This is a genomic window from Nitrospira moscoviensis, from assembly GCF_001273775.1.
GTDB classification, from domain to species: Bacteria; Nitrospirota; Nitrospiria; order Nitrospirales; family Nitrospiraceae; genus Nitrospira_D; species Nitrospira_D moscoviensis.
In genome coordinates, this window is sequence record NZ_CP011801.1 from 3,136,113 (window position 1) to 3,251,455 (window position 115,343).

Annotated in this window: 108 protein-coding genes and 1 pseudogene (1 of these 109 only partly in view); 17 read left to right on the forward strand and 92 right to left on the reverse strand. The window is 59.3% G+C overall.

All coding sequences use genetic code 11. The features are described from left to right. Positions 1 to 11: 11 nt before the first annotated feature. Together NITMOv2_RS15260 and NITMOv2_RS15265 are read right to left on the reverse strand one after the other, a co-directional pair. Positions 12 to 275 (reverse strand): hypothetical protein, encoded by a 264-nt coding sequence (locus tag NITMOv2_RS15260; RefSeq protein ID WP_053380685.1) that lies wholly within the window; start codon positions 273 to 275, stop codon positions 12 to 14. Next, positions 272 to 817 carry a hypothetical protein gene (locus NITMOv2_RS15265; RefSeq protein WP_053380686.1) on the reverse strand — a complete coding sequence of 182 codons (546 nt, stop codon included), beginning with the start codon at positions 815 to 817 and terminating at the stop codon, positions 272 to 274. Before NITMOv2_RS15265 ends, NITMOv2_RS15260 begins: the two co-directional genes overlap by 4 nt. A 247-nt stretch (positions 818 to 1,064) precedes the next feature. On the opposite strand from NITMOv2_RS15265, the gene NITMOv2_RS24020 reads away from it, so the two are divergent. After that, a complete protein-coding gene (locus tag NITMOv2_RS24020; RefSeq protein WP_187299233.1) occupies positions 1,065 to 1,229 on the forward strand; it encodes a hypothetical protein in 165 nt (54 codons plus the stop codon). Between the two features lie 249 nt (positions 1,230 to 1,478). Here the strand turns inward: NITMOv2_RS24020 and NITMOv2_RS15270 are convergent, their stop codons facing one another. Next, a complete protein-coding gene (locus tag NITMOv2_RS15270) occupies positions 1,479 to 1,658 on the reverse strand; it encodes a hypothetical protein (protein ID WP_053380687.1) in 180 nt (59 codons plus the stop codon). After that, positions 1,655 to 2,152 (reverse strand): hypothetical protein, encoded by a 498-nt coding sequence (locus NITMOv2_RS15275; RefSeq protein ID WP_053380688.1) that lies wholly within the window; start codon positions 2,150 to 2,152, stop codon positions 1,655 to 1,657. The genes NITMOv2_RS15270 and NITMOv2_RS15275 overlap by 4 nt, the downstream gene beginning before the upstream one ends. Before the next feature lie 209 nt (positions 2,153 to 2,361). Here NITMOv2_RS15275 and NITMOv2_RS15280 point away from each other — a divergent pair, with 209 nt between their 5' ends. Both NITMOv2_RS15280 and NITMOv2_RS25125 read left to right on the forward strand, forming a co-directional pair. After that, positions 2,362 to 2,586 (forward strand): type II toxin-antitoxin system HicB family antitoxin, encoded by a 225-nt coding sequence (locus NITMOv2_RS15280; RefSeq protein WP_053380689.1) that lies wholly within the window; start codon positions 2,362 to 2,364, stop codon positions 2,584 to 2,586. A gap of 33 nt (positions 2,587 to 2,619) precedes the next feature. Further along, a pseudogene (locus NITMOv2_RS25125) lies at positions 2,620 to 2,800 on the forward strand (type II toxin-antitoxin system HicA family toxin). A 52-nt stretch (positions 2,801 to 2,852) separates the two neighbouring features. On the opposite strand, the gene NITMOv2_RS15290 reads toward NITMOv2_RS25125, so the two are convergent. From NITMOv2_RS15290 to zorA, 10 genes are all read right to left on the reverse strand, one after another. Continuing rightward, positions 2,853 to 3,053 (reverse strand): hypothetical protein, encoded by a 201-nt coding sequence (locus NITMOv2_RS15290; RefSeq protein WP_053380690.1) that lies wholly within the window; start codon positions 3,051 to 3,053, stop codon positions 2,853 to 2,855. A 24-nt stretch (positions 3,054 to 3,077) separates the two neighbouring features. Then, positions 3,078 to 3,320 carry a DUF2283 domain-containing protein gene (locus tag NITMOv2_RS15295; RefSeq protein ID WP_053380691.1) on the reverse strand — a complete coding sequence of 81 codons (243 nt, stop codon included), beginning with the start codon at positions 3,318 to 3,320 and terminating at the stop codon, positions 3,078 to 3,080. 281 nt (positions 3,321 to 3,601) lie between these two features. After that, entirely contained in the window at positions 3,602 to 3,949 is a 348-nt protein-coding gene (locus tag NITMOv2_RS15300; protein ID WP_053380692.1) for a nucleotide pyrophosphohydrolase, read from the reverse strand. A gap of 3 nt (positions 3,950 to 3,952) precedes the next feature. After that, on the reverse strand, positions 3,953 to 4,882 hold the full coding sequence (locus NITMOv2_RS15305; RefSeq protein ID WP_053380693.1) for an HNH endonuclease: 930 nt from the start codon (positions 4,880 to 4,882) through the stop codon (positions 3,953 to 3,955). A gap of 31 nt (positions 4,883 to 4,913) precedes the next feature. Further along, positions 4,914 to 7,109 (reverse strand): GmrSD restriction endonuclease domain-containing protein, encoded by a 2,196-nt coding sequence (locus NITMOv2_RS15310; protein ID WP_053380694.1) that lies wholly within the window; start codon positions 7,107 to 7,109, stop codon positions 4,914 to 4,916. Positions 7,110 to 7,785: 676 nt separating this feature from the next. Beyond that, on the reverse strand, positions 7,786 to 8,736 hold the full coding sequence (locus NITMOv2_RS15320; RefSeq protein WP_053380696.1) for a hypothetical protein: 951 nt from the start codon (positions 8,734 to 8,736) through the stop codon (positions 7,786 to 7,788). Positions 8,737 to 8,906: 170 nt separating this feature from the next. Further along, positions 8,907 to 12,641: an SNF2-related protein gene (locus NITMOv2_RS15325; RefSeq protein ID WP_053380697.1), complete on the reverse strand. Its 3,735-nt coding sequence runs from the start codon at positions 12,639 to 12,641 to the stop codon at positions 8,907 to 8,909. Then, positions 12,641 to 14,287 (reverse strand): EH signature domain-containing protein, encoded by a 1,647-nt coding sequence (locus NITMOv2_RS15330; RefSeq protein ID WP_083448076.1) that lies wholly within the window; start codon positions 14,285 to 14,287, stop codon positions 12,641 to 12,643. Before NITMOv2_RS15330 ends, NITMOv2_RS15325 begins: the two co-directional genes overlap by 1 nt. Then, positions 14,287 to 15,009: an OmpA/MotB family protein gene (locus NITMOv2_RS15335; RefSeq protein WP_053380699.1), complete on the reverse strand. Its 723-nt coding sequence runs from the start codon at positions 15,007 to 15,009 to the stop codon at positions 14,287 to 14,289. The genes NITMOv2_RS15330 and NITMOv2_RS15335 overlap by 1 nt, the downstream gene beginning before the upstream one ends. Positions 15,010 to 15,012: 3 nt before the next feature. Further along, positions 15,013 to 16,983: an anti-phage ZorAB system protein ZorA gene (gene zorA / locus NITMOv2_RS15340; RefSeq protein ID WP_053380700.1), complete on the reverse strand. Its 1,971-nt coding sequence runs from the start codon at positions 16,981 to 16,983 to the stop codon at positions 15,013 to 15,015. Between the two features lie 40 nt (positions 16,984 to 17,023). On the opposite strand from zorA, the gene NITMOv2_RS23580 reads away from it, so the two are divergent. From NITMOv2_RS23580 to NITMOv2_RS15355, 3 genes are all read left to right on the forward strand, one after another. Continuing rightward, on the forward strand, positions 17,024 to 17,350 hold the full coding sequence (locus NITMOv2_RS23580; protein WP_145976370.1) for a hypothetical protein: 327 nt from the start codon (positions 17,024 to 17,026) through the stop codon (positions 17,348 to 17,350). 282 nt (positions 17,351 to 17,632) lie between these two features. Further along, on the forward strand, positions 17,633 to 17,839 hold the full coding sequence (locus tag NITMOv2_RS15350) for a 2-oxoisovalerate dehydrogenase (RefSeq protein WP_053380702.1): 207 nt from the start codon (positions 17,633 to 17,635) through the stop codon (positions 17,837 to 17,839). After that, positions 17,836 to 18,078 (forward strand): type II toxin-antitoxin system HicA family toxin, encoded by a 243-nt coding sequence (locus NITMOv2_RS15355; RefSeq protein ID WP_053380703.1) that lies wholly within the window; start codon positions 17,836 to 17,838, stop codon positions 18,076 to 18,078. The genes NITMOv2_RS15350 and NITMOv2_RS15355 overlap by 4 nt, the downstream gene beginning before the upstream one ends. 15 nt (positions 18,079 to 18,093) lie before the next feature. Here the strand turns inward: NITMOv2_RS15355 and NITMOv2_RS15360 are convergent, their stop codons facing one another. Both NITMOv2_RS15360 and NITMOv2_RS15365 read right to left on the reverse strand, forming a co-directional pair. Beyond that, complete coding sequence (locus tag NITMOv2_RS15360; protein WP_053380704.1) at positions 18,094 to 18,525, reverse strand: hypothetical protein; 432 nt, start codon at positions 18,523 to 18,525, stop codon at positions 18,094 to 18,096. 373 nt (positions 18,526 to 18,898) lie between these two features. Then, positions 18,899 to 19,465: a hypothetical protein gene (locus NITMOv2_RS15365; RefSeq protein WP_053380705.1), complete on the reverse strand. Its 567-nt coding sequence runs from the start codon at positions 19,463 to 19,465 to the stop codon at positions 18,899 to 18,901. A gap of 45 nt (positions 19,466 to 19,510) precedes the next feature. Here NITMOv2_RS15365 and NITMOv2_RS15370 point away from each other — a divergent pair, with 45 nt between their 5' ends. Continuing rightward, positions 19,511 to 19,882 (forward strand): type II toxin-antitoxin system VapC family toxin, encoded by a 372-nt coding sequence (locus tag NITMOv2_RS15370; protein WP_083448077.1) that lies wholly within the window; start codon positions 19,511 to 19,513, stop codon positions 19,880 to 19,882. 337 nt (positions 19,883 to 20,219) lie between these two features. On the opposite strand, the gene NITMOv2_RS15375 is transcribed toward NITMOv2_RS15370, so the two are convergent. From NITMOv2_RS15375 to NITMOv2_RS15450, 16 genes are all read right to left on the reverse strand, one after another. Next, positions 20,220 to 20,912, reverse strand: a complete 693-nt coding sequence (locus tag NITMOv2_RS15375; protein WP_053380707.1) for a hypothetical protein — start codon at positions 20,910 to 20,912, stop codon at positions 20,220 to 20,222. Positions 20,913 to 20,951: 39 nt separating this feature from the next. Beyond that, entirely contained in the window at positions 20,952 to 22,733 is a 1,782-nt protein-coding gene (locus NITMOv2_RS15380; protein WP_053380708.1) for a hypothetical protein, read from the reverse strand. Next, entirely contained in the window at positions 22,734 to 23,984 is a 1,251-nt protein-coding gene (locus NITMOv2_RS15385; protein WP_145976516.1) for a glutamate-5-semialdehyde dehydrogenase, read from the reverse strand. Positions 23,985 to 24,131: 147 nt separating this feature from the next. Then, complete coding sequence (locus NITMOv2_RS15390; RefSeq protein ID WP_053380709.1) at positions 24,132 to 25,151, reverse strand: UDP-glucuronic acid decarboxylase family protein; 1,020 nt, start codon at positions 25,149 to 25,151, stop codon at positions 24,132 to 24,134. A 96-nt stretch (positions 25,152 to 25,247) separates the two neighbouring features. Beyond that, entirely contained in the window at positions 25,248 to 25,862 is a 615-nt protein-coding gene (locus NITMOv2_RS15395) for a prepilin-type N-terminal cleavage/methylation domain-containing protein (protein ID WP_053380710.1), read from the reverse strand. Positions 25,863 to 25,871: 9 nt separating this feature from the next. Continuing rightward, positions 25,872 to 26,459 (reverse strand): hypothetical protein, encoded by a 588-nt coding sequence (locus NITMOv2_RS15400; protein ID WP_053380711.1) that lies wholly within the window; start codon positions 26,457 to 26,459, stop codon positions 25,872 to 25,874. Position 26,460: 1 nt separating this feature from the next. Further along, the gene (gene pilO, locus NITMOv2_RS15405; RefSeq protein WP_053380712.1) at positions 26,461 to 27,033 is read right to left on the reverse strand and encodes a type 4a pilus biogenesis protein PilO; all 573 of its coding nucleotides are present in this window, start codon (positions 27,031 to 27,033) and stop codon (positions 26,461 to 26,463) included. Between the two features lie 7 nt (positions 27,034 to 27,040). Then, positions 27,041 to 27,661, reverse strand: coding sequence for a PilN domain-containing protein (locus tag NITMOv2_RS15410; protein WP_187299234.1), 621 nt, complete (start codon positions 27,659 to 27,661; stop codon positions 27,041 to 27,043). Between the two features lie 10 nt (positions 27,662 to 27,671). Further along, positions 27,672 to 28,667 (reverse strand): type IV pilus biogenesis protein PilM, encoded by a 996-nt coding sequence (locus NITMOv2_RS24025; RefSeq protein WP_053380714.1) that lies wholly within the window; start codon positions 28,665 to 28,667, stop codon positions 27,672 to 27,674. A gap of 4 nt (positions 28,668 to 28,671) precedes the next feature. Continuing rightward, positions 28,672 to 30,396: a GspE/PulE family protein gene (locus tag NITMOv2_RS15420; RefSeq protein WP_053380715.1), complete on the reverse strand. Its 1,725-nt coding sequence runs from the start codon at positions 30,394 to 30,396 to the stop codon at positions 28,672 to 28,674. Positions 30,397 to 30,449: 53 nt separating this feature from the next. Further along, positions 30,450 to 31,664 carry a type II secretion system F family protein gene (locus tag NITMOv2_RS15425; protein ID WP_083448080.1) on the reverse strand — a complete coding sequence of 405 codons (1,215 nt, stop codon included), beginning with the start codon at positions 31,662 to 31,664 and terminating at the stop codon, positions 30,450 to 30,452. 12 nt (positions 31,665 to 31,676) lie between these two features. Then, a complete protein-coding gene (locus NITMOv2_RS24295; RefSeq protein ID WP_053380717.1) occupies positions 31,677 to 32,366 on the reverse strand; it encodes a LysM peptidoglycan-binding domain-containing protein in 690 nt (229 codons plus the stop codon). Between the two features lie 104 nt (positions 32,367 to 32,470). Next, complete coding sequence (locus tag NITMOv2_RS24790; RefSeq protein ID WP_187299235.1) at positions 32,471 to 32,842, reverse strand: prepilin-type N-terminal cleavage/methylation domain-containing protein; 372 nt, start codon at positions 32,840 to 32,842, stop codon at positions 32,471 to 32,473. 5 nt (positions 32,843 to 32,847) lie between these two features. Further along, positions 32,848 to 33,354 (reverse strand): type II secretion system protein, encoded by a 507-nt coding sequence (locus NITMOv2_RS15440; RefSeq protein WP_053380718.1) that lies wholly within the window; start codon positions 33,352 to 33,354, stop codon positions 32,848 to 32,850. Next, a complete protein-coding gene (locus NITMOv2_RS15445; protein WP_145976371.1) occupies positions 33,351 to 35,657 on the reverse strand; it encodes a secretin N-terminal domain-containing protein in 2,307 nt (768 codons plus the stop codon). The genes NITMOv2_RS15440 and NITMOv2_RS15445 overlap by 4 nt, the downstream gene beginning before the upstream one ends. Before the next feature lie 227 nt (positions 35,658 to 35,884). Beyond that, positions 35,885 to 37,180: a nucleotide sugar dehydrogenase gene (locus NITMOv2_RS15450; RefSeq protein ID WP_053380720.1), complete on the reverse strand. Its 1,296-nt coding sequence runs from the start codon at positions 37,178 to 37,180 to the stop codon at positions 35,885 to 35,887. Positions 37,181 to 37,707: 527 nt separating this feature from the next. Between NITMOv2_RS15450 and NITMOv2_RS24525 the strand changes: the two genes are divergently transcribed. Then, positions 37,708 to 39,465: a BACON domain-containing protein gene (locus NITMOv2_RS24525; RefSeq protein ID WP_238590364.1), complete on the forward strand. Its 1,758-nt coding sequence runs from the start codon at positions 37,708 to 37,710 to the stop codon at positions 39,463 to 39,465. 67 nt (positions 39,466 to 39,532) lie between these two features. Next, positions 39,533 to 41,872 (forward strand): fibronectin type III domain-containing protein, encoded by a 2,340-nt coding sequence (locus tag NITMOv2_RS15465; RefSeq protein ID WP_202967244.1) that lies wholly within the window; start codon positions 39,533 to 39,535, stop codon positions 41,870 to 41,872. A 397-nt stretch (positions 41,873 to 42,269) separates the two neighbouring features. Here the strand turns inward: NITMOv2_RS15465 and NITMOv2_RS15470 are convergent, their stop codons facing one another. From NITMOv2_RS15470 to NITMOv2_RS15680, 43 genes are all read right to left on the reverse strand, one after another. Next, positions 42,270 to 43,922, reverse strand: a complete 1,653-nt coding sequence (locus NITMOv2_RS15470; RefSeq protein WP_053380724.1) for an ArnT family glycosyltransferase — start codon at positions 43,920 to 43,922, stop codon at positions 42,270 to 42,272. A 16-nt stretch (positions 43,923 to 43,938) separates the two neighbouring features. Next, complete coding sequence (locus tag NITMOv2_RS15475) at positions 43,939 to 44,649, reverse strand: class I SAM-dependent methyltransferase (protein WP_053380725.1); 711 nt, start codon at positions 44,647 to 44,649, stop codon at positions 43,939 to 43,941. 33 nt (positions 44,650 to 44,682) lie between these two features. Continuing rightward, positions 44,683 to 45,123, reverse strand: coding sequence for a GtrA family protein (locus tag NITMOv2_RS15480; protein WP_053380726.1), 441 nt, complete (start codon positions 45,121 to 45,123; stop codon positions 44,683 to 44,685). A 10-nt stretch (positions 45,124 to 45,133) separates the two neighbouring features. After that, a complete protein-coding gene (locus tag NITMOv2_RS15485; RefSeq protein ID WP_053380727.1) occupies positions 45,134 to 46,093 on the reverse strand; it encodes a glycosyltransferase family 2 protein in 960 nt (319 codons plus the stop codon). After that, positions 46,090 to 47,337: a TIGR04063 family PEP-CTERM/XrtA system glycosyltransferase gene (locus tag NITMOv2_RS15490; RefSeq protein ID WP_053382114.1), complete on the reverse strand. Its 1,248-nt coding sequence runs from the start codon at positions 47,335 to 47,337 to the stop codon at positions 46,090 to 46,092. Before NITMOv2_RS15490 ends, NITMOv2_RS15485 begins: the two co-directional genes overlap by 4 nt. A 44-nt stretch (positions 47,338 to 47,381) precedes the next feature. After that, the gene (locus tag NITMOv2_RS15495; RefSeq protein ID WP_053380728.1) at positions 47,382 to 48,161 is read right to left on the reverse strand and encodes a class I SAM-dependent methyltransferase; all 780 of its coding nucleotides are present in this window, start codon (positions 48,159 to 48,161) and stop codon (positions 47,382 to 47,384) included. Between the two features lie 78 nt (positions 48,162 to 48,239). After that, a complete protein-coding gene (locus NITMOv2_RS15500) occupies positions 48,240 to 49,607 on the reverse strand; it encodes a putative O-glycosylation ligase, exosortase A system-associated (protein WP_053380729.1) in 1,368 nt (455 codons plus the stop codon). A gap of 21 nt (positions 49,608 to 49,628) precedes the next feature. Then, positions 49,629 to 50,714, reverse strand: coding sequence for a GNAT family N-acetyltransferase (locus NITMOv2_RS15505; RefSeq protein WP_053380730.1), 1,086 nt, complete (start codon positions 50,712 to 50,714; stop codon positions 49,629 to 49,631). A gap of 176 nt (positions 50,715 to 50,890) precedes the next feature. After that, the gene (locus NITMOv2_RS15510) at positions 50,891 to 52,165 is read right to left on the reverse strand and encodes a glycosyltransferase family protein (RefSeq protein ID WP_202967245.1); all 1,275 of its coding nucleotides are present in this window, start codon (positions 52,163 to 52,165) and stop codon (positions 50,891 to 50,893) included. Between the two features lie 76 nt (positions 52,166 to 52,241). Further along, positions 52,242 to 53,381, reverse strand: a complete 1,140-nt coding sequence (locus NITMOv2_RS15515; protein ID WP_053380731.1) for a GNAT family N-acetyltransferase — start codon at positions 53,379 to 53,381, stop codon at positions 52,242 to 52,244. 10 nt (positions 53,382 to 53,391) lie between these two features. Further along, positions 53,392 to 54,675, reverse strand: coding sequence for a type III PLP-dependent enzyme (locus NITMOv2_RS15520; protein ID WP_053380732.1), 1,284 nt, complete (start codon positions 54,673 to 54,675; stop codon positions 53,392 to 53,394). After that, a complete protein-coding gene (locus NITMOv2_RS15525) occupies positions 54,672 to 56,249 on the reverse strand; it encodes an acyl-CoA ligase (AMP-forming), exosortase A system-associated (RefSeq protein ID WP_053380733.1) in 1,578 nt (525 codons plus the stop codon). Before NITMOv2_RS15525 ends, NITMOv2_RS15520 begins: the two co-directional genes overlap by 4 nt. A 5-nt stretch (positions 56,250 to 56,254) precedes the next feature. Further along, positions 56,255 to 56,521, reverse strand: coding sequence for an acyl carrier protein (locus NITMOv2_RS15530; RefSeq protein ID WP_053380734.1), 267 nt, complete (start codon positions 56,519 to 56,521; stop codon positions 56,255 to 56,257). Between the two features lie 16 nt (positions 56,522 to 56,537). Then, positions 56,538 to 57,578, reverse strand: a complete 1,041-nt coding sequence (locus NITMOv2_RS15535) for a hypothetical protein (RefSeq protein WP_053380735.1) — start codon at positions 57,576 to 57,578, stop codon at positions 56,538 to 56,540. A 30-nt stretch (positions 57,579 to 57,608) separates the two neighbouring features. Further along, positions 57,609 to 58,742, reverse strand: coding sequence for a polysaccharide deacetylase family protein (locus NITMOv2_RS15540; protein WP_145976373.1), 1,134 nt, complete (start codon positions 58,740 to 58,742; stop codon positions 57,609 to 57,611). After that, positions 58,703 to 60,589 carry an asparagine synthase (glutamine-hydrolyzing) gene (gene asnB, locus NITMOv2_RS15545; protein ID WP_053380737.1) on the reverse strand — a complete coding sequence of 629 codons (1,887 nt, stop codon included), beginning with the start codon at positions 60,587 to 60,589 and terminating at the stop codon, positions 58,703 to 58,705. Before asnB (NITMOv2_RS15545) ends, NITMOv2_RS15540 begins: the two co-directional genes overlap by 40 nt. 48 nt (positions 60,590 to 60,637) lie before the next feature. Then, positions 60,638 to 61,456, reverse strand: coding sequence for a class I SAM-dependent methyltransferase (locus NITMOv2_RS15550; protein WP_053380738.1), 819 nt, complete (start codon positions 61,454 to 61,456; stop codon positions 60,638 to 60,640). A 49-nt stretch (positions 61,457 to 61,505) separates the two neighbouring features. Then, positions 61,506 to 62,147, reverse strand: a complete 642-nt coding sequence (locus tag NITMOv2_RS15555; RefSeq protein WP_053380739.1) for a tetratricopeptide repeat protein — start codon at positions 62,145 to 62,147, stop codon at positions 61,506 to 61,508. A gap of 39 nt (positions 62,148 to 62,186) precedes the next feature. Further along, the gene (locus tag NITMOv2_RS15560) at positions 62,187 to 63,371 is read right to left on the reverse strand and encodes a glycosyltransferase family 4 protein (RefSeq protein WP_053380740.1); all 1,185 of its coding nucleotides are present in this window, start codon (positions 63,369 to 63,371) and stop codon (positions 62,187 to 62,189) included. Between the two features lie 4 nt (positions 63,372 to 63,375). After that, on the reverse strand, positions 63,376 to 65,262 hold the full coding sequence (asnB, locus tag NITMOv2_RS15565; protein ID WP_053380741.1) for an asparagine synthase (glutamine-hydrolyzing): 1,887 nt from the start codon (positions 65,260 to 65,262) through the stop codon (positions 63,376 to 63,378). After that, on the reverse strand, positions 65,237 to 66,469 hold the full coding sequence (locus NITMOv2_RS15570; protein WP_202967246.1) for a TIGR03088 family PEP-CTERM/XrtA system glycosyltransferase: 1,233 nt from the start codon (positions 66,467 to 66,469) through the stop codon (positions 65,237 to 65,239). The genes asnB (NITMOv2_RS15565) and NITMOv2_RS15570 overlap by 26 nt, the downstream gene beginning before the upstream one ends. Before the next feature lie 44 nt (positions 66,470 to 66,513). Further along, on the reverse strand, positions 66,514 to 67,671 hold the full coding sequence (locus NITMOv2_RS15575) for a glycosyltransferase family 2 protein (RefSeq protein WP_202967247.1): 1,158 nt from the start codon (positions 67,669 to 67,671) through the stop codon (positions 66,514 to 66,516). Next, complete coding sequence (asnB, locus tag NITMOv2_RS15580; protein WP_053380742.1) at positions 67,668 to 69,563, reverse strand: asparagine synthase (glutamine-hydrolyzing); 1,896 nt, start codon at positions 69,561 to 69,563, stop codon at positions 67,668 to 67,670. The genes NITMOv2_RS15575 and asnB (NITMOv2_RS15580) overlap by 4 nt, the downstream gene beginning before the upstream one ends. A gap of 34 nt (positions 69,564 to 69,597) precedes the next feature. Further along, positions 69,598 to 70,653, reverse strand: coding sequence for a FemAB family XrtA/PEP-CTERM system-associated protein (locus NITMOv2_RS15585; protein ID WP_053380743.1), 1,056 nt, complete (start codon positions 70,651 to 70,653; stop codon positions 69,598 to 69,600). Between the two features lie 33 nt (positions 70,654 to 70,686). Next, positions 70,687 to 71,805: a non-hydrolyzing UDP-N-acetylglucosamine 2-epimerase gene (wecB, locus tag NITMOv2_RS15590; RefSeq protein WP_053380744.1), complete on the reverse strand. Its 1,119-nt coding sequence runs from the start codon at positions 71,803 to 71,805 to the stop codon at positions 70,687 to 70,689. A gap of 55 nt (positions 71,806 to 71,860) precedes the next feature. Then, a complete protein-coding gene (gene asnB / locus NITMOv2_RS15595) occupies positions 71,861 to 73,756 on the reverse strand; it encodes an asparagine synthase (glutamine-hydrolyzing) (protein WP_053380745.1) in 1,896 nt (631 codons plus the stop codon). Between the two features lie 33 nt (positions 73,757 to 73,789). Then, positions 73,790 to 75,277, reverse strand: coding sequence for a lipopolysaccharide biosynthesis protein (locus NITMOv2_RS15600; RefSeq protein ID WP_053380746.1), 1,488 nt, complete (start codon positions 75,275 to 75,277; stop codon positions 73,790 to 73,792). Between the two features lie 11 nt (positions 75,278 to 75,288). After that, on the reverse strand, positions 75,289 to 76,242 hold the full coding sequence (locus NITMOv2_RS15605) for a glycosyltransferase family 2 protein (protein WP_053380747.1): 954 nt from the start codon (positions 76,240 to 76,242) through the stop codon (positions 75,289 to 75,291). A 31-nt stretch (positions 76,243 to 76,273) separates the two neighbouring features. Next, complete coding sequence (locus NITMOv2_RS15610; protein ID WP_053380748.1) at positions 76,274 to 76,927, reverse strand: PIG-L deacetylase family protein; 654 nt, start codon at positions 76,925 to 76,927, stop codon at positions 76,274 to 76,276. 2 nt (positions 76,928 to 76,929) lie between these two features. Continuing rightward, a complete protein-coding gene (locus NITMOv2_RS15615; protein ID WP_053380749.1) occupies positions 76,930 to 77,733 on the reverse strand; it encodes a sugar phosphate nucleotidyltransferase in 804 nt (267 codons plus the stop codon). 23 nt (positions 77,734 to 77,756) lie between these two features. Then, a complete protein-coding gene (locus NITMOv2_RS15620) occupies positions 77,757 to 79,106 on the reverse strand; it encodes a polysaccharide pyruvyl transferase family protein (protein ID WP_053380750.1) in 1,350 nt (449 codons plus the stop codon). Between the two features lie 50 nt (positions 79,107 to 79,156). After that, the gene (locus NITMOv2_RS15625; protein ID WP_053380751.1) at positions 79,157 to 80,395 is read right to left on the reverse strand and encodes a class I SAM-dependent methyltransferase; all 1,239 of its coding nucleotides are present in this window, start codon (positions 80,393 to 80,395) and stop codon (positions 79,157 to 79,159) included. Positions 80,396 to 80,415: 20 nt separating this feature from the next. Then, the gene (locus NITMOv2_RS15630) at positions 80,416 to 81,696 is read right to left on the reverse strand and encodes an NAD(P)H-dependent oxidoreductase (RefSeq protein ID WP_053380752.1); all 1,281 of its coding nucleotides are present in this window, start codon (positions 81,694 to 81,696) and stop codon (positions 80,416 to 80,418) included. A gap of 9 nt (positions 81,697 to 81,705) precedes the next feature. Beyond that, positions 81,706 to 82,260: a dTDP-4-dehydrorhamnose 3,5-epimerase gene (gene rfbC / locus NITMOv2_RS15635; RefSeq protein ID WP_053380753.1), complete on the reverse strand. Its 555-nt coding sequence runs from the start codon at positions 82,258 to 82,260 to the stop codon at positions 81,706 to 81,708. A 47-nt stretch (positions 82,261 to 82,307) separates the two neighbouring features. Next, complete coding sequence (locus NITMOv2_RS15640) at positions 82,308 to 83,336, reverse strand: NAD-dependent epimerase/dehydratase family protein (protein WP_053380754.1); 1,029 nt, start codon at positions 83,334 to 83,336, stop codon at positions 82,308 to 82,310. Positions 83,337 to 83,597: 261 nt separating this feature from the next. Beyond that, entirely contained in the window at positions 83,598 to 84,239 is a 642-nt protein-coding gene (gene nusG / locus NITMOv2_RS15645) for a transcription termination/antitermination protein NusG (RefSeq protein ID WP_083448090.1), read from the reverse strand. After that, a complete protein-coding gene (locus tag NITMOv2_RS15650) occupies positions 84,236 to 85,132 on the reverse strand; it encodes an XrtA system polysaccharide deacetylase (RefSeq protein WP_053380756.1) in 897 nt (298 codons plus the stop codon). Before NITMOv2_RS15650 ends, nusG begins: the two co-directional genes overlap by 4 nt. Positions 85,133 to 85,134: 2 nt before the next feature. Continuing rightward, the gene (locus tag NITMOv2_RS15655) at positions 85,135 to 86,205 is read right to left on the reverse strand and encodes a TIGR03013 family XrtA/PEP-CTERM system glycosyltransferase (protein ID WP_083448091.1); all 1,071 of its coding nucleotides are present in this window, start codon (positions 86,203 to 86,205) and stop codon (positions 85,135 to 85,137) included. A 34-nt stretch (positions 86,206 to 86,239) separates the two neighbouring features. After that, the gene (locus tag NITMOv2_RS15660) at positions 86,240 to 88,648 is read right to left on the reverse strand and encodes an XrtA system polysaccharide chain length determinant (RefSeq protein WP_083448092.1); all 2,409 of its coding nucleotides are present in this window, start codon (positions 88,646 to 88,648) and stop codon (positions 86,240 to 86,242) included. A 3-nt stretch (positions 88,649 to 88,651) separates the two neighbouring features. Further along, the gene (locus NITMOv2_RS15665) at positions 88,652 to 90,208 is read right to left on the reverse strand and encodes a porin family protein (protein WP_145976375.1); all 1,557 of its coding nucleotides are present in this window, start codon (positions 90,206 to 90,208) and stop codon (positions 88,652 to 88,654) included. Then, a complete protein-coding gene (locus NITMOv2_RS15670) occupies positions 90,186 to 90,833 on the reverse strand; it encodes a polysaccharide biosynthesis/export family protein (protein WP_083448093.1) in 648 nt (215 codons plus the stop codon). Before NITMOv2_RS15670 ends, NITMOv2_RS15665 begins: the two co-directional genes overlap by 23 nt. Next, a complete protein-coding gene (locus NITMOv2_RS15675; protein WP_053380761.1) occupies positions 90,830 to 91,501 on the reverse strand; it encodes a polysaccharide biosynthesis/export family protein in 672 nt (223 codons plus the stop codon). Before NITMOv2_RS15675 ends, NITMOv2_RS15670 begins: the two co-directional genes overlap by 4 nt. Before the next feature lie 111 nt (positions 91,502 to 91,612). Further along, positions 91,613 to 91,948 carry a PilZ domain-containing protein gene (locus tag NITMOv2_RS15680; RefSeq protein ID WP_053380762.1) on the reverse strand — a complete coding sequence of 112 codons (336 nt, stop codon included), beginning with the start codon at positions 91,946 to 91,948 and terminating at the stop codon, positions 91,613 to 91,615. Between the two features lie 433 nt (positions 91,949 to 92,381). Between NITMOv2_RS15680 and NITMOv2_RS15685 the strand changes: the two genes are divergently transcribed. Both NITMOv2_RS15685 and NITMOv2_RS15690 read left to right on the forward strand, forming a co-directional pair. After that, positions 92,382 to 92,888 (forward strand): response regulator transcription factor, encoded by a 507-nt coding sequence (locus NITMOv2_RS15685; protein ID WP_187299240.1) that lies wholly within the window; start codon positions 92,382 to 92,384, stop codon positions 92,886 to 92,888. A gap of 174 nt (positions 92,889 to 93,062) precedes the next feature. Next, positions 93,063 to 93,560: a hypothetical protein gene (locus tag NITMOv2_RS15690; RefSeq protein WP_053380764.1), complete on the forward strand. Its 498-nt coding sequence runs from the start codon at positions 93,063 to 93,065 to the stop codon at positions 93,558 to 93,560. 17 nt (positions 93,561 to 93,577) lie between these two features. Here NITMOv2_RS15690 and glgA read toward each other — a convergent pair whose 3' ends face one another. The 17 genes from glgA to NITMOv2_RS15775 form a co-directional block, all read right to left on the reverse strand. Then, positions 93,578 to 95,059 (reverse strand): glycogen synthase GlgA, encoded by a 1,482-nt coding sequence (gene glgA / locus NITMOv2_RS15695; RefSeq protein ID WP_202967248.1) that lies wholly within the window; start codon positions 95,057 to 95,059, stop codon positions 93,578 to 93,580. Between the two features lie 21 nt (positions 95,060 to 95,080). Beyond that, complete coding sequence (locus NITMOv2_RS15700) at positions 95,081 to 95,551, reverse strand: hypothetical protein (protein ID WP_053380766.1); 471 nt, start codon at positions 95,549 to 95,551, stop codon at positions 95,081 to 95,083. Next, positions 95,548 to 95,904 carry a gamma-butyrobetaine hydroxylase family protein gene (locus NITMOv2_RS15705; RefSeq protein ID WP_053380767.1) on the reverse strand — a complete coding sequence of 119 codons (357 nt, stop codon included), beginning with the start codon at positions 95,902 to 95,904 and terminating at the stop codon, positions 95,548 to 95,550. The genes NITMOv2_RS15700 and NITMOv2_RS15705 overlap by 4 nt, the downstream gene beginning before the upstream one ends. 34 nt (positions 95,905 to 95,938) lie before the next feature. Next, positions 95,939 to 96,697, reverse strand: coding sequence for a DNA repair protein RecO (recO, locus tag NITMOv2_RS15710; protein WP_053380768.1), 759 nt, complete (start codon positions 96,695 to 96,697; stop codon positions 95,939 to 95,941). A gap of 55 nt (positions 96,698 to 96,752) precedes the next feature. Next, positions 96,753 to 98,213 (reverse strand): magnesium transporter, encoded by a 1,461-nt coding sequence (gene mgtE / locus NITMOv2_RS15715; protein ID WP_238590365.1) that lies wholly within the window; start codon positions 98,211 to 98,213, stop codon positions 96,753 to 96,755. A 10-nt stretch (positions 98,214 to 98,223) separates the two neighbouring features. Further along, complete coding sequence (era, locus tag NITMOv2_RS15720; RefSeq protein WP_053380769.1) at positions 98,224 to 99,108, reverse strand: GTPase Era; 885 nt, start codon at positions 99,106 to 99,108, stop codon at positions 98,224 to 98,226. Beyond that, complete coding sequence (locus NITMOv2_RS15725; protein WP_053380770.1) at positions 99,105 to 99,464, reverse strand: FtsB family cell division protein; 360 nt, start codon at positions 99,462 to 99,464, stop codon at positions 99,105 to 99,107. Before NITMOv2_RS15725 ends, era begins: the two co-directional genes overlap by 4 nt. Before the next feature lie 6 nt (positions 99,465 to 99,470). Further along, complete coding sequence (gene eno / locus NITMOv2_RS15730; protein ID WP_053380771.1) at positions 99,471 to 100,757, reverse strand: phosphopyruvate hydratase; 1,287 nt, start codon at positions 100,755 to 100,757, stop codon at positions 99,471 to 99,473. Between the two features lie 25 nt (positions 100,758 to 100,782). Continuing rightward, positions 100,783 to 102,213 (reverse strand): Asp-tRNA(Asn)/Glu-tRNA(Gln) amidotransferase subunit GatB, encoded by a 1,431-nt coding sequence (gatB, locus tag NITMOv2_RS15735; RefSeq protein WP_053380772.1) that lies wholly within the window; start codon positions 102,211 to 102,213, stop codon positions 100,783 to 100,785. A gap of 2 nt (positions 102,214 to 102,215) precedes the next feature. Beyond that, on the reverse strand, positions 102,216 to 102,533 hold the full coding sequence (locus NITMOv2_RS24035) for a YtxH domain-containing protein (protein ID WP_053380773.1): 318 nt from the start codon (positions 102,531 to 102,533) through the stop codon (positions 102,216 to 102,218). Next, on the reverse strand, positions 102,523 to 102,930 hold the full coding sequence (locus NITMOv2_RS15745; RefSeq protein WP_053380774.1) for a DUF948 domain-containing protein: 408 nt from the start codon (positions 102,928 to 102,930) through the stop codon (positions 102,523 to 102,525). Before NITMOv2_RS15745 ends, NITMOv2_RS24035 begins: the two co-directional genes overlap by 11 nt. Positions 102,931 to 102,976: 46 nt before the next feature. Next, the gene (gene gatA, locus NITMOv2_RS15750) at positions 102,977 to 104,443 is read right to left on the reverse strand and encodes an Asp-tRNA(Asn)/Glu-tRNA(Gln) amidotransferase subunit GatA (protein WP_053380775.1); all 1,467 of its coding nucleotides are present in this window, start codon (positions 104,441 to 104,443) and stop codon (positions 102,977 to 102,979) included. Next, the gene (gene panD / locus NITMOv2_RS15755; RefSeq protein ID WP_053380776.1) at positions 104,443 to 104,799 is read right to left on the reverse strand and encodes an aspartate 1-decarboxylase; all 357 of its coding nucleotides are present in this window, start codon (positions 104,797 to 104,799) and stop codon (positions 104,443 to 104,445) included. The genes gatA and panD overlap by 1 nt, the downstream gene beginning before the upstream one ends. Before the next feature lie 102 nt (positions 104,800 to 104,901). Beyond that, a complete protein-coding gene (gene gatC, locus NITMOv2_RS15760) occupies positions 104,902 to 105,189 on the reverse strand; it encodes an Asp-tRNA(Asn)/Glu-tRNA(Gln) amidotransferase subunit GatC (RefSeq protein ID WP_053380777.1) in 288 nt (95 codons plus the stop codon). Positions 105,190 to 105,339: 150 nt separating this feature from the next. Continuing rightward, positions 105,340 to 107,169 (reverse strand): glutamine--fructose-6-phosphate transaminase (isomerizing), encoded by a 1,830-nt coding sequence (gene glmS, locus NITMOv2_RS15765; protein ID WP_053380778.1) that lies wholly within the window; start codon positions 107,167 to 107,169, stop codon positions 105,340 to 105,342. Positions 107,170 to 107,217: 48 nt separating this feature from the next. Beyond that, the gene (gene glmU / locus NITMOv2_RS15770) at positions 107,218 to 108,783 is read right to left on the reverse strand and encodes a bifunctional UDP-N-acetylglucosamine diphosphorylase/glucosamine-1-phosphate N-acetyltransferase GlmU (RefSeq protein WP_083448095.1); all 1,566 of its coding nucleotides are present in this window, start codon (positions 108,781 to 108,783) and stop codon (positions 107,218 to 107,220) included. A 65-nt stretch (positions 108,784 to 108,848) separates the two neighbouring features. After that, positions 108,849 to 109,577 carry a DUF502 domain-containing protein gene (locus NITMOv2_RS15775; RefSeq protein ID WP_145976377.1) on the reverse strand — a complete coding sequence of 243 codons (729 nt, stop codon included), beginning with the start codon at positions 109,575 to 109,577 and terminating at the stop codon, positions 108,849 to 108,851. 135 nt (positions 109,578 to 109,712) lie between these two features. Between NITMOv2_RS15775 and NITMOv2_RS15780 the strand changes: the two genes are divergently transcribed. From NITMOv2_RS15780 to NITMOv2_RS15805, 6 genes are all read left to right on the forward strand, one after another. Next, positions 109,713 to 110,300 carry an AAA family ATPase gene (locus NITMOv2_RS15780; RefSeq protein ID WP_053380780.1) on the forward strand — a complete coding sequence of 196 codons (588 nt, stop codon included), beginning with the start codon at positions 109,713 to 109,715 and terminating at the stop codon, positions 110,298 to 110,300. Between the two features lie 62 nt (positions 110,301 to 110,362). Further along, positions 110,363 to 111,391 carry a DNA polymerase III subunit delta' gene (holB, locus tag NITMOv2_RS15785; RefSeq protein ID WP_053380781.1) on the forward strand — a complete coding sequence of 343 codons (1,029 nt, stop codon included), beginning with the start codon at positions 110,363 to 110,365 and terminating at the stop codon, positions 111,389 to 111,391. Between the two features lie 35 nt (positions 111,392 to 111,426). After that, a complete protein-coding gene (gene metG / locus NITMOv2_RS15790) occupies positions 111,427 to 113,415 on the forward strand; it encodes a methionine--tRNA ligase (protein ID WP_053380782.1) in 1,989 nt (662 codons plus the stop codon). Further along, positions 113,412 to 114,272, forward strand: coding sequence for a hypothetical protein (locus NITMOv2_RS15795; RefSeq protein ID WP_053380783.1), 861 nt, complete (start codon positions 113,412 to 113,414; stop codon positions 114,270 to 114,272). The genes metG and NITMOv2_RS15795 overlap by 4 nt, the downstream gene beginning before the upstream one ends. 2 nt (positions 114,273 to 114,274) lie before the next feature. Continuing rightward, complete coding sequence (locus NITMOv2_RS15800) at positions 114,275 to 114,940, forward strand: class I SAM-dependent methyltransferase (protein ID WP_187299241.1); 666 nt, start codon at positions 114,275 to 114,277, stop codon at positions 114,938 to 114,940. Positions 114,941 to 115,006: 66 nt separating this feature from the next. Continuing rightward, a protein-coding gene (locus tag NITMOv2_RS15805) for a cation diffusion facilitator family transporter (RefSeq protein WP_053380785.1) crosses the window boundary here: on the forward strand, positions 115,007 to 115,343 show its 5' end (the start). It continues 605 nt past the right edge of the window; the window shows 337 of its 942 coding nt (coding positions 1-337); the start codon lies at positions 115,007 to 115,009; its stop codon lies off the right edge, out of view.

A 115,343-nucleotide genomic window follows, 5' to 3' on the forward strand; every position in this document is an offset into this window, starting at 1 on the left:
TGTCGGCTACCTCACGACCGATGCGCGGCCGATTCGATGGCCGCGAGAATTTTCGCCCGGGTCTCCCCGTCGAACTCGTGCCCGTAAAAGCGAAGAAACACGCCTTTACGGATCGTCTTCACCGTGGCGTTCGGATCTTGCTCCCGCAGAGAGGCCTCCACCATCGCGCGAGCGGTGTCGCGCATGGTGCATCCCATGATGAGCCGCTCTTCCCCGGTCCGCTGCAGCAACATGGCGCGATACCGCTCTTCTACTTCCGGCGGAGTATCGTTCATGGCGAGACCTCTCGGTAGAGAGCGCCGAGTCCTAATCGCTCGGCCCAATGATTCAGATACGCCGTATCGAGTCCTTGCACGGACCTCAGCAGGTTGCGAACGTCGCCCAATTGGGTCTGAGAGCGACTCTCTTTTGCCCAGTCCAGTTTCGACAGAATAAGATCTTCGGGGGCCACCAGGAAGACTCGCCGGCCCGAGATGGCGACCGGCCGGCGGCGCCCGAACTCCTCGCGGCGATATTCGCTGTCTTTTCTGACGACACAGTCTACTTTGACCACCAAGGCACTATGAATCATGTTGAACATGGATCGATTCCGCACGGCCTGCTGCACCATGTCCCGGTCGATGTAGTACTCGTCTTGAAAGAGTCGCACGACGCGGTGAATGTCCTCCTCGGATAGCTCGAGGACCAGATCGATATCACGCGTCATCCGTGGCGTGGTGTAGAAATTCGCCGCCATGGAACCGGTCACCATATAAGGGATGCCGGCCGCTTCTAAGCGTGCCGCAACCGACAGCAAGATGTCGAGTTCATCACTCACACAACGGCTCGCAACATTCCCGGCCCAACATGGCTGCGCGGAGCTTACCTCTTTCGCAGCCGGAAATCACGGTCTCGGGAAGAGCAGCCTTTCCTTGGTGTCGTGGTATCGCGCGGACACATGCCACCTTACTCCGACGCGGGCGAAGGCCGCCGGTGCTCGGCGGTAGGCCCCGACTGGTCCGCGGGGATCTCGCACCTGGTAAGATGATGGTCTGGATCGAGCCCTGTCCGGGATCGAGGGCCCCATGTCCGCACTGCCTCTCATTCTTCTGCTCTGCCTCACGGTCTTCGTCTGGGCTGTCGCGATCGTGGCTTCCATCGGAGACGACGAGGAGACGCCGGACGAGGAGACTCCGCCGGAGACGAAGCAGGAAGAGAACGAGGCCGCCGGCGGCCGCAAAGCCGCCTGACCGGCATCACCGGCCAATCGCAGAAGAACCCCGCTCGAGTCCCCTAGCGTCCGTCCTTTCGACCTGCCGATCCGCTCCGGTACTACGCCGACAACGGCGCCGCCGCCTGAAGAGCCGCCAGGCCCTCGCGATCGGCCAAGACGAACAAGACCCCCGCCGCCCGCAGCGCGCGAGCAAGCCGGCACGGCCGATTGCTTCATCCCTGACCCTTTGTTGTGGCGAGGTGGGAATTAGAGGGGTTGTCCGCCATCAAGGCGCAGGCTGCGGAACGCTCCACACGCGCACCCTTTTCCCGCGTGCACGCAGGATCGGCGCGGCCATCCGCTGCAGCTGGACGACCACGCTCACCTTTTCATGAAACGCTAACGCCGCGAGCCTGACCCGGCGGGCATCTCTCGCGCGGAATAACTTCTCGATCTCCGGTTTCATTGGGTCCATTCCTTCCATGTCCTTTCCAGCCCATGCCGCCGCATGATCTCCGCAAAGTACGCCTGATCGACGGTCGCCTGGTCCTGTAGCATTCGGACTCGCTCTCGATCTTTCGCACGGCCGGTCTGGAGGCAAATGGCCATCAAATGCTCCACTCGCAGGACACGGGTCGTCGCGGTCTGGTACTGCGTCTCGATCGCTTCACGCAAACCTTCCTCCAACAGCGCATTATAGGCGGGAAGAAACGGTACCGGGACGCCTTCGATGACGACGCACTCGCCTTCTTCCGCATACCCCTTCTCACGCAACGCTTCATAAAGCGGGCCTAGCGTGAGCAGCCCTCCCTGCGTTTCGGGCAACAGTACGATGACGTCTAAGTCAAACGTGAGGACTGGTTCCGCATAGAAGGTCGCTCCCATCGCGTCCCCTATGGCATAGCGGCCGATAGTCCCTTCCCGTTCAAGCTCGTTCAGAATGTGAAGCGTCCGTTCCATACAGCGCGAACGCCAGCTTACCCCTTCTCCTTTCAGAAATCACGCGCTTCGGCTGGGTCGAACCGGGTTGGTGCTCAGCAGACGGCTCAGTGCCATCCAGGTGAAGAGTTCTTCCTCCGCGAGCCACAGTATCTGGGCTTCCGGAGAGGGATCGTCTATAATGCGTCCCCGTCATCAGTCGGCACTCTTCTGAAGCGAGGTTGAGAGCCATGGCAACGAAAAGCTATACGGCGATTGTGGAGAGGGAGGGTTCAGGGTATGTCGCGCTTTGTCCGGAATTGGACGTGGCGAGCCAGGGAGACACAGTCGAATCCGCCACAGCGAATCTGAAAGAAGCCGTCGAACTCTTTCTTGAATGCGCCGATCCCGCCGAAGTCGAACGCCGACTCCACACGGAAGTGTTTGTGACCCGCTTTGAAGCGGCCAATGGGTAGCTTCGCCTCCTCTCCGGACGAGACGTCTGCCGCATTCCTCGAACAGCATGGTTTTCAGATGGTCCGTCAACGCGGCAGCCACATCGTCATGCAACGGCGATCAGAGTCGGGCACAATCACTGTCCCTGTCCCCGACCACTCGGAACTCAGGCTAGGAACGCTGCAGTCGATCATTCGGCAAAGTGGTGTCGCGCGAACCGCGTTCGAAAACTAAAGGCATCTGCTTCTTGGTCCACGGTGAGCTTCATGAAAGCCTCGCACTCACATCATGCAGTGGTCCGAGCGGGCGTATCCTGCACCAGGTAATCCAAAATCTCTCCCTGCATCCGCTCAATTTCGAGGCGATAGCCTGAACTCAAGGCGTGCCACTCCTCTGGCCTCGCCGTCTTGCGCAGAGATTCCAACAGGCCTTCTAACTTGGCCGCACGCGCCCGCATGACCGCCAACTCGTGATCATTCTGAATCATGGCATGAGCGCGCCCAGTTCGTCGCTATGCCGTCTTTTTGAGCCGTTTGCTCGCGTGCAGTACCGTAAAACCTATGATCTCTTCACCCTCATAGCGGACAATCACGTCATCATCGGTCATCTCGCTGTCTGTCGCATGACTGGGTTTCTTATAGTTCACGTACAACGTGTCGGCCTCGGCGTCGTACGTCAGCCACACAGCATGCTGAGGTGCCCGGTTCACCGCCGGAATCAACTTCAAATATTCCTGAATGTCCGCTATGGCCATAGTTGTCTCCTCTTCTCAAGAGACCGGATGCGACGGGTTACGCGTCCACCGTTCATCCGTGAGCCGAATGGCAATCCCGCCCTTGGAGACAATGCGGTCGATCACACCACCCTCAAGAGAACTCCAACCCCTGCTGTCCGGTTGGCGCCGGTGCCTTCGGCAAGTTCTCAATCTTCAGGACTGTAATCGTCATGCCCCACTCGCAGAGGGTAAGCACCCTTACTGAGGCGGACCTATCTTGGCACAGGCGGCGACATCGCGTCGAGAAGCAGCCATTGTCGCTAGAGGGGCCTCTCTGCCCGTCCCTTTGACTTCTCGACTGGATAGCGGTCTTCGTTGAGGCGAATCTTTTCTCTCATGGCATCAAGCAGATTTATTCCTAGTCGATCACAGAATAGTAATAAGCTAATCCCGACATCAGCCGCCTCGGCCTGAATGCGCCTACGGTTCTCCAGCTGCTTCGCATAGGTGTCGGCATCTTCGGTTCTTACCCATCTCAGCTCAGCAAGTAGCTCACCCGCTTCTGAAGCGAGCGCCATTGCAAGATTCTTCGGATCATGAAATTGCACCCAGTCGCGATCATGAACGAACTGACGCAGTTCCCTTAGCACTTCCTCAACCTCAGCCATGACCTACCTCAGAAAGATTGTGTCGGAATGCCATTCCAAATACTCCTTGCCTGGACGGTTGCTATGGTCGGCCGGCAAATGGATCACTTTGCCGTCCATCTTGAAGTAGTTTTCTCCATTATTGAAGTCACGTCTCAGTCGATGACTGACCCGAAACTGGTAGTCCGGAGTCACAGTGACGTATCCGCGGTCAAAGAGTGTGTGAACATCAGATCGCAGCAGGAGACCGTTGTCCATGCGGTGCATTCCACCGCTGCTCACCGGTTTGATGTGGGCAGCATCCAAGACCGGCAAGGCCTTTTCCTCGGTCACAGCACAGCGGCGTTGATACGCGTCGGTGATCAGTACACGGAAGGTCCCTTGGCCGAGCCGTTGCTTCACAAGCACAGGATTCCCGTAGACAGTGCTGGGAGGCGATTCCGCGGCGTAGACATTCTCACGCCCTTTGACGAGCAGTATCGCCCTGATCCGCTGCCACAGTTCTTGCCCGACTCCGGTCGCCAGGTCATACGTCTTCCCTTGAACCGTATTAAGGTGAAAATTTGGTGGCGCAGGAATCCAGTCCTCTCGCTCCAGGTAGAAAGGTGACTGAAGAATGATGCAGCCAATGGAGTAGTCTTCTTGGGATGATGTCGGCATGCGGCGATAGTGTTCGATCCGCCGGCGCATCTCGATTAAAGAGCCAACACCGTTTTTCTCGCCGAAGCTATCCCATGCAAGGCTGACTGGAAGGATCGATGCGTGGGTGAAGAAGCCGCCACCTACGATAAAGTTATATGGAGAGTGCAGTTTGAAAAGGAACGGCTCACCGACACGTAACGCTCCAAACAGTCGGTTTCCGCCCGGCTGCCAGAAGTTTATCTCGTCCAAATAGCGGCGCTGGCGTAAGAAGTTGAACCAATCGTTGTCGGTGACTCCGACGTAGGACTTCACCCTTTATGCCTCAAGCTCTTTCCCCGCTATTTCATTCCTCTTCATCATCATCGTCATCTGGCTCATCGTCTTCGGTCTCTACTGCCAGGTTATTTATATAGTCACGCCTCACCATCCGAAGGGACCGTCGCGACGCCTGGTCAACCAGGAAGAACCACCAACCATTCGTCTGATGGCCTACAATCTTGCTCGCTGCAGGGGATGGACTCTCGTAGACCACACCGTCGACTTCTACCTGACCATCGGAAAGGAGCGTGGCGACTTTATCACTATGCTTTTTCTTTCGGGGGAAAAGCGGCATTCCTGGGGAAAGGACTCCCGCATTGATCAGATCGGCAAGCTTGATCTTCTTTTTCCGACGCTTGACGTGCTCGCGGCTGAAGCCTGACCGATGTCCAGGTGGTACAGGCCATATCTCGATGATGACCTGAATAACTTCCTGCGTCCGCTCTCGAATGGCCTCATCGTTCCATTCACTTCGCCTGCCGGCAATGCTCAATACCTTTCGGTTTAAGAATAGGACGTCGTGTTCCTTTATCCCATGGCCCTTACCATCGGAGCCGGCCCACGGCCCATTCGAAACCTTTGAATTTAACCGGCCGGTGAGCAGCGTAAGGTTACCTAGCGTATGCACCAATGCATCTCGCTCGCTATCTTCATGAGCGCCGTTTTCAAGCGGCCAATGGGATTGCCACTTTCTGGGCATAATATGCTCAATAACGAATTGCCCTCGGGCGACCCGCTCACCGCCTAAACCCTGTTCCCCTTCTTTCCATCCACGAAGATGGTCCTCAATAGCCTCTAATACCATCCGCAGTCGGCCACGCCGCAGTCGCTTGTATGCCAATAGCACACCCAGCTCTTCGCGAAGCTCATTGTCGTCTGGCCAATAGCGGCTTCCACTCGACTGCTTTGCCAAATATTGTTCGATCACCTCGCCTGCTTTGAGGCGATTCTCACCCTTCAACTGTAGAATCACCTCTGCAATGACTTGGTTGTAGTTCTTGGTGGTGGCGCGGACCAGCATTCGTCGCACCATCCAGCTTTCGACAACGTTGAGCACCTTGAACAACTGCGACTCAGGAACTTTGGGAAGCTGCGGGTCGAGCAAACACAGTATGAGCGGCTTAACGACTTCGCTTTCTTGCACGCTGGTCCGGTATCCGAAAAGCCCTACCCGATCAATTGGTCCATTGTAAGTTTCGGACTTAGCAATGAACTGCTTGTACACCTGGGATGCCGCATGGATGTGGCCGAGCACGTCAGACATCGGTGCGCCCGCATCGTGATCGGCATATCGCTTGAAGCGATCAAATACTTCGCGCGCTACTACCTCCTCACCTGTCCGCGCCGTGAGCCAATGATTAAAGAAGACGGAGGAGCGAGGATACCGAAGCCGTCCAACGTTGACTTCTGACTCCCAGAAGCCAGTTTCAAACTCTTTCCATTGAGTTTGATACGCCTCTTCTACGTTAGTGCCCTTTTCGAGAAGCCGCTGAAAGACAAGATTCTTGATAAGATCTGCCGCCGTGAGCTGCGCGCCACGGGCGTTCAGTGTCTCGAAGATCTCCTGGGCGTTCTCATCGACAGCAAGGTCAATGACTACGAGTTGCAGCAGTTCTCGTACCGTGGTTTCTATTGCTGCTGCCCTGCCTTCAACTCCGTCATCTCCTGCCTCGGAAAGCCATTCGCGGGCCTTCTCGCTGAAGAACCGATGAGCTTGCACCATGCGTTCGCCTTTTAATGTCATAGCGTCATAGTTGATCGGAGGCTTTGCACCCATCACTTCATTGAATGCCGGCCTATCCCGGTTTGTCGGCCAGACCTTGAAGCGGTCCTCGGGCCTCGAACAGAACGGTGCGGCATTCTCGACTAGCGGTTCGATCCGTAGAGCAGGAGCCTGAGCCTTGGCCAAGTGAAGTTCCGCATGCAGGGCATCTAATAGAAGCTGGAGGGTCGTGAGTCGCTGCTGACCATCTATGATCGTTCGCTCCTGCATTCGTCCAGCCGGCTTCTGCACCTGCTGAAGCACTACCGCGCCGAGGAAATGAGGATGCTGCTTGTCCAAAGGGCTACGAAGCACCCGCTCCGCCACACGGACTACATCGTCCCATAATGGCTCCCACTGGTTCTCCTCGTTCCAGACATACGGCCGCTGGAACAAAGGGACGACGAGCCGCTGAGGATGCAAAAAGATCTTCTGTGGTGTTAGGACTTGAGTTTCCATACTCACTCCCACTCGTCTACTGTCGGATGTGCATCGGATCCCACGCGAGGATATGGTATTGCAGGCCAGTTCAAGTGTTGCCCGTATTTGTCCATGAGCGCATAAAAAGCAGGCACAAGCTCCCGTATGACTGTTAGCCCATCCATCAAAGAAGAGAGGCCCTTAGATCCTGGGCCATATGTCACACACCCATGAAAGACCTGGTTGCGAAGGACATTCAATCTCTTGAGAATGAGATCGAGCTGCAAGTCGTAGCATCCCTTTGCATATTCCTGGTCTGCTAAGCGACGCTGTAGACTGAAATCGCGCTGCAGCTCTTTGGATGTCCTCTCTTTCCTCCAGTAAGTGTCTCTTAGAAAGTAATTCAAAATCAGCTTACCGCATTGGTCTTGGCACTTACCCAGGACACCCCTGAGACAGTCTTGTCCCGCGCGCCTTTCGTAATCCCTCAGCGTTCTAATACGCTTGAGAAATTCCTCTCTATCCTTCGCATTCTCCTCCCTTGAGCCCTCATAGCGCCTGTGGCCATACAATGCGTTAAAGGCGATGTAGAAGAATGTGAACTGAGCATGTTTCTGTTCTACGGGCAGTGCGTTGGCAGCATTGATCCAGGATCTTGCCCGGTGCAATCGATCACACAGAGCCTGAGACCTCACCTTGTCCAAAGCCCGATGCATCAGCTCTCCGTTGGCAGGCAAGCGGGCCGAGCTGTGAATGCTGAAGGCACAGATATGTTCGCTGCTTTCATATTAATGAATTGGACAAGCGCTTCGTTGTTGATGACATGACGTCTGAGCAAGGTCGTGACCGTTATCGCAATGCCGAGTTCAACCAATACCGGCAGACCGAGGGCGGCGAAGATGCATGCGCTGATTCCGGCTAACCCTGCGCCGACTGCAGCGTGTTTGGGGTCAATCTCCTGTTTCTTTACAAAGTAGGAGTAGGCAACACAGAGCACCAGCGCCACGCCCATCAAAGGATTAGCTGACGCGACGGAAACAGCCCCCATTGACCCAATCATCTCAGCCAGTTTTTGTTTATCTTGCCGTGAAAAACAAAAGAGGACGGAGGCCGCACCGAGACTGGCCCCCACCACCTCGAGAGCGTCGTAGCTCATTAGGTCATAGAACCAGTCTTTGGTGGCGCCAGGTATGTGACGGACCACCCATTCAGCGCAATCGTTAAAGTTCTGCTGCTCCCATGTGGTAAACGGCAGCCCTTTTACGGTTGTGAGATCCTTCCATAGCCCGGAGGCATATCCGATGACCTCCTGTTGAAAGGTGTCGTCCGGCTTGGCACTCTTCGCAGCTTCCCAGGCGCCGGCTAGGTCGTGACCGCCATCGAACATTCGATGGTTTCCACCACCAATCCGATCCTGGAGATACATTTTGTCCATAGCCTTGTCATACGCAGTGGCCGTAGCCTTCGTCACGCTCTCGGACCACTCCAGCAATTTGTCTACGGAGAGGAATGAAAGGCATGCAGGGAACGAATCGCTTAGCTTCTGTCTTGCAGGAAGGTCACTAGGTGGGTCTTTGGTATTAGAAGGCGCTGCGTCTATCTTTTCTTTCTTAGCAAATGTCCGCAGATTGAAACCTTTCAGCGCATCGGCGATCTTCTTGCTCATAGTGCCCCCCTTGAGCAGGTGTGATGCAACGCAATGCGAAATAGCCCATAGCTGCGCGACCTCACAGGAACCGCTCTTTTTAGAATGTCGGCAAAGCGCCGCTTCTTTGGTGGTTCCGTGATTATCTGAGGTGTAATCCCGTTATAGAGCATATCCGAATTGACCGAGCATTAGACCATTACATACTCCGGTGACACGAGAAAGGTTTCGACCTCGGTCATCGTAATCCGGTGCTTATCAAGCAAATTCGCCAGCTCGCTCCTACCGATCAGCTCAACACCAAGTATCCGGGCTTGGGAAACTGCGTTAGAATTGAACTCTCTATTAGTCAGAGCGACTTTTTTAAACCGCACGCCAGGGAACTGAAATGAATAGAGCCTTTCCCCGGCTACAATTTCCTTAACCGCGTCCCATCCCAGAACACCTGTTTCCGATGAACAATGTTTTACCTGTACAAGCTCCCCTTCGTTATTCGTCTTAGCGACGACATCGACGCCTCCATCTCCAGTTGCCGAAGTCAACTTAACCGATCGGAAGCCCCGTTTCTTACACAGTGCCGCAATCATCGCCTCAAAATGGAGAGGTTCAAGACAGTCCGCATCTTCAATGTACAGTTGCTTATCAAAGGCATCCTTTCCGACCCCCACCACATCTTCGAACTCGTTTGGAAGAACATTACCAGTGCCGTTGAGCATGTCACCGGAAAGATCTCGCTTCCTTTCCAAAAGTCGATCCAATAGAACATCAAACGTCATGAACTCATCTGCGCAAACGACGGGATAGTACACGTACACTGGTCTAGCCTGGCCAATGCGGTAGGCACGATCTGTCGCTTGGTCCTCCCTGGCAGGATTCCACGTTCGTGTAAAGTGAATGACATGATTCGCCGCCTGGATATTCAGGCCAAAGCCCACTGCCACTGGCGACAGAATAATGACTCCAAATCCCGATCTGGCCTGGAATTCTTTTATGCGCTTTTGCCTGCTGTCGTGACACCCCTCCGCTGCAGAGGTATCTCCATTAATAATGTCAGGTCGGATGCTGAACGTTTGAGAAATGTAGTGCGCCAACATTAACTGCATGTCTCGGAATTCACAGAAGATAATGGCCTTCTCTTCTAGCCCTTTAATCTCCTTCAGCGCATCAAGCAGCCAGTCCAACTTCGGATTTTTTTGGCGGGCCGTCTCCACCGCCTCATTATCAAACGTTCGTCCATGCTCCCGTGGATCACTGCAGACTTTTCGGAGGTAATGTAGTAACCCCAACTGATTCTTAAAAACGCCGTTATGCCCATCGATATGCCGCAAACGATACCGTTCTATAGCATCTCCGTACAGCTGTCGTTGGTATGGAGATAAAACCAATTTGCGAGGCGCCTCCACAATGATCTTTTCCGGAAGATCTTTCGCAATATCGCGTTTTAGCCGCCTTAACACCTGTGGCGCGATAATGGCTCGCAGTTGTTCTAGCTTTGCAGCATGCTCATCGGTCTCGCACTCGATCGGGCGGCGGTACACTTTCCCGAAGTCGTTCAAGGCCCCGAGAAGGCCAGGTTGAATAAAATCGAACAGGCACCATATATCGGTAAGAGAGTTTTCAACAGGGGTACCCGTGCAGACGATTTTGAACGCCGCATTCTGCTTTTTAGCTGCGCGGGTGACCATCGCTGCCGGATTCTTAATCTTTTGCGCCTCATCGCAAATCATCATGGACCACCGGACTGCAGCCAGCGAAAACTCTAAATCCCTAAGCGTTTCGTACGTCGTAAGCACTACCTTAGCTGCGCCTAGCCAGTCATCCCTGAGAAAGCGGGTGAATCCTCTATCAAGGAGATCTTTTTCAATCTCATTGCTCTTCGCCCTGAAGCGACCGATTGAGTCGCCATATAAGGTAAGGAGTGGAAATGTTCCTGGTTGAAAGAACTTTTCTGACTCTTCTCTCCAGTTCTCTAGCAAAGAAACAGGGGCCACGATCAAAACGGGCCCTGATTGAGGACTGTTCTCTAAGGCCGCAGCGATGATTGTCAATAACTGCAAGGTCTTCCCGAGCCCCATATCGTCCGCCAACACCGCACCTCGACAGTACTGTGGAGCTTTAGACAGCAAGTGTTGAAGCCAAGCCACGCCAATCTTTTGGTGATCCTTTAGACTCGCGTCTCCCTTGAGAGTGGTCGGCAAGACAGGGCTGCGGTTATCGAACTTAAGCTCCGAAGATCGCTCTTCTAGGTAATCGGTAGAACCGATATTAGTTTGTATGAGCAGTTCTTCCCGTTCGTTCTTCTTTGCAGTGTTTGACGTGGACCTGGATTCACTTCTCTCATATCGCGAGGCGAGCTCATTGACGAGCCTCTCCGCGACCTCAACGGTGATACCCTCCCCCAGCCCTGGTATCGTTATATATTTTTCGCCCTTAGTGCGTGCTTGTTGCAGAGATTCCTTCAGCGTCCGGAACACCTTCTTGTCTACAACTAGCTCAAGTTCCTTACCTTCAGCTAGACCAACGTGCACAACTTGCGAAGCATCTTTGCCTTCTGCTCTGCTATCCGGAAACCATGGATCTTGATCTGTTCTTGGTATGTAGGGCGAGACAATACCGGGCTGGATCCCGATTCCTCTTACTCGCTCTGAGTACCTCTTTAGATCGAGCACATCCGCGGCACGGATAGCAATCTTAGGGCGGGTCCACCTCGCATAGACAGCCTTGAGAATGTCGAGTTGCTCGTGCGTATCACCAACCAATCCGAGGCTATACCCTCGCCACTCACATAGCTCAAAGCCCGTCAGCAATTTTGATTCAACCGTCACAACGAATTTACGTAACTCATCTGGGTCACTGAACAACTCTAATTGCGACGATGTGGCATGTGAATCTGCGGTACTGATTGCTAACCCAGCCTCCAATACCTCGTTGTTTCGCATTTGCCAATGTGCCCTAAATTGCTGAAAAACGATCCCCGCTTCGGAACGAGCCTCATCAAATTGGCCCTCGTCGATGACATGATCTGCGTCCTCTCCTAAGGTCGCAAATGGGTTGCTCAGGAATTTTTCAGCAAATGCTCCCGCCACTCGACGTCCCGGCATCTTCTTTATAGCTCGAAGAACAGATCGTACCGGCGCACTAAGAATTACTTCGATTAGCTTGTCATCGGAGACAATTTCGTATCTCTCTGGAACGTCCTGTTTGTCATCAAACTTCGAAAGCCAATTCGCTGGCGCGCCGGCAAACCATGGTTCAACCTCAACAACGCCGGTGCCGACGACATTGACCTTAGCCAGGCGGATGTGCAATTTCTCAGGAGTCACGACAACGGTGTCATGAAGAAACGGATCCATCCTGGCCCCTGCTAGCATGGCCAAGTGACGTATCCTGCCCCAATGCTTCCTATTCGAGTGGGGAGTACGCGCCCTGTCAGCATAGAAGTCTTGGACAGCCCGCAGCACGGCAAAGACTTCCTGCCTCAAAAGTGTTCGATGTGGACCTTCTCTAGCAACGGGGCCTGATAACTCTACAGACCCTAGGACTGCGCCGTTAAGGAACCAGCCTTCAATTGCAACTGCAAACTCTTCATCGTCCAGAGTATTTTCACTGCGAAGAGCCGGCTTAAGATCTCCGAATGGAGGCAACTCTAATGCGCAAATAGCTTGGGCGTGCTCCTTGTCGGCGAGCAGTTGATACATTACATCCCACGACACACCGTAGCCTTCTCTGTCTCTTGTTGCCCGGCCATCCATGATAAGCTGATTCAAATAGTAAGCCGCTAAGGGGTTTTTTATCTCTATCGCTTCCTCATCTCGTGGGTTAGAGGCGAAGAGATAGTAAGCAGCCTCACGACCATAAGATACCCACAAGCGTGTTGCGCTTTCTCTGTCTCTCGCCGCAGCATGCAAACGTTCAAAAAGGCTCATCACTCTTTAATCCAAGTTGTGGACTGACGATCAAATCTAAATCCCCATTGACCCAGCGTCCCGCTAATCTTTGGATTATCCCCGCTCGCATATACGACCAGCTTGCCGCCGAAAGCACGGCGATCACTGAACCGAAGACCTCGCTCAGCGCAGAACGCCCTGAACACATGTTCGAAGTTATTTGGCGCAAAAACACCACCTACACCGTTCGGTGAATCCTTGGTATTTTCGCTATTGGGGCGAGCCGCTGCTATATCGCTATTGTGTTGCCTATCCGGTCTTCCACGGAGCAGAGGCGTATGTTCACTGATCGCACGACGGAATTTGTCCTCCCATGATTCATTTCCGTCACGGTGATCCATGCTACCTAAGTTGCGGCGGTGCTTGAGATCATCTCTCAGATGGACAGAGCCATCGAGGCGAAATGGAGGATTCTTCGCCTCAAAAAGGTAGGCCGCATTACCAGTCCTACCGAACTCTACTATTAACAAGTCTCCTATTTTCATAACGAACGCATTGTTGTCAGAGGTGGCTCCTTCCAGGTTGAGCGCTTGATCGCCCATCAGTAACCGCAACTTCTTAAAATCTGGATTGAGACTCCTTCTCGCGTTTGATCCGAGGGCGAACCACACATTTTCGATAACGGTGACGTACTCAGCCCAGTATTTGACTCTTCGTTTATCAGTGGAACCATCGTGACTGAGTAGCTCGAAAAATTGTTCGATGAGCTTAAGCTTGATCCAGTTCGATACCATGCATCGAGCTTCCTGAGACACTCCTTCCCATCTGGGTGCATTAGAGGCAAGGAGAGGGTTTCCAAGCAATTCCGTTGCAATTGCACGGAGTGCAGGATGTTCGGGATGTAACTGCATCACGGCGTAGCGATCAAGGATCCGTTTCAGCCCCTGAAGTGCTATCCCAGGATTGTCCTTTAAGATAGTGAGCAGAACATCGAGATAGCGTCGGAACTGGTAGTCATCGTAGCCACAGCTCGCACAGATAGCCGCCATAAAAACATCAGTTTGAACCCATGAGTTTTTGGGCACACCAATTAGCGAGAAGGCGGCGCGTATAGGAGCAAGATTGCCGTTTAGAACTTCCTTCGCGTATGGTTCGCATGGATCGTCCTCGAACAAATTTTGGTGCTCAAAGATGGCCTTTGCCCAGTCAGGCATTGGCTCATGACCGATTGAAGATATTCCCGTCCTGAGAAAGTTCCGGATCTCATGCCAAGAACGATGCACCTCCTCCTGTGATACCGCTGGTCGACATTCGAAGTACGCAGTCATCAGCGCCTGAAAACAACGCCTATACTTTCGCCTTTCCGAACGCAAACCCTCCACTATCCCTAGCAGTCTGCCTATCCGTTCACGATTACGGAATAGAAGGATATGATCGGGCAATATTTCGGTTGAGACGCCATAGCACACGAGCTTTATATCTCGAAAAGATTCAGCTCGGCCGGTGCTATGGAAGCGTCTGATAGCGGCCGCTACAAGATCCTTTGCCGGGGCAACACCATTCCCAAACCGGCGCTCTACCTCGACAGCGAGCTGCGCCATTGCCTTTGTTGAACCATAACTCCCCTGCCCTACCTGGAGGTTCACTCGGTTTAACTCAGCTCGAAGTATGTCAATCGCGTCCATCAACTTCCCATCGAGCAAGTCCCAAAATTCCCGCGTGGAATATCGACCTTTAGGAGGGGCGTCTCTCCTATCCCGAAAAACTCCAACCGGAACTCTATGCGCCGGCTCTCTTCGAGTGATGCTTTGGCCGAATTAAACGAATATCCACCGACAAGAAACAACTCTCTTATCTGTTCCTGGTCTTCAGGACTTAGTTCCCCTTCACCGGCACTTGAAGAATTCAAGAGAACACACAAGACGCGCTGGCTGCGCTGCAGGGAAAGATTTAAATTAAAAAGGTACGTCCCGCGTTGGTCAGTGAATCCTTCCACCACAATACGTTTTAACCATTGCCGACCGAGCTGGCTCCTAGCAATTTCCAAGACCTTTGGCACGAACTGTCTGAGAAGTATGGCCTGGTTCGACTTCAGCTGGTGGCTTCTCGTATCGAACAACGCTCGTTCGCCGAAATCGATCACATTGCGATTTCGGTCTACAGACACTCCCGGGAATTGGTGCGCCGCCTTCTCCACCTCATCAAGAAGCGCATCAAGAGCCGCTTCTCGCTCAGCTCGAGCCCTCTCAGTCTCGGTCACCGTTTTCGTCACAGCGAGCAATGCGACGCTCATTGCGACGAGAAAGAGCACCATAAGGGCGGTCATCAAGTCTGAAAATGAAATCCAAAATGGCTTTTCCGGTTCATCTTTGCCATTTCGCTTCAGAACAAGCCGAGTCCCGGTCATGACTTAGTTCCCAGGCAACCTATCGAACACGCCCTCAAGATCCTCAATAGCTCCTGCCAATGCACCTGTTGCCCGTTGCACATGGGCATGAAAGTCTCCATTGACCTTATCCAGAGTCGAAGTGATCTGGGAGCCAAAGGCCGCGTGAGCTTCAACCAAGACCTTTGTCACCTCTTCTAAATACTTCTCAGCCTCCCCCTCCGCCTCTCGCAAGACCGCAGCAGATCGTTCGATACGAGAAACAATGTCTGCCGTCAAAGAGGCCTCTCGCTTCGCAGATTCTACAGACTCACTAAGCGCCGTGATCATGCTCGCCAAGGAGTCGCGCGTTGCTTTATAGTCGTTGATTGCCGCATTCAGAACCGTCGCTGAACCAGTCAGCGCGCCTGAAGCGTCGGCCATCTGTTTGAGTAAGGCCTGTGCACGGTCAAGTATATTAGTTGTCGCGTTACCGGCCTGCGCAAATTTTTCCGACGCGCCATATAGACGATCTGCGCTAAGGCTCATTCGATTTATAGAGTCTGTCGTTATTCGCTCCATAGCGGCCACAGCGTTGTGCATTGTTTGCGCTGATACGGCAGATTGCTCCAAGATCGTCCGAACCTCCGCCGAAATTGCTGACACGGCTGTTGTCGTGCCTTGTTCGAGCATTCGGTGCCTCTCTGCATCTTGTTGGGATGCACTGTTCACCATCTCCCTTAGATTCCCTACTGTCGAAGCCAACTCCTGGCTCATCGCCGAAACAGCCTCGCGCAATTTATGATTTGTTTCCGTCTGTGATAGGTCAACGTGGGTAGTTATTTGGCTAATCAACGACTGAACTTGAGCATCCATAGCCGCCTGCCGACCTTCAATTGCAGCAATCGCACTATTTAGCTTGTCTGTCATTGACGTCGTTGTTTGAGCGCCAGTGGTCGCAATGTCAGCAACTAGCTGTTCTAACTTACCTACGGCCGATGCCATCGCGTCGATTGTTTGCTGCTGCATCTGATTAATTCCGGTGATCTGTTGGCCAAACAGGTCCCGTAGTTGCGCTGTAAGGGCTGCCATGGTGTCGGTCAGTAATCTGTTAACGGCTTCGCCTTGACTACCAGTGACGTGCTTGACCGCTTGGCTAATATTCGTCAGGGGCTCTTTAAGGCTATCATTAACGCCAGAAACAATGCGGTCAGCTATCTGGTTGGAGTTAAGCGAATTGGCAGTGATCTGTTTTTCCGTTAGGTCTTCGAGAATTTGTTTCAGATCTCCCACAAGAGATTGTTTAAGCTGCTTCGCCTCCTTTGCTGACGCCTCTGAAGCCTGTACAAGCCGAGAAAGATATTCTTCACCAGCACCTGCTTGAAACATTCCATCTAACAATTGGCAAATCGTTTCTACACGTTTGTGCAACGCTGTGATAAGCCATTTTTCTACAAAGGTGACCAGCATGGCGAGGCAAATGGCAGCTGCCGAGACCAGGAACGCTTCATGTACGCCTTGTAGTAAGGCATTAAGGCTTTGCTTCGCGATAGCTGGATTGTCGGAAACTTCGAATGCCTTTAAACCATGAATGAGCCCGAAAAAGGTGCCGATTATGCCCAGGCCAGTCAGAATTCCGGGAAGATGCTTAAAGAACTCAGTTCGGATGACCGTATCTACTAGTGTTTCAGTACTGAAGAAAGCCTGTGCAGGGATAGTGGATCTCTCAGCTACGACTTCGAATTGACCTGAGCATGGATTTAGCTCTTTTTGTGCGTGCAGGGTTTCCTTAAACTCGCTCCACAGATGCTTCAGAACTTTGTCGTCATGGAATAATGAATCCAATCCGGCAGCATGCTTGTTCTCCAGCGCGTGTAGACCTGCAATGAGTCGCCTGAGACGCAAGGCTTGCCGCAGACCGGGAAGAAGAAACAGAGTCAAAAACAGACACACTGACAGGACTAGCAACCCGCCAACAGCATAAACATGCTGGGGATGACCCAATAGGACTTTCACGAAGCACCTGCGTCGGCTGGTCGGAGGATAACTAGTGGAGATGCATACCTATTTTGATGTGCTAATACAACCATTCGAAAGGTGGGTCTGGCTTAGAAACCAGCAGTCAAAAATAGCGCGTATTTCTACTTGCCATCATCGGCAAACGGCTCTACCGCTGATGCCATTCAGCAGGGTCTGCGGTTGTATTTCCGTTGAACTCCTGCTGATCCGTCTGCTTCCGCATGTGCTCGAGATCCAGCTGCTGCTGGCGCTCACGGAAGTAGTCGTATTGCTGCTGTTGCGGCGACCGTTGTCTGGTTTGTCTGGTTTGTCTGGTCTATCTGGTCTGTCTGGTTTGTTTGGTCTCTCTGGTCTATCTGGTTGATGGGCCACCATAGCGGAGACGGGGCCGATTCCGTGTCCAACGGCAGCATGGTTAACAGCGCGACGACGATGATCGGCATGGCGACACCTCGGCATTCAATGTTCAATGGGCAATGTTCATTTGTCACGCACCCGGGATCTTGAGGTTGGCCTCAGGCGACCTATCTCTTCTCAATCTCGCTCATCCTTTGGAATAAGAGAGCATCCAGGGCTAGACATTCAGGAATGTGCGGGCTACGCTATGAGCCGTGGGCCTCTTTCTCATCGTGGTTGAGGAATGGCAATGAGTGAACTGATCTTTATGGTCGAGGACGCGCCTGAAGGCGGCTTTATCGCTCGAGCCCTTGGCGCCTCCATTTTCACTGAAGCTGACACCCAGGCGGAGCTTCATGGAAAAATCCGGGATGCTGTGCGCTGCCACTTTGACGAAGGACAGGCGCCCAAAGTCGTTCGTCTCCACCACGTCCGCGAAGAAGTCATCGCGGTATGAGGCTTCCCCGCGACCTCTCGGGAAGCGACCTGGCTCAGGCGCTGCAAAAACTTGGCTATTCCATTACCCGCCAGACCGGCAGCCATCTTCGCCTCACTACTCAGGAGCATGGTCAGCATCACCTCACGATCCCACAACACAACCCGCTTCGTATCGGCACGCTCTCGGCCATCCTTGGTGATGTAGCGGCGCACTTTAAGACCAGCCGCGAGGAAGTGGTTCAACGGCTTTTCGAGTAACAAGTCTTTCAAAACCTACCTCCCCTCGATCCTCAAGCCTTTGCCATATGGGTTGTTCGGCGAGTCGAACCTATATGGATTGCCCGGGCCGAACGGGTTGTTGATCGACTCGCCCGAGAACGGGCTGCCGTAGCGGCTGAAGGGGTTGGCCGTCGAGTCGGGATCGAACGGATTGGCGCTGAGTTTCCCACGATAGTGGCCCTGCTGGTCGTAGAGCCGGGGTGCGTCGGTGGCGAAGGGATTCGTGGCCGATGTATTACTGAACGGGCTGCCGTAAGGGCTGAAGGGATTGTTGATGCCGTTCGGCGCGAAGGGACTGCCCGCGCCAAACGGGTTGGCGGTGGACTCGTACAGAAATGGATTCGCGCTCAAATTGCCCAGATCCTCGGCGCTAGTCTGGCCTGGGGTCGGCAGCAGCGCTATCAATAGAATCAGTGCCAGCTTCATGGCCCCCTCCTTCCTTAACTGCCCTCGTCACTCCCTCGCTCACTTTATTTGGTTTATCTGGTTCAACGCCGGACACTAAAGAACGAAACAAACCAAACAAACCGTGCACGTGTTTTACTCCAGCCCCGTGACAGGATAGGTCACTCTTGAAAGAGTGTCTATCTGGTCTATTTGGTCTGTCTGGTCTGTCTGGTGGAAAGTGCTGAAAGCACTGAGTTAGAAGGACTTAGGCTGGCGGATGGCACGGGAAAGGCTGGACAAGTGGTCTCGAGCTGAGGCGCTGGCTGTGACATCGGAGGTCACTCCCCCTCTCCCAGCGTCTCCCCACCAAGGGGCGAGGTAATGCGGCAAGGCGATCTGTAATCTCTTCACCTCAGGCGGCAGCGTAGATTCTAACGTCGACTTGGACTCCAGCGCGAACCGCCTCTTCGGCCGTTTTCAACAGATGGGCCGTCACGGTCTCGTCGACATATTCTTCGTCGCAGTTCTTGCGCAGATCATCGGGTTTCCTCCTTTTGAATCCCTGCTCCCACTCAACAAGATTTGGCTGATACACGGTCACAATGATTGTTTCGCGGGCCTGCTCCAGATGCCCGAAGGGCACGGCGAAGTTGTCTCGCGTTGACATGTCTTGTACATGGCTGTACATTCCAAACATAATGAATCTGAGGTCGTCATGAAACTCTCGATCAGTGAAGCACGCAAGCGGTTGCCGGCTTTGGTCCGCCGGGTTCGGCGAGATGCGGGCGCCCGCGTGGAGATCATGGTTCACAACGAGGTCGTCGCGGAACTCCGCGCCGTGCAGCCAGAACCTGAGCCGGGAGCGGCTGCAAAAACGCTGCTCCGCCTGATGAAACAACTGCCGAAGCCGCGCGGCAGGAAGGTCTCCGTCTCTTCTCACGTCAAAACCCATCTCTATGGCCCCCGTGGCGTGATCCATTGATGGCGCTCCCTCCGCTGATCTTCTGCGACACCTCATTCTTCTATGCCTGTCTTGATCCGAAAGATACCAACCACGCACGAGCGCGAGCTCTTGTGGCGGAATCGGCCTCTATCGGCACCACGTTGCACGACGTGGGATATCGTCAGCGAAACGGTAACGCTTCTCCGGTACCGGCGCAATTATCAGGCCGCCCTCGCCTTTCTCACCGAGGTGAAGCCGGGACTTCACCTCGTCACCTATGGCGACCGCGCACGAGAGGAAGCGGAACAGATCTTTCGGTCGTACGCTCGTGATCATCGCCTCTCCTTCTGTGATGCGCTCTCATTCGTCGTAGTCACCACGCTGCTCGATCATGCGCCCTGCTTCACCTTCGATGAAGACTTCCGTGGCCTCGGTCTGACGGTCTTATCCTGACCCTCCCCCATCGTCTGTTCACGCTAGCAGGTGTGCTTTCCAGCGGCCCGAAGGGCACCTGGTTTGCCGGGTTCAGCGGATTGCCGGAACGTTTTCTGGTCTATCTGGTCTGTCTGGTCTATCTGGTCTCTGTGGTCTATCTGGTCTGTCTGGTTTGTTTGGTCTATGTCATGTGCGAGACTCGCGGGACTGGCGGGAGAGGCGCGCAGTTTTTGATTTTATCCCCCCTCACCTTTGCCTCTCCCCCCTTGTGGGGAGAGGGAGGAGAGGGGGCGTCCCAACGACCTCGGTACAGGAAAAGCAACCAGGCGTGTCGCCTTTAAGCAGGATCGGCGTACTATGGCCGCTTCAGCTCTTCTAAGGCGAACTGTTTCGGCAGCAGGACAGGCAGGACGAGTCCGATCGGGTCGCCGCGCTTGATGGTGGTGGGTTTGTCGAGTTGCAGCAGAAAGTTGGCGGTGAAGGCGTCGTAGTCGTGGAGCCATTCGTAGACGTTCGGCGTCCGTTTATATTCTTGCGTCTTGATGCCTTCCCAGACGTGGAACGTGCGCTCGGGATAGTGGTAGAACCGGTTCGGAATGTCCTTCATCATCAACCCGACGTGCTTGGGATAGTAGAACCGGATGCCGCAGCAGAGTTTCGGAAACCCGCTGTTCAGAATCAGATCGACGTAGGTGCCCGAAAAGGACTTATATCCCAAGAGCCGCTCTTCCGGCAGGATGGGCGGCGCCTGCCATTTGATCCCGTCCGCGGTGCGGCGGATCTTGCAGTCGGCCGGCGAGCGGATGAGCCAGCCGTACTGGCCGACCGTGCGCACCGGGCCGCAATCGTCCGGCATGACTTTATAGCCGCTCACGGCCAGACTGCGCTGTTCGTCCAGACTCATCCCCGAGAGCAGTGGCCGGTGCGGATGAAAGTCGAGCTTCAACCGCTCTGGCGCGAGCGCGGTGGAGTATTCCCGTTCCCAGTAGATGACGATTTTGTCGGCGGCTTCGTCCGTGTGGAGCGGCTCTTGGGGCAGCTCGTTCATCGTGTCACCGTACCGAAATCCTCCCTCTCGCGCAACCCGTCACAGCCGTGCATGAAACAGCGTCAACCCTGTCTTGAGCCGGGCCTGCGGCAGAATGGTCCGGTGCATGCGAAAGGTCGGCAGCTGCTCCACCGGCTCCTCCCAGCAGACCTCGAGGCGCTGTTTCGCGAGCAGGTCCCGCAAGCCGGATGGTCCGACGAGGAAGGCGTGCCCGCCCGCCCGGACGATCCGCCGCAGCAGAGTCGTGATCGCCGTCAGAACCGAGAGAGAACCGAAGCCATCATACGGCACCCACTGATACACCAGATCGTAGGGCGCCTGCCCCGTGGAGACGTCCTGAGCCGCATCGGCCGGCACGAACAGGGTCCGCTCCAGCCAGTCCCACCGTCGCACCTCGGCGCACTGCGTCCAGAGTTGCTGCGCCTGGCGCTGGGCATAGGCGGCGTACCTGAACCGCGCCACGTAGTCGCGCGGCCGGTCGAACAGCACACAGGTCGAGATCACGGCGTCGCCGTGGTCGATGAGCACGCGCTCGGCCCGCGACATGATGGCGCCGACCTCCCGATCCTGCTCCCCCAAATCCTGCAGATAGTCCGCGACAAACGGCTGAGCGGCCAGCTCCCCGATCTCCCGATCGTCTTCCGGATAGAACAGCACGGCTCCGTAGGCCTCGTCCGGAGAGACGAGCGGCAGGCCTTGCGCGAAGACTGTTCGCCAATCCATCGGGCTGATCGGCGCCGTGCGCGCCTCGGCCGGCGTTGAAACGGAGGGAACCGGCATTGAAAGCGCCGTCTCGACCGTTCGATCCCGCACGATCAATCGCCCCCCGCTGATATGGAGGCTCCGATCCAAGGGCATCACGCGGCGGCCGGTGGGATTGAAATAGGACAGACCGGCGCGATCCTGCGCCAGCGTCGCCTTCTGCGCCGCGCTACCCTGAACGGTCAGGCACAAGCCCTGGTCCGGATCGAAATAGCGGACCGGCGGATCGGCGGCGGGCAGCCACGTCACCTGGTGCGCACGTGTCGGGTCCATGAACAGCGTGAGGGGGTTTCCTCCACCCGGCGCCTGGGGCGTGAAAAAACTGCTGAACAATCGAAACGCCGCCTCCGATGGATAGGTGGGGATGCCGCGATACCGCAGCGGGCGGGGGGCCGGCTGGGTGTGGTTCTGATCGTCGTAGAGCCCACGAATGAGCTCGAACGCCGCGGAGCCGGTCCCCGGCAGCAGTGACTTGAACAGCTCCACCACCGGGAGAAAATCGATGTGATCCCAGTGCATGGCGCCCATGCAGGACAGGAAGCGGGCGCGATCGAAGCCGCCGTCTTCCAGCGCGTAGAACGCGTCCTTCCGGTGCCGGATCGTGGCCAGCCCCTTGGCATCGATGCTCAGGTCTTCGTCCCGGTAGAACCAGCGCACCTCGTCGATCGGCACCCGCAAGGCTTGCGCCGCCATGGCGCGCAGATCGTCCGGCGTAATCCGTTGCCAGCCCGGCTTGGTCGCCAGATTCAGCGTCGTCTGATTGACGAGACCGCCGGGCTTCAGTCCGACCCACTGTCCCCAATCGAGATGCAGGCGAGCGCGGATCAGCGCGGCGCGGCCATGGCGATCGGTCTCCCACTCGCACTCATGCAACGGATGGCCGGCGGGGTCGGTGGCGAGGAAGCGGCGCCCATCCGGCCGGTAGAAGACGAGATGGCCGGTCGGCTGCCGCTCGACCCGCCCGCCGGATGAGTCGAACCTGTCCGCTAAATCTTGGTTGGAGGGAAACGCGAGGTGGCCGGGCGCGCGTAAGGCAAACGCGATGGGATCGGAGGACATTTACTCCCGGACTTGACCGCTCCCCAGCACGATGAACTTGAAGCAGGTCAGCTCTTCGAGCCCCATCGGCCCGCGGGCATGGATGCGGGAGGTGCTGATGCCGATTTCCGCGCCGAGGCCGAATTGATAGCCGTCGTTGAGCCTGGTGGAAGCGTTGACCAGCACGGCGCCGGCGTCCACTTCCTTCAGAAACCGCATGGATCGCGCATAGTCGGACGTGATGATGGCTTCCGTATGGCGGGAACCGTACTGCGCGATGTGCTCCAGCGCTTCATCGATGTTCTTGACGACCTTCACGGCGAGGATGAGATCCAAAAATTCTTTCCCGTAGTCCTGCTCCGTGGCCGGCTTGGCTTCCGGCACGAGCTGGCAGGTTTTCGGACAGCCGCGGATTTCGACGTGGGCCGCCGAAAGACTCGCGGCCAGTTTGGGCAGAAGCGTGCGCGCGATGGACTGGTGAATCAACAGGGTTTCCATCGCATTGCACGTCGACGGCCGCTGCGCCTTGGCATTGACGCAAATCGATTCCGCCATGGCGGGATCGGCCGAGGCATCCACATAGATATGGCACACGCCGGCGTCGTGCTTGACCACCGGAATCGTCGCATGCTCGGCAATGGTTTTCATCAGCGATTCGCCGCCGCGCGGAATGATCAAATCGATGTACCGGTCTTGCTTGAGCAGCACCGGCACCACCTCGCGATCGGCCCGGTCGACGAACGTAATGGCGCCCGCCGGCACGCCGGCCTTTTCCGCCGCTTCGGCCAGAATCCCGGCGATGGCCGTATTGGAATGAATGGCCTCGCTGCCGCCCCGCAGCACGCAGACGTTCCCGGATTTGAGGCACAACGCCGCCGAATCCGCCGTGACATTCGGCCGGGATTCGTAAATGATTCCGATCACGCCGATCGGCACCCGCACGCGGCCCACCTGCATGCCATTCGGTCTGGTCCACATCGCCGGCATGCCGCCCAAGGGATCGGGCAGCTTGACGATTTCCCGGATGCCGGCCGCCATCTCGGCGATGCGCTGCTCGGTGAGGCGCAGCCGGTCCGCCATCGCCTTCTTGGCAGGCTCATCTCCGAACGCGTCGAGGTCTTTCTCATTGGCCGAAAGCAGTTCTTCAGTCTTGGCTTCCAGAGCATCGGCCATAGCCGACAAGGCCTTGTCCTTGACCGCCGTCGAGAGCCCGGCCAATTTGCCCGACGCCGCCTTCGCCTTCGTCACCAAATCGGCCACATATTCAGGAATCGGCTTGGGCTCAGGCTCGGGCTCGATCTGGCTGTCTTCAACCTTCTGAAGCTCTGTGTCCACGGTAGTCCTTCTTTGAATTGGTGCCAGAGCATACCCCGCCCCTCGGAAAGGGGTCAAGGCGAGATCCTGGAGGGAATCGACGTCTTAAATGCTCGCCGGGCGGGCTAATACGGCCCGAAAATACTCGATCGTTTTCTGCAGGGCATCTTCCAATCCGACCTGGGGCTCCCAACCGAGAAGCGTCCTGGCTCTGGTGATGTCGGGCCGGCGGACTTTGGGATCGTCGGCGGGCAGCGGGTGGTAGCTGACCTCGCTGGACGACTTGGTCAACTTGAGCACCAGCTTGGCGATGTCCAAGACCGTCAGCTCGCGGGGATTGCCGATGTTGACCGGATCGTGCATGCTGTCTTGGTCGCCGTTCTGTTTGGTGAGAAAGGACTTGCGGTCCGTGCGCTGCTCGACGGTCTTATCGGAAGAAATCATCAGCAGCGCGAGAATGCCGCGAACCAGATCGTCGACATAACAGAAACTCCTGGTCTGCGACCCGTCGCCGAACACGCTGAGCGGCTTGCCTTGCAAGGCCTGCACGATGAAATTCGACACCACCCGCCCGTCGTTGGGCCGCATCCGCGGGCCGAAGGTATTGAAGATCCGGACGATACGCGTGTCGACCCCGTGATACCGGTGATAGGCCATCGTCATGGCTTCGGCGAAGCGCTTCGCCTCGTCGTAGACCCCGCGCGGGCTGATCGGGCTCACGTTGCCCCAATAAGACTCGGGCTGCGGATTGACCAGAGGATCGCCATAGACTTCCGACGTGCTCGCGAGTAAAAAGCGCGCGCCTTTGGCCTTGGCGAGTCCCAATACTTTATGGGTACCCAGCCCCCCGACCTTTAACGTGGCGATCGGCATGTCGAGATAATCTTGCGGGCTGGCCGGCGACGCGAAATGCATGACGGCATCCAGCGGGCCTTCGACATGGACATAATCGCACACGTTATATTTAATGAAGGCAAACCGCTCATGGCCCATCAGATGGGCGATGTTTTCCACTTTGCCGGTGCTGAGATTGTCCATGCAGATCACGGTGTGCCCTTGATTCACCAGGGACTCAGCCAGATGGCTCCCAAGGAATCCCGCTCCCCCCGTGATCAAAATGCGCATCTCGCCAGCTCCCCTTTTTATGAGTAATGAACGGCTGGGAGTGTATCACGTCCGTACCGCTCAAAGAAGCAGGCAGCAGGCTGTCCGGAGAAGGGGTCAATTCGAGGGCGCGGGGGGCGGAGGTGGAGGCGCGATGAATCCCTGAGGTGGAGCGTTGGGGCCGGTCGGAATCGATGCCGGCGGACCGCCCGGCTGCGGCTGCTGGCCGGGTGCGAGAGGAGAGTTCGGTCCCGTCGGCAAAAGGCCTCCTCCGCTTGACGGGTTGGGGTGCTGGAACATCCAGTCGGCGTACGTGGGACGACCTTCAAAATGCCGGACGGCGAGTGGAAAATTCTTTTCCTTGATCGGCTTCCCTTTGCTTTTGCTCCGCACCCCCATGATCCCGCCGGTCGGCGCCCGGATGAGATCCCATTCGCCGTGGCTGATCGGATCGGAATAGACTTTGCGCAGGAATGGTTTGGGCTGCCTGGTCAGGTCCGCCAGCGTGGCCGGATAGACTTCGCCCGGCATGACCCTCCCCGCCTTCATCGCGGTGGAATAGAGGGCGAGCGCGTTTTGGATTTCAATGCCCTTCGCCAACAGATCCGCCTCCAGCTCGCGCTGCACCATGGTCTTCCATTGCCGGGCCGCCGCCGACATCGCCACGCCCATCACGACGACGGCGATCATCACCATGATGTAGGAGAAGCCCCGTTCGTTCGACCGTGTCATAGGAGACGGTTACGGCTGGGGCGCCGGCTCCTCGGACAGAGGCAGAGTCTGCTCGATCCGCGCCCCGGTGTCCCGGATGGTCACACTCTCCGGCGTGATGGCTTTGAGCACCAGATGGTCCTCGACCCGATCGCCGACCTTGACCACGACGACTTCTTCATTCTTACTGAGCACCGCAACGTCTTTATTCCGATTCCGGCCCTCGCTCATGCGAAGAAAGCCGAGGTATTTGTACTGCGCCAGTTCCACAGCCGCCGCCTGTTGCGCCACCGTTTCCTCCGACACGGGTTCAATAGGGACCGCGGCGGATGCGTTCATGCCCATCGGAAGCGTGCCGTCGGGCTGTGGAACGGCAAAGATATTTCTCGGAGCCGTAAACGTCGCTTCCCGCTGCGTTCGGGCCGACGCCAGCAAGGCCAAGTTGACCCGGAGTCCGCCGGCCTTCACGCCGGCCCCTTGGCCCGAAGGCGGCAGACCGGACACGTTCGTCAGAGGCACGCGTGCCGGTTCTTGGAACGTGCCCCATTGCCACCACGTCAGGCCGATCCACGTCACTCCCAACCCAACGGCAAGAAGCGTCTTCTGCCTCGCGTCCATATCAGGACCCGGTCTCCTGCGCGACGGGTTTCGCGGTCTCGGCTCGCAGATAGGTCGCGATTTTGATGTTGAACGTTAAGTTCTGGTCTTGTGGCCCGCCGCCTCGACTCAATTCCAGATCTTCGATGAACAACAGCTCTTCGGCCGTCTCCAGGTCGTAAATGAACCGGCGGAGATCCTCGTACCGCCCGGTCATCGATCCTTGCAGCAATCCCTTGCTCGTGTGGGATACCGGCGTGGGCTCCGTCTTGTACGACAGCGCCGGTAACGTCACCCGATCGCGCTTGGCTTCTTCGGAGATCCCCAACGCCAGCGGGGCGAAATCCCGTTCGGCCGGCAGGACCGCCCACACCTGGCTCAGATCCTGTTTGGCCTTTTTCGCTTCCCGATGGTGGGCCAACACCTGCCGGGCCGACATCCACTCCTGCTCCAATCGGGCACGCTCCGTCTCCGCTTCGACTACGCCGGCTTGGTGCACCCACAGCATCAACCACAACAGACCCAACGTCAGGCCAAGCCACGGGAGCAGCGGCGCAAAGGGCTGGCGCAGCAGTTCGAGTACCCGGTTCATCATCGGACAGCTACGCTCCTTCCCGCCGGTACCGCAACGTGACGTCAAACTCGACGAGGCCGTTTTGGCCGACCCGATGCTGCGCCAAGACCGGATCTTTGAACGTGGGATGATCTTGGAGACCGACGGTAAACGCGGTGATGTCTTCCAGAGCCATGGCGGTGCCGGTCAAGTGGACATTCGTCCCGCCGGCATCCAGACGCACGCTGCTCAGCGCCAAGCGCGGCGGAATGGCCTGTTCCAATCCGGTCAAGAACTGCGTCCAGGAAAACATCCGCTTCTCCAAGAGCTGATTGGCCAAGACCACTTCGGTCGGCAGGTGCCGCAACGCCGCCTCCGACAAATCGATCCCCTCCTGGCTCGCCTCCGCCAGCAGTTGCCCATCTTGTTGCCGCACCCGTTCCAGCTCAGCCCGCATATTCCCGACTTCTCGATATCCCATCACCGCCTGCGCGCAGTTCCACACGATGCCGAGCGCGAGGAGCGCCGAGGCGACCACCAGCGCCGATCGAGCGGGCGCCACGTACGGTCGATACCGGCTGCTGAGGTTGATGTGAAAATGGCGCGCCTGCGGACGAAACATTCGGATCGAGCCGAGTCCGGCCAACAACGATCCTCTGGGTCGGCGCATCGGCGACATTTCAGCAGAGCCCCGCCACGGCGGAGAGCGACGCCATACCGGGCTGGCTGCCCCTCGTGACCCAACCGAGCGTTTCCACCGCCCGCCAGCCCAACGGCTCGACGGACAACTCCAGCTCGGCTTCGATCTGCGCTTGCAAGGCGGAAAGATCGCCACCGGCGCAGACCACGGCTTCTTTGACCAACGCGTGCGGATGCCGCTGCTGGCACGCATCCAGCGAGGCTCCGCATTCTTCGACGATCTTTGTCAAAAGACGGCTGTCCGCCGTGATCTCGGCTGCCTCCGAGCCCAGCAGCTTGCAGCGATAAAACAGGAGCCGTCCCTGTTGAAACACCATCGTGGTCAGTGATCTGTCCGCCAGGCTGGCCCATAACAGATCGCGGCGCTGCCACTGTCTCAGACCCGATGCTCGGCGCCATAATTCAAACAGCTGCAGACTCGTCAGGCCGACCTCTTGCGGAATCAGGCCGACGGCCTCGCACAGCGTTTCGTACTGCTGGAGCACGGACTCCTGAACGGCGACCGCGAGGACGGTGTGTCCCTGCCCGTCGCCGGCCTGCGCCCCGCCGTAGACCTGGGACACGACCCTTGCGCCGGCCAACGGAAACAACTGCTCCTGCCCCAGGCGCCAGCGGATGAGGGCCTCCCGCTCTTCCCGGCGGCGGGGCAGCTGCTCGAGATGCAGCACCACGGCGCGGACCGCTGCGTCCGGCAGGAGCAAGACGATCGGACGCGGGATGTCTTTGAGCAGCTCCCTGCCGCCGAGGCGCCACGCCGGCGCGGGCCCGGCCAATGCACGGAGGCGGCCTTCGAGCGTCCCGAGGTCGCTCAGGTTCAGCTCGGCGGGAGACGGCCTGACCACGCCGTCGGGAAGCGGCGACATCGCGCAGCGGTGCCGACGGCGGCCCCGCCAGTTCCGCTGTGTTTCGGCCCAGGCCACGGCATCCACGCCGATCTTCACACAACGCTGAGGACGGCTCCCGGCCCAGGCATACATGTCGTCACCCTTCCTCGCTGAACGTGACGCGGTTGATCTCGCGCAGCGACGTCTCGCCGCCGAGCACCTTCTTCAACGCCGATTGCCGGAGGGTGATCATGCCGTCGGTCACGGCGCGATAACGGATTTCCGACAGCGGCCGCTCCGCCAGGATCATTTCCTTGATCTCATCGGTCAGGTCCAGGAACTCGGTAATGCATTTCCGTCCGCGATAGCCGGTGCCCATACAATGCTGGCAACCGGCTCCTTCGTAGAACGGGGTGTCCCGGTACTGCTCGTAGTCCAATCCCGATTCTTCGATCAACGCCTGATCCACTTTCATCGGCGTGCGGCAGGAGGGGCACAGGATGCGGACCAACCGCTGCGCGAGCACGCAATTCAAGGCCGCGAGGAAATTATAGGAGTCGATGCCCATGGACGCGAACCGGCCGATGACGTCGAAGACGTTGTTGGCGTGCACCGTCGTCAGGACGAGGTGGCCGGTGAGCGCCGACTGGATGGCGATCTGGGCCGTTTCGGCATCCCGGATCTCGCCGACCATGATCTTGTCGGGATCGTGGCGCAAGATCGATCGCAGCCCGCGCGCGAACGTCAGGCCTTTCTTTTCGTTCACCGGAATCTGCACCACGCCCGAGAGTTGATACTCGACCGGATCTTCGATCGTGATCAGCTTGTCCTCCAGCGTATTCATCTCCGAAATGGCCGCATAGAGCGTCGTCGTCTTGCCGCTCCCGGTCGGGCCTGTCACCAGCACCATGCCGTAGGGACGGGTGATCGCGCGCCGGAACCGCTTGAGATCTTCCGGGTTGAAGCCGAGCCGGTCGAGCCGCAGCGCCGAGACGCCGGCCGTGATGGATTCGCGATCGAGGATGCGGATGACCACCGATTCCCCGAACACGCTGGGCAGGATGGAGACGCGGAAGTCGACGGTCTTGCGGTCGAGGCGCATCCGGAAGCTGCCGTCCTGCGGCACACGCCGCTCGGCGATGTCCAGCTCGGACATGACCTTGAGACGCGACACCAGCGGCGCATGCAGCCGGATATCCAGCGGTTCCATGGCCGGGATCAGGATGCCGTCCACGCGGAACTTGACCTTCGTCGCGCGGTCGGCGGCCTCGACATGAATGTCGCTGGCCCGGCGCTGCATCGCGCTGAGCAGAATGGAATCCAACAGTTTGACGGCCGGGCTCTGATCCTCGGCATGGTCGACGGTGAGGACTTCTTCGCCCCGCTCGTCCTCTTTCACCAAGACGGAGCGGTATTCCGCTTCCAGCTCGCGCAGCGCCTGGCTCGACCCTTCACTGCGCTCCAGCGCGGCGAGAATGGCGCTTTTCGAGCTCACCACCCGATCCAGCGGCTTCCCGATCAGCAGTTCCAATTCATCGAGCCCGAGCAAATTGTGGGGATCGGAAATGGCGATGGTCAGCACACCGGCCCGTTCGGCAATGGGCACGAAAGGGTACCGCTGCATCAGCTTCACGGAAATCGTCTCGTAATAGTGGGGATCGACCCGGAAATCGGTCAGCGGATCATAGGGCAGCCCGTACTGCGCCGCGAGCGCGCGGGCCAGCTGCTCTTCCGACAGGAGCCCTTCGCCCATGAGGGCCGGTCCCAAGGCCGCCGCCACACCGTTCAGCCGCCGCAGCGCATCCTCGACCGCCTGCTTCGGCAGGAAGCCCTGACCGACCAACACATCGGCGAGAGACGGTCTGGCCAGACTACGTCCCATCCCAGCTCCTCTCCACCGCACGCGTAAAGCCTCGACGCCTACTCACTTGGCCCCTACCCCACTGTGCCGGCCATTTGAAACACCGGCAAATACATGACGATGACGATCCCGCCGACCAGAAATCCCATGACCAGCAGCAGCGCCGGTTCAATCCAGGTGGTGAGCTGCGTGAGTCTCGTATCCAGATCGGCCTCATAGAACTCGGCGACGTCCCGCAGCATCGCGTCGAGCGACCCGGTTTCTTCTCCCACCGACAGCATTTCGATCGCCAATTTGGGCAGCACACGGGGCCGATCCAACGCGGCGGCGAGCGTGGTCCCTTCGCGGATTTCCTCGACTGCGCCGGCCATGCCCTGGGACACCCAACGGTTCGACACGGCGCCGCGGGTGATGTGCAAGGCATCCACCAATGGAGTCCCGCCCGCCAGCACCGTCCCCAATGTGCGGGTCAACTGGACGGTGTTGTGCTTGACGGTGATGGGCCCCAGCATCGGGAGCTGCAACAGCAGGCGATCGATCACGAGATGACCGGCCGGCGTGGCATAATAGGCCCGCGCGGCGAGACCCAGACCGGCGACGGCGGCGATCGCCGGCACGATGCCGGTTTCCGCGTGCTTGACGAGATCCAGCAGGACTTGCGTCGCCCACGGCAGTTCCTTCGCCGACTCTCCGTAGACGGAGACGAAGGTCGGCATGACATACATCAATAAAAAGGCGATCACGGCCACACCGATCAAGACGAGAAACATCGGATAGGACAGCGCCTTCACCACTTTTTGCCGCAATCCGATCATCAACTTGAGATACGAGATGTAGCGCAGCAGGACTTCCGGGAGGTTTCCGGACTGTTCGCCCGCTTTGACGGTCGCAATGTAGAGTTCCGGGAAATAGCCCGCATGCTTCGCCATCGCGTCGGATGCCGAGGCGCCGCCGCGGATGTCTTCGCGCACGGTGCGCAGCGCCTGTTGGAATCCCGCGTGAGCGGCGCGCTCGATGAGCAGATCCCACACCCGCAGGACCGGCAATCCCGATTTGACGAGGGCCAGCAACTCCTGGTTGAAGACGAGGAACTCTCCGATCGGCAGCTTCCCCCACGACCAGGACTTTCCGGACGGAACCCCCACGCCGATTCCCCGACGATGAAGTTTGAAGACGAGCAGCCCTTGCGATTCAAGTTTGGCGCGAACGAGGGATTCATCCTCGCCCTCCATCTGACCATCGAGGGTGGATCCGTCTGGACGGGCGACTCGATACGCAAACAGCGCCATGCAGGCTGGCCTCTACGGAGTCGGATAATTCGGCGATTCTTCCGGGGCAGGCGGATCGGACAACCAGAGCGCTTGACCGACTTCGATGCGCGTGTCGGCGAGTCCGTTGAGACTCATCAGCCGCTTGACGGTGACATGATGCCGCTGCGCGAGACTCCACAGAGTATCGCCCGGCTTGACGAGCACCCGCGATGGAACGGCCACACGAGCCGGGGCGCCGACCGGCGATTCCTCCTGATGAAATGCGGGCTGAACGACGGCAGGCGCGACCGACTCCGTCGGCTGGGAGGGCTCCATCTTCACTGCCGCCGCGGTCCTGCGCCCTGCCCCGGGCAGGTTGGCCGGGGCGATACCGGGACGGCTCTCCGGACTCTGCTTGCCGACTTTCGAGAGCTGCTTCTGGAGCTGCTTCAGCTGGCTGTGCAGAGCCGCTCCCGTTCGAGCCACCCGCTCCCGCTCGGCGCGCGAGCCGGCGAGCTCTTCCCGCTGGAGATCGATGACGTGCCGGGCCTCCGCCAGTCGCCGTTCGGCTTCTCGGAGACGCCCCTCCATCTGCGCCCGGGCGATTTGCACATCGGCCAGTTCCTGGCGCCGGGCATCCAATTCGGCCCGCAACTCGGTGATGGTCCGCTGCGCATCACGGATGGTGGTCTTGAGCGTATCCACCGTCAACTGCAGGTCCGATACTTCCGGCTCGACCATGGGCTCCAACGGGCTGCACGAAACCGGGCCGGTGAACGCCAGCAGAAGGATGAGGAAAGAACCGAGCCTTCCTCCAAGATTTTGTTGGTCCAATGGGTGTGACATCACCATTTGTTATAGGGGGTCCCGTTTGTGCCGATGAGGTCCGATCCTGAGTAAACGTCGAAAATGCCCCCCTCCGTCGGTTCGGTGATTTCCTGCCACGTGCTCGTCGAATTCGTAAACGGATCCCGCGGCAACGTCCGGAGATATCCGGCGGCGACCAATCCCTCCAGCGAGGGAGGATACTTGCCCTTGTCGGCCCGATGTTGATCCAGCAGCTCCCGCAGCGTAAACAAGTCCTGCCGCAACACGGTTTCCCTGGCCTTTATCAAGGAGGACTGATAGGACGGCACGGCGATCGTGGCAAGAATCCCGACGATCGACACGACGATCATCAGCTCGATCAACGTGAAGCCTCGCGCATCCGTTCTCACGCCGCTTACCAATCTTGATACTTCGTTCCATCGAGGGCGTCCGCGTCGCTCCGGGTCATCACGTCGTACACGTCTTCGCCGCACCAGCTGGTCGGCTTCGGACTGTCCTTGTAGCAGCGGAGGAGCCAATCCGCCTTGCCGGTCAGCGGATCCAACGGCATCACGCGCAGGTAGCGCCGGATCGTCGTCCCCCTCACCGTGGCTTCTTCTCCGGTCAGCTTCACTTCCAGCAACACGTCGAGGGACTTGGGATAGCCGTAGGGACTCGTCACCTCTTTGCAGGTCAGCTTGTTCTTGACGCACACGGGACCCAGCAGCACTTCACCGTCGCGATTCCATTCGAGCTTGAAGGTGTCGATGGCGTTGCGCAGGACGCGCAAGTGTTGGCGCAGCTCGATTTCCTGCGCGCGCTTGGTCGAAACCCGGCTGAGCGGCATGGCGACCGACGCCAGGATCACGACGATCGTCATCGTGACGAGCAATTCCAGCAGCGTGACGCCGCGCTCTTTCACCGGACCCTCACGATGGCCTTTCCGAATTCCGCGGCGTCGCTTGTCGAGCCGGCCAGTTCGACCCGCACCGGCGACACGCCGGGAGCTTTCCCCCAAAACGTCGCGCTGACCGACCGCGGGGCGCGATCGGACGGTTTGGCCAGACGGAACGTGACGCTTCCGTCCGGAGCCGTATCGTCTCCAAGAATTTCTGCGTCGGTCAAACCTGTAAACCGCAATACTTTCGGATCGTATTCCAACTTGAGGGTCTGCCCGGGCGTGGCCTTGAGCCGGGCATCAATAATGGCGAGCTTGATTTCCCTTCCCGCTTGAACCGCCGTTTCATCGGGCTGAATCGCCAACACGGGTCCCGGAACGGCCGCATCCGACAGTGGACGGCTTCCCGCGGATCCATTCGTTCCGGCCGGAAGAGCGCCTTTCGTGGAGACCAGCGCTTTCCCCGCCGGGACGTTCGCCGCATAGGGCGACATGGGTTTCGCCGCGCTGGAGAACAGCGGGCTCGTCGCATAGGTGAACTCCGTGCCCGACCAAAAGGCCTGATTGCTGGCGGGGGGCGGCGTCGTCTGCGTGATGCGCGGCGTGATCGTGAGGATCACCTCGGTCGTCACCCGCTCGGTCTTGAACGAGCTCAGCAGATTGCCGATCAGCGGCAGGTCGCCGATCCAAGGCATGGTCACCCGCGTGCGGCGGTCCTCCTCCTGAATCAACCCTCCCAGCACAATGGTCTCGCCGTCCCGCATGTTCAACGTCGTTTCGGCCGAGCGGTTGCCGAACCGGAACTGTTGAATGGGGGGCGAGGCCTGCAGCGTCACCTGATCGCCGATGCGGATGACCTCCACTTTCATTTTGAGCGACAACTCGTTGCCGAGGCGGATGGTCGGTTCGACGGTCAACTTGACCCCCGTGTCCCGAAATTCGATGGACGTCACGGTCGACGTCGTGGGAACGGCTCCGGTCGCCGCCTGCCCCGGGAGCACGTTCGTCGTCGACAACAAAATGGGCTGCTTGTCGCCGATGTTGATCTCGGCTTTCTTGTTGTTCATGACGCGCACTTTCGGCGCGGCCAACGTCTTCGCGTCGGATTCCTGCTTGAAGAAATCGAGCAGGACGCTCGTGGGAAGCCGGAACATATAGCTGTCCGGCCCCAAGCTGGTGAGCTGGCGGTACGTCATTTGGATCGGATCGGCCGTCAACGTGCCCGTAAAGCCCGGTGGTATCAATCCGGCCCCCGCCTGCTTGGGATAATTCAATCCATAGGTCTGATTTTTGGTCCGATTGACTTCCAGCACCTCCAGGTCGAACAGCACTTCCGGCTCTTGGCGGTCGTTCGCCAGGATAATCTTCTCGGCCAATTCCAGTTTTTCCGGCTGATCGCGAATGATGATGGCATTCAGCTGCTCGTTGGCATGCATCCGCTTGGAATCCAGCATGCCTTTGAGGAGCACGAGCATATCCTTGGCTTTGGCGGTCGACAAATAAAACGTCCGGATCATCAAGTCCTGATACTGTTCCTGTTTCTGCTTGGTATTGGGGCTGACGATCATCACGCCCGGCGACACGACGCGCGAAAACAGGCTGTTGCTGTTCAGAATGAGATTGAGCGCGTCTTCGAACGGTGTGTCCTGCACCGAAATGGAGATGGGATCGTTCCGGACGTCTTTATCGAAGATGAGGGTGAAGCCGCCGGCTTTCGCGACGCCTTCCAGCACCTCCTTGATGCCGGCGTTGCGGAAGCGCAGGGTGACCGGCTGCTTCATCCGATCGTTTCTCATGATCGCCTGCTGCTCTTCGGTCAACCGGCTGATGCTTTCGAGTGGATCCGGGAAGGTCGGGTCCAATTCAGCCGCTCTGGCAAATCCGCCCATGGCTTCATCGGTTCGGCCCAGTTGCGCCAGCCGCTCCGCCTCGCGATATTGGGCCCGCGACTCCTTCAGACGAATCGCCTCGGACAAACTCGACTGGTGCTCGCTGCTCGCCGGCTCGATGGTCAGCGCGCGCTTGAATTGCTCGATGGCCGAATCGATCTGATGCTCCTTGAGGAGCGCCCGTCCCCGCTCTTCATACATGGCGGCGGCGCGTTCCCGCGCCAGCGCGTACTTGCTTTGCAGCGACGCATCAAACGGATCGTCCTTCAGCGCCTGTTTGTAGGCGAGACTCGCTTCTTCCCAATTTCCCGCGGCCAAATGCTGATCGCCGCGCCGGGCATCAGAAGACGCCAGCAGCGAACAGCCGGCGCTGGACAAGGCCAGGAGCACCAGCACCGCAAAGAATGTCTCGCGCATATTGAAACGAATCTGTGTCACAGTCACGCTGGCCTCGCGCGGCGGCTATCCGAAAAGAGCCGGGACGTGAAAGATCGATGCCAGGCGCAGCACGTTCCTTATACAGGATATTGAGGCAGTGTCAAAGGGAACGTCGATAGGAAGTGTCTGCGCCATGGGCCCGCAGGAATAACCCTGCAGGCCCACGTTACCGTAGAATGGAGCCGGAGAGAAATGAAATCGCCTAACCCGCAGCCATAGGAGCGGGCTCAGAGCCGCCAGTACTTCAAACCTCCCGGCACCTCGCCGGGATCGAGGACGCTTTTCACGTCGATCAACACGCCGTTTTTCTGGCTCCGCAACGGTCTCAGCAATTCTTTCATCCCCATATCGAGGAAATGACGATGCGCCACTGCGAGAATGAGTCCGTCCAAATCGGCGAACTGCTTCCAGTCGCTGAGATGAATCCCGTACTCCGCTACCGCCTCTTCCGGTTCGGCCATCGGGTCATGCACGACCACCGTCACCCCGTACTCCCGCAGCTCATGGATGATGTCGGGCACTTTGCTGTTGCGGAGATCCGGCACATTCTCTTTAAACGTCAAACCCAACACGCCGACCCGGAGCTCGCTCACGGGACGCGAGAGCTGGCTGAGGAGCTTCATCGTATGTTCGGCGACGAATTTCCCCATCCCGTTGTTGATCCGCCGACCGGCCAGGATGACTTGCGGATGGTACCCCACCGATTCCGCCTTGGTCGTCAGATAATAGGGATCGACGCCGATGCAGTGTCCTCCGACGAGGCCCGGCGAAAATTTCAAGAAGTTCCATTTGGTCCCGGCCGCTTCCAGCACGGATTTGGTATCAATGCCGAGCCGATGGAAGATCAGAGACAACTCATTCATCAGCGCGATATTCAAATCCCGCTGAGTATTCTCGATGACTTTTGCCGCCTCGGCGACTTTAATGCTGGACGCTCGGTGAATCCCCGCTTTGACCACCGAGGCATAGGTCCGGGCGACGATCTCGAGCGATTCCGCGTCTTGAGCCGATACGACTTTGACGATCTTCTCCAGGGTATGTTCTTTATCGCCCGGATTGATGCGCTCCGGTGAGTAGCCGATCTTGAAGTCGACGCCCGCTTTCATCCCCGAGGTTTTTTCCAGAATCGGCAGACAGACTTCTTCGGTCGCTCCCGGATACACCGTGGACTCATAGACAACAATCGTACCGGCCGACAGATTGCGGCCGATCAGTTCCGACGACTTTTGGAGGGCCGTCAGATCAGGTTGCAGGGCTTCATTAATCGGAGTGGGGACGGCCACGATAATAAAGTCCGCCCGTTTCAGCTCAGCCGGTTCCCAGGTGTAGTGGACTTTGGCGGCGTTCAAGTCGCTCTTGGAAACTTCGCCGGTTCGATCGAGGCCCTTCCGCAGCTCTTCGATTTTGGTCCGATTGATATCAAATCCGATGACCGGCGCTTGCTTTCCGAACGCGACCGCGATCGGCAAGCCGACATACCCCAATCCCACGACGGCAATAGAGCGCGCTTGACCTCTCTCCATAACACCTCCAGGCGATGATATAGATCGAACAATGGCAGATGCTCGGTATCCAGTCAAGAAACCGATAGCTTCGCAATATCATGTGAGGCAACGCCGGCACCAGACGAAATCCGTGACGCGTGTCGCCACGCCGCTTGAACCATTCCGTATCCCACACCTCGCCGAGGCCGCTAACTGATCGATGGACCGAAAAGAACCATCCCGGAAATTGCATGAACTTCCCTACAGATGGTGCACCAAGAATTTTCAACGGGATAGCAACTTCTTAGGCCGTCTGCTTGGGTCTTATCCAAGGCAGTACAAGGGCTTACGGGCTAAAAGTTGATTCGGACGATCATGTGCACGCCTGTGCTTGAGCCCATCCAGCAGGCTCCGGACATCGGCTTACTAACCTATTGAAAACACAGTTTTCTCCCTAACTTTTACAAAGGCACCCAAATTGCTCAGGCTGCACTGCTGTACGCGGAGTGAGGGGAACATTTGCAACACGGAGGACCCCAACAATGCGCCGATCAGGAACGCCGCTTATGATGATTCGCTCCCTTTGCTGCATTGCGACCGCCGTCGCTGTCTTTTCCTCTACCGGCTCCGGCGTGACTGCCGCCGATGCTCAGCAAACTTCCGGCGCGCCGGCGCAAGCACCCTCCACCCTCAGAAACGACTCGGTGAAATCTTCTTCGTCCGCTCTTGAGCGGAAATCACGTCGTCTGATTCGAAAACCGGCCGCCCAGAAAAACGGGATGACGGCCGAGGTGAAGCCCTCCAACACCTATCAGTCCGGCATGACACCATCCGGAACAATCAATGTCGTAACGGACGAGCCCGTAACGAAAGAGCCGACGGCGCCTGCAAAAAATTCCACGCTCGCTCCGCCGGTGACTTCTCCCACCACGGGAACCATAAGCCAACCGTTCTCCTTATTCGGGTCCGTCAGTTCGCCGGCCTCGACAGCGGCTCCCAAACCGGCCGCAAGCGCCGGCGTGGCGGCCGCCGCGGCAGCGGGAGGTACTGCTCCTTCGTCCCCTGCCGTCCCCAGGCAATTGGGGCGGCTGTTGTCTGAAATGCCGGGGATGAGCAAGTTGGTCGTTCAGCCGACTTCTTCGGTACCGCCTTCGCCTCCATCTCCGCCGCCGTCTCCGCCGCCTGCCAATCCCGCCATTAGCCTCAGTCCGCTTAACCTGGCATTTTCTGCCCAGCAAGGAGGGGCCAATCCGGCCGCGCAAATGATCAGCGTGAGCAATGCCGGCGGAGGCACCCTGTCCTGGTCCGCCAACGACAATGCCGCGTGGCTGACGCTCAGTCCTGCATCTGGAACGGGAAACGGCACCGTCAGCGCGACCGTGGCTCTTGGATCGCTCGGCGTCGGAACCTACAGCGCCAGCATCACCGTCAACGCGACCGGCGCCGCGACTGTCACGGTCCCCGTAACCCTTACCGTCACGGCGGCCCCGGTTCCTCCGTCGATTGGCTTGAGCCCGACCAGTCTCTCGTTCAGTGCTCAGCAGGGTGGTGGCAATCCCTCCCCAAAAACGTTTAGCATAAGTAACGCAGGAGGCGGCACGCTCAGCTGGTCCGTAAGCGACAATGCCAGCTGGCTTACGCTGAGTCCCTCCTCGGGAACAGGCAACGGCACCGTCACCGCCACAGTCACGACGGGGACGCTCACAGCAGCCACCTATACCGCCACCGTGACGGTCAGCGCGACGGGCGCCGCTTCGCAAACCGTGCCCATTACGTTTACAGTGGCCCCGGCATCGACAACCATTACGTTGAGTCCGACCACCCTGACCTACTCCGCTACCCAGGGAGGAACGAATCCGGCCGCGAAAAGCATCACCGTCACGTCGAATGGAAGTTGGACGGCAACCAGCAATGCCGGCTGGATGACGCTCAGCCCTTCGTCGGGGAACGGGAACGGCACGATTTCGGTCAGTATCAACGCGGCCACGGCCGCAGTGGGAAGCAATACCGGGACGATCACCGTGTCGGGCGGCGGCACGACGAAGACCGTAGCCGTCACCCTGACGTTGAGCGCGCCTTCGAGCTCATCGGCCACCTTGACGTGGAACGCCAACACAGAAAGCGATTTGGCCGGATATAAGATCTACCGCGCCACCGCATCCGGTGCCTATGGGGCTCCGATTGCGACGATCCCGGCCGGAACGGTGAGCTACGCGGCGACCGGCCTGCAAGCCGGTACCACATACTTCTTTGTAGTCACCGCCTACGACAGCGCGGGAAACGAAAGCACCTTTTCCAATGAAGTCAGCAAGAGCGTCTTTTAAGTCAGCTCGTATTCGCCTATGACCAAACGTATATTTAGGGAGCGGGATTAAGAGGAGGGTTCTACGCATGATTCAGAAAATGATGGCAAGCACTTTAGCGGCAGCGAGCGTGATGTGTGTGCTTGCTGCGTCACAGACATCCGCCCAGACCATTCCCTCTACGCCGGGATGGACTCAACTGACCAACACGAAAATCAGAAGCGTCTGTCCTGACCCGGCCCAATATCCTACGATTCAAGGTGCGGAAGGCTGCCAGGCCGTGGTCACGAATTGGAACAGCGCCGCCTTTGACACCACCCGCAATAGATTGATCGTATGGGGCGGCGGGCACAACGGCTATTACGGAAATGAATTGTACGCCGTGGATCTCTCCACCCTCACCGTGAAACGAATCACCAATCCAGGTCTTCCATCCGCCCCTTTTTCACCGTGCCAAGAAGCGATTGCCGGCGGCAGTCAACCGAATGCACGCCATACCTACGACGGCCTCGCCTACATGGAACATGTCGATCGATTCATTTCGGTGAGCGGTGATATGGCATGCGGCGCCTCTACTCCTTCTACGGAGATTTGGACATACTCCTTTGCGTCCGGCTCCTGGCAACGAATGTCGCCGGGCGGGGATTCCATTCTGATGGGATGGGATCTTTTGACCATTGAAGGAACGGCGATCTCCTACGACCCCGTCTCCAAGTTTGTCTTCATCGACAATAAAGTCGGCATCCTGACATACGATATCGGCAGCAATACATTGAAGATTCGCAACAATCAGGGCGGGGGGTATCGGCCCTTTGAAGTCACCACCATCGTCGACCCAGTTCGGAGATATTTGTATGCGATCGGCGGGGGACAGATGTGGCGATGGGACATTTCGAGCATCACGTCGAGCAACACGACCGGCTCCATCCCGAATCCTACCCGCATCACCAGCTCAGGAGGCAGCTCTATCGTTAACGCGCCCCACCCTGGTCTGGCCTGGGATTCCACGAACCAACGTGTCGTCGCCTGGAGCGGGGGGAACACGGCTTATTCGCTCGATCCCACGACCAACGTGTGGACAGCCCATACCTTTAGCGGCGGACCTGGTTCGCCCGATCAAAACGGAACTTTCAAGCGATGGGCCTATTCACCGACGTCACGGGCGTTCGTCGTCGTCAACTCGATCGACCGCGATGCGTTCGCATTGCGCCTGTCGACCGGAACGGCCGACACCACGGCTCCGACCGTTCCCTCGAACGTCGTCGCCACCGCGACCTCGGCTTCGCAGATCAATCTGACGTGGAACGCTTCCACAGACAACCAAGGCGTGACCGGATATCGTATCTATAGGAACGGCACCCAGGTGAATACCACGACAACCCTTCAGTATTCGGACACCGGACTTTCTCCATCGACAACCTACGCCTACACCGTCGCCGCCGTCGATGCGGCCGGCAACGTATCCAGTCAATCCACCGGGGCCAGCGCGACCACCCAGGCTTTGAGCTCCGGCGGTTCCGATTTCCAGTCGCGCTGCAACGCCGCCGGCGTGCTGGTCTGCAAGGGTTTCGACAATGCGTCGGAATTCGTACCGGCCGTGTGGCCCGCTTCGGGGATCTATGGACCGGACTCCTGCGCCAACTGTCGAATGCCGGTGCAGGATACGAGCGTAGCCCTCTCAGGCGTGAGCTCTCTCAAATTCATCATCAACGGCCAAACGTCCTCGAATATGGCCGGCTCCTTGCGGCAATATTTTGGGAGAAGCTTCGGGAATAACTCCACGTTCTACGTGCAGTTCGCGCTGCGCTACGATCCTAATCTGGTCAACATCAATTGGGCTCAACAGATGGGGACCGGCTGGAAATCGGTCATGTTCCATGGACCCAATGCAACTTGCTCGGACGTGGAGTTGACCACCGTCATTTACTATGACCATAAGTTTCAGCACATGTACACCGATTGCGGGGGTCGTGGTATCTGGTCCAGCCAATCTCCGCCGCTTACATTTCAGCAAGGCGACCACAATTGCTCATATGACGCGGTCGAGAGCGGAAATACCTCGGGGTGTTGGAAATACAACACGCTCGCCAATACCTGGATTACCTATTACTACAAAATCACCATAGGCACGTTCGGCACACCGTCGAGCAACATAGAGGCGTGGTACTCAGTTAATGGACAGCCTTATAAGAAATGGATCAGCATCTTCAATTATCGCCTCAATAACGGTACTGGGCCCAGCAATGACTATGCGTACGCGACTATTGCCCCCTATATGACGGCGAAGAACCAATCGGTCAGCCATCCGACGGCCTATATGTGGTTGGATGAGCTGATCGTGTCGACACAACCGATCGCAGCGCCGGGAGGCGGCGGCGGAACCACGAACCCACCTCCGGCCGCGCCGACCAATCTCCGCGTCCAGTAAGCGAAGATGGTATGGGTGAGATCCGGAATGTCCGGATCTCACCCACCCATAGGTCACTAACCGCTCAGACTCCTCCCTTTCCTCTCCTTAGTTGGGCTTTCTTCCAGTCCAGCCTATCTTTCCCCGATCCATGCGCTACATTGGGACGCGGACCGAGCCATCGTCGGACGATCTATGAAGTTCATCGGGAGGGGGTTGGACGACCGTTTGATTATGAAGGGATCGTGCGGAAGGATACGGGAGGGGGGTTGGGAAGTCTTTCGGGAGCGACGACCTGAGGCGGTCGTCGATGTGGGCGGGTATATCAGGCTAGGGCCGTCGCGGCCCCTTCAAGGATCACAGCCGAGCTTGGATGGAACACCGGCTCATTCCACACTGGGGCCCCTTTCACGGGCCGCTAAGAAGTCTTGGCCGCTTCGACGGACTCCCCCACCTGATAAATCCTGAGGGGATCCGGCTCCACCGCTTCTCGGACCTTTCGCTCTATCAGACGGACGAACGGCTGCGGCGCCCAGCCCCGTTCCGCTCCTTCAAGAAGCAGCTTCGTTCCCCAATACAGGACACCATGCGATTCGTGTTTGAACACTCGGATGAGCTTCCAGTCGGACGGCGGTGAGGCGATGAGCCGCCGGTTCTCGTGTGAAATCGACTCGACGCTTCGTTTCAGCCAGTGTTGGTTGACGACCACCGCCCCCGAACGGGCTCTGGACAAGTCCACGACATGAGCCACATTGCGAAATGGATCATCATAGGGGATCAATTTGCTCTCATCTCCGTAATGCGTAAACATGGCGACCATCCCACAATCCCGAACCCCGCAGTAGACCGGTTGTTCTCTTCCTTCTTCGAGATACCATTGCGCGGCCGCGCGCGCATTCGCCGATTCGGCGGCCAAGACTTCACGCTCCACGCCGGCAAAGAGAAGCGAGGTACCCGCATAACAGGCGACGGCCACCGAGCGCCACTTGAGCGGCATGGCCATGAGCCATGCCGCCGTAAGAATCAGCACCGGCGGGAGAAACATCAACATATAGTTCGGTTGCTTCCATATCAGCACAAACGGATCCCAGCTCATGACATAGAACGTCAAGATCGCCAGCACTGAGAGAAACCATGCCAACAACACCACGACCGGACGGGTGGCGACCGGCATGGACGTGTTCCGTACCAACAGATATCCAGCATAGGCAACGGCCGCAAGGTAGAAGGTCAACCCGACGTGCTGGAGCCCGAAAAAAGCCCAATACGGGTAGGCAAGCGGCCAACTCAAAAGGTCTTCGGAAGAGCCGGCCGAGACGATGGCGGCGACTTTCTTATTGTGCAGCGCCTGGACCGTGAACGTATACAGCGGATCGCCGGTCTGCCAGAGAAAAAAGGCACTCTCGGCCGCAAAGACGGCGAGGAAACCGGAAGCCGCCCACAGTAGACGAAAAAGGCCGATCGCACAGTACCAGGCCAAAAACGCGAACAGCGGCCACAGGAAGATCGCTACATTCTTGGTCGTATATCCCACCCCCAAAAGGACGCCCGACATGAACAGCAGCCTATTGGCCGCTCGCATATCTTCTTTGCGATTTATCGCCTTAAGAAACAGCAAGCAACTCCATGTCATGAGCATGAGCAAGGGCGCGTCCGCTTGAATTCGTCCGGCCCAAATGACATCCAGCGTGCAGAATGCCGTCAAGGTGGCAGCCAACAGGCCCACCGCCCTTCCGAACAAATGTTCGCCGAGAAAGTACAGGATCACGATCGTGGCAAGCGACGCGATCAATGGGTAGGCCGTGAGAGCGAATTCGTTAAAGCCGAGCACCACGGTGGCAGCCGCGAGGGGAAGGTTAAAACCGTATCGCAATGTGCCGATATACGTTCCGGGGGTGAGATTGCCGTGGGCGATATTGTGCGCGACTTTCGCGAATATGAGGTCGTCCGTCCCTTGAAATCCTGTCATGAAATAGACACGGATGACACCGGCCGCCAGCACGATGAGCGACAAGAGGCCCCAGGGCGTTGTACCGGATTTTTCTGACGTCGAGACGGGAGAAGGCGCCATCACGCGGTTGTTCCCTCTACTGTTTTCGAGCCCAAAAAACCCATTGTCCCCCCAGCGGGAGCCACGCCAGGAACCGCTCCAGCGGCCGTAATCGACGCAGCGGGCCGGGGAAAAAGGTGACATATGAGCTGCCGGTGATGCTCTCGGTGCCGAGATGCGCCCATAACTTTTTCATCTCCGGAAGCGCGAGGAGAACGGCGTCTTTGTCAAACGGACACGCATCGACGATTCTCCGAGTCACGGGATTCCATGGGTTGTGCTCCCATATCACCAGGGCCGCACCCGGCTTCATCCGGTCCCAAACTGAACGAAGAACCGACGGTCTGTCTCCGGGAGGAACATGATGCAGCACGCAGGCGACGAGAGCGAAATCATACGTCTCTGATCCAGATTGCCATGCCGTGAGGCTGTGGTAGCGGCACTGTCCCCGGGCATCGGCCGCTTGAGCCTCCTTAATGGACTCCTCTGACGGATCAACGCCCACGTAGCACCAGTCCGCGTCAAAGCGATCATGAAAAAGGTGTCCCAATCGTCCCGTTCCACATCCATAGTCCAGAAACAGTTTCCCGCCCGGGATAAATCGGACGTGCGTACGAATGAATCGCTCGCAGAACGCCAGCTTAGCCGCCAGGAATTCCTGCGAGTCCGCACCGACCACCGAAAGGTTGTCGTTATGCAGCGCCTCATACCTACGGGCGTATTCGTCAAACTCTTGCTTGGCCGTCACCCGATCACCCTCCGAACCCGATCGCCGACCGAACTAGCGGAACGACCACGCATAATTCGCTGAAAAATTCCATCCCAACACAATGACCGTAGCCAGAACTTGAGCCATCAAATAGTGCAGGGACAGTCGTGCGACGCATATGTGCATGATGATGCCATTGAGAAGAAACCCGACGAGGGCCACCAGAAGAAACTTGAGAAAGGCAGCGCGGTGGGACTTTTGATACCGAAAGGTGAACCTGGAATTCAGGTAATAGTTGATCACTGCGGCCACTCCGTAGCCGGACGATGACGCGAGCACGGGGTCAATCCCGAATCCTCTGACACTGAAGATCAAAATGACATAGTGAGCAAGGGTAATCCCTCCGCCGATACTTAAAAAGCATGCCACCTTTCTGATCAGCTCTCCATCGAGCTTCCATACGACATACTCCGCCATACCGTCCTTACGATCGTTCGCCGAGAGGCTTTTCATTGTGACTGCATCAGCTTTTGGACGCGTCTAGGTCCTGATTCGTCTCTTTGACGATGTAATGCGGCCTACCCTTCACCTCATCGTAGATCCGCCCCACGTATTCCCCCATGATCCCGATCGTCAACAGCTGAACGCTGGCGATGCAGAGAAACGTCGTCACCAAGATGGCATACCCGACCAGCGGCGCGTTCGTAAAGAACCGCCAGTACAACACAAGAACCACCATGATCAACGCCATCGCCCCTGCCGCTAAGCCGACGTATGTCGCCAGGCGGAGCGGAAGGTATGAAAACGACACCAGACCGTCCATGGCCAGGGAAAGAGACTTGAAGAAGTTATATTTCGGTTCCCCCTTGAAGCGCGCATGGCGTTGAAACGGCTGATTGGTCTGCCGGAATCCAACCCACGCGCGCAGGCCGCGGACATAGCGATTCCGCTCGGGCAGTCGGTTCAACGTGTCGACGACGACCCGATCCATCAGACAAAAATCCCCTCCGTCGACGGGAATCTTCACCTTGGAGAGGCGGGCCAGCACGCGGTAATACCCCCAGGCGAACAGGCGCTTGGCCAAGGGATCCCCCTCCCGCTGAATTCGCTGTCCCATGACGATCTGATACCCTTCCCGCCAGCGCTGAATCATTTGGGGAAGGACTTCGGGGGGATCCTGCAAATCCGCGTCGATGACGACGACGGCGTCGCCCATCGCATGCTGAAGGCCGGCGGTCACCCCGGCTTGATGCCCGAAATTTCTCGAAAAGCTCACGAACCGCAGACGCCGGTCCTCGCGGCCCGTCTTTCGCAGCCAGTTGAGCGTTCCGTCGGAAGAGGCGTCGTCGATAATGAGCAGCTCCAAATCCACATCGAGCTTTTCGAACACATCGGTCACACGCCTGTACAGCTCAGGCAAATTGTCCTGTTCGTTGTAGGCCGGGACCACGACACTGATGAGAGGCTTCGTCCGCTGTATCATGATCGCTCCTCCTTGACCTCGAACTGTTTCACGATCGCGCGGCTCACGCCGAGCCGATAGGCTTCGCGGTAGCTTTCCGTCGTCTTGGCCCATGATCGTTCCCGAGCCACCCAGTTGAGACCGTTGTGTTCCAACCTGGTGCGGAGCTGTGTCGAATCGAACACCGCCGCCAAGGCCTCGGCCAGTGCCGCGGCATTTCCGGCCTCGAACAGCAACCCCGTCTCTTGATGCCGCACCAACTCCCGATGTCCTCCTACGTCGCTCGCGATCACCGCTTTTCCCATCGCCATGGCTTCGAGCGGCTTCAGCGGGGTGACGCGTTCCGTCAAGTGGGTGGAGTAGCGCGGGAATGCCAGGACATCGATCAACGGATAGAGGCCCAGTGTGTCGGCTTGAGGGATCCATCCCGGCATCACCACATGCTGTTCGATCCCCAGCAGCCGTATTTTGTCCTTTAGAGCCGCCTCCATCTCCCCTCCGCCGACCAACAACAGCGCCACATCGCTTCTCACCCGAGCCAATTTCGCCACCGCATCTATCAGCAGGTCCAGGCCTTCCCAACGGAAGAACGAGCCCATGAAACTCACGACTTTCTTTCCCTGAAGACCCAACCTCTTCCAAACGTCGGCGTCCCCCGGGCGAGGTTGAAATCGCTCAACATCGACGCCATTCGGGACCACCACGATCCGCTCCTGAGGAATTCCTCTCCCAACCAAGTCCCGCTTGAGGCCCTCGCAGATCACCACCACTCGGTCGGCTTTCGAGCAGACCCATGTCTCCAACGATCTGGACACCTTGTACTTCCAGGAGGTAGCCGCGTAGCTGCCGCGGTCGACGGCCGCATCCTCCCATGAGGATCGCATCTCGTAGATCACCGGAATTCCCCATCGTCGGCCCATCAAGAGAGCCGGAATCGCGTTGAGAACCGGCGAATGCGGGTGGAGAACGTGAGGGGATTCCGCGTGAATGACGGAAGACAAGCGACGCGCCAAAGCCGCCATCAGCCGCACCTCGCCGAGCAACGGGAGCGCCGGGCTTGAAACAGTTCGTGCCCGGTAGTAGCGAATACCGCCGATCTCCTCGCTCTGATTCCATTCTCCGCGCCAACTTTCATAATGCTTGGGCGACGTGACGACGATGGGTTCCCACCCACGCCGCTTCTGAGCGATGCAGACGGCCTCGCTTCGAAAGGCATAGCCGCTTTGGACAGGCAGGCTATGATCGAGAACGTGCAGGACTCTCACGGGCTCCCCTTCTCTCTGAGGCATCGCGGTTGATTGCCCCGCGCTCACGCCACGCTCTTCGACGGCATGTCCTCGCCGGAAGGCTTCTCCGCGACGATGAGAACCCATCCCCGCAGCTGGGCGAGCCGCTCGTATTTGGAGGTCAGCCGTTCGTATAAGACGCCGACCCGAAACAGCAGGGGCGAAAACATCAGGTAGGCGGGATATTGGTTGAAAAAGGTGATCTTCCTCGGGATCAGCGCGCTCGCCGCGAGGCAGGCATTGATGGATTTTACGGTATTGGCCTTAAACCTGGTCGGAAAGATGTCTTCTTCCCGACGATCCAACAGGCGAGACAACAGCCAGCGGTGAAACCGAAATGGAGTGTAGTGCGCCGCCAGCGAGACGTAGTCGAACTTGCTCGGCGTCTGCGCAATGAACCGCCCCCCTGGCTTCAAGACGCGGGCCATTTCACGAAACGAACTGTCCGGATCATCCAGGTGCTCGACTACGCTCATAGAAATCACGGCATCCACGGTCCCGTCCTTAAAGGGGAGGTTCTCCAGATTACTCCTGACCGCCATGATTCCCGCAAAGGGGCGCTTCAACTCCCCCATATCGGTCGCGATCGCCAGACGAACTTTCGGAGCGAACTCGGCGGTGAACTGCATTTCCCCGGCGCCGGCATCGAGCAGAATGCTGTTTGGCGTGAGGCAGCTCAGCACTTCTTGACGATAGCGCTCGTTGTGATGAAGATAGCCATCACCGTAATAACGCCGGCAGATTTCCCAAGATCTCTCACGCACCTTGGAGAAATGGGCGCGGATCGCGCTCGTCATCGACATAGTCTGCTCCCTCCGATTCTCATCCCGAGAGTGTTCACGGGAACACTCTTCATCCTTAGATCCGTCACGCACCCCGCGTCAGGCGGATACACCGACCGGATCAGGCGGCCGGCCGGCGAGAATACTCCGGCTGTCGGCGCCCGCGACGGTTCCTTCCGAATGCGCCATTTCTTCCGATTGGCGCTCAGAGGCGATGACGATCAACGCCACCAACTGGTAATATGCATCGAAGTAGGCTACATCGAGAAAGGTCCCGGCGACCGCATAAGCGACAAGAGAGGCCTGGACCGCATCCGCGAGAGGAGCACCCCATGCGAGGTCCGGCCGGCTATTGGCGACTTTCCTCATCCGACCCAGCCGAACGAAGCAGGACACGAGCAGCCCTACCCACAAGAGAAAGGCGAATAACCCATGTTCGCCGAGCACCGTCACCCACATACTGTGGCAAGACCAGGCGCGCCCCTTCCATCGCTCCAGTCCCCACCGCTCGACGTATTCCGGAAGATATTCCGAGTAGACGTTGAGCGAGTAATAGTCGAAGCCCAGTCCGAAGATCGGATTGCTGAGTCCCACGCGCGCGCAAAATTCCCAACTGCCGAACCGCTGTTGGGCCGACCCGTCTTCCTGGATGTTCTCGAGCGTTTTGGCTCGTCCGGTTAACCGCTCAGAGGCTACCAGGGGAAACAGCGACAGTCCAATCATCAGAACGATCGAGGCGATCGCGACCACGATGAATTTGTTCTTGGACTTCAGAATAAGCACCGCCGTCGAGGCCGCCAACGCCAACCAGGCTCCGCGGGAAAACGTTCCTATGGTGGCTGGATAGGAGCAGATCAACATCAGCCACATGATCCGCCTCATCCATTTATTCTCTTCAATGCGGATTAAATAGACCAAGAGCGGAACGTTCATCGCCAGGGCCAAGCCCATGGCGTTGTTGGCGAAGAGGAATCCACCGGGCACTCCTTCGACCGTTCCTTCTCCCGCGGTGCCGACGAAGAACACCGTGCCCTTCACCGCGTAAAAACCGATGCACAGGCTCATCACCTTCAAGGCCAAATAGACGTCTTTTTTGGTTTGGAAAATGGCCAATGAGAGGAGCACCATGAAGTATTCTTTCGAGACGGTTTCGAACTTGTACCAGGCGGAATCCTGGTCATAGGAAAAAATCGTGGAAAAGAAGAACCAGATCCAGAGCACCACCAGCATCAGTGCTTCTCGGCAGACGGGAAACTTTGTCGGCCGCGACCAAGTGACGAATCCGATGATCGTCGCCACCCCGATCAGCATGGAGTGGGGAAACGTGCTCGCAAAATACCAGGTCAATCCCTGCGGGCTTATGAGGCCATACCCGATGTAGGCCAGCATGCCGACCAGAGGATTACGCAGCGCTTTGGCGACGAAGTAGATCGTCGCAATAATGACGATGACGTCCCGGATGTACACCCAACGGGTCTCCTGGAAGCACTACATTGAACTCTTCGGGCGGGTATCCGTATCCTTCATTCCCGCCGGCCCGATCCGCTGAATAAGCCTCTTCAGGCCACGTCCCCCGACATGGCGAACGATCATCGACAATCCCCTGACGGTGGACGGATTGAACACCATCAAGCCCCACCGTTCGCGCCGGTGGGACATCCAATCCCGCTTGTACGGTTCATCACCGCCCAGATAATCCACTTCTCCCACCCGATCAATGTCGAGGGCCTGCTGCATCATTCTCGCCGTCAGTACGGTTCCGACAGAGAGCTTGGCAAATCGTTCGTCGTAACAAATTTTATAGATGGAGGCGGTCCCGCCATGGACTAACCACAGCTGAGCCGCGGCCGGCTCATCGTTCAGATAGAGGAGTCCCAGTCGCAGCCAGCCCTGTTTTGCCGCCGTCCTGACGAGACCCGGGATAAAGTCCGGATAGGGTTCCGCCTTCTCGCGCCAACTGACATTGTAGACCTTCTCGTAATCCCGCAGGGCCGACTCAAGCCCGTCCAGCGATGTCACGAGCTCATAGCGAACCCGAGCCGATCGCTCCAGCTTTCTGGCGTAATACGGAATGTTTTTTCTCAGCACGGTCGGAAGGCCGGCGACGTACTCGGCATAGGAACGCCCGTCCACCTGGAGATGCCAGTTGCCGAAACAAAAATACGCTTGGCTCACGCACCCTGCCGATTGGAAATGCCGTCTCAAATCGGCGTAGACAGGGTCCTCCCGGTCAAGCGGCCGCAAATCCAGAACATCCCACTCGCGCCGCTCGTTACACAACGCCTCAACGAATAACTGGACGGCGCAAGCTCGCTCTTCGTTGTGTTCACGCAAAACCGGCCCGTAGAGCGCCGTGTAATAGTTCGAGAGTCCTCGCGCGACCCGAGGAATGATGCCGATCCGTCGCGCGCGCGGATATCTGAGGAGCAGCGCCCCTATGGCGCCATCCCCGCCCCTCTCCGATTCGACACCGTAAATCTTGGTGACGGCTCCCGCATCTTCGACCGTTCGATCGAGGTTGAGGAACCACTCCCGGCTGAGAAAGACGCTCCGCTGACTTGCCTCTGCAAACAAGTCCGCATACGCCTTAGGAAGGTCGCCTATATCTCCGTATTGCCGGACCAGGAATGCTGCGGACTCCGGTCTGACGGAGCCCGCCCCCGGGCAGGCCGCCATTGTTCGGACGCCACCGGGTTGGACTTGCGCTTGGCCCATCGTTCTATCCCCACGGCCTACCATAGAGCTCGCTGTTACTGCCGCCTTGCGATCTCGTCGAGCAAGCCGGCGAGCATTTTGGCGCCCCATTCGCGGGAGTGCCGTTTCACACAGTCGTCGCCGGCGACAGGAGCCGTCCCATTCTTGATTTGATCGAGGAACGTCCGCAGTACAGACGTGATGGCTTCTTCAGAATCGAGCGGAGCAATCGATCCGATCCCGCTTTCCCTCAAGATGGCGGCTGTGTCTCCGTCGGTATCCACCAAGGCCAGAATAGGCCGCTTGGCCCTGATATATTCGTATAACTTAGCCGGCACCGCCGGATTGGAATCCCGGCCCTGGAACAGAAGCAGCCCGTCGACGTTCATCATTTCAGACAGAGCGGCCCGGTAGGGAATCGCCGGCTCAAGCGCCACGACATCTTCGATACCCAACGCGAGAATGGACTCACGATAGAGACCTTCGCTCCCGCTGGCGCGCAGGATGACTCGGAACGTTTCCGCCGAAACGCTGCCGTCTTTCTTGAGTTGCGCGATGGCCCGAAAGAACTGTCGCGGGTCACGATCCGGGGTCGGATACAACACCCCGCTGTGGAGGAGCGTCACCCTTTGCCGATGCCGCCTCCCCTCGGGATCGACCTGCGCGATCGACGCGAAAACATCCTCGTCGTAGCCGTTTGGGATAAGCGCCCATCGATCTGCCGGTACTTCCGGATAGCGTGATTGGTAAATCTTGAGTGCGCCTCGTGTCACTAGGACCGCTCGAGTACAGCGGGTGACGGCTATTCGCTCGATCCTGGCCCGCGCCCGAAACAATCGAGGATCGGCAGGGAACCTCTTATGGCTCACCGGATCGACTTCTGTCATGGGATCACGGAAATCCACGATCCACGGCAAGCCAGTCAGACGATGCAGGACATACCCGATGAGGTGCGCCGTGGCGATCGGATAGGTCGACCAGATGGCGGCCGGCTTGTACCGGCGAATGAGTCGAAGCCCGATCGGTACCGCCCAGAGCGACCAGCTGATCCACTGGTCCGGAATCGCCAGCCATCCCGGATAACGGCCGCAAAAGGACACATCGCGGGCCGTGTCCAGGGCAAACGCTCTCCGAACGATGACGGAGGGCGGAATGTCGCCGAGCTGATCGGTCCCGGTCGTCGCATAGGCGCGGGGGGTGGCGCTGAGGACGATCGGCTCCCACTGTAGGGCCGGTAAATAACGTGTAAAGCTGAGTGTCCGCTGCAGGCCGCTGCTTCCGCGACAGGGCGGATAGTGATAGGCCACCATGAGCACGCGTTTCGGCGCCATATCGGTCTCAGCTAGAAGCCTCACCCGTTCACCCCCGTGCCCAATCCGGCACCACCGTTCTCAGTGGATTGACAGATCAGGACTCCTTGAGGGTCTGGTCTTGAGGATGAGGGGCTCCGCTCTCCTGCGGCTTCCATGATCGCACTCGTTGAGCCAATGCGCTCACCAGATGAACGTAGCGACCTTTCAGGGTACGGTTAAAAACGGTATAGGCCACATGTGCTCTCACCGTATCCGTCCATTTCATTTTCCATTCTTCGTCCAGCCCCAAAAAATCGAACTCCTTGGTCTGCTCCGCGCTCAGGTTCTCGACCACCAGCTTTCGGAGCACCGTTCCCGGATACTCCAGGCGGTACGCATTGCGATAACTCGTCTTCAACAAGTAATAGATTCCTTTGTGCATGATGGAATAGTCGTACGCGATCGGCTCTCCATCGAGAAACAGCACCGGAAGCCGCAGCGAACCCTTCGCCGCGGCGAGCTCGCCATATCGGACATAGAACGGCCATTGCTTCGGATCCTGAGTCAGCGCCGTTCCCGCGCCCAACTTCCAACTGTCCGCCTCGATCACTTGAATGGCCTTAAGGCCGGATTCCAGCCGGCCGGGCGTATCGAGGTACTCCAGCGTGAGCTTTCCCTTTTCTCGCAATCGGCGCTCTCTCGATCGCACGGTGGTCCGGAAGCGCGCCTGAAGGCTCTTGCTTTGCTCTTCCCACGACGCTTTGATCGGCATGTAGGGCGACTTCTTGGTGTCCGCGGCGACAAACGGCACGCCATGGCGGCGCAACTGCGTTTCGAAGATTGCGGCCTGCCCGTCGTCCTTAACGAAGTGCATGGTCCAGAGATCCCAGGACTTTCCGTCTCCGAGCACATGATCGAGGAGGGCTTCAATAGAACCGTGATTCCCTTCGCCGGCGATGAACGGCGTCCCATGAATCTCATGCAGCGCGAACAGGGACTGCATCCAACGCAACGTCACGCCTTTTTGGCGGACATATTTCGTGACCAGCGGCGCCAGACCGACGAGCCTCCGATCGTCCCATGCCTGCAGCAGTTGTAACTCGTGCTGATTGCGGTGCAGGTCCCAGAGAACCCGGCCCCACTCGAACTGAAATCCCAGCCCCAACCCCTGGCGCTCAACCAACTCATCCCACTGGATTTGGAGCGGGGCGTCGACCCTCAGCTCTTCCGGCGACCCCGCGATCACATTCGGCATACAAACCCTCCTAGCCACCGACCGGCAAAGCCGGATCGTCGATGATGCGGCCCTGTTCGACCACGATTTCGTTCGGTGGAGGATGACTGAGGAATTGAGTCGGGCTCGCAGTCAATCCGTACGCTCCGGACTGAAAAATACCGACGAGGTCTCCGATCCGGGCCTCAGGCAAGTCGATATCTCTGGCCAGCGTATCAAGGGGAGTGCAGAGCGGCCCGACGACGTCGACCTTTTCGCAAGGCGGCTCGGTCAATCGATTGAGGAGCGCGACGGGATAGTTGCGCTTGATCGTCTGTCCCAAATTCCCAGACGCCGCCAGATGATGATGCATACCCCCGTCGACGATCACGAATTTTTTTCCTCTGGATATCTTGATGTCGGACACGGCCATGACGTAGATCCCCGCCTCCCCCACCAGGAAACGGCCGGGTTCTACGATGAGCCGCGCACCGGAGAGCCATGGATCGGCGCGGACTTCCCTCACCAGCTCGTCCAGCCCCTTGCTGAGGGCCGCCACATCCAACTCCTGCTCGTGCGGGAAATAGGGCACCCCGAGCCCCCCCCCGAAATCGATCGTCTTCATCGGCCTGCGGAAGTGCGCCGCAAGGCCCCGCGCGATGCCGACGGCCTTTCGATACTGCGTCAGCAGGATAGCCGGATCGAGGATCTGCGTGCCGGTAAAGAGGTGGATGCCTGTAAAATCGACGTCTCCGCATTCGAGGACGCGGGCCACGACCGCCTCCGCCCCTTCTTCATCGACGCCGAACTGGGACGGCTTGCCGCCCATCCGCATCGCGCCGCCCTGCGCTTCGGCCGTGGGATTGATGCGCACGGCGACGGAAGCCCGTAGGCCGAGACGTCTGGAGATGCGGGAGATGCGGTCCAATTCGGTCAACGATTCGATATGGAGCTCTCCGATCCCTTTCGCCAGGACGAGTTCGATCTCCGCCTCGGATTTTCCCGGCCCGGCGAAGACGATCTTCCGGGGATCGCACCTCGCTTCGAGCGCCCGCAGGTACTCGCCTTTCGACGCGATCTCCACGCCGCACCCGAGCCGCACAAAATGAGCCACGACGCTTCGATGGGGATTGGCCTTCGCCGAATAATAGATGGCGATCTCGTCGCGGAGCACCGCCCTGAGTTGGGAGACCCGCTTCGTCATGATGCCGCGGTCGTAGACAAAAGACGGCGTGCCATACCGGCTCGCGATCGCCGTGACGGGAAGGTCTCCGATCTTCAAGACCTCCGCGCTGCCGGCAAAATGTTCCCTCACGAGGCGCGCGACGTGGTTCATGCGGTCAGCCCCTCTCGGCGCCGGAGCGCCGGGTAATCCACCTTTCCACTCGCGGTCTTCGGCAGATCGGACAGGATCTCGACGGCCTTCGGCACCATATGCCGAGGCAATTTTTCCCCGCAATGGGCCAACATATCGTGGGCGGTCGTCGTTTCTCCGTCTTTGACGACGACGAACGCCTTGATGGTCTGGCCCATGACCTCGTCGGGGATTCCGATGACGGCCGCCCCCTTGAGCTTGCCGCACGAAAACAGCGCCTCTTCCACCTCGGTGGGGCTGATCCGGAAGCCGGAGGATTTGATCATGGTGTCCCGCCGGCCGACAAAATAGAGAAAGCCCTCGTCGTCCATCGTCACCAGATCGCCGGAATAACAGACGCGCTCTTGATCGCCCAGTTCCTTCGGCAGAAAGGGATGCGGCCGCAGCACCTTGGCCGTCAATTCCGGCTGCCCCCAATACCCCATGGAGACGGTCGGTCCGCGATGGACCAACTCGCCGACTTCTCCCGGCTTGCACGGCTGCCCCTGCTCGTTCACGACGAGAATTTCGGTGTTCGGAATGGCTTTCCCCATTGAAGTGGGGCGGCGATCGAGCTGTTCGGGGGGCAGATACGTCGACCGGAACGCTTCGGTCAGCCCGTACATCAATACAATATTGGTCGTCGGAAGCACCTGCCGCAGCGTCTTGAGCACCGGCTGGGGCATGGCCCCGCCGGTGTTGGTGATGTACCGGAGATGGGGAAGTTTCGTCTTATGCAGCGTCGACGACGGCTGGGCCAACAGACTCCACAGGGTCGGCACTCCGGCCAAGCCGGTGATCTGTTCCTTGGCGAGCATCTGCACGATTTCGCGGGCGAACACGAATGTCGCCAAGACGAGCGTCGCCCCCTGCTGGAAGGCCGTGGTCAACTGATTCATGCCCGCATCGAAGCTGAAGGGAAGGACGGCGAGAATGCGATCGCGCTCCGTGATTTCCAGATAGGTGGAGACGATCGATGCGCCCGCCATGATTTGGGCGTGGCTCAACATCACCCCTTTCGGCTTTCCGGTCGACCCGGAGGTGTACAGAATCGCCGCCAGGTCTTTCTCGATGGATGTCTCTTTCCATTGCGCCGGGCACTGCAATCGACAGAGCTCATCGAACACGTGAACGGGAAGAGGGATGTCGTCTTTGGAAACGCTCTCGTCCAACACCAGGAATTTGAACGTCGGGATGTCTCTCAGGAGCGGCAGGAGCGCGGCGAGCTTCTGCTTCGTGGTGATCAACCCCGTCATCCCGCAATCCCGAGCAATGTGCGCGACCTGTTCGGGAAATAAGACCTGATTGATCGGCACGTAGACCCCGCCGGCCTGTGAGATACCGAAAATGGAGAGGACTTGCGGGACCGACGGCTCCAAAAAGATCCCGATCCGATCTCCGCGGCGCACGCCGGCCGCCCGGAGACCGACGGCGAGGCCGGCGCACCGCTCTGCGACCTGGCGGTAGGAAAGCCGGATGGAGCCGTGGACCAGCGCTTCCTTGTTGGGATCGCGCACCGCGCTGGTGCGCAGCATATGATGGAGGAGGAAATCCATGCCGATTATTGCCGGGACGCGGCAGCCTCGTTGACTTTGTGCTCGACAAACTGCGTCAGGCGGAGCACGCTCTGAAAATGATCGGGAATCAATTCGTCGTCCGCCACGATAATGCCGAATTCCTGTTCGAGAAAGGAGACGAGATCCAGAATCCCGAGTGAATCGATGATCCCGCTCTCCAAGAGATCGTCTTCAGCGGTGATGGGTTTTTTCCGAGCCAGCGGGAACTTGTCCAGCACAAAATTCAGGATGCGCTCTCCGGAATGATTCACCGTTCCCTCCCCTGTCTTAACTATCCCGATCGCCGTGCATGAAGTGCCACGGTGCCTGAGGGTCCTGAAACAGATCGGCCGGTCGCGACGGACCGGGCACGACGACAAACGGACTGGTTTCCCTGGCGCGGAATCCGGCCCGCGTCAAGGCGCTCATCCATGGATGGCCTGCCACCATCGGCGCGCTGATCGTCAGAACCCCGCGCCCCCACAGCTCCTTGGCCAGATGCCGGAGCAGCGCGTCCGGTATAGATTCCAGCTTTACACTGAAGAGGTCAACCAAGATCGCATCTTGCGCCGTCGACGAGAAGACCGCATACCCGCAGACCCTCCCGGATTTCTTGGCGACCAAATACTCATACCGTTCCGACGGATGCTCGACGTAGCGCCAATTCAGATAGTCCGCCGACCGCTCAATGCAGGCGTCATACGCGCCGCCCGTTTCATGCATCAGATCGTCAAACTCGCTGCCGAACCGCCCGGCATACCGTTCTACGGACAGCCCCCGGCTGGCGCCCCTCCTATGGATATCCAACGCCAATCCCAGATTGGCGACCGGGCCCAGCACCCGCGCCAGCCCGGCGCCGCCAAACGCCGTCAGCAACCGGTCCGCGCGCAGCACTCTTGCCATTCGGACCAGGCCGCCCTCCTTCGCGACGCCGATCCGTTTGTAGACCGCCGCCATCTGACGGCTGGGAAAATCGTAGTAGCCGGCCAGCATGGTGGCGTGCTGCACCGCATCGAGCACGGCTCGTTGCAATTGCACCGCAGGGCCGAGCGTTCGATAGTCCGCACTGATGCAAAAGTCGCCCAATACCCATGTCAGCCGCGCATCGCCCCTCACCAGGAGACGGCGGGGAAACGCCGCCGCCACGCCGACCACCGCCCGGGTTGCCGTCTCCTCGGCAATCCATGCGCGGGCTTCCCCGTGCGGATTGCGTTTGTACAGCCAGTCGAAGCGCCGTTCAGTCGAGGTCGGGGTCAGATACCGGCGGAGTGTCTCGATAAGCACCGACCGATCGGACTCGAGATCGGCCGGACGAACAGTGATCGCCATACTCTTGCGCAACCGATCAGACCGGCACGGTTAGGCGGCGTGTGAAGACATCAGCCGGTACCAACTCAGCTTGAAGGCGAAGGTGGGAAGATGTTCCTCCCAGGGGCGCCCTCGTTTCAATTCGAACCGGTCCGCGCCGGGCTCGTTGACGCCGAATTCGGTCGTCACGGCGCATCGGAATCCGGAGGCCTTCAGCACGTCCTTCGTCATATCCGTAAAGTCCGCCTTCGTTCCGTTCGGATAGGCGAACAAAACCGGACGCTCGCCGAGATGCCGCTCCATGGCGGCACAAGACCGCTCGATCTCCGCGACCGTTTCCTGCCTGGACAGACGGGACAGAATCGGGTGCGACGCCGTGTGCGACCCGAACGACACCCCGTGGCCGCGCATGCGTTTCACGTCGTCCCACGTGAGCATCAACTCCGGATCCTCCACCCTTTCCCGCACCTCAAGAGCCCGGCATAACTCGGTGATGCGTCGATTCCGTTCGTCATCGTGGACCTGCCGCAGCGAGGCGAGGACTTGCCCCATGACTCCGATCCGCTCACGGACGGTCCGCAAAGACGCACCGTCGAAGGCAGGGCCGAATCCGCGGATCGCCGGCGCCGCGGTGTCGCGAAATGCGGAAAACACGCGGTCATGCCACAACGTCCGCCCCGTTCCAATGGCATCGGTGGCCAAGAAAATCGTCATCGGGAGGGACAGGCTTTTCACGACGGGGAAGGCATGCAGATAATTATCGCGATACCCATCGTCGAACGTAATGGCCACGGCGTGATCCGGCAGGTCGCCCAGCCGCAACCGCTCCACCGCCTCATCCAACGCACACACATGATGGCGCCGCGCAACGTAGGCCATCTGTTTCTCGAATACGTCGACAGGTGTGGCCGGAAAGAACGGATCATGCTCATCGTTGACCCGGTGATAGGTCAGGATCTGCAAACTGGGCGCTCTCCGCTTCATGACGAACGGAAATACGGCTCCGGCGGCGCCATGGGCGGCGGGCATCATCCGCTTGGCGCACCACCGAAGCAACGCCAACGCTCCGGACACATACAACCCGGTGCAGGCCAGCCGGATCATCTTGGATCGCATGTTCGCCAACGCGCGTCCGTCTTCCATTTTCAGACAGTCGGCCGGCGGTCCCAGTAGGTTCGCAGCCACAACTCCCAGATCATGACATTCCACAGGATGTCGCCATAAAAGGAGCCGGATTCCGTCCGGTGACGCTCCACCAGCTCTTCCAACGCTTTCTTTTTGAACATGCCGCGCTGCACGGTGGTGCTGCCCAGAACGAGCTCATGCATCATGTCGTTCAGGCGCTTGTCAGTGCGCAGCCATACGGGAATGGGCAGTCCGAATCCATGCTTCGTCTTGGTGAGAATCTCCTTCGGCAGGAAATCGGCATAGGTTCGCTTGAAAAACACCCGCAGCTCTCGTGCCGGCATCTTCATGCGCGCGGGCACGCTCATGGCGAACTCCGCCAAGTGATGATCGAGAAACGGGAAACGAACCGCCACCCCGGCCGCCTGCGTCATCCGTGTCACTTTCAACAGGTCATTGTCCGAAATGGTGTGCTTCAAATCGATATACAGCTGACGGTCCAGCTCCGTGACAGCCGGCGCCCGGTGATAATGGTTGTACATCGGGCTATAGGGGTCATAGTCGGCGCCGACCGCCTTGATCACGTCGCCCTCGAACAAGTCCTCCATCGGGATCACGTTGAACAACCCATAGGAGTAGAGGCGTTGCGGCAGCGGGATGCCGGCGCGGCGGATGTACTTTTTGCCCAAGACGAACAGGTTCAGCCCGGTGAGATCAGCCAGGGCCGTCACGGCGGGCTTGACGAACCATTCACGCAGACCTTGAGGCAGGCGCGTATAGTAATCGAAAATCCGTTGCGAGCTGTATCGCTCGTTGCCCGCGAACAATTCATCTCCGCCGTCCCCGGCGTACATCACATCCACGCCCTGTTCCCGCGCCAGCTTGGCGCAAAAATAGGTGGGGATGGCCGAGGCGTTCGCAAACGGCTCGTCGAATGAATCGAGGACGATCGGAATGGCGTCCACGGTGTCTTCTGGGGTGACATAATATTCATGGTGCTCGGCATGAAAATGCCGGGCCGCGATCCTGGCGAACTCCATCTCATTGAAGCGCTGCTCGGCGAATCCAATGGAGAAGGCCTTGACCGGCGCCTTTCCCAGTCGCGTCAGCAAGCCCGTGACCGTGCTGCTGTCGATTCCCCCGCTCAAGAACGATCCGATGCGTCGGTCCGTGTCCGATGACAGCCGAACGGCCACCGCGTCGGTAAGCGACTGCTTCAGCTGCGCGGCCAATTCAGACCGGCGCGCGCGACTGGGACGCGTGAAGTCGACGTTCCAATAGGCACTGACGCGCGCTTCTCCGTCCCGATAGGTCAAGACGTGGCCGGGGGGCAGCTTGTCCACGTGGTCAAACACCGTTCCCGGCGATGTGACGGCCGAAAAGGCCATGATGTCGACGAGAGCCGACATTCTCACCGAGCCGCGACCTAACAGGGAGCCGGCGAGAAGCCCTTTCATCCGCGAAGCGAAGACCAGTTGGTCCCGATCGGCATGGTAGAAGATAGGATGCACACGGAAGCGGTCGGTCACGACATGCAGCGCCTCCTCGCGTCCATCCCATACGGCAATCGCGAAATCTCCCCGCAGCCGGTCAATGAATGACAGCCCCTCTTTCAAGTATTGCTGCAGCACCGCATGGGCGACGGCTTGCCCGGCGGCTCTCCCGTGATCCGTAGCCTGATACACATCGCCGTAGACGGCGGCGTAGAACGGCCGGCCATTGCGGGCTGTTTCAGCAAAGCTTCCCGCGCCGTTCGCGCACACGATCGCCAGACCGGTTGCGTCCTGGCAGATCACTTCCTGATGCTCGCGCTCGGCAAACTGCATGGCGCGAGCCATCGCTTCTACGGCCGGTCGATGGACGGTCGCCCGCCGATCGCTATGGATCACTCCGCACATTCCGCCCATGGCCTGATTCTCCTTGCCTCTTCCGCGGCCCACGCGGCTCGGTGAGCGCTACCGGCCGGACTTCACGGCGAATAAGAGCAGACTCGGGGTCGCGACATGCCCCAGCCAACGCAACAGTGGAAACTGTCTCACGCAGGAAACCAGTCCCTTGAGGATCGGTGTTCTCTTCGACGTATCGATCACATCAAACCGATCCATCGAATGGAACCCCAAGCCCTTCAGCTCGTCGCGGAGCTGATAGAAACTGAACCAGTTGACCGCCGGATACTTGGCGTAGTTCACGAATTGCGGATGGGTTGTGACCGCCAACCGTTCGCAATACCGCTTGAGCCGCCCAGGGTACCAGCTATAGAAAGGCAGCGAAAATTCCTGCTGCTTCGGACAGAGCCGGTTGGTGGTGGAGAGAAACAGCAGTCCCCCCCTCCGGAGCACTCTGGCGACTTCAGTGACACAGGGCCTCCATTCCGCGACGTGCTCCAGCAGCTCCGGAACGAGACAAATGTCCATCGAACCGGTCTCCCAAGGAAGCGCCGTGGCCGTCCCGACCCGAAAATCGATGGTGAGGCCTTCCCGGCCGGCTCGCTCCCGGCCTAAATTCAACAGCGGCTCGTTGATGTCTACACCGTGCACGCGGTGGCCGAGACGGCTCCAGATGATGCTTTGCGCTCCCGCGCCGCACCCTACGTCAGCCACATCGAGCACCGCCGGGGCGGCGGGATTGGCCGTCCTGTACAGCCGAAGCGCTACGTCCCGAATCGACTCGAATCGCTCGGCGGTTTCTTTTGATTGGCTGGCCGCCGCATAATAATCAAAAAACCGCTCGTGGCTCGCGTGCGGGTCGGCTACAGGAGCAGATCGTTCAGTCATGGCATCCTCTCTTCCGTTATGGCACCTCGGCGATCTTCGCCTGCTCGGTTCACCGCGTGTGACCCGTCTGGTCTTTGAGCTTGATCGGCGGATCGTTCTCCTGCTTCTTTGCGGGCTTTTTCTTCACCGGCTCGGGATCGACCAAGAGTTCCCCTTGATATCCCAACTCCCTCGCACGCTGAGAAGCCTGGCGGGCAAGATCCACTTCGCCATTCTTCGCGTAAACCTCCGCCAGCCACACATAGGTCGCGGCAAAATCCGGCGCGATTTCCACCGCTTGATTGAGCTGCGCCAGCCCTTCCTGCACCCGACCGATTTCAGCGAGATATTTGCCGTACTGCGCATGAGTCAGGGCATATTGGGGAAAGAGCTCCAGCGCCCGTTCATAGTAAGGAAGAGGCAATTGTGGAACCTGCGCCACCCTCGCCACGGTTTCGAACAGCAAGAGGGCGCGCGGATGATTGGGGAAGCGGTCCAACGTGAATTTCAGGTCGGCGATCGCCATATTGACGCGTTGAGTTCGAATCCATCGCAACACCCGGTTCGTGTGGTCGCCGTCGATCAGCCTCAAGTCTCTCAAGACCTCGTAGTCTTGATCGGCGGTAAAATAGTCGCTCACGATAGCCCAGGAATGAACGGGGACGACGAGACAGATTCCGACGATCGCGATTAAGGCCGTTCTATGTCTCATGTTTCACCACCTCGCCTTCCAAACGTGTTGAGGACGCCTTCACGCGGCCCTTTTCAAGACTCCGCGAAACACCGTCGATACGGCTTCCGCCGTGGATTCCCACGAATGCTGCCGGGCATGCGCCAGCAACGCATCACGGTTCCACGTCCGCTCCAGCGCCATGGCGAGGCCGTCCGCCATCTCTTTCGGATGGCGGCCGACGATGATCCCGACCTTTTCGGAAGACAGGATTTCCGGAATCCCTCCGGCCGGCACGGCGACGACCGGAGTTCCACAGGCCAGTGATTCCAAGACGACATTCGGCCAGCCCTCCCGGACGCTGGCCAGGCAGAACACGTCGGCGGCGTTGTACCAGGACGCCAACCGCTCGTGCGCGATTTCTCCGACCAACCGTACGTGCCCTGCAACGCCCAGCCGGGACGCCAGGTCTTCGAGAGCAGTCCGAGACGGCCCCTCCCCTACGATGACCAGCAGCACGTCGTTGAAACGACGATCCTGAGCCAGCGTGGCCACGGCTTGAATCAGCAGATCGAATCCCTTCACCGGCGTCAGGTGGCCGACGGAGAGCACAATTCGCCGGGAAGAGAGCCCCAGATCGGCTTTGGCATGAGTCTTGGACATGGGGGAAAACCTGTTGGCATCGACTCCATTGGGAATCACGGTGATCTTGTCCCGCGCGATGCCTAGCGACGCAGCCGCCTCTTTCAGCGCAGCAGACACCGTGATCACACGGTCCGCCTGTTCCAGCGTGTAACGGAGGAGGTGCCGAATGATGACAAAGTCCTTATACCAATTGAGGTCGCTTCCACGGACCGACACCACCACGGGCCGGCGAAGCCATTTGCCCAACAGAACGGCCGCGAAGCCGTCTGGGTAGACGAAGTGCGAATCGATCAGGTCGAAGTCAAACGTTCGCTGGATCCGCCTCAGATGCGGGAGGACCGACAGCGCCAAGAACAGCCCATAGAATGTCATGCCGATCCGCGGCGTCATCAGATAACGGGGATGCGTCACTCCCAATCCCTCAATGACTTCCTTCTTCACCACCTGGCTATACTTCGCTCTGTGGCCCAGCCCGACGGGCGGGTAATAGGGAACCGGCGCCACCACTTTGACCGACACCCCGTCCAATTGGGAAAACACCCGCATCCGTTCCTTGATGAAGATCCCTTGATGGGGGAAGACATTGTTGGGGAAGAGCCCCGTGAAGACAAGAACGTTCATGGAATCACGTATTCGCCGTCCCGAAGCGCTGTTGCCAGAGACGGTACATGAGGATGGTCCACAGCGGGGTGGAGAGATCGCGCAGCCCGCTCTGATGCTGGGTCCATAGCCGTTCGACCCCTTGGCGGTCGAGCATCGGATCCGGTTGGCTCGGAAAGAGTACGGCTTCGGCCATGGGCTTGAGATCGTGTCTCAGCCAGGAAGCCAACGGAACGGCGAACCCCATCTTTTTCCGATACAACACGTCTTCGGGAAGCAACGACTCCAGGGATTTCTTGAAAATATATTTGCCCACCGTGCCGCGCAGCTTCAGCGAAGAGGGGATCCGCGTCGTCAGCTCGATCAGCCGATGGTCGAGCAGCGGGGCGCGCACTTCCAGGGAATTCGCCATGCTGGCGCGATCTACCTTCACCAGAATATCGTCGGGCAGATAGGTCTTCACGTCCACATACTGGATGCGCGACAGGGGATCATTCGTTCCGGCTCGGTCGTAATAGGTCTTGAACAGATCGAGCGTGTCGTACCCGTTCAGCTGGCGGCGCACATCCGGATGGAGCACCTGTCGTTTGGTTTCCGGCCGGCAGGCGGAGACCGATCGGAAATAGCCCTCGATGTGCGAGCAGGCCAGACTTTCAAACGTGGCCTTGCCACGGAATATTCGCGGCGCCCAGTCCGCCTTCGGATAGATCCTCGACAGCGGGCCGAACACAGCTCGTCTGATCGCTCCCGGAATCCTCTCTCGCAGAGCGTTCTCCCGGACGTCCAACAGGTAGCGGCGATAGCCGGCGAAGAATTCATCGCCGCCGTCTCCCGACAAGGCCACGGTCACATGCTCGCGGGCGACTTTTGACACATAGTAGGTCGGGATGGCCGACGAATCGGCGAACGGCTCGTCGTAGTGCCAAACCAGGCGGTCGAGTATCGCCGCGGCATTAGGTTCGACCACTTGCTCGTGATGCTTCGTTGCAAATCGCTTCGCGATAAGCCGCGCATAATCGAGCTCGTCGAACTCTTTGTCCTTGAAGCCGATCGACGAGGTGATGACCGGCTCTCCCATCATCCGGCTCATGATCGCGACGACGGAAGAAGAGTCCACGCCCCCGGAGAGAAACGCGCCGAGCGGCACATCGCTCATGAGGCGAATGCGGACCGCTTCCTGATAGAGCTCCAAAAGCCGCTCGATCCAGTCCTGTTCGGAACGTTCTTCGACCTGCGCGAACGTGAGGTCCCAATATTCGACCTCGCGAAATCCCGCTTCCGAAATCACCGCATAGTGCCCGGGTTTCACTTTGCGGATGTGGCGGAAGATCGATTTCGGCGCCGGCACATAGAGCAAGGAAAAGTAGTCGGAGAGCGCCTCGATGTCGACTTCCCTCCGAATGCCCGGCACCTGAAGAATCGCCTTCATCTCCGACGCGAAGACGCACCGCTTTCCATCGTAGCAGTAGAACAGCGGCTTCTTGCCGACGCGGTCCCGGCCCAGCACCACCCGGCGATTCCTGGCATCCCAAATCGCGATGGCGAACATGCCCCGCAACTGCCGAAAGCAGTCTTCGCCGACCTCCTGATAGAGATAGAGAATGACTTCCGTATCGGATCGCGTCTTGAACCGGTAGCCTTTCTGTTCGAGCCCCTGGCGAAGCTCCGGAAAGTTGTAGATTTCTCCGTTGAACACCACCACGATCGAGCCGTCCTCGGACGACATCGGCTGCTGGCCTCCTTCCAAATCGATAATGGAAAGGCGGCGATGGGCCAGGCCGATCGGGCCGGAAACGTACAGGCCTTCGGCGTCCGGCCCGCGATGGACGATCGTATCCGCCATCGCCTTCACCAGCGGCGCCGTGACCGGCTCTTGCGTGCCGACGTTAAAGATTCCGCACAGGCCGCACATCGTTCGAGACTCCCGACATTGTGGAGCAGCGGTTCTCAACTCGCCGTCCTTTTTCGGCCAACAGCCCGTCATACAGGGCGAGATAGTTCGTCACCATGGCCGCGAGGCTGAAATCAGACTCGGCTTTTTTTCTGGCCTCCGCTCCCTGTCTGGGGGCTAGCTCCCGATCGTCCAGATATCGCCGGATGGCGTTCGCCATTCCGACCGGGTCCGCAGCGGGGACGAGGAACCCCGTCCGTCCGTCTTCGATCAATTCCACGTTGCCTCCCACGGCCGTCGCGATCACCGGCAATCCGCTCGCCATAGCTTCCAAAATCGTGTTGGAGACGCCTTCGGCCAAAGAGGGCAGCACGAACACGTCCAGCGCATTGAGCAGAGCCGGGATATCGGATCGCGCGCCGGGCAGCCAGGCAAACTGCTCGCATTGCTCGGCCCGCAATATCTGCAGTGACTCTTCATAGAGCGGTCCTTCGCCCACGATGATCAGCCGAAGGATCTGCCGGGCCTCGGGGACCGTTTTCAGAATGTGGGCGAACGCGCGGACAAGGGTCACTTGATCTTTGACGACTTGCATTCTCCCCACCGTTCCGATCACCAGCGCCTCAGGAGGAAAGAATCCCGGCGGGCTCCCGGGAACTCCCCGATCCCGGCGCGGGTGGAACCGAATGGTATCCACGCCGTTATAGATCTGCGTGACTCTCGGTCCCGGCACTCCAACGATCTTGACCAGCCATTCGGCCAGGTCCCGGCTCACGGTGACGTAGCGATGCACCAGCAAGCTCATCACTTTGCGAAAGGCATTGTAGGTTCGATTGTGGCCATCGAGATCATAGATTTCGCGGCCGTGCTCGCCGTGGATCCTCCGGGCCGACCCGGCGCAAGCCGAGACGGCGAGAAACTCCAGCGTGGGAAAGTTACGCGTGTGCACGATGGCCGGACGCAAGCGGCGCAGCGCTCTCCAGGCCCGCCTATAGACGCCGAGATCGTGGCCCGGTCGTTTGTGAAGCGCCACGATCGTCACGTCATCCCTCGTGATGCGTTGCTGAAACTCGGTAACATCGGTAAGGCTGACGATGGCATGGCGATAACGGTCCCGCGGCATCCGATTGATGAGATTCACCAGACCGTTCTCCAACCCGCCCATCGCGAGCCTGAATATGACGTGGACGATCAACGGTGGCGCCGTGCTGTCACATCCGCTCTTCACATCAACTCCCCTGCTTCGACTGCCATCGCCCGCACGGACCCTGTTCATCCGCGTTCCGGTGCCCAGATCCGATCGACCCGTCCACCCAAGGCCTTGGTCACGCCCAGCAACGCGGCCAGATTCACCAGGTAGAAATAAAAGACCGTTTGGATCACTTTCGCGGTACCGCCGAGCGACGAGGACACGAACGGCCCGATCACCGCCAGCAGGACGCTCGTCACCCCGCCCCATACGCCGAGCCGATAAACCAACCCCAGATCATACGCAGCGACGCAGCCGGCGAATCCGATCATGACGAACGGCAACACCAGCCATCGGAGCACTTTGTGGGACCACACTTGCCAGGCGAACAGGCCGACTTTCGAGGGATTCAGGATTCCCGCCACGCTCATGACTCCCCGCCAACTCCGGTTGACGATCCGCCGCTTTCGGCGGAACTCTTTTCGAAAATCACCGGCGGAGGGTTCCAGCCCGATCGCGGTCGGTTCGAAGACCGCCCGATATCCTTTGGTGACGATTTGCAGCGGGACGACCAGATCGTTGATGGTCTCAGGCGACAGCGGCTGATAGAGATGCCGGCGGATGGCGAAGATCGCGCCATCCCCGCCGACCGTGCTGCCCACGATGCTTTCCATCGACCGGATGTACCGCTCATAGCCCCAATAACTGTTCTCCTGAGCATGGGCGGCCGAGTCGGGGTCGTCGGCGTACTGCGAATCCCCCGTCGCACAGCCGACCGAGGGATCGGCGAAATTCCTCACGAGCCGCCGGATCGTATCGGACCGATACATAATATTGGCGTCGCTGAACACGACGATATCGCCTTTGGCCTGCTGCATCGCGGCGTTGAGGCCGACGGTCTTGCCGCCCCGCTCGGCCATCCGCAGCAGTGTGACGCCTTGGCCGGCGAACGACCGTACGATGTCGTCGGTGGCGTCCGTCGAGGCGTCCGAGATCACCATGATCTCGAGCTTCTGCATCGGATAATCGAGCGCCACCGCATTGCGGAGTTTGTCTCCGATGACATGCGCTTCATTGAACGCGCTGATCAACAACGTCACCGAGGGCTCGATGTCCACCTGCCGCAGCGGCCGCGGCCTGGCCCAGGCCAACAGACCGATCAGAATCGGATAGCCGACATACACGTAGGCCACGAGCAAGGCCGCGGCCCAGGCCAGCAGAGCGCCGGTCGAGCCCATCATGGCAGCCTCACCTGAAACCGCTCGCGCCACAATTCGAAGACGACCAAGGCCATGATGCCCTCCGTAAGGTCTTCCTTCCGTGCATCGTGCACCGCCAGCATGGTCCGTACCGTGTCGGGATTGAACAGGCCGCCTCGGCGCAATCGTTCAGGATCCAACATCTGGGCGACCATGGGCTTCAGATCCTCACGAAGCCAGGTTCCCATCGGCGTGCCGAACCCGCGTTTGGAACGATTCAACACGAAATCCGGCACCACCCCTTTCAACGCCGCCTTGAGCAACCGCTTCAGCTGAAACCGGCGAAGGCGATAGCGGCTCGGCACCTGCGCCACGAAATCCACGACCCGGTTATCCAGAAACGGCACACGCACTTCCAACGAGGTCGCCATTCCCATTTTGTCCGACAGCAGCAGCAAACTTTCCGGCAACACCGTTTTGGCGTCGACATAGGCGAGTCGGTCCACCGGCTCCACGGCAGCGGCCTGCTCGTACAGGGCAACCAGCTCCTCGCCGGGATCGACGCTTCCGAGCGGGCGGGACAGCAATGCGTTGACCTGCTCAGCGGAAAGGACAGAAAGCAACGAGAGGTATTGCTCCCCCATCGAGAGATGCAGGGCACGGCCCAAGGCCTTTCCATAGCGCCCCAGATTGCCGAAGACCGACCCCCGATCCGCGCTGAGGCGCCGCTCCAACTGACTCCCCACTGCTTGCCGCGTCGCGGCGGGAATCCACGACAGGGTATTCCACAGCGAGGCGCCCAGGTACCGCCGGTATCCGCCGAAAAGTTCGTCCCCTCCCAATCCCGACAGCGCCACTTTCACGTGCCGATGGGCCAACTCCGACACCAGATACGACAAAATGAAGGAGGTATCGGTCAACGGCTCGTCCAGCTTCTCGATCAATTCCGGCAGCAACTCGACGACGTTCGGATGCACGATCAAGGTTTCATGCTTGGTCCCCAACGCCTTGGCCGCCGCCTCGGCGAACGGCGCCTCGTTGTGATAGGCGTGCCGCGCGTCGAACCCGATGCTGAAGGTCTGCACCCGGTGCGTGGACGCCTCCCGCATGAACGCGACGATCCCCGTCGAATCCACGCCGCCGCTCAGAAAGGCCCCCAACGGCACGTCGCTGACCATCTGGTCCACGACGGCCTCGCGCAGCACGTCACGGAGCCGGTCGCGGGACTCCTCGAATGACCAGATCGCCGTCGGCTGCTTGAACTCCCAATCCCAGTAGCGGTGGAGATCGACCCGCCCCTTTTCCGCGGTGAGGCTCCAGCCGGCAGGCAGCTTGCGGATGTCTTGAAACAGCGTGTCCGGCGCGGGCACGAACCCAAGACGGAAATAGCGCGCCGCCGATTCCATATCGAGCACGCGCGATACTTCGGGCAGCGCCAGCAGCGCCTTGATCTCGGATGCAAACGCCAATTTGCCGCCCAACTGAACGTAGTACAGCGGCTTGATCCCCATGCGATCGCGGGCAAGGAACAGCCGCTGGCGCCGATGGTCCCACACGGCGAAGGCGAACATGCCGTTGAAGTGTTTCACGCAATCCGGTCCGTCTTCTTCATAGGCGTGCACGATGACTTCCGTATCGCTTTTGGTTTTGAAGCGATGGCCTCGACGCTCCAACTCGTCGCGGAGCGCATGGAAGTTGTAAATCTCTCCGTTGAAGACTACGGTGACGGTGCCGTCTTCATTGTCGATGGGCTGGTGTCCTCCGCCCACGTCGATGATGCTGAGCCGGCGCATACCGAGGCCGATCGACTCCTGGGCGAAGAGGCCTTCATCGTCCGGGCCGCGATGGACGATCGCGCGGCACATCGTGCGAACGTGCGTCCGCACGACCTCGGGATCCTCCGCCCATCGATACAGTCCGACTATGCCGCACATGACCGCCTCGTTTGCGCTCGTTCGTTCGACATCGTCAGTTGGTCAGGTACTTTCTGATCCGGGGTCCGAGTGCCGCGGTCAAGCCGACAGGAAGCCGCCGCCACGCTCCACGCAACAATCGATACTTCAGGCCGGTCCCATCGATGGTATTCCCGCTCCCGGCATCCGCGGACAGCAGGTACCAAAACAGCGGCACGGGCTGAGCTCCCCACTGCCGTTTGAAATCGTAGGTTCCGGATCCCACGGAAGACCGCCCGAAGTCGAACTGCTTGAATCCCTGCGCGCACCGATCTTGAATCTCATGCCAGTACAAGAGATTGTTCGGACATTTCGGAAAATACTCCCTCAGGGCGGAGGCCCAGGGGACCAAGACGGTGTCTTTAAAACAGAGACCGATCAAGCCGCCCACCGTCTTGCCTCCCTCACGGACCAGCCGTACCCGCAACTGGGAGCCAAACTCCTGCGCCATACTGGTAAAGAAGCTCAGGCCGTGCACCGGCGAGCCCAGATCCCGCATGTTCACCACAAAGACGCGATAGAAGTCCGCGAGCAACTCGGGGCCCCCCACGACGGTGGACAATCCGCTTTTTTCGGCCTTCCTCACCTGGTTGCGCACTTTGGCCGGCAGTCCCTTCCAAATGCCCGCCTCTCCCCCGGAGAGATCCAGCACCATCGTCACCTTGTCCCGGCGGGGTTCCGGGAGATCGGATATTTCCGCTCCCTGCCGAAGTTCGATCGCCGTTGACGTGGACATTCCGCTCAAACGCCGTGCCTCGTCGATGAGTCGATGCGCAATTTCACGATCGTCTGCGCAGACCCCTCCGTAGTCCAGAAACGGCATGGAGGCCAGCACGGATCCCAGCATGGGACTTTTGACGACGACCAACGGCAGGATCCCGCGCACGATTCCCGATTGCCGGGCGATCAAATAGGTCGAGGCATGCCCATAGGCCTGGCGAATGACGGCGCGCCATTTCCATTCGTGGCCTAGCGCCGCTGCGGGGGCCCTCAAGACATACTGCGACCAGTCGGACTCGTCCTCTTCTCCGGCGCGACTGATTGATACCGCAACGTCTTCGACCCTCTGCATAGATAACCTAGCCGGACGTGACGACCGGTAGCCTCAGCGGCACCGTTCCAGAATGATCGAGACGATCCGTTTCGCCGCATGCCCATCCCAGAGAGGAGGGGGCGAGGGAGCAACCCGCGGACCTTTGAGGACCCGCATCGCTTCCTCGACGATCTTCTCCGGCGAAGTACCGACCAAACGATTCGTCCCGTGCGAGATCGTGACCGGACGCTCCGTGTTTTCCCGCAGCGTCAGGCACGGGATACCCAGCGCGGTGGTTTCCTCCTGGATGCCGCCGGAATCCGTCAAAATAAGCCTGGCGCCGGCCACCAGCGCCATGAAGTCGAGATACCCGAGCGGATCCAAACACCAGATCCCGGGCCCTTGAACGGTCCCCGAGCCGGTGAAGCGCAACAGCGCGTTCAACTCCTGGGTGTCCTCAAGCCGCTTGCGGGTCCGCGGATGCACGGGGAACACGATCGGTTGCTCGCGTCCGATCTCCGCGATGGCTTCCAACAGGCCGCGCAGCACGGCCGGTTGATCGACGTTCGACGGCCGGTGCAGGGTCAAGACTCCGTACTGGCCCTTCGTCACGCCGAGTTGCTCCTGGATCGACGATCGTTCCCACATGCGGCGGGACGCCTCCAGCGAATCGATCATGACGTTCCCGACGAAAAACACCCGCGCCATGTCGGCGCCTTCGGCTGCGAGGTTCTTCATCCCGCTTTCTTCGCTGACGAACAGGTACGTGGACACGGCGTCCGTCACCAGCCGATTGATTTCCTCCGGCATGCTGCGATCGAAGCTGCGCAATCCGGCCTCGACATGCGCGACGGGAATCTGCAGCTTCGCCGCCGTCACCGCTGCGGCCAGCGTCGAATTGACGTCTCCCACCACCAGCACCAAATCCGGGCGCTGCTGCTCCATGACGGGCTCGATGCGCTTCATGACTTCGGCGGTTTGAAATGCATGCGAGCCGGACCCTACGTCCAACGAGACATCCGGTGAAGGAATGCCGAGATCCTCGAAGAACCTCCCGGCCATTTTCACGTCATAATGCTGGCCGGTATGGACCAGCAGCGGTTCAACGCCCTGGCGAGCGCGCATCTCTCTGATGAGCGGGGCGATCTTGATGAAGTTCGGCCGGGCGCCGACGATGTTCATGATCTTCATGCGTGAATGAGGCTCCTCTTCTGACGCTGCGTAAAAGCTGCACCTACCGCGATGTTTACGCGGCAGGCACAGGATTCTGCTTCATATTTTCCGCCCACGTTTCAAACTGGGCGACATTGAACAGCCGCCCTGACACATCGAGCGCTCCCTGCTGATGCCGATCCAAATCCTTGAGCACTTCATCGACTTGATAGATCCCCCGTTCCCGAGCCTCTTGACTGGAAAGAATGTCCTTCAGGGGCTTGTACAGGTCTCGGGCCAGCCATTTGTTGACCGGCGTGGGAAATCCCATTTTGTCGGCCCGGGATCGGACGGACTCCGGAATGCGTCCCCGCATCGCTTCGCGCAGCACGAATTTGTTCAGTCCCCCGCGGAGCTTCCATTCAGTCGGCAAACTGAACAACAGGCTGACCAGCCGATAATCCATGAACGGCAGCCGGGCTTCCACCGAATGAGCCATCGAATTGCGGTCTTCCACACGCAAATAAATCGGCAGCGGCGACCGTTCGACGGAGCGCTTCAGAGAGGTCTCGATCCTGCCGTCCATTCCGGCGAAATCATCGGCCGGCAGATTGGAGACCAGTTCCCGGCGAAACCAAGGATTGGCCTGATTCGCCGCCTGTCTCTTTCCGGTGATGTATCGGTGATAGGGGCGGAGGCGAAACATCTCCCACTGGCAGGCCTGCTTCAGCGCAGTCGCGATATGCGCGGCCCAATGGCCCCCGTGCAGGGCGGTGTACGCTCCGACTTCACTCCACAGGTGCTGTATGCGGCCCTCCATCGCAAGCGTCCGCCAATATTCCTGGAAATAATTGAAGTACCCGGCCGCCGTTTCGTCCGCTCCCTGTCCGTTCAGCACCACTTTCACGCCATTCGCCCTAGCTAAGCCCATCAATTCGTAGCCGATCATGGCCGTCATGGAATGGACCGGCTCATCCTGAAACCACAGAAATTTCCCCAACCGATCCCATAAACCGGATGGTGTCATCTGCAGTACTTTGAGGATGGCATGGGTCTGCTCCAGCGTATCGGCGATGTAGCGCGTTTCGTCGTATTCCTCCGGCATATAGCAGAACGCCAACAGCGGCGTTCCGAATTCGCTCGCCATCCCGCCCTTGATGCGGGCCATGGAACAGATGATGGACGTGGAATCGAGACCGCCCGACAAACAGACCCCGACCGGGACGTCGCTGCGCATCCGAAGGGCGACGGCGTCTTCGAAGAGGCCGCGGAAGCGTTCCACCGGATTCCCTGCGTCTGCTGTCTGAGCGGGAGCCATCGACCAATACGACCATTCGGTCCAACGGCCGTCCGGCGTGACTTCGAATGCGCTGCCGGGTCTGATCGCCTCGATGCCGTCGAAGAATGTCTCGCCCCCTTCGTCCAGCGCCCCTTGCAGCAGAAACTTGGACGCGATCTTCCAGTTGATTCCGCCCCGATACAAGCCCGACGCGCGAATGGCCTTGATTTCTGACGCCAGACAGACACCGCCGGCATGGCGATAGCGGTACAACGGTTTCACCCCGAACCGGTCCCGCGAGCCGAACAGGACGCCTCGTTGGCGGTCATAAATCAGAACCGCCCACATGCCGTTCAGTTTCGCCAGACAGTTCTTTCCCCACGTCGCATAGGCCTGCAGAAGAACCTCCGAGTCGCCGTGGGATCTGAATCGGCAGCCGAGGCGCTCCAATTCCTCCCGCAGCTCGAGGTAATTGTAGATTTCCCCGTTGAACACCATGACGAAATTGCCGTCGCCGCTCAGCATCGGCTGATGCGCGGCCGGAGTGAGATCCAGAATAGACAGGCGTCGGAAACACAGGCCCACCGGCCCTTCCTGATGGATGCCGCTGTCGTCCGGGCCTCGATGGTAGAGGCTCGCGGCCATCCGCTCCAGCCGTCGCGGCTCGACCGACGCTCCGTCGAAGTTCAATATTCCGGCAAATCCGCACATCGCGCTATAGTTCCCGACCGCTTCGATCCATCGTTAGGCGATCCCCGTCCGGATAACGCGCAGGAACGAGCGGACCCGTTCGCCATGGATGCTGAGGGCCGTCAAGGCATACACGGCGGCGCCCGTGCCGACCTCCGCCGCGAATCGCATCCCCAACGGCCACCCTTGGGGCATGGCCTGCTTGACGACTATCACCGCCGCCAACATACAGAGACAGCCGATCATGGCTGGACGCAGCGCGGCCAGATACTGCCCCACCGTCACATCGATTTTCTTGAAGACAAACCAGTTCGTTTGTGTCGCGGCCAGCGGATGCACGATGAGCCATGCCAGCGCGATCCCTCGGGTGCCCCATCCGCTCAGCAGGTAAAAGGTGACGGGCAACACGATGGCGACTCCCAACGCGTTCCACATGCCGAGACGCGACCCGCCGGTCACGAACAAGATTTGCGGAGGAAGCGTCTGGATCGCGCGAAACGCGGCATAGAAGGCCAGGACTTGAAGCGGCGGGACGACGCCCGCCCACTTGTCTCCGAGCACCAACAAGACGAATTCTTCCGCCACCAAGGCGATCCCCGCCGTCGCGGGGAAAATGACCAGAGAAAATCCTTCCGTCAGCGAGAGAAAGTATCGGCGCAACGCGGGGGCATCTTTTTGGACGGCGGCGAACAATGACGTCGTGACCTGATTGACGACGGCGGCGATTTTTTCGACCGGCACCATGGCGAGAGACAGCGCCATGCCGTAGAAGCCGAGCGCCGCCTGTCCCAGCACTTTGCCCGTAATGACGGAGTCCGCGTTCGACTGGATGCACCACGACAAGCGCGCCAGCACGATATGCCAGCTGAAAGTCATGGCCTCCTTCAGTGATGCCATGGACGGTGTCGCGAACGGATGGGTACGCACGACCAGCGTGGCGATCGTGCCGCTCAGCGTCCCGACGAGACCGCCGGCCACCAGTGTCCAGTATCCGAACCCGAGCGCGGCCATGAGGACCATGGCCGCCGCCTGAACGAAGACCTGCAGCCCGTCGATCAACGCCAGCACTCGAAACCGCAATTCCTTCTGCAGCAGTGCGCCCGGCACCGTTCGGAATCCCGCAAACAGGAATCCGCCCGCCATAACGACCACGACCCAGACGACATCGGAGGTGTCATAAAACGCGCTCAACGGCACGGCGGCGGCGCAGGACAAGAGGAACCCGGCGACACCCAGCGCCACGGAGACACTGTTGAGCTGCGCGACGACGCGTTGATTGAGGTCGCGCAGGGACACAATGGTGATTCCGACGCCGAACTCATTGAGCAGCGCGACAAGACCGATAAACGTCCCGGCCATGCCGACAAGACCATAGTCCTCGGGCCGCAGCATCCGGGCGACGAAGATCGTCGTGATCCATGACACGATCTGGCTCGACCATTTCACCAGCCCGGTCCAAAACATGCCCTTAATCAGAGAGCGGTCCAGGAATTTGGTGTCCGATGAGGCCAGGCCGGCGGATGGCGCGATAGAATTGGACATGCCTATTTCCTCTACTTGACGACGGTGGCCCCGGGCTGTTTCGGACCGGCCTCGCCTTGCCGGATCGGGGTGGTCTTCTTGCGATTCATCGCTTTTCCCGCCGCCTCGACGAGCTCATCGACCAAATGCCCCCTCACGCCGATGCTCCAGCGGGCCAGCACGCCGAACAGCGCCAGCTTGGTCAACAATCCCAACGGAGCACGCCTGATGCCGGCCGCATGCTTGAACAGATGCGTCCACAGGTAGAGAAACAATTTGTCTTTTTTTCTCGGGTCGAACCATTCCTGCACGGCTTCCATGGTCGTCAAGCTCGTCGACGCCGCGCCGTGCAGCCGCCGGTAAAACAACGGGCGCGGGATTTCCCAAAATCGCCCATAGAGTGTCAGCTCGGCAAGCAGCGTGACGTCCGCCCCGGGGAATGCGTGCAAGCCGCCGGTCTTCCTGAGGGCGTCGGTTCTCATGAGGCCGTAGATGGCGCTGACAAGTCGATTGCGGCGAATGGCCTCACGGAATCGCGCGGTGACATCGGGAGAGCGGAAGTCCAAATCATCTTCATACCGCTCCAACATCTCTCCCCGTTCGTTGATGAGCAGCGTTTGGGGATAACACAGGACGACATCCGGATAGGCGTCCAGCACGTCGACACAAGCTTGCAGCGACTCCTGGTGGAATTTGTCGTCCGCGGGCGCCCAACGGAAATAGGGTCCGCGGGCCGCTTCGAGCACCCGGCAGTAATTCCATGACGCGCCGTGATTGACGTCGCTCGGAAGAAATCGTACGCGGGCATCCCTGGCCGCATACCGGAGACAGATGTCGCGCGTGCGGTCGGTGGAGCCGTTGTCCGAAATAATCAGTTCGAAGTCCGGGTACGTTTGCCCCAACGACGATTCAATGGCCTCTGCAAGAAACCGTTCGCCGTTGTAGACCGGAAGCCCGACGCTCACTTTGGGAACAGCCGACGACATAGACACCGATGCACTCCTCTATCAACGCCTGTTACAGCACCCACTTGCGGCAATAGAAGGCCTCCGCGTACTTCGTGGAAGAATTGGCCTCGATGCCGCGCAAGCGGAGCAGCGACAAAAAGAGATCTTCCGTGAACCATTGTTTGTTTCGCTGCGTGGTAAAATACCGGAAGAGATGGGCCACCTTTTCCTTGCAGATGTCGGCGTCAAGCGAGACAAACGTGTTGGGAGTGCCCAGGTCTCCGTCGTATTTTGGGATTTCGTATTCCAGGATCAAATGTTTACGAAACGTGTTCCAGGTGAATTCGGAGATGACGCGATGATCCTGATGGAGGTCGTGCCGGTAGTGCGTCAGGATCAGGTCGGGCGAGAATCGGGTCTTGATATCTTCAAAACAATCTTTGATGGCTTCGCCGCGAAAGGGGAAGAAGCTCTCCCGGAAGTTTTTCACCAGGACGATTTTCTTTCGGCAGGCGGCAAGAAACCCGTCCGCGCTGTTTCGAGCCTCCCGCCGGCGGATACCCGGCGCGCTGAAGACCACCCAGCACACGTCCGCGTTCGGATAGGCCCGGAGCAGCCGCAGGATCGTTCCCCCGCAGCCGATCTCGATATCGTCCGCGTGCGCGCCTAGACAGAGAATCCTGCAGCCGTCTGTCGATTGATCGTCCAACTGAAGTCGAAACATCGCTACTGCCCCTGCGCAGGATCCGCCGTCGGTCGTTTCCAGACCATCCAGGGAGCGCGGCCCTTGGCATACATGTCTTCAAGGATTTGCTTGTCCTTAAACGTGTCCATGCAGGCCCAGAACCCGTCGTACCGATGGGCGATCAGCTGTTGCTCCTTGATGAGCCGCTGGAACGGCTCGTTGACCAGCTCTTCGCCCGGGCGGATGTAGTCGAATATCTTCTGCTTCAGAATGAAATAGCCTCCATTGACGCGCAGGCTTGAGGCGGTAATGGCCTGGACGTGGGTTGCCAAGCCGTCGGAGTCCGAGGAGATTGTATGGTAGCTGGACGGGAGCGGCACGGTGACACAGCTGGCGATCTTATCTTTCCGATAGAATTCATCCAGCTGCCGGTTCAGCGGCATATCCGTGAGACCGTCGCTGTAATTGGCGAGAAAGACTTCGTCGTTCCCGAGGTATTTCCTGGCGCCCAGGAGCCGCTGCGCGATATTGGAGGAGGTGCCGGTATCCGCGAAGGTGATGCGCCAATCTTTGATGTCGGTGCTGACCAGATCCAGCTTTTTGCCGCCCTCCGACAACACGAAGTCGTTGGACGCGCACTCGCTATAGTTCAAAAAATAATTCTTGACGACGTCCGCCCCGTGTCCCAGGCACAAGATAAAGTCTTTGTGGCCGAAATGTGCATAGTATTTCATGACGTGCCAGAGGATCGGCCGATAGCCGATCGGCACCATGGGCTTCGGAATGTTTTCCGAATATTCCCTGATCCGCAGTCCCAGTCCTCCGCAAAACAGAACGACTTTCATAACGCGCTCCTTTGGTCTCGGTTTCAACCGACCAAGGTGAACAGCTCCTTCAACTGCGCTTCGGCCAGCCCCCTGTGCTGAACGGCCCGTTCGCGCAGCACGGATCTGATCTGATCTTGCCGCAACTCGATCTCTTGAAATCGCTGCTGCATGGTCGCAAGATCGAGTGTCATGATGTCGAGCACGTATCTGCTCTGGCCCATGGAGGCCATGAGATCCAGCCCCTTGTCGGCGTAGGAAATCCCCAGCACCGGTTTTTCGAGCAGCATGGAAAACACCAGACCGTGGAAACGCGACGCCACGACAAAATCCATCGATTCAATAGCGGCGCACAGATCTTCAACCGATTTGATGGATGCCTCCGCAACGGCGCCCGGCTGGTACGCGTGATCGTTGATTCGGGCGCGGATGTCTCGGATGACGCGAGGGTCCAGCGTGAGCTGGGTCGGAAAGAACAGGACGCGCAGTCCGCGCGCCAATAGCCATTCGGCAAACGAGGCCAACAGCTGCACATATCGCTCATAGCCCCCGTGGCTGGCGCCGACCCAATAGTCCGCGCTGTTGAAGGGAATCGGGTTGATCCCCACGATCTTTTCCTGGCGAGGCCTGGTCGGCTGAGGCCTCCGAGGCGGCAGCCGCAGCGTGAAGACCAAATCCGGCACGGCCGGCGTTCGAATCGGCAGGCTGAGTTGCTCCAGACACCGAATGGAGGACGTGTCCCGATAAGATTGATAGTCCGACCAGGCCACTGTTTGCTTGATGAACCATTTTCCCAGTCGTGTGCGAAGCGGGCCGGCGCCGACATTGACAAGGGCGACCTTGGTGCCGGCAGACTTGGCCAACATGGCCCATTTCCACATGGTATACGGGAAATTCCATGGTCCCAACACATAGTCGTTTAAATGCTGCGAGCCGGCGACCGCCAAGAGATCCACCCGTCGAAGGACGCGCCGAGTCCTGAACAGGAAAAGAATCTCCGGCGCAAGAGCCGGGAGAAGCGTGACGACCTTCCTCATCCACTTCGCCAGATATCCCACGCCCGGTATGCACCGCAGGACCGATTTCAACGAAGCCATCGCCGTTGCATGGCGCGGTGGAGGGCTTTCCGTCTCCGGCCTCACCCTCCCCTGCTCCGCCCGGCTCGGTGCGGCGCGGCGTGTTTCACTCCAGATGGGATACGTTGAGATCCCGTATCGCGACGCCGTGTCCGCCGGATCGACCGAGATGCCGAGGATCTCGGCGTCCGGCTTGTGCCGCTTCACCGCTTCGAGGACGGCCTGAAACGCGGCTTCATCGCCGAGATTGTCCTGACCCACATGGCCGAATACCGCGATCCGAACCGGCCGCCGTGCTGTATTCTGGTGCTGGCTCACGCGAATCTCCGTGCGACGATCGCTGAAGCACGAGTCATGATGCGACCATCTTATGGAATGACCTGTACGGTCGGAATCGGAACGACGAACCGCCCGCCCCATTCGCGGATATACGCCATCTGCTGCGTGATCTCTTCGGTGAGATTCCAGGGCAGAATCAGGAGATAGTCCGGCTTGGTGGCGCCGATTGTTTCGACCGGATGGATGGGAATATGCGTCCCCGGTGTGTACTTGTGATGTTTCACCGGATTGCGGTCGACCAGATAGTCGAGAAAATCCGTGCGTATGCCGCAATAATTCAACAGCGTATTGCCTTTGCCCGGCGCGCCGTACCCGGCCATCGATTTCCCCGCTCGTTTGGCCTTGATCAGAAATTCCAGCAACTGGTGCTTCACGTCCCGCACCCGCTTCTTGAACGAGGCGTAGTATTGGAGCGTCGTGACGCCCGCGGCGCCTTCTTCGCCCCGCAGCATCGAAACGCGGTCGGACATCGGCTTCGACCGGTCGCCGGCATGGCATGCATACAGCCGCAGCGAGCCGCCGTGCGAGCGCAGCTCCTCGACGTCGAAGACGGCCATATGATGAGCGGCCAGCATGCGTTCCACCGCGTGAAACGAAAAGTACGACAAGTGCTCGTGATAGATGGTGTCGAATTGATTCCCGGCCAGCAGCCGGAGCACATAAGGAAACTCCATGGACAGAACGCCGGCGGGCTTGAGGATGACGCGCACCCCTTCTATGAAGTCCGCCAACTGCGGCACATGGGGAACAACGTTGTTGGCCACCAACAGATCGGCTCGTAGGCCGGCCTCGACCAGCTCCGACGCCGTCCGGCGATTGAAAAATCTCTTGATCGTCGGGACCCCCTTCCCCTCTGCGGCCCGCGCGACGCCCTCCGCCGGTTCGACGCCGAGCACCGGGATTCGTCTCTCCGCAAAATATTGCAGCAGATATCCGTCGTTGCTTCCTATTTCAACGACCTGGCTGGAAGGGCTCAATTGGAGGCGGGCGACCATCCCGTCTGCAAACTTCTTGGCATGCCTCAACCAGCTGTCGGAATAAGAAGAGAAGTAGGAATATTCAGCAGAGAAGATGTCTTCCGGGCTGACGTATTGCGGCATCTGAACCAGAAAACACCGATCGCAGATGAAGACCCGGAGTGGATAGAATCGCTCCGCTTGGTTCAATTGATCGGCGGTCAGAAACGTTTCGCACAGCGGAGACATTCCGAGGTCGACCAGCTCAGCGTACAGCTCGGCCCCGCACCATCGGCAGCCGCTATGCCCCATGACTCGCCATCGCCCGGGGACTACAGGCCAAAATGCCGGTTCTGCTCGTCGCGCAGCTTGTCGCACAGCCGGCCTTCGGGCAGGTCCACATCGGCATAGGTTACGACTTGATCTTTCGCGACGTTCCGCTTTAACCGGCATCCCTCGGATAAACCCATGGGAAGAGCCTTGATCGCCCGCGCCGTTTCATAATTGTCGATCAAGGTGTAACAGGAAAACCCGCCGATGCCGTCCAGCACCTCTCCCGCCCGCAGATCGCGCTTGGCGATGGCCATCGCGTCGCAGACTGGCGGACCCAGGGGAGCCACGGTCGCGTCTTTGAAGAGAACCGCGCGGGCCGCCGTCAGGGGGATTTCCAGCTGAGGCAAATGAAAGGGTGTGTAAAACGCATACAACGGTCCCTCACCCATCTTAAGATACTTCAGATAGGCCGCCTTCACCGGATCTTCGGTATATCCGAGCACGAACGCCCCGTTCGCCGGCGCCGCCCCGCAGAGGAAATCGACCATTCCGCCGTTGAGCAGTTTGTCCTGATAAAACTTTGGGCTGTCGCTGACGTGCGGGAGGGCAGGTCCGTACATGCCGCGCGTGCCGACCTTGAATCTAGTCGCGTTGGCCAGCACGGTCAGCTCCATCGACAGCTTGGTGCCGTCGGCAAACGAGGTCATGGTCGTCGGCTTCTGATTCACTTTTTCGGCAAATCCTTTTTGGGTTTCGGGAGTGCGGTAGCGGTCGTATAGGCCCTTCAGATTGCCCGCGACCATCGGCTTCAACCCTATGGAGCGGACAAATCGCAGCATGTTCATCGCGACGCCCGGTTCATCCCCGTCGCTGTTCGAATAGATGACTCCCGCGCGTTCGGCGTAAGACTTCAGAATCGGGCCCAACGTCGCGTCCAGCTCGACGTTTCCCAGAATGACGTGTTTGCCGTGTTCGATCGCCTGCGCCACGACTCCGGCTCCGAACTCGATGGTTCCGGTCGCTTCAATGATCACTTCGATGCCCTCGGTCCTGCAGAGAATCGAGGCATCGTCGGTGACGGCATAGCGTTGGCGGCGCATCGCCTGCTCGAGCGCGTCGCAACTTTCCACGATGGTGACGTCCGTTACGCCGGCGGAGGTGTACGCCGCCCGCGCCGTATCGAGCGTTCGATTGGCGATCGCCACCAGGCGAAGGCCGGGAAACGACTGGAGGATCTGATACGCGATATTTCTGCCGCTGTAACCCGCGCCGACAAGCGCGACGCGGATCGGGTTGCCACTGTGCTGACGTTCTGCGATGGCTCTGTCGATGAGTATCATGGCTGGGCCTCACACCGGTTGATAACTCTGTTGGCGGCTCTTATAGTCCGGCCACTTCTTGTCCTGATCGGAAATCACCGCGATCTCCACGGGCCATTCGATCCCGAACGCCGGATCGTCGAAGCGCACGCCGATCGCGGACTCGCGATGAAACAATTTCGACGTGTGGTAATTCATTTCGGTATCGTCGGCCAGCGTCACATATCCCTGAGCGAATCCTTCCGGAACGTAAATCATTTTCCCATTGTCCGGCGTCAGCTCGACTCCGAACCAGCGTGTGTAGGTAGGAGACTGCGGCCGAAGGTCGACGACGACATCGAACATCGCTCCCCTCGTGCACCGCACGACCTTGACCTCGGCATGGGGACCGGTCTGATAGTGCAATCCTCTGAGCGTGCCTTTTCGGACGCTGAATCCGACGTTCGACTGCATCACGTCGGCCTTCAATCCATGCTGCTCCAGCTCCAGCCGGCACCACACGCGCGCAAAGAATCCACGGTGGTCCTGAATGCGTTCCGGCTCGATGACGTAACACCCCTCCAGCGGCGTTTTATGAAACAACATGTGATCCTCGTCCTTCGGCGAGTCCTGCTAAGCTCAGCGCCACGCCGCTACGACTGACGCCAGCGGAGCGTGTCATCCAGCTGCCCCGTGCTGAGCAACAGCTTCAGCTGCGCGATCCGTTTATAGCGGGGCCCCTCGTACTCGTCTTTTCCCAAACCAATCGTCTTGTACGATTCATAGATTTGCTTGGCTCCCTGCGTGGCATTCCATCTCAATCGATGGCGCGGAAACGCCGTCGTATACTTGGTGAAATCGACGCGATAGTTTCTCTTGTCCGGCTCGGCGCCGGCGGCGAATTTGATCTCGCAATTCGGCACGGTCTTGCCGACGATATCGGCCAATTGGCGCATTTGATAGTTTTCGGAATTGATGCCGACGTTGAACACCTGGTTGTGGACGACCTCTCGGGGCGACTCCAGCGCGCCGATCGCGGCCGTGCTGATGTCTTCAATATGCACGATCGGCCGCCACGGGGTTCCGTCACTTTTCAGCAGTACATGGCCGGTGGTAAACGCCCACGCGGTCAAATTGTTGAGCACAATATCGAACCGGATTCTCGGAGAGACTCCGTAGGCCGTGGCGTTCCGCATGATGACCGGGCTGAAATGATCGTCGGCCAGTTGCGCGAGGTCCCGCTCCACTCGCACTTTCGAGATCGCGTAGGCCGTCACCGGATGGAGTTCTCCCTCTTCCGTCTGCATCTGATTTCCGGCCGCCCCATAATTGCTGCAGGACGAGGCGAAGACAAACCGCCTGATCCCCACCTCTTTGGCCATTTCGGCCATCCTCACCGAAGCCTTGTGGTTGATGTCATAGGTCAATTCGGGATTCAGGTCCCCGAGGACATCGTTCGAAAGCCCCGCCAAATGAATGATCGCATCGATGCCGCGCAGATCTTCCTTTTCGAGGTCCCGGATGTCTTTGATGATTTCGTCTACTTCCGGCATTCCTTTGCCGTACGTGCTGTTTCGATAGAGATCGCTGTCAAGCCCCACCACCTCATGACCCGCCGCCTGGACCATGGGCACCATCACGGTTCCGATGTACCCCTTATGGCCGGTTATCATTACGCGCATTGCAGCCTCCTTCACTCCTCGGCACGATTCTTCGCCAACTCTATCCCAGACCGACCGAAAGCGATATCCCTCTTCCGTGGCAATCAAAGATCGTGACGAGTCCGGCGAGCGACTGATCGCCACCGATAACTTAGGCTCTTCCGTCGCGTGACCGTCTGCGAATGGGCTCCCGCCGTTTCGGGACCAGCCCGATTTCTCTCTGGCTTCGTTGCGGGATGCTCTCCGCTCTAGGGACCGGAACGATCGAAAGCGAAGAGGCCTTTACAGATTAACGACGTTCCTCAGATCCACAACGGCTCGCACTTGGTACGACAGCGCTTTGAGCAGCAACACGGCCCGCTGAGCGCCGGTGGTCTCTCTTTCGAATATCGCCTCGAGGCCGCGGAGCGGTCCCTCGTGTATCCGAACGATTTGGCCGCAGCGGAATCCCGATGCGGGCTCGAGCACATCGCCTTCCTGGAGCCGTGCCCGAATTCCTGCGATCAAATGATCTTCGACGATGGCCGGCTCGCCCCCGAAGGCCACGATGTTCTTGACCCCTCTCGAAAAGAGAACATACCGATAGTGCTCCGTTACTTCGAAACGGGCAAACAAGTAGCCGGTAAACAACGGGTTCAGGCACGTGTGCTTCTTTTGACGAACAAGTCGTTCTTCCTTGAGTCGAGGACAAAAGGTTTCAATTCCAAGCCGGCGGACATTGGCCTCCGCTACATCTTCCTGATGCGGCTTTGTATTGACGGCATACCAATGCATCGGAGGCATGACCGTTGCCGACGCGTTCGATGCGTCACACGACCTGTTGGGCTGTAAATCGTCCATTTCCTTGAGAGACGGACTTAAACTAGCACGCCCTATCGCTTCCATAGAGCGAACTTCGACATTTTGCAGCGGCGCACCGATCAAGTCCGTACCTCCTGGAGAGCCCGCAACGAGCCGTTCAAATTGGCGTCGTTCAGCAGATTCGGAATCATGGCTTGTAACGGGCCAAATTCAAAATCGTTGAGCAATGCCGTGAGCCGCCCTTCCGTCTTTTTCAAATTGAGATAATGGCGGAATCTTGAGAGCCACGGCCCCTGCATTCGCGGCTGAGCAGGATCGAGTTCCCATGGATGGAGATACACCACGAGCGACTGCCCTTCCGCCTCAATCCTCCTGAGCATCCACCGCAACATCGGATAAGGGAATAATCTGAAATAGCCCCCGCCGGCCACCGGTATTCTGAAACCGCCCACACTCACCGTCGAAGGCGGCAGTTCCCACAGCTTTCCTGAGACCGTTTCGATTTGGTGGCACTGAGGATTGGCGCCGGGCATGCCATAGCGGTCGTGCAGGATCGGGAACACACTGGAGTCGTAGACGTAGCCTTCCTCCACGAGAATCGGCAGCGCCCATTTGGTTTCCGCTGTAATGGAAAACGACGGCGCGCGGTAGCCATAGACCCGACTCCCGGTCAAGTCTTCGAGGATGCCCTTGGCCCTGCGAATGTCTTCACGAAAAACTTGCGGACCCTGGGCGGTAATGAGCTCATGTCCATATCCGTGCGAGGCAATTTCATGGCCGCCGGCGGCCAGCCTTCGAACCAGGTGGGGGACGCGCTCCGCCACCCACCCGAGGATAAAAAAGGTGGCTTTGAACCCTCGGTGGTTCAGGAGCCTTAGAATGGCGTCCGTGTTGCGCTCCACGCGGCTTTCATAGACATCCCAATGTCGCCGGCGCATCGGCGACGCGAAGGCCGACACTTGAAAATGTTCTTCGATGTCGAAGGAAAGGCAATGGGCAGGCGTTTTTCCGTCCATCGTCAGCGCGCCCCCTCGCCCAAAAGTACCACGCGGATCGTTTCCACTAGGATGCGTGCGTCCAAGGCAAACGTCATATTCTTCACGTAATACAGGTCGTACTGCAGTTTTGTGTGCGAATCCTCCGCGGATGCGCCATAGCGAAATTGGGTTTGGGCCCAGCCTGTTATCCCAGGCCTGACGGTATGGCGGATGTCGTAATAGGGAATCTTGGCGCGAAGCTCTTGGACAAAGACCGGTCGCTCCGGCCGCGGCCCCACAAGGCTCATTTCGCCCTTGAGGACATTGATGAACTGTGGAAGCTCGTCCAGCCGAGTTTTTCGCAACCACCATCCCACGCGGGATACACGCGGATCCTGTGCCTGAGCCCAGCGAGGCCCGCCCTTTTCCGCATCTTTCGTCATGGAACGGAACTTCCAAATCATATAAGGCTGGCCTCTGAGACCCACTCTCATTTGACAGTAAAAAACCGGACCGGGAGAATCGAGCTTCACTAAGAGACCGATAAGGACAAACAGGGGAGACAGGAGCACGAGACTCACCGCCGATACAACCACGTCGAATAACCGCTTGGCGAAGGTCGTCAACGCCCTTCTCTTAAACCCGGTGGAGAAGACGAGCGCGCTGGGTCGCAAGGAATCGATCGAGAGGCGTCCCGCCTCTTCTTCGTACAAATGATGGCCGTCGACGACCTCCAGACCCATGGCCTTGAAATCCAGCAATGTTTGCACCGGCAAGGTGGCGCGTCGATCCTCCAAACAGACCGCGATCGTGTGAATCTGGTATCGCTCGACGATCTCGAACAATTGGCCGATGGGCCCTAAGAACAAATGGGTCGCCAAACATTGGGACGTCGTACTCGGCTCGCGATCGACATAGCCGATGACATGAACCCTGCTCGTCCTCTTGGCTTTGAGAACCGCGAATAATTGACAGGCTAATTGCCCGTTTCCCAAGATCAGCAGGCGCCGGGAAAACGGAATCGGGAAGAAGGTTCCCGTCTCAACTTGACGAGCTTCTACCTCTACCCCCGTCACGAGTCCTTCACCGCCTGGGATGGTTGGAAGTCTCATTGCCGTTTGCGAGCTCAGCCCGGCGCTCGCCGATTTAGATATAGGACCTTTTCTGAGCGGCCAGATAATATTCCTGCGTGTACCGTTGGCCGATGACTTCCGAGTCGACCAGAATGATCCCGGCGCGGTTCTCAGGTTTCAAACTCTTCAGCGCTTTCTGCACCAATTCTTGCTGCGTCACCCCCGCCCTCACAATGACCAGTATCATGTCGGCAAGGCCGGCGAGGAGATTCATGTCGGCCAGAGGGAGGATAGGAGGCGCATCCAGAAGGATAAACTGAAACCGGTTCCGCAGATCCGTGACGATGCCGGCAATCTGAGGAATCTTTGTCAGGTCGACGAGACGGTGGTCTCTTCGGCCGGACGGTAACACCCATAAAGAGGAAGTCCCGCTCTGGTGCAGACAATTCTCCAACGCGGTATCTCCATAGATGGCTTCTGCAAGGCCCGGCTTGATCGGAATGCCGCAGTACTCATGGACCGTGGGTCTCTTGAAATCGCAGTCAATCAAGAGCGTCGATTTCCCGAGATCATTGCCGAGAACGTAGGCCAAGTTACTCGCCGTGGTGGACTTGCCCTCTCCGACGACGGCGCTCGTCACGACCACGACCATGCTTTTGCATGCCCCTCCGGACAGTACCATTCGCGTGGCTGCAACTCTGAACTGTTCGGCCACTACGGAATTGGGACGCCACTTCGCCACCAAATTCAGCTCCGCCCATCTGCCGGTTGGTCGAGGATTCGATTTTTTCCAGGGCAATATGCCGCCCTTCACACCGGCGCGGGCCGGGTCGGCTTTCCCCGCGATGGCCGGCTTTGCCCCGTTCCCATTTCCCTGCTCTTGCGCCGCAGCCAGCGACGCGGGCAAATTCCGACTGACCCCTTTCTCAGCCTGATACGCCGTTTGGAGATGAGGAATGGACGCGAGAACTGGAAGCCCCAGCAGCGTTTCGGCCTCCTCTGGTCGTCGAATAACGCCGGCCATGAGTTCAAGGCTAAAGGCGGTGCCGTACCCGAATGCGCATCCCAATAGCAAGCCACCGAGCATAATTTTCATGACATCCGGAGATTCAGGTTTGGTCGGGACGTCCGCAGGGTCCAATATTCTGAAGGTCTCCCCGGCTTGGCGCTTCTCGAGGTTTTCTGAGATCCGCGCGTTGAGCTGCTTCTCCAACAAGGATTCGTAATTGCGCCGGGTGTTCTGATAGTCCCGTTGCAGCACAAGAAGCTCTTGCTCTCTCTCGGGAGCTTTTTCGACACGCTGCTCGTATTCTTTGATTTGAACCGTCAATCGCCGTTGCTGCTCCTTCAACGCGTTGATTCCGATTTCATTCTCGTCCAGCTCGCGCTTCAAATCGTGGACATACGGATCGACGATTCCCGTCGGCAATTTGTTGGACCTCGGCTTTTCTGGCGCCGGCTCCTCTTTGGTTTCACGAGACGCTGCCGTTTGCCGCTCAGCCATGCGCGACTTCAGCTGTGCAATCTCTTGTTTGACCTGAATCACGTCGGGATAGGTGTCTTTGTACTCCGCAGTGAGCGTCGCCAGTTGCCGCTCCAGGTCACGAAGCCGTGTCGCTAAGGGATCTCCCGCGATCCCCGTATTTCTGGTGGCCGCATTGGGAGAGACCACCGCGACCGTGCCGCCGTTCTCACGCGCACGCCCGCCTCCGGTCTGATCCCCAAAGGACATGCCGATGGCCTCATACGAACTAATCATCTTTTGAAGAGCCGACCGCCGGTCAGTTCGATCCTGCAACGCTTCGCTCGTCGCCGTCAGATCTCGCTGCAGCCGGTTCAGCGTCTGCAAATTGGCTTCCACTTGGCCGGGCAGCTCCCCCATGTGGCGCTTCTTGAACATGGCAATCGCCTGTTCTTGCTGCTCGAGCGACTCGGAGGCTTTGCGCATTTCATCGTCGAGGAACTTGGTGGTGCCTTCGACCAGCATTTCACGTGTCTTGATGTTCTGTGCGATGATTTCGTCGGCAAACATCGCGGTCACATTCCGTGCCATCATGGGATCGCTATGCGCAAAGGAGATGGAGAACGACTCCACTCGCGCGTCCGTCCGAGCGCCCTTGGTTTCAATTTTGATGGCTTGCCGGAGACCTTCGACCACGCCGTCCTTTTGGGCCATCGTCGCACCGGGCGGATACAAGCCGAACCGCTCGGCCACGACGCCAAGAAATGTCCGGCTCAACACATTTTGCTGGACCATGCTGATACGATCCGACACCGTCCCGCCCACGACCGGACTCACATACCGTTCAGGGATCCGTTGCGTTTCCACCAGTATGGTGGTTTTGGATCGATAGCTTCGCGGAAGGGTGACACAGAGCGCCACGGCCACCGACACGAAGATCACGACAAATCCGATGATCAACCATTTACGGCGGACGGCTATATCCCAAAAATCGCGGGGCTTCAGCATTGCAGCATTCATCGTTTACCGCCAATATTGTGAAAGGCTTAAGATCACTTCGTTCCGAGCAAAAATTTGCGTTTGATTCGGATCGGCATAATTTCCAGAAAACAGTCCCCAATTGTAAGTCAGCCAGAGAAACGTCGACTGCGTCAGCCGATAGTTCACCCAGGCATTCGCGGTCTTGGACTCGAAATTCAGACCCGGCTGGCTGGAAGAATCCTCAATGCTCTTGTTGCTGCTGTAATTGGCTCCCACCCCCCCGACAACATTGTCCCTGAAGCGATGAGTCAGCGTCGCGGCAACTAGATTGCTGAAGATAGGCCCGGCGTTGGCGACAAAGCTCGGATACACCCCTCCAGAATAAGTCAACGTGACGGAGTCAAGACCGCGAGTCCAATTCAGCGAGGCGGCGGCCGTATAGACCCAGTTCGATTGAGTGCCTCCCGCGAATTCTTGGTTCACTAATGACGCGCCGCCGGATAAGGTGCTCCGCAGAGCGGGGCTGTAACTTCTCGTCCATGCCACGGTGCCGCCATGCGTCTCGAAGTTCCCGGATCCGGCGCTCGAAAATATGTCGCGATTGTACGCATACTGAAAGAGGATCGTATCTTGGGCCGTGAGCCGATGTGACAGGCCGATCCGGCCGGTATGTTGGACGTTGTCGAACAATCCCGGGGAAAAATCCGATTGGTACTGCCGCCCGAAATTGATGAACGCATAAGAGTATGCTGCGACAAGGTTCGTAGTACTCGAAACCGGATAGAGCCCTCCAATCGTGCTCTGATTCGTCAAAGTGTTCACCCGCTGCAATTGAAAACCTCGGATATATGTGTCCTCTATGGAAAGTTGAGCTTCGCCTTGCTCGGCGAGCGGGCTATAGGCTCCGCTGCCGGCGGTCAGGAAGGACGGCGGTGTTGGGGTGTAGTTCGTAAAATTGCTGACATACAAGCTCGCCCCTTGCACCCATCGGCGCACGATATTGTCGAAAGTAAAGTTGACAGCTCCATTGAACCCAACGTAGCTCAGTCCAGGATGAACCGTGAAATATTCTCCTGTCGCCCCGATCTGCATCAGCGTCGACACATATCGCCCGTTATCCCTCACAAATAACTGCGGAGTCACTGATGTCGCGTAGTCTTCGCGCCGGACGCCTTGAATAGCAGGCGTAAAAAATACATTGCTGTCATAGCGGCCGCTAATCGTGATCGCCGGCACTACTTGCAATCCAAACACGCCGAACGTCGTCTGCCCCGAAGTGCCGGTAGCGCCTGCGCCTCCGAACTGCTGGTCAAATCTCGGCGGTATGATCGCAAGACTCTCACTGTCTCGTATGGTCAGAGGGACAACCGATGCCGTCAGCATTCGCGACGCTGCTCCGCTTTCTGGCCTGCCGATTTCAAGCGCCTCGCCGCGACCGAACTCCGTCGGCAAGGTGGGTAACTGAGAAACGCCGTTGACCGACCGCATATCGGGCTGGATTTCCGCCTTCCCCTCCATAGCAAGTGAAAGAATCATCCAAAGGAGAACGGCTATTCCGAGTGGGACACCCAATCCTTTACGGAACAACAATGGTGTCACCAGAAATCAGTGTAAAATTTCCGATCTTCCCCTTCCCATTTACGAGGTCGTCGTATGGAGTCGGAATACGCAACTGATGCTCGTCCCCCGTCCCGTTTCTTACAGTTCGGACAACGGCCATCTTGTTCTTGGAAGCAAACGGAGTGAACCCGCCGGCCAGTGACACCCCCTGCAACACTGTGGCATACGACTTGAGGGGATATTTCCCCGGTCGCGCGACTTCTCCCATCACGTACACAAAATAACTATTCACCTCCTTGACGCTTACCGAAACCGCCGGATTCTCCTTAAACTCGGTCAGCCGTTTGGCGATTTTCTCTGCCACCTGGGATGCGGTGAACCCGCTTGCCTTCACATCGCCGATCAGAGGAAGGGAAATCATTCCGTCGGGCCGAACCACCGTCAGGCGAGAAAGATCCTGGTTGCGCCATACCGTCACTTCGATCACGTCTTCGGGGCCAAGAAGAAAATCCCGGGATATGCTTTTATTGGCTTCCTCCAGCACTTCCTTGGGAAGATCTGCACACCCAATAATGAGCCCGACAAAAAGTAGCGGCAGCAAGCGGAACGGCATCGTCAGAGCTCTTGATTGCATGCCTTGGCCGATATTGCGCTGAACGATCATGGCACCAACACCATGGTTTCTGACGGGACCACGATGGTGTCTCCCGGCTTCAGATGGACGTTCTGCGGCGAGGCGTCACGCAGGATGATATCGTCATAACTGGCTTTGATCTTCAAATCCTTTTCACCGTTCTGGCCGAACCGAAAAACCACAATTTTGTTGCGTGCCGCGGCGGGGGTGAACCCGCTTGCCAATGTAATCGCCTGCAGCAAAGTGGTTTTGCTCTTCAATGGATACTTACCCGGACGCGTCACCTCTCCGAGCACGTAGATGGAATAGCTGTTCACTTGTTGGACCACGATCGACACTTGCGGATTCTCTTTGAACTCTTTCAGCTTGGACGCAATGGCGTCGGCGAGCTGCGCCGCGGTTTTCCCAACGGCCGTCACATCGCCGATGAGCGGCAGCGAGACACGACCGTCGGGCCTGACGGCGACGACCTTGGAGAGGTCGGCATTGCGCCATACCGTGATCTCCAACACATCTTCCGGTCCGATAGTGTAATCCGGCGTGACAATGAGGGAAGATTTGTCACCGCCGTCCACTTCTGCCGGAACCGCGCCGCCGGCAGCGGGATTTCCAGCTCTCACCGAATCGGCAAGAGCGAATGTCGGGGTCAAACCGACAAGGAGAGCCAACACGATGGTGTTTTCAATTTTCGTGTTCATACGTCCTCTTGATTCTGCTGGTTAACGATTTCACGACACCGGGCATCCAAGCAGTGCGTTCTGTAAACCGGCATTCGACGCGGTGAGGAATTTTCGTTTTCCTGGCGCCGATCAAAACATGAACTTCAATCCGACGAAATACGCGCCTTGGCCGTTCTGTTTTCCGATCGGCATCTTTCTCGTCCAGCGAACCTCGGCGAGGGTCGGGGTTTCCGCGACGGTCACCGGCGTCGGCACGTAGACCTTCAACACCTGTTCGATCTCCGGCGCTTGATCCATGAGTACCAACATGCCGCCGCTGCTGATATTGAGCGACAAGGCCTTGCCGCCCCGCACGCCGACCGGTCCCTCGACCGGCGTCGTCATCTCATACGGAATCGGTCTCAACAGCGCGACTCGCTCGCTGTGGTTTTCCTGACAATCGGCCATCGGCCACTCCCACTCCATCTGTGCCACGTCATCCCCTCCTCGGTGAGAAAGCATGCTTGATAGTGTGATGTATTGCGATATGGTCCGCCGTGTGTGCCCGCATCACGTCATGGCGTTTCATGGCGCTAACGTTGATTTCAGTTGATCGGAAGAATTTCTCTCGCTATCCTCGCCAGGAGCGACTATAGATGTGGTCGTCGGACTCAACAATACCGACGATGTAGGCGGATTTCTCGAAGGTAGGTGTTGACTCCCCCGAAAGGGTTAGGTAGTATTTCTGCTCCCAAACGAGCTTAGCAGAAACAGTCCTGTTGTCTAGCAACCTGGTCATCCCGTTCCCAGCCGCAACATGCCCGACACACTGAATACCAACGACCAATCAGACGGCCTTGCCGATCAACGGGCGGGGTCCGGCATTGTGGTTCTCTCCGCTTCGATGCAGCTGCTCCATATGAACAGACAGGCGTCGGAGCTGGCCAAGAAAATCAATGCCGCAGAACATGGCGGCACTGCGGCCAAATCGGCCCATGGAGTCCTTCCTGCAGCTCTGACCGAGCTTTGCGGAGAAATCATTAAGGCTCTTCATGTGCGGACAGAGGCCAAGGATTGGGAGCAGTTCGAGGTCAAGCGGGTCACGGGAGACCCGAATCAACCCGTGCTATTGCGAGGATTTGGACTTCCGGATCGAGGCGGCATTCAGCACGCTCGTCTGGTCGTCACCATGGAAGAATTGGGACGGAAGCAGAATCTGAATACCGAGCATGCCCGCGAGCGGTTCCAGTTGACCAACCGGGAACAGGCGGTAGTGGAACACCTGGCAAAAGGCTGGACCAACAAAGAGATTGCGAATGCCCTTCAGATTACAGAGCAAACCGTGAAAGAACACATCAAGCACATCATGCGCAAGACGAACGCCACCACACGGACCGGCATCCTGGTCCAGATCTTTAATTCTTAAATCCCCATTCACCCTATCGTGCCTTGGCGCCTGTGTGGTAAAGATCCAACAGTGATGACTGTTTCACACAACTCCGGAGGCTCCCACTGAACAAGAACTAATGAATTCGCTTAGTTATGGGCCTAACCTGCAGGTCTCATCATTGCAGTAACGAGCAGCCGTGAGGAGCAAGACGTGATCGGAAAAGGACATCAACTCGTCTACGCGGCTGTCTTGCTGGTCATGCTTGTGACCGGCTGCCAGACCAGTCACTCTCCCAAGCAGACCGCTCTGGATAACACCGGTTTTATGTCGCTCTGGGACACCTATACCCACTGCAGACTTTCTTCAAATGTCAGTGAGGCCTACCGGGACATGCGGACCCTGGTTCAGGCGACTCGGGTGCACAACGGCCAAGATGGATTCGTGCTCCCTCTCCCCGCTAAGCTTCAGCAACTCGTGACGAATCCCACAAGCCGATTCGCAGTCGACGTCAATGCGATGGCGTCGGCCTGCTCGCTCCACGCAGGTCAGCTTGCCCTGGAACAAGGTCACATCGAACTCGCCCGCGAATTCTTCACCGTGGTGGTGGCGCTGCATCCCGGCGAAGGATCCTCCTATTATCTCGCGCAGGCCAAGACTTTCTTGACGGAGATTGAGCGCGGGGTTGATGTTTCGCTCAAGACTCCTTAGTGACCGCGGCACGCCACTTACATCCCTCGATATAACTCAACGTACCGCTTTGCAGACTGCGTCCACGACACATCTGTCCGCATCCCGGCAAGCATGAGAGCCCGCCAGGCCCGCTGATCTTTGTATATTTCGAGGGCCAATAAGACGGTGGAAAGGAAAGTCTCGCTTGCGGAGCCATGGAAGTGGAATCCTGTGGCGTGCCCTGCCTGGACGGTCGTAGGTTTGAACGGAACGACCGTGTCGGCCAACCCGCCCGTCCGGCGCACAATCGGAACCGTCCCGTATCGGAGGCTGTAGAGCTGAGTCAGCCCGCACGGTTCATAGCGCGACGGCATAAGCACCATGTCGGCGCCCGCTTCGATTCGGTGGGCCAGGCCCTCATCGAATCCAATCGACACGCCGATGCGGCCGGTGTATTTCGCCCGGGCATCACGAAATTGTTGTTCGAGAGGGTGTTCCCCCGTACCCAGCACCACGACTTGCAGGTCGAGCGCCATCAGTTCCGGCAGAATGTCGGTGACCAAATCGAATCCCTTTTGCCAAGCCAATCGTCCGATCAGCGCCAAGAGCGGCACCTCGCGCACGGGTACATCCAATTCCCGCTGCAACGCCCGCTTGCACACCGCTTTCCCGGTTAAGTCGGCAGATGAATACGGCGCCGGCAGATACTGGTCAGCAGCCGGATTCCATCTCGTGACGTCGATGCCGTTGGTAATGCCCCTGATCCCGTCCGCTCGGCTCGCCAATACGCCTTCCAACCCGCTTCCGAATTCTTCGGTCATGATCTCGCGGGCATAGGTCGGGCTGACCGTCGAGACCGCATCCGCGAAGAGGATGCCGCCCTTCAAGAGGTTGACGAACCCGTAGAACTCCAGACCGCTGAGCGTGAACAACGAAGGAGGCAAGCCGATCTTCGCAAACTCGCCCCCCGGAAAAAGGCCCTGGTAGCCGATATTGTGGATCGTGAAGAGCGTTTTGAGATGAGACAGTGACGGGTACTCCCCGCTCCTGAGATACACTGCGCAGAGCGCGGTTTGCCAATCGTGTAAATGCAGGATCTCGACCCGCTCTCCGTGCGCCCTAGAGAGAAACTCGATCGTCTCAAGCACGGCCCGACTGAAAAGGATGAACCGTTCGAGGTTGTCGGGGTAATCGCCGGCGGCGGCTTGATACAGACCGGGGCGATCGAAATAGGGATCGTATCGGACCGCCAGAATGCGGACCGAGTCGGTGTCGGGCGTCACGGCTTCGTCGATCCTCACGTCGGCGTGCTGTCCGGCCACGGGTATACGAAATTCCGCCATCGTTCGACAGGCCCGAGCGTCGGCGAGCAAGCCTGGATAGCCGGGCAAAATGAGCGTCACCCGATGTCCGAGTTTGACTAACTCGTGGGGCAGTGCGCCGGTCACATCCGCCAATCCCCCGGTCTTGGCATAGGGCACGGCCTCCGAGGCGGCCATGACGATGTGCAGCGGATCTCGATCAGGAGGTGAGGGCATCACAGGACCGGGTGAGGATAACTAGGGAACCGGCGTGTCGTCGAGACGTGTCTTAAAGCGGTCTTCATAGGCCCAAGCCTTGACGAGCGCATGCAACTGTTCGGGTTTCAGTTCTTCGCGGTAGACCAGCCGCTCATCCAAAAACACCAGCAACCACCCGCGATCCGGATAGGCGAAAAATACTCCTTCTCCCGCATGGACTCCCGCGTCCCACCCCTTCGGCGCTTCGCCCACCTCGACCCGGGCGCGGGGAATCATCGTGCGATCGGGCATGACGAAGAAGTGAGTAAATTCACTATGGTGGTAGGGCGGCTTCCCCCACACGTTCACCACCGCTCTGGTGGTAATGCGATCCAGGACGAGATTGTTGGCCCGCACGAGTTGCTCTTGCTCTGCCAGCGTCGGCAGCCCGCTGCAACCCTCCATGGCGCCCAATACACACAGCGCAACGAGGGCGTAGCCGAGCCCGGCGCTCTTGGAAGCAGGGATCACATCAACCGCCGTGATTTCGGTTCGACCGGCTTGACCGGCTGACACTTGTCGCATTGACACAACCGACGCAGCAGTTGATAGGCATAGATCCCCGTGTCGTGGCCGTCGCTCCATTTGAATTGGAGCCCGTACCGGCCGACCGGTTCGACATCTTGCAGCATGATCAGCAGGGGCACATCGTCCGGCTTGAGCCGGCGCTCGCCGGTCCATTCGTCCACGCAGGCGGCGCACGGACAATGCTGCCGTAGGTACCGGATGGGATAGACGCCTTTGTGGCCGTCGCTCCAGTGAATGCCCAGCACCCCCTTGTCGAGCCACTCCATATCGCGCGGCTCAAGCGCGACCGCCGTCATCTTACTCTCCGTGCTTTCAGCAATAGATGTGCCATCACGCCATCAACGGGGGCGACAAGAAATCGACGGGCGGAAGCCGTTTCCCCGCCACAACGGTGACATACCCCTCGATCGCTTCTTCGATTTCGTTGCGCACTTGGCCCGTCGCTTTCAGGCGCGTCACCAGAGCCGGCGCCAACCGAATGGCTTGCTGGAGGAATGACAGACTGCCGCGCGACAGCGCCACACAACGAGCCCGTTGGCGCGACGCACAGGTGAGACAGACCAACCCCCCGGCGAGCGGCGAGAAGTGCGGATCCCCCACCAGACGCGTCTTGCCGCAGGCGGCGCAATGGTCGGTCTGCGGCCGGAAGCCCGTGAGACCCAACAGCCGGATTTGAAACAGCAGCGCGGTGAAGGTCGGATCCTGGCTCCGGGACAGCGATGCCAGCCCCTGCTCCAACGTGTCGAACAACGCTCCATCGGGATCTCCATCCGGCGTCACCGCCGTCACGACATTGACCATCCGCGCCGCCGACGCCATGAGCGTCAAATCTTCGCGCAGGCTCTGAAACGAGGTCACCAGATCGACGTGCGAGACCCGAAACAACGAGTCGCCCGGCTTCTCGAACAAATTGAGATGGCACAGCGTGAAGGGCTCCAGCGCGGCGCCGAAACGGCTTTTCAATCGGCGGGCGCCCCGCGCGACGCCCCGGATCTTGCCGAAATGCTTGGTATAGAAGGTGACGATGCGATCCGCCTCACCCCATTTGCGGCTCTTGAGAATAATCCCCGTGGTCTTTACGAGCGGCATCGAGTGGACGCCTTTCGCGCCGTCCGAGCAAGGGATCGGATGACCGGGTGATCGCTCACCGCAGATGCTCCAAGAAGAGCGTGGCGAGGGTCAGGTAAATCGTGATCCCGGTAATGTCGTTGGCCGTGGTGACGAACGGCCCAGCCGCGACCGCCGGATCGACGCCCATCCGCTTGAGCACGATCGGCATGATGGTCGCCATGCTGGTCGACACCAAAAAGGCGATGATCAGCGAGGCCCCCACGACCATGCCCAAAAACCCCTGATGCCATACCCAGCCGACGGCCGTCAGAATCACCCCGCAGGCGACACCCATCAACAGCCCGATTTTGACCTCGCGGAAAAAGACCGTCCAGACATCCGTCGATTCCACGGTTCCTGTCGCGAGTCCGCGGATGATGAGCGTCGAGGACTGCAGGCCGACATTGCCGCCCATGGCCGCGATGACGGGAATAAAGCTGACGATCGCCACGACTTCCTGGATCGTAAACCGGAAATACCACAGGATCGCGCCGGACAACAGACTCCCGACGAGATTGGTAAACAGCCACGGCAGGCGCACTTTCGCAGCCCCCACGCTCGACGACTTCGAGACGCTGTCTTCTTCGATGGCGCCCGCCATCTTGAGCATGTCCTCGGTCGCTTCCTCCCGGATGACGTCGACCACGTCGTCGACCGTAATGATGCCGACCAGCCGCCCGTCTTTCTCCACCACTGGAATGGCAAGAAGATTGTAGCTGGCCACCTGCCTGGCCACTTCTTCCTGATCCATGTCGACCGTCACGCTGATCACATCGCGCGTCATGATGTTCTTCAACGTCGTGGCGGGAGGCACGGTCAGAAGCTGGCGCAAGGACAGCACGCCGACCAGCCGGTCCTCCTTGTCGGTCACGTAGATATAAAAGACCATTTCGGCGTCGGTCGCCTGCTGCAAGCGGCGGATCGCTTCCTGGGCCGTAGCGTCCTCCGGCAAGGAGAAGAACTCCGTCGTCATGATGCCGCCGGCCGTATCCTTGGGATACTTCAGGATGTCGGCGACTTCGGTCGAGTCCTCCGTCTTCATCAACGCGAGGATTTCCTTGCCCCGCTCTTCCGGCAGGAACCCCAGGATATAGGCCACGTCGTCGGGACCGAGATCCTTCAACAGCCAGGCGATGTCCGAATGCAGCAGATCGGCCAGTACTTGCTGGATGCTGTCGCCGTCGAGCTCGCTCAAGACCTGGCCGCGCTTGGCTTCTCCGCGAACGAGCTCGAACACTTCGCGCTTTTCTTTCGGGGAGGAAAGGTGCGTCACGACTTTGGCGATGTCGGCCGGGTGCATACGCCCCAACATCTTGGAGAGATTCGTGATCGCGCCGCGCCGGAGCAGGCGCTGGACGGATTGCAACACGATATCGGACTTGGTCTGCCCGCGCTCCGTCTGATCGCGCAGCGTTTCGCGCAGCAAGTCCTTGTCCGCCACGCGCGCTCGCGCCTCGGGCGGTTTGGTTTCGACCGGTCGTTCGATCGGTTGCATGATCGTGGCGCTAATAGCCTAACTGCACCAAGGCCTGTTCGTCTTCCCGCCAGGATTCCTTGACTTTGACCCAGACCTCCAGGAAGACCTTCATGCCGAACACACGCTCCATCTCCTGCCGGGCCTGTGTGCTGATGTGCTTCAACCGCTCGCCCTGCTTGCCGATCAGGATCCCCTTCTGAGTCTCCCGTTCGACCAGGATGGAGGCCCGAATCCTCGCCAGCTTGCCTTCCTCGACAAACTGTTCGACGTCCACGGCGACGGAATAGGGCACCTCTTCTTCGGTCGCGTGGAGAATCTTCTCCCGGATCATCTCCGCCGCCAGCGTACGCATGGTCTGATCGGTGACCGTATCCTCGTCGTACGCAGCCTCGCCTTCCTCCAGATACGGCACCGTGACAGCCAGCAAGCGATCGATGTTGTCGTCCGCCTGTGCGGAGACCGGCACAACTTCCGTCCAGGCAAACAGCTTGGCATAACTGTCGAGCACCGGCAGCAATTTGTGCTTGTTGACCAGATCGATCTTCGTCACGACGAGAATGATCGGACGCGGCCGCTTCGCCACCGCGTCTTTCACATGGGCCAGCGCCGCCAGGTCTCCCGGTCCCGGCAGACTGGTCGCCTCCATGAGGACGTAGAGAATATCGGCTTCGTCCAGCGTTTCGACGGCCGTGCGCACCATCCGCCGGTTCAACAGATGCTGCGGTTTGTGGAGGCCCGGCGTATCGAGAAAGGCGATCTGCGCGCCCGGCACGTGCGCCACGCCCAAAATACGGGTCCGCGTCGTTTGCGGCTTGTCCGATACGATCGCGACTTTTTCACCCAGCAGGCGATTCAGCAGCGTCGACTTGCCGACATTGGACCGACCGACAATGGCGACGGTGCCGAACTTCATGGCTTGAACGGCGGCTCCTGCTGCTTCAACGGATCGGGGGCGAGCTGATACACCGTCTCTCCTTTGCGCACATAGCCGAGCCGTTCTCTAGCCAGTCGCTCGATCTTCGCCGGATCGTGCTGCAGCCGCGCGATGTCTTTCCGCAACGACGCGGTTTCGCCGCGCAAGGCGGCGAGCTCCTGCTCCAGTTGCGCGGCGTGATTGCGCATCGCCAGATACCGTGGCAGACCCATCTCACCGAAAAACAGCGCGAGCAGCAGCCATCCGCAGGCGGCCACCCCCGCAAGCTGCGCGGCCTTCACCATGCGCCGCTGCCAGTCCAGCCACTGCCGCCCGCGATTCTGCTTGATGATCATCGGCTTCTACGCGCGACCGGGCACCGCTTCGCGCCCCCGATAGATCGCAGCCGCGCCCAACTCCTCTTCGATCCTCAGCAACTGATTGTATTTTGCCACGCGATCCGTGCGGGACAAAGACCCGGTCTTGATCAATCCGCTGTTCGTCGCCACCGCCACATCGGCGATCGTCGTGTCTTCGGTTTCGCCCGACCGATGGGAGATGATCGCCGTATAGCCCGACCGCTTCGCCAGCTCGATCGCATCCAGAGTTTCCGTCAAGGTGCCGATCTGATTGAGCTTAATCAGAATGGAGTTGCCGATCCCCTCCTTGATGCCTTTTGAAAAGATCTCCACGTTGGTCACGAAGATATCGTCGCCCACAAGCTGGACCCGCTTGCCCAGCTTCTCGGTCAGCATCTTCCAGCCCTTCCAGTCCAGCTCGCTCAGGCCGTCTTCGATGGACAGAATCGGATAGCGGTCCAACAGCTTGCCGTAGTAGCTGATCATCTCTTCCGAGGACCGCTCCCGATTCTTCTCGGCTTCCAGCACATAGCGGCCCTTGTCGTAGAGCTCGCTCGCCGCACAATCCAGCGCGAGCGCGATGTCCTTGCCGGCCCTGTACCCCGCCGCTTCAACGGCTTCCATAATGAGGCTCAATGCCTCTTCGTTCGATTGAAGATCCGGCGCGAAGCCCCCTTCGTCCCCCACCGCCGTACTGAGGCCTTTCTTCTTGAGCAGCGCCTTCAACGCATGGAACACTTCGGTCGCCATGCGGAGCGCTTCGCTGAAGCGGTCGGCGCCGACCGGCATGATCATGAACTCTTGCAGATCGAGCCGATTGTCGGCATGCGCCCCGCCGTTGATGATGTTCATGAGCGGCACCGGCAGCACCCGCGCGTTGGTTCCGCCCAAATAGCGATACAGCGGCTGTCCCGCCTCCTGCGCTGCGGCCTTCGCTACAGCGAGCGACACGCCTAAGATGGCGTTGGCGCCGAGCTTGCCTTTGGGTTTCGTCCCGTCCAGCGCGATCATCGTGTGATCGACGGCGGCCTGATCGAACGCCTCTTTCCCCAGCAACTCCGGCGCGATCACCCTGCTGATGTTGGCCACCGCCTTCGTCACGCCCTTTCCCATCCAGCGCTTCTTGTCGCCGTCCCGCAGCTCGATCGCTTCTTTTTCGCCGGTCGAGGCCCCCGACGGCACCGCCGCCCGCCCCTTGGCGCCGCTCTCCAGCGTCACCTCCGCCTCCACGGTCGGATTGCCCCGCGAATCGATCACCTGCCTGCCCTTGATCTCTCGAATTGCACTCATGCTACATTTCCCCCCGTCGTCCGAACTAGCCGGTAAGCTTCCGCTTCAACAATTCGTTCACCTTCCCCGGATTCGCCTTGCCGCCGCTGGCTTTCATCACTTGTCCGACGAGGAAGCCGAGGACTTGGTGCTTGCCCTCCTTGAACTGGGCGACTTGGGCCGGATTCTTGGCGAGGACTTCGTCGATGAGCTTCTCCAGTGAGCCTTCATCCGAGACTTGCGTGAGTCCCTTTTCTTGCACGATCTGCTCCGGCGTCTTTCCGCTGCGATACAGCTCGGGAAAGATGTCGCGGGCCACTTTCAAGCTGACCGTACCCTGCTCGACCATCGTTAACAGACTCACCAGTCGTTCTGGCGAGACCGGCGAAGCCGTCACATCCGTCCCGGAGTTGTTCAGCTCCCGGCTCAGCTCTCCCATCACCCAGTTACTCACGGTCTTGGGATGAGGGAAGCGCGCGACGCAGGCTTCGAAATAATCGGCCAATGCCTTGGACGCCGTCAGCACGCCGGCATCGTACGGCGGCAGCCCATACTCGCCGACGAACCGCGCGACTTTGGCGGCGGGGAGCTCGGGGAGAGCGGACCGGCACTGATCGATCCAGGCCTCGTCCAACTTGAGCGGAACTAAATCGGGGTCTGGGAAATAGCGATAGTCGTGCGCCTCCTCCTTCGAGCGCATCACCGCCGTTTCACCGCGCTCGATGTTCCACAGGCGGGTCTCCTGCCTGATCGTCCCGCCTTCGTTGAGCACTTTCGTCTGGCGTTTGATCTCGTATTCGATCGCGTCCTTGACGAACTTGAAGGAGTTGATGTTCTTCAACTCCACCTTCGTACCGAATTCTTTCTGTCCCAGCGGACGAAGCGACAAGTTCGGCTCGCAGCGGAAGCTGCCTTCCTCCATGTTGCCGTCGCAGACTTCGAGGTACATGAGAATGTCGCGTAGACCTTTGAGATAGGCCACCACCTCGTCCGCCGACCGCATGTCCGGCTCAGTGACGATTTCGAGGAGCGGCGTGCCGGCGCGATTCAGATCCACGCGGCTCCCCGCGGTCCCCGTCTCATGGATGTTTTTCCCCGCATCCTCCTCGAGGTGCGCGCGCCGGATCCGCACCCGTTTGGGATGGTCTCCGACCGTGATGTCGATCCAGCCGCGCTCGCAAATCGGCTCTTCGTATTGGGAAATCTGATAGCCCTTCGGCAGGTCGGGGTAGAAATAGTTCTTCCGCGCAAACCGGTTGTGCGCCGCGATCGTGCAGTTCAACGCGAGGCCGGCGCGGACGGCCATGTCCACCGCCGCCCGGTTGATGACCGGCAGGCTGCCCGGCAGCCCCAGACAAACCGGACAGGTCCGGCTGTTGGGGGATAAGCCGAAGGCCGTCCCGCAGCCGCAGAACATTTTGGATTTCGTCCGCAGCTGGGCGTGGACTTCCACCCCGATGACCACCTCATAGATCATGCTCAGCTCTGTCCTTCACTCCGCACACTCTCCCGCTCACGCTTCATCGCCTCGCGGCCGGCTTCCAGCGCTTCCCGGATGACCGACTTCTTGCTCTCGACAAAGGACTTGCCTTCTTCCATCACGCCTTCCAGCGCCTCGCCCGCCCGATCGGCGAGCTCGCGGAGATTGTCCTCGGCGCGCCGCGCATACCCGCGCAGTTGCTCCCGCGATTCCCGGCCCGATTGCGGAGCCAGCAGCAGGGCGGCCACCGCGCCGAGCGCCGCGCCGCTGAGAAACGCCAATAGCACCGCCGTCGCTGATCCACGTTCATCCGCCATTGTGAGGTCCTCCTTCATGTCGCAAGCGCTCGCGGACCACCTGCGCGGCCGCCTTGAATCCCGCCGCCACGCCGGCGAGTCTGCCGAACAAGCTCCCGCCCGATCCGCGGACCACGTTGTGCACCTGTTGTACCGATTCGCCGACTTCGCCCACCGCGTGGAGGAGCACCGCCGCATGCTCCACCCCACCGCGGGCCTGTTCCATCAACTCGTTCAGATGACGGCCCACGGCGCGTAGATCGGCCACGAGCGGCGGCACGTCGGCGTTCAACTTCGCCAGCAATTGCTCCGACTCGGCGACCGTCTTGCGCACCTGCATCAACACCGGCACGAGATAGCCCACCAGAACGGCAAACGCAACCGCAATCAGCACCGCTGCGATTTCAATGGTCGTCATAGTGCCCCCGTAAGCCCGCCTGCGCCCGCTCCTTTTACCCCTCGCTCTACCTGACCGTGGGCTTTTTCAGATACCACTGGGTCGCCTGTTCGTAGGCATGCGCGGCGCGCAGCAGCGTGTCTTCCTCGAAGGCCCGGCCGATGATCTGCAGCCCGATCGGCAGATTCGTTGTGCTGAAGCCGCAGGGCAGCGCGATCGCCGGCAGCCCGGCCAGATTGACGGAGATCGTGAAGATGTCCGACAGGTACATCTGCAGCGGGTCGTCGCTTTTTTCGCCGAGCTTGAACGCCGGTGTCGGCGTCACCGGTGTGACGATGAGGTCCACGTCTCGAAACGCGGCGGCAAAATCCTGGCAGATCAAGGTGCGCACCGCCTGGGCCTTGCCGTAGTACGCGTCGTAGTAGCCCGAGCTGAGGGCGTAGGTCCCCAGCATGATGCGGCGCTTGACTTCCGGACCGAAACCTTCCTGCCGCGTCTTCATGTACAGCTCGAGCAGATCTTTCGTTTCTTTCGCCCGCAGCCCGAACTTCACGCCGTCGTAGCGGGCCAGATTCGAGCTGGCTTCCGCCGTCGCCAGCACGTAATAGACGGCGACCGCCGCATCGGTCGTCGGCAGCTGAATCTCTTTGATTTCCCCGCCGAGAGCCTTCAACTCGTCGACCGCCGCCAGCACCGCCTGTTCGACATCCGGATCCACGCCTTCGGCGAAGAACTCCCGCGGCATGCCGATCTTGAGCTTTTTCACATCTTTCTTCTTGAGCGCCTTCATGTAATCCGGCACGGGGACATCGGCCGACGTGGAATCCAAGGGATCGTGGCCGGCGATGGCGCCGAGCAGAAAGGCCGCATCGGACACGTCCTTGGTGATCGGCCCGATCTGATCGAGCGACGAAGCGAATGCCACCAACCCGTAGCGCGACACGCGCCCGTAGGTCGGCTTCAGCCCCACCACCCCGCAAAACGCCGCCGGCTGCCGGATCGACCCGCCCGTGTCGGAGCCCAGCGCGGCCACGCACTCGTCCGCCGCCACGGCGGCGGCGGAGCCGCCGCTCGACCCGCCCGGCACACAGTGCAGATTCCAGGGATTGCGGCTGGGGCCGAAGGCGGAATTTTCCGTCGACGATCCCATCGCGAACTCATCGAGGTTCGTTTTGCCGAGCAAGAGATAGTCCTGCTGCCGCAGCCTGGCGACCACCGTCGCATCGTACGGCGGCACGAAGTGCTGCAGCATGCGCGAGCTGCAGGTGGTCGGCACGCCTTCCGTGCAGAGATTGTCTTTCAGCGCGAGCGGCATGCCGGTCATCGGCTGCGTCTTGCGCCAGCCCTTCAACTTCCGATCCAACGCCTCGGCCTGAGCCAACGCCGAGTCCCTGACCTGGGTGACATAGGCTTTGACCTTGGGCTCCACCTGCCCGATACGCAGTGCATAGGCGCGCACGATCTCGGTCGCGGTCACTTCCCCGGCGGTGAATTTCTTCTGGAGCTCGCAGAGCGACAGCTTGTGCAGCGACATCACTTCGTCTCGACGATGCGGTTCTTCTCGTTCACCCGGACGATCTTGGGGGCATGCCGTTTGATCTCTTCTTCCGCGTAGTACTCATAGCAGAAAATGATGATCTGATCGCCGACGGCGGCTTTCCGGGCCGTGGGGCCGTTGAGAATGATGTCGCCGCCTCCCCGCCTGCCGTTGATCGCGTAGGTCATGAACCGCTCCCCGTTGTTGAGATTGGAGCAGACGATCGCTTCGTACGGCAGAATGCCGGCGGCGTCCAGCAGATCCTCGTCGATCGTCAGGCTCCCCTCATATTCGAGATGCGCGCCCGTCACGGTGGCGCGGTGTATTTTTGATCGCAGCATTTGTCGAAACATGTTTAAACCTCGTGATCAGCGATGAGAGACGGTGATCAATGATGGAGACCGGCGCGAAGCCCTCAGAGTTCCACTCATCACCCCTCACCGATCATCCTTCACTCATTCAATAATTTTCGGCACGGCGAATCCGTCGGCTTCCCGTTCCGGGGCGTTGGCCAGCGCCTGCTCCACCGGCAGCGACGGCCGCGCGACATCGTCGCGGAACACGTTCACCTGTCCGAACACCGTCGAGGCCGGCTCGACTCCCTTCGTGTCGTACTGGTCCAGCTTCTCCACGTGGGTCAGGATCTGACTGAGCTGCTTGGCGAACATCTCCTTCTCACCGTCGCTCACCAGCAGCCGCGCCAACGCGGCGACTTTCTCGACTTCTTGTTTTGAAATTTCCATCTTTCTTCCCTAATTCTGTTCTCGGAGAATGCTCAAAATCGTCATCCGGCAAGGCCGCAGGCGACGACAACACCGCAGGCGTACCCTCCGGGGTACGTTGAGGATGTTGTCGAGCCGAGAACGCAGCCGGGGGCGATTTTCAGCATTCGCCTATTCCACCGTCACGCTTTTGGCCAAGTTCCGCGGCTGATCCACATCCGCCCCCCGCAGCACCGCAATGTGATACGCCAGGAGCTGCAGCGGAATCGTAAAGAGAATCGGGGAGATCAGCGGATGCGTATCGGGCACCGTAAACACGGCGTCGGCGATCTTGCCTAATTCTCGCTCGCCCTCCGCCACGAAAGCAATGACGGGCGCCCGCCGGGCCTTCACTTCCATGAGGTTGCTCACGGTCTTTTCGTACAACCGGTCGCGCGGGGCCAACACCACCACCGGCATGTCCTTGTCGATCAGCGCGATGGGACCGTGCTTCATCTCGCCCGCCGCATAGCCTTCGGCATGGATGTAGGAAATCTCCTTGAGCTTCAGCGAGCCTTCCAAGGCGATGGGATAGTTGATGCCCCGCCCCAGGAACAAAAAGTTCCGCTTCTTGTAATAGCGCTTCGCGATGGCGACGATCTCGGCCTCGCGGCCCAACACCCGTTCCACCAAGACCGGCAGCCGGACGAGGCGGTCCAGCCAGGCCTTGCCGTCCGCCGCCTTCATCACGTTGCGCACGCGGGCGAGGTGCAGCGCGAGCAGGTAGAGGGCGCAGAGTTGCGCGGTAAACGCCTTCGTCGAGGCGACGCCGATCTCCGGCCCGCAGTGCGTGTAGAGCACGCCGTCGGACTCTCTCGCCAACGTGCTGCCTACGACGTTGACGATCGAGACCACCCGGGCGCCTTTTTCTTTCGCCTCCCGCGCGGCGGCCAACGTGTCGGCCGTCTCACCCGATTGAGAAATCGTGATGAAGAGATCGTTCTTGCCGACCAACGGATCGCGATACCGGAATTCGCTGCCGATGTCGACCTGGACCGGCGCGCGGACCATCTCTTCGAGCAGATATTTCCCGACGAGCCCGGCATGCCAGGAGGTGCCGCAGGCGACGATCCAAATCCGCTCCACCGAGGCGAACTCCTTGGCCGTCAGGCCGATGTCCGGAAGATCCGCCTCGCCCGTCTCATAGGAATAGCGGCCCCGCATCGTGTCGAGGATCGTCTGCGGCTGCTCGTGGATCTCCTTCAGCATGAAGTGCGGATAGCCGCTTTTCTCCGCCGCCGAACTGTCCCAGGTGATCTTGGACGGCTTGCGGGACACCGGGCGGCCTTCGATGTCCGTCAGCTGCACCTCGTCCTTCGTCACGATGGCCACATCGCCTTCTTCCAGATAGGTCACGTCGCGGGTATGTGCGAGCATCGCCATGACGTCGGACGCGACATAGGAGGCCTGTTTCGTATGCCCGACCACCAGCGGACAACCGGAGCGCGCGGCGATCAAGGTGCCCGGCTCCCGCTCGGAGATCACGGCCAGGGCATAGCTGCCCCGTACTTCCTTGGTGGCCGAACGCACGGCATCGGCCAGCTTTTCGCCTCGCTGGAGATACTTGTCGATGAGATGGGCGACGACTTCCGTATCGGTTTCCGATTCAAACCGATAGCCTTCTTTTTCCAATTGCTGCTTGAGCGGCTGGTAATTTTCAATGATGCCGTTGTGCACCAGCACGCAGCCCTTCGATCGGTGCGGATGCGCGTTTTGCTCCGACGGCTTGCCGTGCGTGGCCCACCGGGTATGGCCGATGCCCACCGTCCCCTTGAGCTCTTTTTCCTTGAGCGACTTTTCGAGATTGATCAATTTGCCGACGCTGCGACGGACGGCGATTTTTTCCCCTTGCAACACCGCTACACCCGCGGAGTCATAGCCGCGATATTCCAGCTTGGCCAACCCGCCGAGAAGAACGGGCACCGCGTCTTGATTGCCCACATACCCGACAATGCCGCACATAATGTCAGCTCCAGGGTGACAGGGTGACAGGCCGGCAACGGTGATCCGTCATCGCGGCCGTCTTGGCAGTTCTTTTCCGCTGCTCTTCCTTGACGCTTTCCGAGGCTGGCCGGCTTTCGAGCTTGCCGGCTTGTTTGCCGCCGGCAGAGACTCTCCGCCGGCCAGCAACGCGCGGCGTTTGGCGGCCCATCCCGCCCGATTCACCTGCGGCGCCCGGGCGATCGCCAGCGCATCGGCGGGCACGTCCTGCGTGACCGTCGTACCCGCCGCGATCACGGCCCCCTCGCCGACGGTGACCGGCGCGACCAACTGGGTATCGCTGCCCAGGAACACGCGATCGCCGATCACCGTCCGATGTTTGTGCGCGCCGTCGTAGTTGCACGTGATCGTGCCGGCGCCGATGTTGACGCCCTTGCCGATCGTCGCGTCGCCGAGATAACTGAGGTGATTGGCTTTGGCGCCCTCGCCCAACTCGGTCTTCTTCATCTCGACGAAGTTGCCGACTTTGGCGCTCCGCCGGATCAGCACACCGGGACGGAGATGCACGAACGGGCCGAGGTGCGCGTCGTCCTCGATGCGGGAGTCGCGCAGCACGCAATGATCGAGAATTTCGACGCGGCTTCCGAGCACACAGTCGGCGATGCGGACCCCGGAATGGATCGTGCTGTCTTCCCCGATCACCGTCCGGCCTTCGAGCGTCACATGCGGGTAGAGGACCGCATCGCGGCCGATGGTGACGCCGGCGTCGATCCAGGCGGAGTCGGGATCACGCATCGTGACGCCGGCCTCGAGCCAGCGGGCTCGAATGCGCCGGCGAATCACCCGCTCGGCGTCCGCCAAGTGGGCGCGACTGTTGATGCCCAACCCCTCCTCGATCGACGGCAAACGCAGGGCGGCCACGCTCTGTCCTTGCCGGACGGCCTGCCGCACGATGTCGGTGAGGTAATATTCGCCCTGGGCGTTTCGCGGATCGAGTCGGTCCAGCGCCGGAAACAGAAACTCGCCCTCGACCACATACGTGCCGACGTTGATTTCCCGCACCAGCCGTTCTTCGGGCGACGCATCCGTGTCTTCGACGATGGTTTCCACGGCGTTCTCCGGCGAGCCCTCCCGCCACTCGTCGCGCCGCCGGCGAATGACACGCCCGTAACCCGCCGCGTCGTCGAGCACGGCGGTGAGGAGCGTCACGGCGGCCTTGCGCTCGTCGTGCAGCGCGACGAGGGCCCGCACCGTGGTTTCAGTCAACAGCGGAGTATCGCCGTTCAGGATCAGATAACGCGACGGGCGCCCGGCCGGCGTCTCCGCAAAAATCGGCCGCGCCTGCAGGACGGCGTGGCCCGTGCCCAGCTGCCGGGCTTGCTCGGCCACCGCCACCCGGCCGTCGGCCGCTTCCACGACCGCTCGCACGGCGTCGCCCTGGTATCCGACGATCACGGCCACGCCGCGATCGGCCAGCCGGCAAGCCAATTCCACGACGTAGAGCACCATCGGTTTGCCCGCCACCGGATGCAGCACCTTGGCGAGCTTCGACTGCATGCGCTTGCCTTGGCCGGCGGCCATGATGATGACGCCCAGGCCGGGAATACAGGATGGCGTGACGGGTCGAGTGGTCATTGGTTCACTGGCATGAAGGAACTGGGCACATCGTCAATGCATCAATGAATCGATAAGACCCAGATTTATCCGATCGGCACACCGGCGTCCGGCTGCTTCACCTGGCTCCATTTGACGTCGGCATCCAGGACCGATTGCATCGACGCGGCGGGCGAGTAGAGCCCGCCGGAGACGATCAGTTTCATCGCCTCCTCCACCGTGATGTCCACCGACGTGACCTCACGCTCGGGAACCAACAGGAAATACCCGGAAGTCGGATTGGGCGAGGTCGGAACATACACATGGATGAGAGGATCCTGGCCCAGCGTGGTGTCCTCGCCTTTCGTCACGCCCGTCACAAAGGCGAAACAATAATGGCCGTTCTTGGGGAACTGGATCAGCACCACGCGATGATAGGAGCCGCGGTCCGAAAATGACAGGATATCCATCATAGATTTGAGGGTGGAATAAATGCCCCGCACGAGAGGAAGGCGATGCAGGAGATCTTCCCACATCTTGACGATATGACGCCCGATGAAATTGGCGGCAAACAGTCCCACGGAAAAGATCAGCGCAATCAAGGTGACGATGCCGAGCCCCGGCACATAATAGGCGGGCACCAACTGCGCCAGAACATCCCCCAGAATGCCGTCCACGGTGATGAACAGGGTCTTGAGGATCAGCACCGTTCCCCAGATGGGGGTGACGACCAGGAGGCCGGTCAAAAAATAGCGTTTTAAGGCGGTTTTCAGCATATCGCCCGATTTACGGCAGAGGCCAATAATCCGGTGGCCCATCATACAGACTTTCGGCAAGCGGCCGCAATACTTTTCTTGTTATTTTCGAATGGTTTACATGATACAGCCAGAAAAATATTTCGGTACGGGCCGCACCTCCGCCTCACTCGCTTTCTTGCTATTCGAAGACCCTTGTCATACGATCGCGGCCCGATGAAATCCGATGGGTATCGCGGGATAGGACTGTGCGGCGCACACCGGGTGGGTAAGACCACCCTGGCGCAAGCCGTCAGTCAGGCCGCTGGAATCCCTTTCCTCAAGACCCATACCAGCCTGCTCTTCACCCAGAAGGGACTCGACCCGGCTCAGCCGATGCCCTTCACGACGAGACTGTCGATCCAACGGGAAATTCTGGCCGCCGCGGTCGCGGTCTGGAGCAGAGCCGCCGGACGATTTATCAGCGACCGCACGCCGCTGGACATGGCCGCCTATACATTGGCCGATGTGCAGGGCACGACTCCCGGCTCCGACGCGCTTCTGCAGTACCTCGAGGAGTGTGTTCTGCACACGAACCGGTTTTTTTCCACGCTCGTCGTCATCCCTCCCGGCATTCCGCTCGTGCGGGAACCGGGGAAGGCCGCCTTGCACGAGGCCTACATCGAACATGTCCATACCCTCGTGGTCGGGCTCTGCCACGATCCTCGCATCCTCGCCGGCGTCCATCTCGTTCCACGGGAGGTCCTCTCCCTCAATGCTCGCGTGCAGCGAACCCTTTCCCTCATCACGCAGCCTGACGGTTGACCGCTGCGCCGCCGGCTTGCCGCCCGATTGCATCCACCGTCCCATCCCGGGTACAGTCGGCCATGCCCTTTCGGGATATTACCGGGCACGAACGGCCGATCGGCATTCTGCAAGCCGCCCTACGGAATCAGCGCCTGGCTCACGCGTACCTGTTCCACGGCGACACGGGAATCGGCAAACACCTGACGGCCACGCGTCTCGTGCAGACACTCTATTGCGAGCGGCCTCCCGCCTCCGGAGATCCGGACAGCTGCGGGAGCTGCCGCGCCTGCCAGCAGGTCGCGGCGAGGACGCATCCGGATTATACCGTCATCGAGCCGGACCCCGAGCTTGCCACGCCGCAAATCAAGATCGAGCAGGTGCGCGACATCGAGCAGCAGTTCGTGTACCGGCCGCTCATGGGGGAGCGCAAGGTCTGCCTGATCGATCGGGCGGATTGTATGACCATCGGCGCCGCGAACGCGCTGCTGAAGACGCTGGAGGAGCCCCCCGGGCACGGCCTTTTCATCCTGATCACCGGCCGGCCGCACGCCCTGCCGATCACCATTCGATCGCGCTGCCAGTCGCTGCGGTTCACCGCGCCGGCACGCACACAGGTGGAGGCCGCGCTGATTCTCACGCGCGAGATTCCGCCCGCCGATGCCCGCTTCCTCGCCGTGCTCGCCGACGGGCGTATCGGAGAAGCCCTGGCGATGGATCTGGCGGAGGCCCGCGCGCGACAGGAGGAATGCCTCACGCTGGTGGATCCGGCAACTCTGACGTCGACTCCCGCCCTGCTTTCGGCCGCCGAGAGTCTCGCGAAGGCCGATCGCGGTGCGGAGATCCTCGCTTGGCTGGCCCGCTGGATCCGTGACCTCGTCCTCGTGAGCGTCGGCGGGGATCAGGATCAGCTGCTTCACCTCGATCGGCTCACCGCCCTGCAGCAGTACGCCGGCCGGGCCGACGTCGGCATGCTGCTGGACCTCCTGCGGGATATCGAGCGCACCGAGCAACAGGCCACGCGCCATCTGAATCTGCACATGGCGCTGGAGACATCGCTCCTGCGCCTGCGGGAGGCGCTCGGCCTCGCCCCGGCTGGCGCGGCCGCCTAGCAATACCCGCCGCCAACCTGTTATCTTTTCCCGTCATGGCCGACCCCAAAACTTTCTACATCACGACTCCCATCTATTATGTAAACGATGTGCCGCATATCGGCCATGCGTACACGACGGTGGCCGCCGACGTGTTGGCCCGCTACTGGCGCCTGCGCGGGCGTGACGTGTTCTTTCTCACCGGTCTGGACGAGCACGGCCAAAAAGTCCAGCAGGCCGCGGCCAAAGCCGGGATCGATCCACAGGCCCACTGCGATAAGCTGGCTCCCCAGTTCCAGGACCTCTGGAAACGGTTGAATATTTCGAACGACGCCTTCATCCGGACGACGGATGCGCCGCACAAGAACGTCGTTCAACGATACCTTCAAGAACTTTTCGACAAGCAGCTGATTTATAAGGATTCATACACCGGATGGTACTGCACGTTCGACGAGCGGTTTTGGACCGAAAAAGACGTGGACAACGGGCTTTGCCCGGATTGTAAACGCCCCGTCGAACAGCTCAGTGAGCACAACTATTTCTTCAAGATGGGGCAGTATCAGGATCGCCTGATCGAGTACATCAAGACACACGATCACTTCATCCGTCCCGAGTCGCGCCGCAACGAAGTCTTGGGCTTCCTCCACTCGCAGAAGCTCGGCGACCTATCGATCTCCAGGCCCAAGTCCCGCCTGTCATGGGGCATCGAGCTGCCGTTCGACAAGGACTACGTCACCTATGTGTGGTTCGACGCGCTGGTGAATTACGTGTCGGCCTTGGACTATCTCCTCCCGGCGCCGTCGCGCGGTCGCTACTGGCCCGCTTCGGTTCATCTCGTGGGAAAGGACATCCTCACCACCCATGCGGTCTATTGGTCCACGATGCTGATGGCGCTGGATCTCCCGCTGCCGGAGATGATCTTCGCCCACGGTTGGTGGACGGTGGACGGAGAAAAGATGTCCAAGAGCCGCGGCAACGTCGTCGATCCGAATCAGATGGTCGACGAGTTCGGCGCCGATGCGTTTCGCTACTTCCTGTTCCGTGAAGTTCCGTTCGGGCAAGACGGCGACTTTTCCCGTGCGGCACTGGTGGCAAGCATCAACAGCGACCTGGCGAACGGGATCGGCAATCTCCTGAGCCGCATATTGACCATGATCGACCGGTTCGCGCACGGCATTATCCCGGAGAGCGGGGATCCGGCAGTACCGGCCCTTGAAGCAGCGATCGCCCAGACCGCGCAATCACTCCCTCACCGGCTCCAAGACGGTTTTGCCGCGCTCGCCTTCCGAGAAAACCTGCAACTGATCGTGTCGCTGGTCTCGCTCTGCGACGAATACATCGATAAGGCCGCGCCCTGGCAATTGGCCAAGAGCCCGGCGAATCAGAGCCGCCTCAGGACCGTGCTGAACGTCACGGCCCGCGCGCTTCGCCTGCTGTCGGTCTCGATCTATCCCTACATGCCCCGGACAGCCGTCCAGCTCAGCCAACAGCTTGGAACGGCGGTGGACTTTTCGCAACCGCTGCCCAGCTCATTGTATGAATGGAACGCGCCGATGGCCGGCACCAGGGTTCACAAAGGTCCCGGCCTGTTCCCCCGTATCGAATCCAAACCACAAGGAGTCAAACCAGTGGACGAATCGCCCGCATCTTCGCAACCCGCTTCTCCTGCGTCAGCCGCTGCACCGCTCGCCTCTGGCCCCGCGCCTCAGACCGCTCCTGCCGCGCAAATCACCATCGATGAATTCATGAAGGTCCAGCTGAAGACGGCGAAGGTCTTGACGGCCGAGCGCGTGCCGAAATCGGAGAAGCTGCTCAAGCTGCAGGTCTCGCTGGGAGCGGAACAGCGCCAGATCGTCGCGGGCATCGGTAAAAAATACGAACCGGAGTCGCTCGTCGGCAAGACGATCATCATCGTGGCGAATTTGAAGCCGGCCAAGCTGATGGGCATTGAATCTCAAGGCATGGTGCTCGCTGCAGGCGATGCGGACGTGCGCGGCCTCGCCACCATCCTGGAAGAAGTGGACCCCGGCACCAAGGTGAAATGACGCGGCGTTGGAAACGGCTCCGTATTCTGCTCTACGCGCTTTTGTTCCTGAACCCCCTCCCCTGCGCGGCGATCCCTGCCGAAGAAGAACCGCCGCCGGATCCGCATCTCAACGATCCCAAGCCGACCACGATCGTGGTGCGCGTCGTGGCTCACGGCGCCATGGTGTTGGGGAAAGAAGTCGGCGGCGCGCGCGTGACGATCACGGACGTGGGCAGCGGCCGCATTCTCGCCTCCGGCTTGCAACAGGGTGAGGCGGGCGATCAGAATCAAATCATGCGCACGCCCCGCCTGATGGAAGAACCCTTGTACAGCTCGCGGGCCTCCGCCGCCTTCACCACGACATTGGAGTTGACCCATCCGATCTTGGTCGACATCGCCGCCGAGGGCCCGTTGGCCTATCCGGCCTCGGCGCAGCGCGTGAGCAAACGGCTCTGGCTGATTCCCGGCCACGATCTCACGAACGACGGCATCGTGCTGACCCTGTACGGGTATATCGTTCGAATCGAGCATCCGAAGCCGGGCGAGCCGCTGATCGCCAAAGATGACGTCCTGCTGCGCGCCTCGGTCCGCATGCTGTCCGGCGCACTCGTGCGGCCCCACGGCGATTGGGACTCCAGGAAGGTCCATATCTATGGAGAGCTCCTGATCGGCGATCGCATTATCGAACGTCTGCAGATGTTCTACAGCGGGGAGAAGGCGAGCTTCGAGGCGCCGTTCTTCGTTCCATTGCACACCGATGCCCCGGACGGGATCACGCTGCGCGTCGTGGCCGCCGACCCGGCCAGCGGCAATTTCGGCGTCGCCGAAGCCAAGTTCCCCGTCCTCAGCGAACGATTGCCACCGAAGAGGCGATGATCATGAAGAAGCTCCTGCTCGTGCTCATGGCATCCTGCGCCCTGTCCGCCGCACCCGCCACGGCCGAAGAACACCAGCATCGCCGTCCCGCGGACATCAAACAATATCTGGAACATCTCGACAGCGCCGAGCGCGATCAGTATCAGAAGCCGGCCCAGGTCATCGAGGCTCTTCGATTGAAACCGGGCATGGCGATTGCGGATCTGGGGTCGGGCTCCGGCTACTTTACCCGGCGGTTCGTCGAAGCGGTGACCGACAGCGGCATGGTCTACGCCGTCGACGTCGAGCCGGAGATGCTGGCCTACGCGAAAGAGAGCATCATCCACATGCACGTGCCCTATTCAGCCGAATTTATCCTGGCTCGGCCGGACAATCCCAAGTTGCCCTTCGAGGCGGTGGATCTCATTTTTGTCTGCAACACCGCTCACCACCTCGAAAACCGGGCTGCGTATTTCCGCACCGTCAAATCGGCGCTCAAGCCCGGCGGCCGCATCGCCATCATCGATTTTTATCCCGACGAACGGTCCGGCGACCTTGGATTCCCCAAGCACCATCTCGTGAGGCGGGAGACGATCGTCCAAGAAATGACCGAGGCCGGCTACCGGCTGGAGCGCGAGCATACCTTCCTGCCGCGGCAATATTTCTTGGAATTTGGCGCTTCCCCGTAGCTGTAGACCGGCGTGGAAGACCGCCGCACGCTTGCTCCGGTCTCAGGGCCATGAGACACTAGCCGCATGTCGGACTATTCCTCGTTCGAGCACCAGCGCTCGCGCCTCTATCTTGCGCTGGCGTTCAACGCGCTCATCATCTTCGCCGAGTTCCTCGGCGGCTTGTGGCTCGACAGCATCGGGTTGATGAGCGACGCAGGGCACAACCTGGTCGATCAAGGCTCGCTGTTCCTGGCGCTCTACGCCCACATCATCACGAGACGCCCGTCGAGCGAGACCCGGACGTTCGGCTACCACCGCGCCGGCGTCATCGCCGCCTTTCTCAATTCCTTCATCCTGCTGCTGACCGCCCTCGGCATCATGCTGGTCAGCGTCAAGCGCCTGCTGGAACCGGTTCCGGTGG

Bases quoted from the DNA above. Each gene is read 5' to 3' on its own strand.
- NITMOv2_RS15395 (WP_053380710.1), bottom strand. From the start codon at position 25,862: ATGACACGGTCGAACGAACGGGGCTTCTCCTACATCATGGTGATGATC.
- NITMOv2_RS15795 (WP_053380783.1), top strand. From the start codon at position 113,412: ATGACGCGGCGTTGGAAACGGCTCCGTATTCTGCTCTACGCGCTTTTG.
- NITMOv2_RS15275 (WP_053380688.1), bottom strand. From the start codon at position 2,152: ATGGAACGGACGCTTCACATTCTGAACGAGCTTGAACGGGAAGGGACT.
- NITMOv2_RS15375 (WP_053380707.1), bottom strand. From the start codon at position 20,912: ATGAACGAGCTGCCCCAAGAGCCGCTCCACACGGACGAAGCCGCCGAC.
- NITMOv2_RS15290 (WP_053380690.1), bottom strand. From the start codon at position 3,053: ATGATTCAGAATGATCACGAGTTGGCGGTCATGCGGGCGCGTGCGGCC.
- NITMOv2_RS15725 (WP_053380770.1), bottom strand. From the start codon at position 99,464: ATGATCATCAAGCAGAATCGCGGGCGGCAGTGGCTGGACTGGCAGCGG.
- NITMOv2_RS15400 (WP_053380711.1), bottom strand. From the start codon at position 26,459: ATGGACGCGAGGCAGAAGACGCTTCTTGCCGTTGGGTTGGGAGTGACG.
- NITMOv2_RS15425 (WP_083448080.1), bottom strand. From the start codon at position 31,664: ATGGCGCTGTTTGCGTATCGAGTCGCCCGTCCAGACGGATCCACCCTC.
- NITMOv2_RS15525 (WP_053380733.1), bottom strand. From the start codon at position 56,249: ATGGATTTCCTCCTCCATCATATGCTGCGCACCAGCGCGGTGCGCGAT.
- NITMOv2_RS15360 (WP_053380704.1), bottom strand. From the start codon at position 18,525: ATGAAGCTGGCACTGATTCTATTGATAGCGCTGCTGCCGACCCCAGGC.
- NITMOv2_RS15495 (WP_053380728.1), bottom strand. From the start codon at position 48,161: ATGTCGATGACGAGCGCGATCCGCGCCCATTTCTCCAAGGTGCGTGAG.
- NITMOv2_RS15310 (WP_053380694.1), bottom strand. From the start codon at position 7,109: ATGGAAACTCAAGTCCTAACACCACAGAAGATCTTTTTGCATCCTCAG.
- era (WP_053380769.1), bottom strand. From the start codon at position 99,108: ATGAAGTTCGGCACCGTCGCCATTGTCGGTCGGTCCAATGTCGGCAAG.
- NITMOv2_RS15640 (WP_053380754.1), bottom strand. From the start codon at position 83,336: ATGCGCGTAATGATAACCGGCCATAAGGGGTACATCGGAACCGTGATG.
- NITMOv2_RS15485 (WP_053380727.1), bottom strand. From the start codon at position 46,093: ATGATACAGCGGACGAAGCCTCTCATCAGTGTCGTGGTCCCGGCCTAC.
- NITMOv2_RS15615 (WP_053380749.1), bottom strand. From the start codon at position 77,733: ATGAAAGTCGTTCTGTTTTGCGGAGGACTGGGACTGCGGATCAGGGAA.
- NITMOv2_RS15685 (WP_187299240.1), top strand. From the start codon at position 92,382: ATGAACAGACAGGCGTCGGAGCTGGCCAAGAAAATCAATGCCGCAGAA.
- gatC (WP_053380777.1), bottom strand. From the start codon at position 105,189: ATGGAAATTTCAAAACAAGAAGTCGAGAAAGTCGCCGCGTTGGCGCGG.
- NITMOv2_RS15335 (WP_053380699.1), bottom strand. From the start codon at position 15,009: ATGACCGGGACTCGGCTTGTTCTGAAGCGAAATGGCAAAGATGAACCG.
- NITMOv2_RS15610 (WP_053380748.1), bottom strand. From the start codon at position 76,927: ATGTTTCGACTTCAGTTGGACGATCAATCGACAGACGGCTGCAGGATT.
- NITMOv2_RS15330 (WP_083448076.1), bottom strand. From the start codon at position 14,287: ATGGACGCGATTGACATACTTCGAGCTGAGTTAAACCGAGTGAACCTC.
- eno (WP_053380771.1), bottom strand. From the start codon at position 100,757: ATGAGTGCAATTCGAGAGATCAAGGGCAGGCAGGTGATCGATTCGCGG.
- NITMOv2_RS15465 (WP_202967244.1), top strand. From the start codon at position 39,533: ATGATTCAGAAAATGATGGCAAGCACTTTAGCGGCAGCGAGCGTGATG.
- NITMOv2_RS15600 (WP_053380746.1), bottom strand. From the start codon at position 75,277: ATGTCCAATTCTATCGCGCCATCCGCCGGCCTGGCCTCATCGGACACC.
- NITMOv2_RS15515 (WP_053380731.1), bottom strand. From the start codon at position 53,381: ATGCCGAATGTGATCGCGGGGTCGCCGGAAGAGCTGAGGGTCGACGCC.
- NITMOv2_RS15625 (WP_053380751.1), bottom strand. From the start codon at position 80,395: ATGGGGCATAGCGGCTGCCGATGGTGCGGGGCCGAGCTGTACGCTGAG.
- NITMOv2_RS15270 (WP_053380687.1), bottom strand. From the start codon at position 1,658: ATGAAACCGGAGATCGAGAAGTTATTCCGCGCGAGAGATGCCCGCCGG.
- NITMOv2_RS15670 (WP_083448093.1), bottom strand. From the start codon at position 90,833: ATGATCGTTCAGCGCAATATCGGCCAAGGCATGCAATCAAGAGCTCTG.
- recO (WP_053380768.1), bottom strand. From the start codon at position 96,697: ATGCCGCTCGTAAAGACCACGGGGATTATTCTCAAGAGCCGCAAATGG.
- metG (WP_053380782.1), top strand. From the start codon at position 111,427: ATGGCCGACCCCAAAACTTTCTACATCACGACTCCCATCTATTATGTA.
- NITMOv2_RS24525 (WP_238590364.1), top strand. From the start codon at position 37,708: ATGATGATTCGCTCCCTTTGCTGCATTGCGACCGCCGTCGCTGTCTTT.
- NITMOv2_RS15390 (WP_053380709.1), bottom strand. From the start codon at position 25,151: ATGCGCATTTTGATCACGGGGGGAGCGGGATTCCTTGGGAGCCATCTG.
- NITMOv2_RS15480 (WP_053380726.1), bottom strand. From the start codon at position 45,123: ATGAAAAGCCTCTCGGCGAACGATCGTAAGGACGGTATGGCGGAGTAT.
- NITMOv2_RS15280 (WP_053380689.1), top strand. From the start codon at position 2,362: ATGGCAACGAAAAGCTATACGGCGATTGTGGAGAGGGAGGGTTCAGGG.
- NITMOv2_RS15660 (WP_083448092.1), bottom strand. From the start codon at position 88,648: ATGAATGCTGCAATGCTGAAGCCCCGCGATTTTTGGGATATAGCCGTC.
- NITMOv2_RS15300 (WP_053380692.1), bottom strand. From the start codon at position 3,949: ATGGCTGAGGTTGAGGAAGTGCTAAGGGAACTGCGTCAGTTCGTTCAT.
- NITMOv2_RS24035 (WP_053380773.1), bottom strand. From the start codon at position 102,533: ATGGCGGATGAACGTGGATCAGCGACGGCGGTGCTATTGGCGTTTCTC.
- wecB (WP_053380744.1), bottom strand. From the start codon at position 71,805: ATGAAGATCATGAACATCGTCGGCGCCCGGCCGAACTTCATCAAGATC.
- rfbC (WP_053380753.1), bottom strand. From the start codon at position 82,260: ATGTTGTTTCATAAAACGCCGCTGGAGGGGTGTTACGTCATCGAGCCG.
- NITMOv2_RS15355 (WP_053380703.1), top strand. From the start codon at position 17,836: ATGAGGCTTCCCCGCGACCTCTCGGGAAGCGACCTGGCTCAGGCGCTG.
- NITMOv2_RS15650 (WP_053380756.1), bottom strand. From the start codon at position 85,132: ATGGACGGAAAAACGCCTGCCCATTGCCTTTCCTTCGACATCGAAGAA.
- NITMOv2_RS15380 (WP_053380708.1), bottom strand. From the start codon at position 22,733: ATGTCCTCCGATCCCATCGCGTTTGCCTTACGCGCGCCCGGCCACCTC.
- NITMOv2_RS15535 (WP_053380735.1), bottom strand. From the start codon at position 57,578: ATGGCGATCACTGTTCGTCCGGCCGATCTCGAGTCCGATCGGTCGGTG.
- asnB (WP_053380737.1), bottom strand. From the start codon at position 60,589: ATGGGCGGAATGTGCGGAGTGATCCATAGCGATCGGCGGGCGACCGTC.
- asnB (WP_053380742.1), bottom strand. From the start codon at position 69,563: ATGTGCGGCATAGTCGGACTGTATCGATGGGCGGAGGATCCCGAGGTC.
- asnB (WP_053380741.1), bottom strand. From the start codon at position 65,262: ATGTGCGGCCTGTGCGGAATCTTTAACGTCGGCACGCAAGAGCCGGTC.
- NITMOv2_RS15520 (WP_053380732.1), bottom strand. From the start codon at position 54,675: ATGAACCACGTCGCGCGCCTCGTGAGGGAACATTTTGCCGGCAGCGCG.
- NITMOv2_RS15365 (WP_053380705.1), bottom strand. From the start codon at position 19,465: ATGGATCACGCCACGGGGGCCATAGAGATGGGTTTTGACGTGAGAAGA.
- NITMOv2_RS15325 (WP_053380697.1), bottom strand. From the start codon at position 12,641: ATGAGCCTTTTTGAACGTTTGCATGCTGCGGCGAGAGACAGAGAAAGC.
- NITMOv2_RS23580 (WP_145976370.1), top strand. From the start codon at position 17,024: ATGCATACCTATTTTGATGTGCTAATACAACCATTCGAAAGGTGGGTC.
- NITMOv2_RS24025 (WP_053380714.1), bottom strand. From the start codon at position 28,667: ATGTATGCCTGGGCCGGGAGCCGTCCTCAGCGTTGTGTGAAGATCGGC.
- NITMOv2_RS15705 (WP_053380767.1), bottom strand. From the start codon at position 95,904: ATGACGGCGGTCGCGCTTGAGCCGCGCGATATGGAGTGGCTCGACAAG.
- NITMOv2_RS15410 (WP_187299234.1), bottom strand. From the start codon at position 27,661: ATGCGCCGACCCAGAGGATCGTTGTTGGCCGGACTCGGCTCGATCCGA.
- NITMOv2_RS15350 (WP_053380702.1), top strand. From the start codon at position 17,633: ATGAGTGAACTGATCTTTATGGTCGAGGACGCGCCTGAAGGCGGCTTT.
- glmU (WP_083448095.1), bottom strand. From the start codon at position 108,783: ATGACCACTCGACCCGTCACGCCATCCTGTATTCCCGGCCTGGGCGTC.
- NITMOv2_RS15655 (WP_083448091.1), bottom strand. From the start codon at position 86,205: ATGAGACTTCCAACCATCCCAGGCGGTGAAGGACTCGTGACGGGGGTA.
- mgtE (WP_238590365.1), bottom strand. From the start codon at position 98,213: ATGCAACCGATCGAACGACCGGTCGAAACCAAACCGCCCGAGGCGCGA.
- NITMOv2_RS15780 (WP_053380780.1), top strand. From the start codon at position 109,713: ATGAAATCCGATGGGTATCGCGGGATAGGACTGTGCGGCGCACACCGG.
- asnB (WP_053380745.1), bottom strand. From the start codon at position 73,756: ATGTGCGGATTTGCCGGAATATTGAACTTCGACGGAGCGTCGGTCGAG.
- holB (WP_053380781.1), top strand. From the start codon at position 110,363: ATGCCCTTTCGGGATATTACCGGGCACGAACGGCCGATCGGCATTCTG.
- NITMOv2_RS15420 (WP_053380715.1), bottom strand. From the start codon at position 30,396: ATGGGACGTAGTCTGGCCAGACCGTCTCTCGCCGATGTGTTGGTCGGT.
- panD (WP_053380776.1), bottom strand. From the start codon at position 104,799: ATGTTTCGACAAATGCTGCGATCAAAAATACACCGCGCCACCGTGACG.
- NITMOv2_RS15560 (WP_053380740.1), bottom strand. From the start codon at position 63,371: ATGAACGTTCTTGTCTTCACGGGGCTCTTCCCCAACAATGTCTTCCCC.
- NITMOv2_RS15585 (WP_053380743.1), bottom strand. From the start codon at position 70,653: ATGCAGAGGGTCGAAGACGTTGCGGTATCAATCAGTCGCGCCGGAGAA.
- NITMOv2_RS24020 (WP_187299233.1), top strand. From the start codon at position 1,065: ATGTCCGCACTGCCTCTCATTCTTCTGCTCTGCCTCACGGTCTTCGTC.
- NITMOv2_RS24295 (WP_053380717.1), bottom strand. From the start codon at position 32,366: ATGGTCGAGCCGGAAGTATCGGACCTGCAGTTGACGGTGGATACGCTC.
- NITMOv2_RS15370 (WP_083448077.1), top strand. From the start codon at position 19,511: ATGCCTGTCTTGATCCGAAAGATACCAACCACGCACGAGCGCGAGCTC.
- NITMOv2_RS15470 (WP_053380724.1), bottom strand. From the start codon at position 43,922: ATGGCGCCTTCTCCCGTCTCGACGTCAGAAAAATCCGGTACAACGCCC.
- glmS (WP_053380778.1), bottom strand. From the start codon at position 107,169: ATGTGCGGCATTGTCGGGTATGTGGGCAATCAAGACGCGGTGCCCGTT.
- NITMOv2_RS15680 (WP_053380762.1), bottom strand. From the start codon at position 91,948: ATGGAGTGGGAGTGGCCGATGGCCGATTGTCAGGAAAACCACAGCGAG.
- NITMOv2_RS15745 (WP_053380774.1), bottom strand. From the start codon at position 102,930: ATGACGACCATTGAAATCGCAGCGGTGCTGATTGCGGTTGCGTTTGCC.
- NITMOv2_RS15260 (WP_053380685.1), bottom strand. From the start codon at position 275: ATGAACGATACTCCGCCGGAAGTAGAAGAGCGGTATCGCGCCATGTTG.
- NITMOv2_RS15450 (WP_053380720.1), bottom strand. From the start codon at position 37,180: ATGGAGAGAGGTCAAGCGCGCTCTATTGCCGTCGTGGGATTGGGGTAT.
- NITMOv2_RS15295 (WP_053380691.1), bottom strand. From the start codon at position 3,320: ATGGCCATAGCGGACATTCAGGAATATTTGAAGTTGATTCCGGCGGTG.
- gatB (WP_053380772.1), bottom strand. From the start codon at position 102,213: ATGATCTATGAGGTGGTCATCGGGGTGGAAGTCCACGCCCAGCTGCGG.
- pilO (WP_053380712.1), bottom strand. From the start codon at position 27,033: ATGATGAACCGGGTACTCGAACTGCTGCGCCAGCCCTTTGCGCCGCTG.
- NITMOv2_RS15550 (WP_053380738.1), bottom strand. From the start codon at position 61,456: ATGACTGAACGATCTGCTCCTGTAGCCGACCCGCACGCGAGCCACGAG.
- NITMOv2_RS15575 (WP_202967247.1), bottom strand. From the start codon at position 67,671: ATGATGGGCTCGACCGGCGCTCTGCTGGCCTGGGCCGCGGCCTTGCTC.
- NITMOv2_RS15320 (WP_053380696.1), bottom strand. From the start codon at position 8,736: ATGAGCAAGAAGATCGCCGATGCGCTGAAAGGTTTCAATCTGCGGACA.
- glgA (WP_202967248.1), bottom strand. From the start codon at position 95,059: ATGCCCTCACCTCCTGATCGAGATCCGCTGCACATCGTCATGGCCGCC.
- NITMOv2_RS15675 (WP_053380761.1), bottom strand. From the start codon at position 91,501: ATGAACACGAAAATTGAAAACACCATCGTGTTGGCTCTCCTTGTCGGT.
- NITMOv2_RS15800 (WP_187299241.1), top strand. From the start codon at position 114,275: ATGAAGAAGCTCCTGCTCGTGCTCATGGCATCCTGCGCCCTGTCCGCC.
- NITMOv2_RS15630 (WP_053380752.1), bottom strand. From the start codon at position 81,696: ATGATACTCATCGACAGAGCCATCGCAGAACGTCAGCACAGTGGCAAC.
- NITMOv2_RS15510 (WP_202967245.1), bottom strand. From the start codon at position 52,165: ATGGCGCCGAAACGCGTGCTCATGGTGGCCTATCACTATCCGCCCTGT.
- NITMOv2_RS15605 (WP_053380747.1), bottom strand. From the start codon at position 76,242: ATGTCGTCGGCTGTTCCCAAAGTGAGCGTCGGGCTTCCGGTCTACAAC.
- gatA (WP_053380775.1), bottom strand. From the start codon at position 104,443: ATGTCGCTGCACAAGCTGTCGCTCTGCGAGCTCCAGAAGAAATTCACC.
- NITMOv2_RS15555 (WP_053380739.1), bottom strand. From the start codon at position 62,147: ATGAGACATAGAACGGCCTTAATCGCGATCGTCGGAATCTGTCTCGTC.